The sequence below is a fragment of the Chryseobacterium sp. BGARF1 genome, assembly GCF_001677955.1.
Classification (GTDB): Bacteria; Bacteroidota; Bacteroidia; order Flavobacteriales; family Weeksellaceae; genus Chryseobacterium.
In genome coordinates this window covers 57672-173014 of record NZ_LELA01000043.1, presented here as the reverse complement: position 1 = coordinate 173014, position 115343 = coordinate 57672, and the positions used below count along the sequence as shown (strand labels likewise).

Annotated in this window: 102 protein-coding genes and 13 tRNA genes (2 of these 115 cut by a window edge); 83 read left to right on the top strand and 32 right to left on the bottom strand. The window is 33.6% G+C overall.

The genetic code is table 11. The features are described 5' to 3' along the window. Together trmD and AB671_RS09125 are read right to left on the bottom strand one after the other, a co-directional pair. Positions 1 to 588, bottom strand: partial view of a tRNA (guanosine(37)-N1)-methyltransferase TrmD gene (trmD, locus tag AB671_RS09130; protein ID WP_066679501.1) — the 5' portion only. The gene continues 87 nt to the left of window position 1, outside the view; only the first 588 of its 675 coding nucleotides appear in the window; the start codon lies at positions 586 to 588; its stop codon lies off the left edge, out of view. Then, entirely contained in the window at positions 585 to 1847 is a 1263-nt protein-coding gene (locus AB671_RS09125; RefSeq protein ID WP_066679502.1) for an NAD(P)/FAD-dependent oxidoreductase, read from the bottom strand. The genes trmD and AB671_RS09125 overlap by 4 nt, the downstream gene beginning before the upstream one ends. 66 nt (positions 1848 to 1913) lie before the next feature. Between AB671_RS09125 and AB671_RS09120 the strand changes: the two genes are divergently transcribed. Together AB671_RS09120 and AB671_RS09115 are read left to right on the top strand one after the other, a co-directional pair. Continuing rightward, positions 1914 to 2777, top strand: coding sequence for a glycoside hydrolase family 25 protein (locus AB671_RS09120; protein ID WP_185114100.1), 864 nt, complete (start codon positions 1914 to 1916; stop codon positions 2775 to 2777). 173 nt (positions 2778 to 2950) lie between these two features. Beyond that, positions 2951 to 3853 (top strand): hypothetical protein, encoded by a 903-nt coding sequence (locus AB671_RS09115; RefSeq protein ID WP_066679503.1) that lies wholly within the window; start codon positions 2951 to 2953, stop codon positions 3851 to 3853. Positions 3854 to 3927: 74 nt separating this feature from the next. Here the strand turns inward: AB671_RS09115 and gap are convergent, their stop codons facing one another. Both gap and pfkA read right to left on the bottom strand, forming a co-directional pair. Next, positions 3928 to 4932 carry a type I glyceraldehyde-3-phosphate dehydrogenase gene (gap, locus tag AB671_RS09110; protein WP_066679504.1) on the bottom strand — a complete coding sequence of 335 codons (1005 nt, stop codon included), beginning with the start codon at positions 4930 to 4932 and terminating at the stop codon, positions 3928 to 3930. Positions 4933 to 4967: 35 nt separating this feature from the next. Next, the gene (pfkA, locus tag AB671_RS09105) at positions 4968 to 5954 is read right to left on the bottom strand and encodes a 6-phosphofructokinase (RefSeq protein ID WP_066679505.1); all 987 of its coding nucleotides are present in this window, start codon (positions 5952 to 5954) and stop codon (positions 4968 to 4970) included. 286 nt (positions 5955 to 6240) lie between these two features. On the opposite strand from pfkA, the gene AB671_RS09100 reads away from it, so the two are divergent. Then, a complete protein-coding gene (locus AB671_RS09100) occupies positions 6241 to 7746 on the top strand; it encodes a S8 family peptidase (RefSeq protein ID WP_066679506.1) in 1506 nt (501 codons plus the stop codon). Positions 7747 to 8237: 491 nt separating this feature from the next. Then, positions 8238 to 8510: a hypothetical protein gene (locus AB671_RS09095; protein ID WP_066679507.1), complete on the top strand. Its 273-nt coding sequence runs from the start codon at positions 8238 to 8240 to the stop codon at positions 8508 to 8510. A 68-nt stretch (positions 8511 to 8578) separates the two neighbouring features. On the opposite strand, the gene AB671_RS09090 is transcribed toward AB671_RS09095, so the two are convergent. The 3 genes from AB671_RS09090 to AB671_RS09080 form a co-directional block, all read right to left on the bottom strand. Beyond that, entirely contained in the window at positions 8579 to 9742 is a 1164-nt protein-coding gene (locus AB671_RS09090) for a carboxypeptidase-like regulatory domain-containing protein (RefSeq protein ID WP_066679508.1), read from the bottom strand. A 59-nt stretch (positions 9743 to 9801) separates the two neighbouring features. Next, complete coding sequence (gene ygiD / locus AB671_RS09085; RefSeq protein WP_066679509.1) at positions 9802 to 10626, bottom strand: 4,5-DOPA dioxygenase extradiol; 825 nt, start codon at positions 10624 to 10626, stop codon at positions 9802 to 9804. A 117-nt stretch (positions 10627 to 10743) separates the two neighbouring features. Further along, positions 10744 to 11256: a YceI family protein gene (locus AB671_RS09080; RefSeq protein ID WP_066679510.1), complete on the bottom strand. Its 513-nt coding sequence runs from the start codon at positions 11254 to 11256 to the stop codon at positions 10744 to 10746. Positions 11257 to 11458: 202 nt separating this feature from the next. Between AB671_RS09080 and AB671_RS09075 the strand changes: the two genes are divergently transcribed. The 6 genes from AB671_RS09075 to AB671_RS09050 all read left to right on the top strand — a co-directional run bounded on the left by AB671_RS09075 (position 11459) and on the right by AB671_RS09050 (position 19109). Further along, positions 11459 to 12097, top strand: a complete 639-nt coding sequence (locus AB671_RS09075) for a hypothetical protein (RefSeq protein WP_066679511.1) — start codon at positions 11459 to 11461, stop codon at positions 12095 to 12097. A 121-nt stretch (positions 12098 to 12218) separates the two neighbouring features. Continuing rightward, the gene (locus tag AB671_RS09070; protein ID WP_066764769.1) at positions 12219 to 13352 is read left to right on the top strand and encodes an AAA family ATPase; all 1134 of its coding nucleotides are present in this window, start codon (positions 12219 to 12221) and stop codon (positions 13350 to 13352) included. Further along, a complete protein-coding gene (locus tag AB671_RS09065) occupies positions 13325 to 14068 on the top strand; it encodes a hypothetical protein (RefSeq protein WP_066675751.1) in 744 nt (247 codons plus the stop codon). The genes AB671_RS09070 and AB671_RS09065 overlap by 28 nt, the downstream gene beginning before the upstream one ends. Next, the gene (locus tag AB671_RS09060; RefSeq protein WP_066675750.1) at positions 14059 to 16461 is read left to right on the top strand and encodes a hypothetical protein; all 2403 of its coding nucleotides are present in this window, start codon (positions 14059 to 14061) and stop codon (positions 16459 to 16461) included. Before AB671_RS09065 ends, AB671_RS09060 begins: the two co-directional genes overlap by 10 nt. Continuing rightward, positions 16445 to 18100 (top strand): hypothetical protein, encoded by a 1656-nt coding sequence (locus AB671_RS09055; RefSeq protein WP_066675749.1) that lies wholly within the window; start codon positions 16445 to 16447, stop codon positions 18098 to 18100. Before AB671_RS09060 ends, AB671_RS09055 begins: the two co-directional genes overlap by 17 nt. Next, positions 18093 to 19109 (top strand): tetratricopeptide repeat protein, encoded by a 1017-nt coding sequence (locus AB671_RS09050; protein WP_066675744.1) that lies wholly within the window; start codon positions 18093 to 18095, stop codon positions 19107 to 19109. Before AB671_RS09055 ends, AB671_RS09050 begins: the two co-directional genes overlap by 8 nt. 84 nt (positions 19110 to 19193) lie before the next feature. Here AB671_RS09050 and AB671_RS09045 read toward each other — a convergent pair whose 3' ends face one another. After that, positions 19194 to 20552, bottom strand: a complete 1359-nt coding sequence (locus AB671_RS09045; RefSeq protein WP_066675743.1) for a T9SS type A sorting domain-containing protein — start codon at positions 20550 to 20552, stop codon at positions 19194 to 19196. A 756-nt stretch (positions 20553 to 21308) separates the two neighbouring features. Between AB671_RS09045 and AB671_RS09040 the strand changes: the two genes are divergently transcribed. From AB671_RS09040 to AB671_RS08950, 21 genes are all read left to right on the top strand, one after another. Then, a tRNA-His gene (locus AB671_RS09040) sits at positions 21309 to 21381 on the top strand. Positions 21382 to 21480: 99 nt separating this feature from the next. Further along, positions 21481 to 21554 (top strand) — tRNA-Ile (locus AB671_RS09035). A gap of 8 nt (positions 21555 to 21562) precedes the next feature. Then, positions 21563 to 21636, top strand: a tRNA-Arg gene (locus AB671_RS09030). A gap of 287 nt (positions 21637 to 21923) precedes the next feature. Further along, positions 21924 to 21995, top strand: a tRNA-Pro gene (locus tag AB671_RS22250). Positions 21996 to 22001: 6 nt separating this feature from the next. Then, a tRNA-Glu gene (locus tag AB671_RS09025) sits at positions 22002 to 22074 on the top strand. A 93-nt stretch (positions 22075 to 22167) separates the two neighbouring features. Continuing rightward, positions 22168 to 22241 (top strand) — tRNA-Met (locus AB671_RS09020). A 328-nt stretch (positions 22242 to 22569) separates the two neighbouring features. Next, positions 22570 to 22651, top strand: a tRNA-Cys gene (locus AB671_RS22245). A gap of 473 nt (positions 22652 to 23124) precedes the next feature. After that, positions 23125 to 23197, top strand: a tRNA-Glu gene (locus AB671_RS09015). Positions 23198 to 23312: 115 nt separating this feature from the next. Continuing rightward, positions 23313 to 23390, top strand: a tRNA-Leu gene (locus AB671_RS09010). 7 nt (positions 23391 to 23397) lie between these two features. After that, positions 23398 to 23471, top strand: a tRNA-Leu gene (locus tag AB671_RS22240). A 155-nt stretch (positions 23472 to 23626) separates the two neighbouring features. Then, positions 23627 to 24112, top strand: coding sequence for a ribonuclease H-like YkuK family protein (locus AB671_RS09005; protein WP_066675742.1), 486 nt, complete (start codon positions 23627 to 23629; stop codon positions 24110 to 24112). 101 nt (positions 24113 to 24213) lie between these two features. Then, on the top strand, positions 24214 to 25026 hold the full coding sequence (locus tag AB671_RS09000; RefSeq protein ID WP_066675741.1) for a RimK family alpha-L-glutamate ligase: 813 nt from the start codon (positions 24214 to 24216) through the stop codon (positions 25024 to 25026). Between the two features lie 24 nt (positions 25027 to 25050). Next, entirely contained in the window at positions 25051 to 25827 is a 777-nt protein-coding gene (locus AB671_RS08995; protein WP_066675739.1) for an ATP-grasp domain-containing protein, read from the top strand. A gap of 13 nt (positions 25828 to 25840) precedes the next feature. Next, on the top strand, positions 25841 to 26386 hold the full coding sequence (locus AB671_RS08990) for a 3'-5' exonuclease (protein ID WP_066675737.1): 546 nt from the start codon (positions 25841 to 25843) through the stop codon (positions 26384 to 26386). A 4-nt stretch (positions 26387 to 26390) separates the two neighbouring features. After that, a complete protein-coding gene (locus AB671_RS08985) occupies positions 26391 to 26762 on the top strand; it encodes a cyclic-phosphate processing receiver domain-containing protein (protein WP_066675735.1) in 372 nt (123 codons plus the stop codon). Next, positions 26762 to 27319, top strand: coding sequence for a DinB family protein (locus AB671_RS08980; RefSeq protein WP_066764767.1), 558 nt, complete (start codon positions 26762 to 26764; stop codon positions 27317 to 27319). The genes AB671_RS08985 and AB671_RS08980 overlap by 1 nt, the downstream gene beginning before the upstream one ends. Before the next feature lie 197 nt (positions 27320 to 27516). Further along, complete coding sequence (locus AB671_RS08975; protein WP_066679993.1) at positions 27517 to 28533, top strand: RNA ligase, Rnl2 family; 1017 nt, start codon at positions 27517 to 27519, stop codon at positions 28531 to 28533. A 51-nt stretch (positions 28534 to 28584) separates the two neighbouring features. Further along, entirely contained in the window at positions 28585 to 29175 is a 591-nt protein-coding gene (locus tag AB671_RS08970; protein WP_066679994.1) for a DUF5565 family protein, read from the top strand. 26 nt (positions 29176 to 29201) lie between these two features. Beyond that, positions 29202 to 29765, top strand: a complete 564-nt coding sequence (locus AB671_RS08965; protein ID WP_066679995.1) for a metallophosphoesterase family protein — start codon at positions 29202 to 29204, stop codon at positions 29763 to 29765. 189 nt (positions 29766 to 29954) lie between these two features. Then, on the top strand, positions 29955 to 30500 hold the full coding sequence (locus tag AB671_RS08955) for a 3'-5' exonuclease (RefSeq protein WP_066679996.1): 546 nt from the start codon (positions 29955 to 29957) through the stop codon (positions 30498 to 30500). 111 nt (positions 30501 to 30611) lie between these two features. Next, positions 30612 to 31157: a 3'-5' exonuclease gene (locus AB671_RS08950; protein WP_066679997.1), complete on the top strand. Its 546-nt coding sequence runs from the start codon at positions 30612 to 30614 to the stop codon at positions 31155 to 31157. Between the two features lie 34 nt (positions 31158 to 31191). Here the strand turns inward: AB671_RS08950 and AB671_RS08945 are convergent, their stop codons facing one another. Beyond that, positions 31192 to 31638 carry a VOC family protein gene (locus AB671_RS08945; protein ID WP_066679998.1) on the bottom strand — a complete coding sequence of 149 codons (447 nt, stop codon included), beginning with the start codon at positions 31636 to 31638 and terminating at the stop codon, positions 31192 to 31194. Between the two features lie 529 nt (positions 31639 to 32167). Between AB671_RS08945 and AB671_RS08940 the strand changes: the two genes are divergently transcribed. The 6 genes from AB671_RS08940 to AB671_RS08915 all read left to right on the top strand — a co-directional run bounded on the left by AB671_RS08940 (position 32168) and on the right by AB671_RS08915 (position 38450). Beyond that, positions 32168 to 33685: a TROVE domain-containing protein gene (locus tag AB671_RS08940; RefSeq protein ID WP_066680357.1), complete on the top strand. Its 1518-nt coding sequence runs from the start codon at positions 32168 to 32170 to the stop codon at positions 33683 to 33685. A 368-nt stretch (positions 33686 to 34053) separates the two neighbouring features. Further along, positions 34054 to 34581, top strand: coding sequence for a DUF6584 family protein (locus tag AB671_RS08935; RefSeq protein ID WP_066680355.1), 528 nt, complete (start codon positions 34054 to 34056; stop codon positions 34579 to 34581). Between the two features lie 123 nt (positions 34582 to 34704). Then, positions 34705 to 34935: a phosphate ABC transporter substrate-binding protein gene (locus AB671_RS08930; protein ID WP_066680353.1), complete on the top strand. Its 231-nt coding sequence runs from the start codon at positions 34705 to 34707 to the stop codon at positions 34933 to 34935. 611 nt (positions 34936 to 35546) lie between these two features. After that, positions 35547 to 36389, top strand: a complete 843-nt coding sequence (locus AB671_RS08925) for a hypothetical protein (protein WP_066680348.1) — start codon at positions 35547 to 35549, stop codon at positions 36387 to 36389. A gap of 529 nt (positions 36390 to 36918) precedes the next feature. Further along, positions 36919 to 38211: an alpha/beta fold hydrolase gene (locus tag AB671_RS08920; protein WP_066680346.1), complete on the top strand. Its 1293-nt coding sequence runs from the start codon at positions 36919 to 36921 to the stop codon at positions 38209 to 38211. A gap of 47 nt (positions 38212 to 38258) precedes the next feature. Then, the gene (locus tag AB671_RS08915) at positions 38259 to 38450 is read left to right on the top strand and encodes a hypothetical protein (protein WP_066680366.1); all 192 of its coding nucleotides are present in this window, start codon (positions 38259 to 38261) and stop codon (positions 38448 to 38450) included. Positions 38451 to 38469: 19 nt separating this feature from the next. Here AB671_RS08915 and AB671_RS08910 read toward each other — a convergent pair whose 3' ends face one another. Then, positions 38470 to 39144: a helix-turn-helix domain-containing protein gene (locus AB671_RS08910; protein ID WP_228390980.1), complete on the bottom strand. Its 675-nt coding sequence runs from the start codon at positions 39142 to 39144 to the stop codon at positions 38470 to 38472. A 137-nt stretch (positions 39145 to 39281) separates the two neighbouring features. On the opposite strand from AB671_RS08910, the gene AB671_RS08905 reads away from it, so the two are divergent. The 3 genes from AB671_RS08905 (at position 39282) to AB671_RS08895 (ending at position 47307) form a co-directional block, all read left to right on the top strand. Further along, the gene (locus tag AB671_RS08905; RefSeq protein ID WP_066680342.1) at positions 39282 to 39929 is read left to right on the top strand and encodes a hypothetical protein; all 648 of its coding nucleotides are present in this window, start codon (positions 39282 to 39284) and stop codon (positions 39927 to 39929) included. Between the two features lie 223 nt (positions 39930 to 40152). Continuing rightward, positions 40153 to 42162, top strand: coding sequence for a flotillin family protein (locus AB671_RS08900; RefSeq protein WP_066680340.1), 2010 nt, complete (start codon positions 40153 to 40155; stop codon positions 42160 to 42162). 333 nt (positions 42163 to 42495) lie between these two features. After that, the gene (locus tag AB671_RS08895) at positions 42496 to 47307 is read left to right on the top strand and encodes a DNA repair ATPase (protein WP_066680338.1); all 4812 of its coding nucleotides are present in this window, start codon (positions 42496 to 42498) and stop codon (positions 47305 to 47307) included. A gap of 55 nt (positions 47308 to 47362) precedes the next feature. Here AB671_RS08895 and AB671_RS08890 read toward each other — a convergent pair whose 3' ends face one another. After that, positions 47363 to 47695: a hypothetical protein gene (locus AB671_RS08890; protein WP_066680365.1), complete on the bottom strand. Its 333-nt coding sequence runs from the start codon at positions 47693 to 47695 to the stop codon at positions 47363 to 47365. 23 nt (positions 47696 to 47718) lie between these two features. Then, a complete protein-coding gene (locus tag AB671_RS08885) occupies positions 47719 to 48138 on the bottom strand; it encodes a transposase (RefSeq protein ID WP_066680336.1) in 420 nt (139 codons plus the stop codon). Between the two features lie 717 nt (positions 48139 to 48855). On the opposite strand from AB671_RS08885, the gene AB671_RS08880 reads away from it, so the two are divergent. Beyond that, the gene (locus AB671_RS08880; protein WP_066680334.1) at positions 48856 to 50394 is read left to right on the top strand and encodes a SulP family inorganic anion transporter; all 1539 of its coding nucleotides are present in this window, start codon (positions 48856 to 48858) and stop codon (positions 50392 to 50394) included. Positions 50395 to 50458: 64 nt separating this feature from the next. Here AB671_RS08880 and AB671_RS08875 read toward each other — a convergent pair whose 3' ends face one another. Together AB671_RS08875 and fusA are read right to left on the bottom strand one after the other, a co-directional pair. Further along, complete coding sequence (locus tag AB671_RS08875; protein WP_066680332.1) at positions 50459 to 51394, bottom strand: LamG-like jellyroll fold domain-containing protein; 936 nt, start codon at positions 51392 to 51394, stop codon at positions 50459 to 50461. Positions 51395 to 51704: 310 nt separating this feature from the next. Further along, positions 51705 to 53771 carry an elongation factor G gene (gene fusA, locus AB671_RS08870; RefSeq protein ID WP_066680364.1) on the bottom strand — a complete coding sequence of 689 codons (2067 nt, stop codon included), beginning with the start codon at positions 53769 to 53771 and terminating at the stop codon, positions 51705 to 51707. A 706-nt stretch (positions 53772 to 54477) separates the two neighbouring features. Between fusA and AB671_RS08860 the strand changes: the two genes are divergently transcribed. The 7 genes from AB671_RS08860 (at position 54478) to AB671_RS08830 (ending at position 60615) form a co-directional block, all read left to right on the top strand. After that, positions 54478 to 55146, top strand: a complete 669-nt coding sequence (locus AB671_RS08860) for an HAD family hydrolase (RefSeq protein WP_066680328.1) — start codon at positions 54478 to 54480, stop codon at positions 55144 to 55146. Positions 55147 to 55154: 8 nt separating this feature from the next. After that, positions 55155 to 55979 carry a phosphoribosyltransferase family protein gene (locus tag AB671_RS08855; RefSeq protein ID WP_066680326.1) on the top strand — a complete coding sequence of 275 codons (825 nt, stop codon included), beginning with the start codon at positions 55155 to 55157 and terminating at the stop codon, positions 55977 to 55979. Continuing rightward, entirely contained in the window at positions 55969 to 56523 is a 555-nt protein-coding gene (locus AB671_RS08850) for a TerD family protein (protein WP_066680321.1), read from the top strand. The genes AB671_RS08855 and AB671_RS08850 overlap by 11 nt, the downstream gene beginning before the upstream one ends. 6 nt (positions 56524 to 56529) lie before the next feature. Beyond that, positions 56530 to 57699: a toxic anion resistance protein gene (locus AB671_RS08845; RefSeq protein WP_185114115.1), complete on the top strand. Its 1170-nt coding sequence runs from the start codon at positions 56530 to 56532 to the stop codon at positions 57697 to 57699. Between the two features lie 39 nt (positions 57700 to 57738). Further along, positions 57739 to 58662: a hypothetical protein gene (locus tag AB671_RS08840; protein ID WP_066680319.1), complete on the top strand. Its 924-nt coding sequence runs from the start codon at positions 57739 to 57741 to the stop codon at positions 58660 to 58662. Between the two features lie 204 nt (positions 58663 to 58866). Then, positions 58867 to 59478 (top strand): TerD family protein, encoded by a 612-nt coding sequence (locus AB671_RS08835; RefSeq protein ID WP_066680361.1) that lies wholly within the window; start codon positions 58867 to 58869, stop codon positions 59476 to 59478. 105 nt (positions 59479 to 59583) lie between these two features. Continuing rightward, the gene (locus tag AB671_RS08830; RefSeq protein ID WP_066680317.1) at positions 59584 to 60615 is read left to right on the top strand and encodes a TerC/Alx family metal homeostasis membrane protein; all 1032 of its coding nucleotides are present in this window, start codon (positions 59584 to 59586) and stop codon (positions 60613 to 60615) included. 91 nt (positions 60616 to 60706) lie between these two features. On the opposite strand, the gene AB671_RS08825 is transcribed toward AB671_RS08830, so the two are convergent. Then, entirely contained in the window at positions 60707 to 61708 is a 1002-nt protein-coding gene (locus AB671_RS08825; RefSeq protein WP_066680315.1) for a catalase, read from the bottom strand. Positions 61709 to 61816: 108 nt separating this feature from the next. Between AB671_RS08825 and AB671_RS08820 the strand changes: the two genes are divergently transcribed. The 6 genes from AB671_RS08820 (at position 61817) to AB671_RS08795 (ending at position 66849) form a co-directional block, all read left to right on the top strand. Next, positions 61817 to 62374 carry an FKBP-type peptidyl-prolyl cis-trans isomerase gene (locus tag AB671_RS08820; RefSeq protein WP_066680314.1) on the top strand — a complete coding sequence of 186 codons (558 nt, stop codon included), beginning with the start codon at positions 61817 to 61819 and terminating at the stop codon, positions 62372 to 62374. A 103-nt stretch (positions 62375 to 62477) separates the two neighbouring features. After that, entirely contained in the window at positions 62478 to 63428 is a 951-nt protein-coding gene (locus tag AB671_RS08815; protein WP_066680307.1) for a hypothetical protein, read from the top strand. 53 nt (positions 63429 to 63481) lie between these two features. After that, positions 63482 to 64054 carry a helix-turn-helix domain-containing protein gene (locus AB671_RS08810; RefSeq protein ID WP_066680305.1) on the top strand — a complete coding sequence of 191 codons (573 nt, stop codon included), beginning with the start codon at positions 63482 to 63484 and terminating at the stop codon, positions 64052 to 64054. Positions 64055 to 64140: 86 nt separating this feature from the next. Continuing rightward, a complete protein-coding gene (locus AB671_RS08805; RefSeq protein WP_066680303.1) occupies positions 64141 to 65607 on the top strand; it encodes a serine hydrolase in 1467 nt (488 codons plus the stop codon). Between the two features lie 67 nt (positions 65608 to 65674). Further along, complete coding sequence (locus tag AB671_RS08800; protein ID WP_066680300.1) at positions 65675 to 66085, top strand: Rrf2 family transcriptional regulator; 411 nt, start codon at positions 65675 to 65677, stop codon at positions 66083 to 66085. 95 nt (positions 66086 to 66180) lie between these two features. Continuing rightward, complete coding sequence (locus AB671_RS08795) at positions 66181 to 66849, top strand: NAD(P)-dependent oxidoreductase (RefSeq protein WP_262484073.1); 669 nt, start codon at positions 66181 to 66183, stop codon at positions 66847 to 66849. Positions 66850 to 66982: 133 nt separating this feature from the next. Here AB671_RS08795 and AB671_RS08790 read toward each other — a convergent pair whose 3' ends face one another. Continuing rightward, complete coding sequence (locus tag AB671_RS08790) at positions 66983 to 67996, bottom strand: M23 family metallopeptidase (RefSeq protein WP_082987267.1); 1014 nt, start codon at positions 67994 to 67996, stop codon at positions 66983 to 66985. Between the two features lie 224 nt (positions 67997 to 68220). On the opposite strand from AB671_RS08790, the gene AB671_RS08785 reads away from it, so the two are divergent. The 6 genes from AB671_RS08785 to AB671_RS08760 all read left to right on the top strand — a co-directional run bounded on the left by AB671_RS08785 (position 68221) and on the right by AB671_RS08760 (position 73550). Beyond that, positions 68221 to 69261: an NAD(P)H-dependent glycerol-3-phosphate dehydrogenase gene (locus AB671_RS08785; RefSeq protein WP_066678652.1), complete on the top strand. Its 1041-nt coding sequence runs from the start codon at positions 68221 to 68223 to the stop codon at positions 69259 to 69261. A 206-nt stretch (positions 69262 to 69467) separates the two neighbouring features. Then, a complete protein-coding gene (gene mqo, locus AB671_RS08780) occupies positions 69468 to 70973 on the top strand; it encodes a malate dehydrogenase (quinone) (RefSeq protein WP_066678654.1) in 1506 nt (501 codons plus the stop codon). Between the two features lie 84 nt (positions 70974 to 71057). After that, positions 71058 to 71450, top strand: a complete 393-nt coding sequence (locus AB671_RS08775) for a hypothetical protein (protein ID WP_066678656.1) — start codon at positions 71058 to 71060, stop codon at positions 71448 to 71450. A 61-nt stretch (positions 71451 to 71511) separates the two neighbouring features. Continuing rightward, positions 71512 to 72183 carry a DUF1684 domain-containing protein gene (locus AB671_RS08770; protein WP_082987266.1) on the top strand — a complete coding sequence of 224 codons (672 nt, stop codon included), beginning with the start codon at positions 71512 to 71514 and terminating at the stop codon, positions 72181 to 72183. A gap of 3 nt (positions 72184 to 72186) precedes the next feature. Beyond that, positions 72187 to 72672, top strand: coding sequence for a GNAT family N-acetyltransferase (locus tag AB671_RS08765; RefSeq protein ID WP_066678658.1), 486 nt, complete (start codon positions 72187 to 72189; stop codon positions 72670 to 72672). A gap of 68 nt (positions 72673 to 72740) precedes the next feature. After that, the gene (locus tag AB671_RS08760) at positions 72741 to 73550 is read left to right on the top strand and encodes a glucose 1-dehydrogenase (RefSeq protein WP_066678662.1); all 810 of its coding nucleotides are present in this window, start codon (positions 72741 to 72743) and stop codon (positions 73548 to 73550) included. A 1-nt stretch (position 73551) separates the two neighbouring features. On the opposite strand, the gene recO is transcribed toward AB671_RS08760, so the two are convergent. Genes recO through AB671_RS08740 form a run of 4 tightly spaced genes read right to left on the bottom strand, consistent with a single transcriptional unit; the run spans position 73552 to position 78200 of the window. After that, positions 73552 to 74238, bottom strand: a complete 687-nt coding sequence (gene recO, locus AB671_RS08755; RefSeq protein ID WP_066678663.1) for a DNA repair protein RecO — start codon at positions 74236 to 74238, stop codon at positions 73552 to 73554. Then, complete coding sequence (locus tag AB671_RS08750; protein ID WP_066678664.1) at positions 74238 to 76487, bottom strand: T9SS type A sorting domain-containing protein; 2250 nt, start codon at positions 76485 to 76487, stop codon at positions 74238 to 74240. Before AB671_RS08750 ends, recO begins: the two co-directional genes overlap by 1 nt. A gap of 7 nt (positions 76488 to 76494) precedes the next feature. Next, entirely contained in the window at positions 76495 to 77445 is a 951-nt protein-coding gene (locus tag AB671_RS08745; protein ID WP_066678665.1) for a bifunctional metallophosphatase/5'-nucleotidase, read from the bottom strand. Next, positions 77445 to 78200 carry a 5'-nucleotidase C-terminal domain-containing protein gene (locus AB671_RS08740; protein ID WP_066678667.1) on the bottom strand — a complete coding sequence of 252 codons (756 nt, stop codon included), beginning with the start codon at positions 78198 to 78200 and terminating at the stop codon, positions 77445 to 77447. Before AB671_RS08740 ends, AB671_RS08745 begins: the two co-directional genes overlap by 1 nt. Positions 78201 to 78306: 106 nt before the next feature. On the opposite strand from AB671_RS08740, the gene dapA reads away from it, so the two are divergent. Next, positions 78307 to 79179: a 4-hydroxy-tetrahydrodipicolinate synthase gene (dapA, locus tag AB671_RS08735; protein ID WP_066678673.1), complete on the top strand. Its 873-nt coding sequence runs from the start codon at positions 78307 to 78309 to the stop codon at positions 79177 to 79179. Between the two features lie 315 nt (positions 79180 to 79494). Continuing rightward, positions 79495 to 79992 carry a GNAT family N-acetyltransferase gene (locus tag AB671_RS08730; RefSeq protein WP_066678675.1) on the top strand — a complete coding sequence of 166 codons (498 nt, stop codon included), beginning with the start codon at positions 79495 to 79497 and terminating at the stop codon, positions 79990 to 79992. Positions 79993 to 80096: 104 nt separating this feature from the next. On the opposite strand, the gene recG is transcribed toward AB671_RS08730, so the two are convergent. The 6 genes from recG to AB671_RS08700 all read right to left on the bottom strand — a co-directional run bounded on the left by recG (position 80097) and on the right by AB671_RS08700 (position 88658). Beyond that, the gene (recG, locus tag AB671_RS08725) at positions 80097 to 82181 is read right to left on the bottom strand and encodes an ATP-dependent DNA helicase RecG (RefSeq protein WP_066678685.1); all 2085 of its coding nucleotides are present in this window, start codon (positions 82179 to 82181) and stop codon (positions 80097 to 80099) included. Between the two features lie 132 nt (positions 82182 to 82313). Further along, positions 82314 to 82847 (bottom strand): thioredoxin family protein, encoded by a 534-nt coding sequence (locus tag AB671_RS08720; protein ID WP_066678692.1) that lies wholly within the window; start codon positions 82845 to 82847, stop codon positions 82314 to 82316. A 21-nt stretch (positions 82848 to 82868) separates the two neighbouring features. After that, positions 82869 to 84380 carry a peptide MFS transporter gene (locus AB671_RS08715; protein WP_066678694.1) on the bottom strand — a complete coding sequence of 504 codons (1512 nt, stop codon included), beginning with the start codon at positions 84378 to 84380 and terminating at the stop codon, positions 82869 to 82871. Between the two features lie 43 nt (positions 84381 to 84423). Then, positions 84424 to 85413: a YhcG family protein gene (locus tag AB671_RS08710; protein ID WP_066678696.1), complete on the bottom strand. Its 990-nt coding sequence runs from the start codon at positions 85411 to 85413 to the stop codon at positions 84424 to 84426. Between the two features lie 68 nt (positions 85414 to 85481). Further along, on the bottom strand, positions 85482 to 86873 hold the full coding sequence (locus AB671_RS08705; RefSeq protein ID WP_066678700.1) for a peptide MFS transporter: 1392 nt from the start codon (positions 86871 to 86873) through the stop codon (positions 85482 to 85484). Between the two features lie 132 nt (positions 86874 to 87005). Next, positions 87006 to 88658, bottom strand: a complete 1653-nt coding sequence (locus AB671_RS08700) for a peptide MFS transporter (protein ID WP_066678702.1) — start codon at positions 88656 to 88658, stop codon at positions 87006 to 87008. A gap of 83 nt (positions 88659 to 88741) precedes the next feature. Here AB671_RS08700 and AB671_RS08695 point away from each other — a divergent pair, with 83 nt between their 5' ends. Both AB671_RS08695 and AB671_RS08690 read left to right on the top strand, forming a co-directional pair. Next, positions 88742 to 88987, top strand: a complete 246-nt coding sequence (locus tag AB671_RS08695; RefSeq protein WP_066678704.1) for a hypothetical protein — start codon at positions 88742 to 88744, stop codon at positions 88985 to 88987. Continuing rightward, positions 88977 to 89279 carry a type II toxin-antitoxin system RelE/ParE family toxin gene (locus AB671_RS08690; protein ID WP_157444169.1) on the top strand — a complete coding sequence of 101 codons (303 nt, stop codon included), beginning with the start codon at positions 88977 to 88979 and terminating at the stop codon, positions 89277 to 89279. The genes AB671_RS08695 and AB671_RS08690 overlap by 11 nt, the downstream gene beginning before the upstream one ends. Before the next feature lie 57 nt (positions 89280 to 89336). On the opposite strand, the gene AB671_RS08685 is transcribed toward AB671_RS08690, so the two are convergent. Further along, the gene (locus AB671_RS08685; protein WP_066678708.1) at positions 89337 to 91466 is read right to left on the bottom strand and encodes a S9 family peptidase; all 2130 of its coding nucleotides are present in this window, start codon (positions 91464 to 91466) and stop codon (positions 89337 to 89339) included. A gap of 116 nt (positions 91467 to 91582) precedes the next feature. On the opposite strand from AB671_RS08685, the gene AB671_RS08680 reads away from it, so the two are divergent. Continuing rightward, complete coding sequence (locus tag AB671_RS08680) at positions 91583 to 92047, top strand: hypothetical protein (RefSeq protein ID WP_066678812.1); 465 nt, start codon at positions 91583 to 91585, stop codon at positions 92045 to 92047. 55 nt (positions 92048 to 92102) lie between these two features. Here the strand turns inward: AB671_RS08680 and glgP are convergent, their stop codons facing one another. Beyond that, positions 92103 to 93761 (bottom strand): alpha-glucan family phosphorylase, encoded by a 1659-nt coding sequence (gene glgP, locus AB671_RS08675; protein WP_066678710.1) that lies wholly within the window; start codon positions 93759 to 93761, stop codon positions 92103 to 92105. 198 nt (positions 93762 to 93959) lie between these two features. Here glgP and AB671_RS08670 point away from each other — a divergent pair, with 198 nt between their 5' ends. After that, positions 93960 to 94757 carry a hypothetical protein gene (locus AB671_RS08670; protein WP_066678712.1) on the top strand — a complete coding sequence of 266 codons (798 nt, stop codon included), beginning with the start codon at positions 93960 to 93962 and terminating at the stop codon, positions 94755 to 94757. Between the two features lie 132 nt (positions 94758 to 94889). Then, entirely contained in the window at positions 94890 to 96986 is a 2097-nt protein-coding gene (locus AB671_RS08665) for a T9SS type B sorting domain-containing protein (protein WP_066678714.1), read from the top strand. A gap of 56 nt (positions 96987 to 97042) precedes the next feature. Here AB671_RS08665 and AB671_RS08660 read toward each other — a convergent pair whose 3' ends face one another. Further along, positions 97043 to 97402 carry a nuclear transport factor 2 family protein gene (locus tag AB671_RS08660; RefSeq protein WP_082987265.1) on the bottom strand — a complete coding sequence of 120 codons (360 nt, stop codon included), beginning with the start codon at positions 97400 to 97402 and terminating at the stop codon, positions 97043 to 97045. A gap of 72 nt (positions 97403 to 97474) precedes the next feature. Here AB671_RS08660 and AB671_RS08655 point away from each other — a divergent pair, with 72 nt between their 5' ends. From AB671_RS08655 to AB671_RS08640, 4 genes are all read left to right on the top strand, one after another. After that, a complete protein-coding gene (locus AB671_RS08655) occupies positions 97475 to 97996 on the top strand; it encodes a DUF1572 domain-containing protein (RefSeq protein WP_066678814.1) in 522 nt (173 codons plus the stop codon). Further along, positions 97993 to 98634, top strand: coding sequence for a hypothetical protein (locus AB671_RS08650; protein ID WP_066678718.1), 642 nt, complete (start codon positions 97993 to 97995; stop codon positions 98632 to 98634). Before AB671_RS08655 ends, AB671_RS08650 begins: the two co-directional genes overlap by 4 nt. A 66-nt stretch (positions 98635 to 98700) precedes the next feature. Continuing rightward, positions 98701 to 100047: a tRNA (N(6)-L-threonylcarbamoyladenosine(37)-C(2))-methylthiotransferase MtaB gene (gene mtaB, locus AB671_RS08645; protein ID WP_066678720.1), complete on the top strand. Its 1347-nt coding sequence runs from the start codon at positions 98701 to 98703 to the stop codon at positions 100045 to 100047. Positions 100048 to 100103: 56 nt separating this feature from the next. Beyond that, positions 100104 to 101606, top strand: a complete 1503-nt coding sequence (locus tag AB671_RS08640; protein ID WP_066678723.1) for an FMN-binding glutamate synthase family protein — start codon at positions 100104 to 100106, stop codon at positions 101604 to 101606. Between the two features lie 56 nt (positions 101607 to 101662). On the opposite strand, the gene AB671_RS08635 is transcribed toward AB671_RS08640, so the two are convergent. Then, positions 101663 to 102406 carry a hypothetical protein gene (locus AB671_RS08635; RefSeq protein WP_066678725.1) on the bottom strand — a complete coding sequence of 248 codons (744 nt, stop codon included), beginning with the start codon at positions 102404 to 102406 and terminating at the stop codon, positions 101663 to 101665. 54 nt (positions 102407 to 102460) lie between these two features. On the opposite strand from AB671_RS08635, the gene AB671_RS08630 reads away from it, so the two are divergent. Beyond that, positions 102461 to 102898 carry an RNA-binding S4 domain-containing protein gene (locus AB671_RS08630; RefSeq protein WP_066678727.1) on the top strand — a complete coding sequence of 146 codons (438 nt, stop codon included), beginning with the start codon at positions 102461 to 102463 and terminating at the stop codon, positions 102896 to 102898. A gap of 15 nt (positions 102899 to 102913) precedes the next feature. Here AB671_RS08630 and AB671_RS08625 read toward each other — a convergent pair whose 3' ends face one another. Continuing rightward, positions 102914 to 103429 (bottom strand): shikimate kinase, encoded by a 516-nt coding sequence (locus tag AB671_RS08625; protein WP_066678729.1) that lies wholly within the window; start codon positions 103427 to 103429, stop codon positions 102914 to 102916. A 116-nt stretch (positions 103430 to 103545) separates the two neighbouring features. Between AB671_RS08625 and AB671_RS08620 the strand changes: the two genes are divergently transcribed. The 3 genes from AB671_RS08620 (at position 103546) to AB671_RS08610 (ending at position 103888) form a co-directional block, all read left to right on the top strand. Further along, a tRNA-Lys gene (locus AB671_RS08620) sits at positions 103546 to 103618 on the top strand. A gap of 35 nt (positions 103619 to 103653) precedes the next feature. Next, positions 103654 to 103736, top strand: a tRNA-Leu gene (locus tag AB671_RS08615). A gap of 79 nt (positions 103737 to 103815) precedes the next feature. Then, positions 103816 to 103888 (top strand) — tRNA-Lys (locus AB671_RS08610). 89 nt (positions 103889 to 103977) lie between these two features. Here the strand turns inward: AB671_RS08610 and panC are convergent. Beyond that, positions 103978 to 104826, bottom strand: a complete 849-nt coding sequence (gene panC, locus AB671_RS08605; protein ID WP_066678731.1) for a pantoate--beta-alanine ligase — start codon at positions 104824 to 104826, stop codon at positions 103978 to 103980. Positions 104827 to 104993: 167 nt separating this feature from the next. On the opposite strand from panC, the gene AB671_RS08600 reads away from it, so the two are divergent. From AB671_RS08600 to AB671_RS08565, 8 genes are all read left to right on the top strand, one after another. Then, the gene (locus AB671_RS08600) at positions 104994 to 105764 is read left to right on the top strand and encodes a glycogen/starch synthase (RefSeq protein WP_066678732.1); all 771 of its coding nucleotides are present in this window, start codon (positions 104994 to 104996) and stop codon (positions 105762 to 105764) included. Between the two features lie 11 nt (positions 105765 to 105775). Further along, on the top strand, positions 105776 to 107410 hold the full coding sequence (locus AB671_RS08595; RefSeq protein WP_066678733.1) for a DUF4270 family protein: 1635 nt from the start codon (positions 105776 to 105778) through the stop codon (positions 107408 to 107410). 36 nt (positions 107411 to 107446) lie between these two features. Next, on the top strand, positions 107447 to 109300 hold the full coding sequence (gene glmS, locus AB671_RS08590) for a glutamine--fructose-6-phosphate transaminase (isomerizing) (RefSeq protein ID WP_066678734.1): 1854 nt from the start codon (positions 107447 to 107449) through the stop codon (positions 109298 to 109300). A gap of 108 nt (positions 109301 to 109408) precedes the next feature. Next, on the top strand, positions 109409 to 110824 hold the full coding sequence (gene gldK / locus AB671_RS08585; protein ID WP_066678735.1) for a gliding motility lipoprotein GldK: 1416 nt from the start codon (positions 109409 to 109411) through the stop codon (positions 110822 to 110824). A 60-nt stretch (positions 110825 to 110884) separates the two neighbouring features. Continuing rightward, a complete protein-coding gene (gene gldL / locus AB671_RS08580; protein ID WP_066678736.1) occupies positions 110885 to 111577 on the top strand; it encodes a gliding motility protein GldL in 693 nt (230 codons plus the stop codon). A 40-nt stretch (positions 111578 to 111617) separates the two neighbouring features. Beyond that, on the top strand, positions 111618 to 113213 hold the full coding sequence (locus AB671_RS08575) for a GldM family protein (protein WP_066678738.1): 1596 nt from the start codon (positions 111618 to 111620) through the stop codon (positions 113211 to 113213). A gap of 22 nt (positions 113214 to 113235) precedes the next feature. After that, on the top strand, positions 113236 to 114174 hold the full coding sequence (gene gldN, locus AB671_RS08570; RefSeq protein WP_066678739.1) for a gliding motility protein GldN: 939 nt from the start codon (positions 113236 to 113238) through the stop codon (positions 114172 to 114174). Between the two features lie 185 nt (positions 114175 to 114359). Continuing rightward, positions 114360 to 115343: the 5' portion of an NAD(P)/FAD-dependent oxidoreductase gene (locus AB671_RS08565; protein WP_066678740.1), read on the top strand. Its footprint extends 48 nt past the window's final position; 984 of the gene's 1032 nt are visible here — the first part of the coding sequence; its start codon is at positions 114360 to 114362; its stop codon lies off the right edge, out of view.

Genomic DNA, 115343 nt, shown 5'->3' with positions numbered 1-115343 from the left:
TAAAAGAATTTTTGGAACATCCAAACCTTTATAAGATTCTGGTCTAGTATAAATAGGAGGAGAAAGTAAATCATCCTGAAAACTGTCAGTTAAAGCACTTTGCTCGTCATTTAAAACCCCAGGAACAAGACGGATAATAGAATCTGCCAAAACACAGGCTGCCAATTCACCACCAGTTAAAACAAAATCTCCGATTGATATTTCTTTGGTAATATGTAGATCTCTTACACGCTGATCAATTCCTTTGTAATGACCACACAAAAAGATTAAATTATTTTTAATAGAAAGGGTGTTGGCAATTTTTTGGTTCAAAGTTTCTCCATCGGGTGTTAAATAAATGATCTCATCGTATTCTCTCTGAGATTTAAGTTCAGAAATACATTTATCTATAGGCTCAATCATCATCACCATTCCTGCGCCACCACCGTAAGGTTCGTCGTCAATCTGGCGGTGTTTGTTGATTGACCAGTCTCTCAACTGATGAAAATGTACTTCTACAATACCTTTATCAACTGCTCTTTTCAAAATAGAAGTTTGAAACGGACTTTCCATTAATTCTGGAAGCACGCTTATAATGTCAATTCTCATTGCTGCGTATTATTTTTTTGAGATGGCGAAATAATCAGACGTAAGGAAGAATCTTTATTAAAATAGCTCCACATCCAATTAAAAAATATCGCCAGTTTATTTCGAACGCTCAAAATAAGCATTAAATGTAAGAACATCCAAAAATACCAGGCTAAAAATCCCTGAAATTTTATAAATGGCAAGTCAACAACGGCTCTATGCTTTCCGATGGTTGCTAATGAACCTTGGTCTTTATACTCATATTCAACCCATTCGTTTTTATTTTTCCTCAGAAAGTTTTTGCCTAAATTTTTTGCCTGATTGATGGCAACATTCGCAACTTGAGGATGACCTTGAGGATATTTCGGAGTTTCCATGTAGGCAATATCTCCAACTGCATAAATATTGTCGTAGCCTTTTACTTTATTGAAACGATCAACGATATATCGATTTCTGACTAAATTTTCTGAAGGAAATCCGTCAATGACATTTCCTGTAACTCCTGCAGCCCAGATTACATTATTCGACGGAATTTCTTTGCCACTTTTCATGTAGACTTTATTTCCGTCATAGTCGGTTACAATTTCACCGCTCAGAAAATTTACGCCTAGTTCTTTTAAATATTTTTCTGACTTTTCCTGAGCTTCTGGGCTCATTACGGCAAGTGGTTTTTCGGTAGAACTTACGAGAATAATTTGAAGCTGATCAAAATTCATATAAGGATAATCTCGCGGAAGGATTTCTTTTTTCATTTCTGAAAAAGCTCCGGCTAATTCTACTCCGGTTGGCCCACTTCCTACGATAACGATATTCCAGTTTCCGTCGTCGCTTCGGCTTTTTTCAAGAATCAGTTTTTCGAAGGTCAATAAAACATGATTTCTGATGCTAATGGCTTCCTGAGTATTTTTCATTCCGAAAGCTTTACTTTCTAAATCTTTATTACCAAAGAAATTGGTTTTACAACCAGTCGCGATAATTAATTTGTCGTAAGTGAATTCTGCTTCGTCAGTAATGACCTTATTATTGGCCGGATCAATAGATTTTACATCTGTTAAACGAAACTGTGTATTTCTGGATTGCTGAAAGATTTTTCTGAAAGGAAAAGAAATATTGGAAGGCTCGATTCGTCCGCATGCAACCTGATAAAAAAGGGGTTGAAACATGTGGTGATTTACTCTGTCGAGAACAATTACCTTTTTATTTTTATTGTTCAGCGTTTTTGCAAGCTGCAATCCCGCAAAACCTCCTCCAATGATGATAACCTTTTCGCGTGTTTCCATAATACACAAATTTACTTATTTTATTTAGTATTTTTAAGGCTTAAAAAGTTAGTTTTACAAAACTTTATGAGCACTAAAAAGTACACCAAAAAAACTGCCAAAAACATCCATCAAACAAGACGAAAGAATTATTTTTTGCGTCGTAAAATTGTATTGCTCATCTTGGTGATTGCGCTTATCGGAACAGGTTTATATCTAAAGCAATCAATCAGTTACTATTATGCTTTATATTTTAATAAATTCTCTCATAAGAAGCTAAAAAACAGCGAATCTGAAACTCTAAGAATTCAGAAAATTATTTCAAATAATTTGGATAAAACGTATGGATTTGACATTTCTCATTACCAAAATAAAGAAGATATAAAATGGGATAGTCTGAGTATCGGAAATAAAACAATTCCTCTGGAATTTGTGGTGATGAGAGCAACAATGGGAAATCGAAATGCAGATAAAAATTTTGATGAATTCTGGGCTTCTGCAAAAGAGCATCATCTAATCCGTGGAGCATATCATTTTTACCGAGCTGATGAAGATCCGGTAATCCAGGCAAATAATTTTTTGGATAATGTAAAGCTTGAAAGTGGAGATTTGCCTCCGGTTTTAGATATTGAAAAGATTCCCAAAAGTAAGTCGAAAGAAAAACTAATTGAAGATTTAAAAGTCTGGTGCAAAATTGTAGAAGAAACCTACGGTGAAAAACCTATTATTTACACGTATTATCATTATTACAAAGATTTTTTGAGAGGTGAGTTTGAAGGTTACCCGATCTGGCTTGCCAATTACAACGATGTTCCCGAACCTTCACCTGAAGATCATTGGGATTTCTGGCAATTTACAGAAAACGGAATTGTGTACGGAATCAATTCTAAAATAGATCTGAATATCTATAACGGCGGAGTTTGGTCGCTGAAAAGCTTAACTTTAGATTAATTAATCTTTTCTTAATTATTGTTAATAATTCTTAAAAAATTATTCTATAAAATCATTTTTGCGTTAAAAAATTACAGATATTTGTGTAAACTAATACCTGAAAACTCGGCTGCCAATATTTTGGTAGTTGCTTTTTCGCTTTTTAAAAACTAACCATAAAAACTAATGTAATCATGAGAACAAAAATTTTATTGCTGTTTCTACTCGGATGGGTGGGGATGGCTTTTGGACAAGAAGAAATTAAAGTTGATGGAAATTATTATTTTAATTATCCTTCAAAAGAAAACTTAAATGCTTTTAGCAATAAAACAGACCTGAATCAAAAAACTACACTTCCACAAATTCAATCAGAAATTGAAGGATCAAGATTTAGAGTAAAAGTAATATCGATTACGGATGGAACTGTTAATTTTATTTTTGGAGATTTTGACGGATCAGATTTACAAGAAAAAATTAATAATCAATCTAAGCTCGGCAATAGAGAAAGTACTTATTTAAAACGATTAGAAGAAATATTCTCAAATCATCAAAATGATGAAGGTTTAAAAAAATTAATGGGGGAATTATCAAATAATTCTTCCAAAGTTGTAAAAGAAAAAAAAGGAGTCTACTCTTTACCTTTAGATAAATTTTTACTGAGTACAAAACCATTATATAACAGAGTTGATTGGCGAGTAGGAGTTTTTACTGTTCCTTTTAAATTACGCTTTGGTGATTTTAATTTCGATGCTAACGTTAATTTAGGAGCTAACATTGGTGCAAAAATCAGATGGAATAGAGAAATAGAAAATAGTCTTGCCTTAGAACCAATTTTTGGATTTGGCTTGGCAAGCATACAATTAGATGAGTCTAATAGCAGTACAGAGTCAGCTACAAATGTAAGTGCATTTACGATTAATACAGGTGTTTTGATTCATATTACAAACGCTATTAATGTTGGACTTACATATGGTTTTGATAATATAAGTAAAAACGATCAGAATAATTACAACTGGAAATATAATGGAAAAGGTTGGTTAGGAATAGGAATTAATATTTCTTTTAGCGGTCAAGAAGACAATACCGGCGATTTGTAATTACCCCTATGTATATATTCAACAAAAAAACCTTCCATCCGGAAGGTTTTTTTATATCATAAAAGATTAATCAATTACAAAGAAGAAGAATGAACCAACATATCAACCAATTTGTTTGAGTAACCCATTTCGTTGTCATACCAAGAAACAAGTTTCACAAAGTTTGGAGAAAGCATGATACCAGCATCTTTATCGAAGATAGAAGTTCTCTTATCTCCTACGAAATCCTGAGAAACTACAGCATCTTCAGTGTATCCTAAAATACCTTTCAATTCACCTTCAGAAGCTGCTTTGATTACTGCACAAATCTCTTCGTAAGAAGCACCTTTTTCAATTCTTACTGTTAAATCTACTACAGAAACGTCAACAGTTGGTACTCTGAAAGACATCCCTGTCAATTTTCCGTTCAATGAAGGGATCACTTTTCCTACTGCTTTTGCAGCACCTGTAGAAGAAGGGATAATGTTGTTTAGAGCAGCTCTACCACCTCTCCAGTCTTTCATTGAAGGACCGTCAACAGTTTTTTGAGTAGCCGTTGTAGCGTGTACAGTTGTCATTAAACCTTCTACAATCCCGAAGTTATCATGAATTACTTTAGCCAAAGGAGCTAAACAGTTTGTAGTACAAGAAGCGTTTGAGAAGATCTTTACATCGTCTGTAAGCTCAGTGTGGTTTACACCCATTACGAACATTGGAGTATCATCTTTAGAAGGAGCAGAAAGAATTACTTTTTTTGCACCTGCAGCAATATGTTTTGCAGCACTTTCTTTATCTAAAAATAAACCAGTAGATTCTACTACATAGTCAGCACCAATTGCATCCCACTTAAGGTTGCTTGGGTCTTTTTCTGCAGTTACTCTGATCTTTTTACCGTTTACCACAAGATCGTTCCCTTCTACAGAAACCTCACCTGGGAAAACTCCGTGTACAGAGTCATATTTTAACATGTAAGCCATGTATTCCGCATTGATAAGGTCGTTGATCCCTACAACTTCGATGTTGCTTCTTTCTGTCATTGCTCTGAAAACAAGACGACCGATTCTACCAAAACCGTTAATACCTACTTTAATTGTTGACATAGTGTTTTACTTTTTTAAAAATTATATTAAATAGATTAGATTGCTAAAATTTCTGAAATTAATAAAAGATCTTTATTGATTTCGTTGTGTTTTTTGATTGCCTCCTCGATCTCTGTATAAACAATATCGTTAGAACGCATTCCTGCCATTACGTTGGTTTGACCTTCCATTAATCCTACCACAGCTCCATAACCCAGCCTGCTTGCCAAAACTCTATCGGCACAGCTTGGTGAACCTCCTCTTTGGATGTGACCTAAAATAGCTACACGAATATCATAATCCGGGAATTCTTTTTGAGTTTGCTCAGCCAGTTCGTAGATATTTGCAAGTTTTTCACCTTCAGCTACAACAACAATACTTGAAGCTTTTCCTGTTTTTTCAGCATTTCTGAAGTTAGCAAAAAGCTCATCCATACTGTCTTTTTTCTCAGGAATAAGGATGTCTAAAGCTCCGGTTGCCAAACCACTGTTTAAGGCGATGAAACCTGCATCACGCCCCATCACCTCAACAAAGAAAACTCTGTTGTGAGAAGTCGCCGTATCACGGATTTTGTCAATCGCATCCATTGCTGTATTCAAAGCGGTATCATACCCAATAGTATTATCGGTTCCGAAAATATCATTGTCAATAGTTCCGGGAACACCAATTACTCTGATGCCAAATTCTTCATTAAAGATTTTAGCTCCGGTAAAAGTACCGTCACCACCAATGCACACCAAAGCATCAATTCCATATTTCATGCAATTGTCATACGCTTTTTGGCGACCTTCTTTGGTTCTGAATTCTACGGAACGGGCAGATTTAAGAATCGTACCACCCTGATTGATTATATTTTTTACGGAACGAGGCCCCATTTTCAGGAAATCATCGTGAATCAGACCATTGTAGCCCTCTCTTACACCGTAACATTCGATATTATAATAATTTGCGGTTCTTACAACCGCTCTTAATGCTGCGTTCATACCAGGAGAATCTCCTCCTGAAGTAAGAACTGCAATTTTTTTTACAGCACTTTCTTTCATCTAGTAAAAAATTTCAAACACAAATTTACGAAAACAAGTTCAGATAACTGTAGGATTTTAAGAATAACTTTAAGTATTAAGTTTTTACTATTGATTGGGATTATTATGTTAAATCTGGGGATTATTAATTCCTTTTGTGATGAAGTTTAATTATGAAAAATAAATTTGAAATTGTGATTATTGTAAAGTATTTATAACATAGTTTTTTCTGTTCAAAATAAAATTTTAATATTTCTATATCATTAGAAATTAATATCTTGGAGTACCAAATTTTAAATATTTTAGTATGAAAAAATGTGTATTTTACGTATTGGCAGTTTTTGCGCTGAGCTCTTGTTCCACAGAAGACATGCAGACCAATGCTATCGAAGCAGAAATTGTACAGACAGAGCCTTTGAGTGCAAGACAAATCAACGAACAAATTAATCAAACGACCAAAACGAAAGGAAGATTTTCCTGGAACGAAGCTTCATCACACTTTTTGTGGAGCGGAATTGTTCAGGGAAATAAAATAGCTTCTATCGGTTTCGGAGATTCGAAAGATGATTTTGATAGAAGTAAATCTTCAAATTCTGAGGCTTTACAACAGGAAATTTTAGATATCATTCAGCAATATGAAGGGAAAAACGAGCGAGTTTTGTTAGCTTCTGATGAATATTTAAATCAAATCGATGTTTATATCGAAAAGCAGGAAACAGTAATTGCTTTGCGAAAATTAAAATCAATCCGCTATTTCGAGCCTGCAGATTACCGCTATTTTGAAAATGAAAATAAAATCAATGGAACCGTAGCTAAATCAAGTGGAAGTTCTTCAGGTTGTGGATTAGAGTCAACTGCTCTGAGTGCTTCAGATTACACTACCGTAACTCCAAACGCAAAAGCACCTTGGTCATTCGCAAAACATAATATTACAAGCGCATGGAATTACAGCACCGGAGCGGGAGTTACCATCGGATTGATCGATTCAGGAGTTTCTTTTAATCAAAGTTTGTTGAGTGGCAGTTTTAATAACGGTTCGTCTTCGGGAAGAACAATCAGTAAAAACGGAGTGTATGTAGATTCTGTTTGGCCTTGGAGTTCTGGTTACGACGGAGCGGATGATAAATGCGGTCACGGAACGAGTATGGCTTCTGCAATGGCGGCTCCGAGAAACAATCAGGGACAACCGGTTGGTGTTGCCTATAATGCAAACTTGATCTCTTATCGTGCAGCTTCAAACGTTGTTTTGGATGGTTATCACGAGCAAGAAGGAGTGAAAATTGCCTTTACCAATCTTGGAAATACGGCAAGTGTGAAAATAATTTCAATGTCAATGGGACATATTTTCTCAGTCGGAAAAATTGAAGATGGTGTAAAATATGCTTATTCTAAAGGAAAACTAATATTCTGCGCAGGTGGAACTTCTACAAGCTTTACAACATTTGTCGGGGTAATTTTCCCAGCTTGGATGCCAGAAACACAAGCAATAACAGGTGTAAAAGAAAATACATCTAATCAGAAGTGTGACGTTTGCCACTCTGGAAGTGAGATCGATTTTACCTATCAAATGGAAAGAGCTTCCGGAAATAATATTCCTGTTTTAAGTTATTATAATGCACAAACCGATTATGTAGGTGGTTCTTCTGTGGCAACTGCTTCTACTGCGGGAATTGCAGCTTTGGTTTGGTCTAAAAATCCGTCATGGACGAGAGATCAGGTTTTAAATAAAATGAGACAGTCTGCAACCTATTATCCAACCAAGAATGCAGATTATGGATATGGAAATATTAATGTTTTACAAGCAGTACAATAGATCTTATCATTTTTGAAAGATCAAGATCTAGAAATTAAAATTGAAAAAGTAGCGTCATTATAAATGACGCTACTTTTTATTTTAAAAATTGTACTTCAATAGGTAATTATAGCTTTGAGCAGTTTGAAAACTTAACTGTTTTGTTGATTTGTATGTGATATTGAATCTTGTTTATTTTTATTAAAATGACTCTAAATTAGTGATATGTATGTGAAAAATTTCATATAATTATATATTTAGTAGTTATACTTAAAAATTAAAATACGTATTTATACGCTATTGATTTTGTTTGATCTGATGTAGCTTTGTCATGTGATCACAAACAAATACAAGATCTATCTTAAATAAAATTGGTGATTTAATTCTTAAATTATTCAATACATTCAAAAAACGATCTGTATAAAAAACTTTAACCTTGGAGACCAGAAACCATTCAAAACGGGGCGTAATCCGAAAAGCCACAAGAGTAGGAAAAAAACAAAATATTAATCATGACAACAGCACAAAAATCATTAGTAGGAGGATGGACAGCGTATCACGCTCTTACAGCAGAAGATCAAAAAGTATTTGACGAAGCAATGAGAGGATTCGTAGGAGTAAAATATTCTCCTAAATTAGTATCTACACAATTGGTTAACGGAACTAACTACCGTTTCAAATGTGATGCTTCTATGCCTCCTTCAGATGTAATTTGGGAAGCTATTGTGGAAGTTTATTGCCCGATCGAAGGCGTACCACATGTAGTTTCTATTACAAGGATCTAATTAGAGCATATCCATATTGTTATCGGAAGATCTTATCTTCCGATTTTTTTATGCAATAATTTTAATGATCAATCCCCCAACTGATAATCTAAAGGCAAAAGAAATTCAATTTTATTTTTAGCAAATTCTCCCTGATTGGTAAGCATGCCTGGGTTTGAAGTATTTCCGTTGGCATAGATCTCATAACTGTCATTTTCGGGATGAAGAAAAGAGGTCTGTACAATTGGGATCGTGGCTTTTACAAATTGTCCTTTTTTCAACTCATAAAAATACTTCTTGAAATTAATTTGCATCATATGATCATAATCCAGGTATAATTTATTGTCTGTTTTTTTAGTATAATCAATTTCAGGAATTTTGATTTTTGTAACTCCAATTTTATAAGGTGGCTCATTTCTTTTACGGGTACCAATATCTAAAATATCTTCTGGAACATTCATTGTCCCTTTAGATTTAAACATTTGTGCAAAATCCTTGAGACGTTGTAATTCTTCTTCAGTCGGATATTTTGAGTTCGGAAACTTGGTGATCTGATTCACAATGAATCCTTCATCAGCAACTTTATTTGCAAAAACACTTCTGAAAAAATGTACTTGGCTGCCGTCATAGGCATTCATTCTATTCAACTTTACTTTATCGTTGCTTTTTGTTTCTTTGAAGAAGCTGGTGCCCACAAATCGGGTTGTGTTTTCATCAAAATTTGCAGAAAATTCTACAAGATTATATTCTATAGTGTATCCTAAGTTTTTATTTTCAATGATTAAAGTTTGTGGCGCTTTTACCCTTAAAACTTTATTCGTTTTATCGTAAGAAAATTTTAGCGAACGTTGATTTTTAATCCTTACATTTTCTTTATCATATCCAATGAAAGAATCCAGAAAGAAATTGATGTAATTTTTATACGTGGCTTCTGTAAACGGAATGATGACAACTTCTTCAATTTTCTTCGCTTTTATCAAAACCACTTTCAGTTTTTTATTTAAAAGCTCCGAAGTGTTTACAGTAAAAGTTTCGTAATCATCTTTCTGAAAAACCAGGTTGTTATTATTTGTTGAATTGAGGCTAAAACTTCCGTCTGCTGCAGAAATAGTTCCGGTCTTTGTTCCGTCTAAATAAATATTGACATCGGCAATCGGTTTGCCGATATCATTAACGACTGTGCCATTTATGGTTTGTGACAGAAGCACATAAAAAGGACAAATCATTAAGAAAAGCAATACTGTTTTTTTCATGGTAAACAATATTACTAAATTTATAGTGATAAAAAAAAGAAGGCTAAAAGAAATTTAATTTAACCGATTTTCACACTTGTCATACTTAGCGAACCGCCAATTAAATCATCATTAAATAAAACCAGGTCTTCCGATTTATTTTTTAAACCTAAAGAATAGATCAATGGCAAATAATGATCGGGTGTAGGAATGGCGTATTGCAGAGAAGTTCCCTGTTTTTGATAATCAATAAGGTTCTGAAAATTTCCGTCAAGAAGCCAGTTGTTGGTTTTTTCACGAGCTTCAATTGCCCAGTCCCAACCCGCGCCAACAGTATCAATGTTTCGCCAGTCAATTAATCTTAGATTATGCACAATATTGCCGCTTCCGATAATTAAAATACCTTTTTCTCTTAATTTCTCTAATTTTTTAGCCAAATCAAAATGATATTGCGGTGGTTTTGTATAATCAATACTTAACTGAATCACGGGAATATCAGCATTGGGATACATGTGTTTAATTACAGACCAAGCTCCATGATCAAGCCCCCAATTGTGGTCTTCTTCAACGATTAGATTTAAAATATCTGCAACTTCATGTGCTAATTCAGGATTTCCGGGAGCAGGATATTGCACATCAAACAAAGCTTGCGGAAAACCACCAAAATCATGAATCGTTTTGGGCATATCCATCGCAGTAACTTTTGTTCCGCGGGTGAACCAGTGTGCAGAAATACACAAAATCGCATTAGGTTTCGGAATTTCTTTTGCCACATTTCTAAAACCCTGTACAAACTGATTTTCTTCAATGGCATTCATCGGAGAACCGTGACCAAGAAAAAGAACCGGCATTTTCTGTGAATTTTTAAACTGGCTGCTTATATTCTGTAAATCGTTGAGATTCATTTATATTTAGATTAAAAAAGGTTCAAGGTTAAATAATAATCCCTGAACCTTCTGATTTAAAAAACTAATTATTTCATTATTCCACGTTTTTGTGGCTTGCAGAAATTTATTTTAAAATTAAGCTTGTTTTACAAACTGCAATTCACCTGCAATTTTCACTTCATCGCTTACCATTACACCTCCTGCTTCAAGAGCTGCATTCCAGTTAAGACCGAAATCTTTTCTGTTGATTTTTCCTTCAAAAGAAAAACCTGCTTTTGTATTTCCCCAAGGATCTACGTTGATTCCTCCGAAATCTACATCCAAAGTAATTGGTTTTGTAATACCATTTACAGTAAGATTTCCAGTTACAGAATTGTTAAGAGCATTAGACTCAAAAGTAATGGTTGGGTTAGCTTCTGCATTAAAGAATTCGGCAGATTTTAAGTGATTATCTCTGTCTGTATTGTGAGTAGAGATAGAATCTACATTGATGGTTGCGGTAGTTTTTGCATTGGCAAAAGTATCGTCCTCAGCTTCGATTTCTGCATTGAAGTTTGTGAAATTACCTTTGATGTTAGAAATCATCATGTGTTTTACTTTAAAAGTAATCTCACTGTGCGCTGGGTCTAAATTCCATTTTGTAGCCATTGTATGTATTTTTTTGTTGTTATTTATAATGCAAATCTAAGACAAGAATGATTTCCAATTCATTGACTTAGGATAAGAAATTAATTTTTATATAAATTTAATGAGAATTCTGCAGTTATTTGTTCGTTGAAGAAGCAAATTCTTATTTTAGGTTTAAAAATTCATTAATAATTAAAGAAAATAATTCTATTTTTGTTAGATAATGGAAAATAAATCCCCGTTTTTAGATACTTTGTTTCTTCTTAGAAAAGAAGGCGCACTGACTATTTTTTCAGATCTTAAAATATTGACTAAAAAAGAAGAAAATGAGGCGGAAGATTTTTTTGAATCTGAATTTGAAAAAGAAAGATTAGATTTTTTATCCGATAAGATTCCATTCAATAAAGAAGCTGCCATTTGGGCTGCTAAAATTTTGTATCACAGTGCACAGTTGTATTTAATAAGAAAAGATACGGCGAAAGATTTAGAAAAACTGATTCCTCAATATCAAGGTGAAAAAGATGTTTCCGCAATTTTATCTGCAGATTTGTCGTTGAGGTTTTTACCACAATTATTCGATGCACTTCAGGTTGCAGACTCTACAGATCCTTTGGTGAAATTGCTGGAAAATATTTTACATCAGTTTCATTATTCAGGAATTGGATTAGATTTAAATCTTGAAAAAATCAATTGGGAAGAAGAATTAAAAGACAAAACCTACCGAAAATTATATCTTGAAAGAATCGTTGAAAAGAAAGCCTATAAACTGGCAGAAATTCCCTACATCAACCAATTGCTGATCGCAGAATTTGGAATGTATAAAGATACTTTTTGGAAAGAATTAAAAATAGTAGAAAACTAATCTGTTTGTATTTCTTGGCTGAGTAGAACGCCTTTGCGAACTTAAAAACGGTTAGCTGTTAAAAAAAACTTTGCGCTCTTTGCGTTTAAAAAGCAGAAGCAAGAAAAAATATAAAGAAAAAATGACTCAAAATATAGAAAAACTAAACAAAGTTCTCGCCTTTGTTAAAGACACTTTTGTCGGGAAAAATGACGTTGTAGATTTGCTCGGAATCTGCTTGTTGGCAAGAGAAAATGCATTTTTGTATGGTCCTCCCGGAACCGCAAAATCTGCCATTGTAAGAACATTGGCAAATACGGTAACAGACGGTAAAAACTTTGAATATCTTTTAACACGTTTCACCGAACCAAACGAAATTTTTGGTCCTTTTGATATCAGAAAATTAAAAGAAGGAGAATTGTTAACCAACACAGAAGGCATGATGCCTGAAGCATCGATGGTTTTTCTGGATGAAATCTTCAATGCCAATTCGGCAATCTTGAATTCTCTTTTGATGGCTTTAAATGAAAAGATTTTCAAAAGAGGAAAAGAAACAAGGAAGCTTCCTGCGTTGATGTTTGTCGGTGCAAGTAACGTTCTTCCTGAAGATGAAGCTTTGAATGCACTTTTTGACCGTTTTTTAATTAGAATTAATGTTGATAATGTAAATCCGGATCTTCTTCAACAAGTACTTTTAGCTGGTAGAAAACTCGAAAATATTCTGGAAACCGAAACTCCCGAAATCTTTTCAGATGAAATCCGAGAGCTTCAGAATTTGTGTAAAAACATAGACCTGAAACCGATTTATGAAGTTTATTTAAATACGATTATCAATCTTAGAAATACAGGAATTGCGATTTCCGATCGTAGAGCTGTGAAACTGCAAAATTTAATCGCGGCAAGTGCTTTAATTTGTGGTAGAAACGAAGCGATTCTTTCAGATTTATGGGTGTTGAAACATATTTGGGATACCGAAGAGCAGATTGAAATTTTAGAAGGAATTATCAACAGAACGATTGAAAAAGACGACCATCCGAAATCTCATCCACAAGCTTTACAGAATAAAATTCCCAATCCTGAAGAGGTGATGAAAGATGTAAAAATCCTGATCGAAAAATGGAATAGCGGAACATTAAGTTTTGAGGAACAAAACGTGATAAAAGATAAATTAAGATATCTCCAAACCCGATGCGACTGGATCAGAAATCCTGAACAAAAACAATACATTCAACAAGAAATCGAAAGTTTATGGCAGAAGATTCTTCAAACAGTATAAAAACTTTTTGGGCAGAACTTCCAAAAGGGGATGAAGATTTTCTTGGTGCAATTCGAGACTGGAAAAATGTTCATATTGCAATTGATGAAGAGATAATTTGGCTAAAGGGTTTTACTGATGAACAGGCTGTTTCATCGGAAATTCAGCAGTTGCCGAATTTTATTTTGTATGAATTAGGGGATGGACTTTTATTCAGAAAAGGTGCATTGGTTCCGAGTAAAAAAATGAGAACCGCTTTGTTGTGGGCTCCGATTGATAAAGCTTTAAAGCTCACTTTTCCTATTTCAAATAATAATTTTTTTGGAATTAATGAAAAGGTTGATGTAAAATTAAAATCTAGTGAAGAAGAGCAGCCTGCAATGGCTTTGCTTTGTTCAATTTCAGAAATTAAAGAAGTAATTATTACGACACCAAAATTCAAATTAGAAAAACTGGATTGGATTGTTATTAATGATAAAGCATTGTTTATGGGAACTCCATTATTAGGCTTTCCCGGAAAAACTTTTTGGTTAAAAGATGATCATCTTCTACCAACAGGTTTTGATTTTGAATTTAAAGATCTGAGTTCATTATTGCAAAGAAAATATAATGAATGCAACGAAGACTGGCTTTTATGGAGCGAAACCGGAAGTGTATTATCCATTAATAAAGAGAATTTTAGAAAACTATCTGTAAGTTCATTTCGTCTGACTGAAAAATCACAGGAATGGAATTAAAAGAATATTTCCAATCATACGAAGATTATTTCTGGGAATGGACAACGGATGAAGATGTTCTGGACGATAGCGACTATAATGAAAATAATCTTATTTCGTTTCAGAATATTGGGGCTGTTGTTTATAGACCTTATCTGATTGAGATTTTGAAGGAGCTTCAACTTAACGGTTTGCCAATTTTGAGCCCTCTTTTATTAGCTTTATATGCAACAAATGAAGGATATTTAGATTTAAAAGGTATTAAAACGAATCTCAGAAAACATCCTTTGGCAGCGCATGAATATGTTAAACATTTGATTCGTCCTGCATTTCAATTTTTAGAAACATTAAAATCTCTCCATCACAATTATAAAAAAGGGAAAAATAGAGTTCTTCTTTTACAGACAATATTCAAGTATGCGTCCAATAATATTTCGGAAAAACAATCGGAATATATTTTAAATGGATATTTACGAAATTCACGAAAAATTGCCGATTCAGCACAAAAAATAGAAATTACAGTTTCGAATTTTTCCAAAGATTTAGGGATCTTGGTTGCTTTGAATGAGAAATTTCCTTCAAGTCAAATGATTATTCAAGTAATGAAAGGTAATTTGAAAATTGCTGATATTGAAGAAGAAGTTATTGAAGAAGAAACAACAATAGAAACCGGTAAAGATTTTATTCAGGAACTCATCGAAGAACCCAAAACTTTTCAGGTTGGAAGTTTAATTAAAAGAATCTGGAGCGGGCTAAAAATTCCGATGCGTCATCTTTCTCCCGGTGAACAACCGATTGGCGGAGTTTCAGATATGACCAACAAGGGCGATTTCAGCAGAATGCTTTTGTCTGAATTTGCCAATGAAGATGAGGTTTTTATGAATCGTGTGGCGAATAATGAAGCTTTATACATTCAGCGTGAAATTCCGCCTGAAGAAAATGTTTTTGAAAGAATTATTTTAATAGATACTTCCCTGAAAAACTGGGGAACTCCGAAAGTTTTGGCTTTTGCATCGGCAATTGCTGTTATCAAGCATCCAAAAGCGCATTCAGAGTGTAAAGTTTTTGCTTTAGGACAAAATTCAATTCCGATAAAGCTTGATAAAGTGGAGGAGGTGATCGATCATCTTAATATCGTAAGTCCGGTTTTGGAAGTTTCTCAGTCATTGGAAAAGTTTTTTAGTGAAGAACATACCGAGAAGGATCTTGAAGTTTTTTTTATTACCAATCAGGAAAATTTAGAAAATCAAAAGCTGCAGAAAGTCATTCACGAAAATCGGGACCGACTGAAATTTTTGGTGACAACTTCTGCTGAAGGCGAACTGAATTTTTACAAACATCATAAAGGAACAAGAAAACACGTTCAGAAGATCATGCTTCCGTTGCAGGAATTATGGGCAAATCCAACGAAGAAAAAACAGCAACAAGATCAAAGATCAGATTCGGGCGGAAGAAAGATAGATGTTCCGATGAATTATCCATTGTTGTTTCCAATGCCACAAAACAAGATTGAAAGCTTTTTGTTGGATGGTGAATTCTTTATTTTGAGTTCAAAAAAACAATTGTTGAAAACTTATCTTTCAGATAATTATTACAATAAGAATTATTATAGTCAATACAAAACGCATAGAGGTTGCGAGGTTTTATTTGAAGATATTTCGGTCAAACCGAGAGGAGAGTTTGCGTTGGCAAAAAATAAACAACAACACTATATTTTGTGTCAGTATCAACCAGATAAAAAGCTGATCTCAAAGTTGAACTTAAATACTGGAGAGTATTCCGAATTAAATTTAAGCGGTCGAAAAATACATCATTCACTTCATTTAATCTATTTTAATAAAAAATTCTATCTATGGGAAAAAGATGCAACTTGGATTGAAGAAATTAATATTGATGGAAATGTAATATTGGAAAATGTGAAAACTGAAAGACAAATTCAGAAAAATAATGAAAAAGCACAGAGTGAATTACAAAGACTGGATACTTATTATGATGACAAAATTCTAAGCAACTATGACAAAATTGGGATCAACGATGATCATCAAATTGTAATTTCAAAATACGAATTGTATACAACGGAGTATGATTCAATACTACTTCAGAGGAATAAAATTAAAATGTCAGTTTACGCTCAAAAAATAAAAAACAAATTTGTTTTTTCTGAAGGGAGTGAGATCATTGCAGATCCTCGTGGAATTTTAACTTTTAAAAGTATAAACAAAGCTATTCCTGTGTTTTATCTTGCTACGACAACCGATGGTTTTTTAGCAATAGCAAGTGATACAGAATTTGGAGGATCAGAATTTTATCTTCCTGAAAGTACATTGTTAAAAATTAAAACTGTCTCACATATGTATTCTGAATATTTAGAACCGTTTATTCATCAAATTGTAGAATATGGAACTGAGAATTAAACCTTTTCCGAAAAACAATTATCCTAAAAAAGGACTTTTAATAAAAAGTTCTTCACCATTGACGTGGCTGCACGAAATGGAAACTTTAGGAATTGATTTAAATGAAGTTCGGTCATTTCCAATTCCCTCCAATGAACCGAATACTTTGTACGGAAGCTTTTTGATCTTTAAAGATCTTGCACCTTCTGAAATTGGCAAGAATTCTTATTTTCAATGTGTTGAAGACAGGCTTTTCATCCCTGAAAACACTACTTTTTATCCTAAGCTTAATCCTGAAGACTGGCAAAATATCAATGCTGATCTTATGGTGATGCATCCCGATTTCGGTTTGGTGAAATTGAATGAAGAAATTGATTGGATCTCATTAATTGATCATCCTAAACAGTCAGAAGATAAGATTCGAAAACCATCAAACGGAGTAACAATTCCCCAAGAAATTAAAAGTTTTATGGTGGAAATGGATGATGACCAAGTGATGGAGGCGCTTCAAAAACCACAAACTGAAGAAGAGTGGATGAAAAACCTGCCTTTTGATATGAAAAAAGTAATGGCAGGAAATAAAAAGGAAATAGAAAAATATTTAAAATATATTGAAAAATATCCTGAAAGAGCTGTAGAATTGGGAGTTCCGTTAGATATTATGGGAACTTCCAGAGGAGATGGGTTTGGCAAATTCAATTTTGGAAACTGGTTTCAAAACTTTTTTGGTGGTGGTGATAATTCTTCAGGTGAAAGTTCAGGTTCTGGAAATTACCGCTGGGTATTTTTTGTGATTATCATTTTAATTATAGTTGCTAGAGTAGGGTTTCAGTTCACTAAGGATGAAGCAGAGGAACATGTGAATTCAGGGAAAGTTCAACAGCAAAATAAGATCGGAAAAATTTTGGCTTTCAAATCTGGGATTACTGATATTGATATAAAAATTGATTCTATTTACAGGAAGCGAAGAGGTAAATTGATGAATGATTTTGCCCTCGCAAACACGAAATATTCAAGAGGGAAATCGATGGATGATGTGGTGAAAGATGTTGAGAAATACAGAATTGATGAAGGAAAAACAAAAGATTCTCTCAAAACGATCTATAATAAAAAAATAGTAAAAGTAATTACGGAAAATACAGAAAAACTGCAAAATAAAATCACAGATTCTCTCAAAAAAGAAGGCAACGGAATACCTGCCGATAAAGGTGTTGTGAAAATGGTTCTCAATAAAAAACAGATCTTGATGGCTGACTCTTTAGGGAAACGCTACGGAACTATTGAGCCGCCAGTTTCTAAGATGGATGAAAATTCACAGGCTTATCTTGAAGGAAACAAAGACGACTCAGCTGATGGATCTGAAAAAGTTTCGGCATCAGAGATCTTTTGGTTAATTGTTTTAATGGCGGGTGCTGTAGGATTGTATTCTTTCCTTTTTAAAAAGAAAAAAATACATTTCGGTGGTGAAAATGTTCCGGTAGGGATCAAGATCTTCCTCATGGTTGTTCTGATTGCTTTGTTGAGTTATATTTTTTATCCGATCATCGAAATGTTTGGCTATAACTGGTTTGTCTGGATATTGATCATTTGTGTAGCTCTTCTCTTGTACAGACTTTTTCGCGAAGATAAAACCATTTTAAAATCTGAAGAGAATGAATAAGCAGAAGTTTATCGATAAGTTTCTGAGAGCACTTGTGGTTTTAGCAATTATTAAGATCATTGCGATCTTTGCTGAGTTTTTTCAGAAAACATTTTGGAGCGTTATTGGGAATTTGGTGATTTTTACAGTTGTTTTAGTAATTATATTTTTTGTAGTAATTGCACTTCAGAATAAAGAAAGATCTGGGAATTCTTCAGAAAAAAAAGGCGGTGGCGGAAATTTTTATCTTGAAAATTCTTTGTTCGACAGGATCAGAAACAAATACGAAGAATTAGCCGAAAAATACATTGCCGAAAAAGATTATACAAGAGCCGCAAAAGTTTATATGAATTTGCTGAATGACAATTATCGTGGCGCAAAAACACTTGAGGATGGCGGTTTGTATAATGAAGCTGCCGTGATCTACCTTAAAAAATTAAAAAATAGATCGGAGGCTGCGTCTTGTTTTGAAAAAGCAAAGCAATATCAAAGATCGATTGAACTGTATAAAGAGCTCGAGCAAAAAGAAAAAGTGGGTGATCTTTATATACAAATTAACGATGCCAAAAATGCGAATTCTTATTATCAAATGGTTGTTGATGATTATGTAAACAACGATCAGATGGTGAAAGCTTCTCTTATTTACCGCAAAAAAATGGATTTTCCGGAAGAAGCTCAGAAAATTCTTTTACAAGGTTGGGAAGAAAATAAAGATGCTTTTAATTGCTTGAATAACTATTTTGTAAATATCAATACTATTGAAGACCTGAATCATACAATTCAAAATTTATACCTCAAAACTCCTTCTGATAAGAAATTAATTTATCTGGAAGCGATGAAACATGAGTTTAATAAAGATTCAAAACTACAGGAAACAACAAGGAATATCGCATACGAGATCATTGCCGAAAATATAGAAAATCATTCTTCCATCATCAATGAACTGAAGCATTTCAATCCAAAAGATGAGGTGATCTTAAAAGATATTTCGAGATACAGAACAGGGAGAAATAAAATGTTTAGAAATTAATATGAGCTTTATAGCATCATTGATCAGATGCTTTCAATGATACAAAAAAGGTGGCCAAATTTATAAGGCCACCTTCTTCTTGATTTATTCTTTGATAAGTTTCTTTGTGTAAAAATTATGATCTTTATCTTGAACTTTAAGAATATAAATTCCCTTTTCCAAAAAACTGATATTTATTTTTTTATTGTTTGTAGATAAATCCTTAATTAATCTACCATCAATACTATAAATGGAAATGTTTACAATATCAATATTTCCTTTTACGAAAACAGTGCTTTTTGCAGGGTTAGGATATATATCAAAACTATAATCAATAGTAGTTTCATTAGTTGATAAAAGAGATAAAGGGCAACCAATAGGAATAGGATATAGTTTTGTGATCGTAGTTCCGTCACCTAAAACGCCATTGGAATTACTTCCCCAAACCCAAAGTGACCCGTCATATTTTAATCCCATAGAATAATACATGCCTGATGATATTGATTTCCAGTTATTTTGCGAGTTTACTGGGATGGGATTAGCTGTAAAATTATGAAAAACACTATCACCTAATTCTCCATATCCCCAAGACCATAATGTTCCATCTGTTTTTATTGCAGTTGCATATAGGTATCCTAATTCTAGATCTTTCCAATTGTTTTGATTGCCGACTTGTATCGGAGTTGTTTGATACGGTGCTGCAATAGGGAAATCGAATTTTTCACCCCATTGCCAAAGTGTACCATCAGTTTTAATAGCTGCAGCACGTACATGTCCTGCACTTACAGTTTTCCAGTTAGTATCTATTCCTATTTGTGTAGGGATGGGATTATTTGATATTCCGAATGTTCCGTTACCCAGTTGAGCTCGATTATTATCTCCCCAAGACCATAAAGTACCATTGGTTTTTATAGCATAAGAGCTTTCAAGTCCTGTAGCAATGACCGCCCAGTCATTATCGTTACCAACTTGTGTAGGATAATATCTGTGTCCTCCTGTCATTCCAAGTTGACCGTTGTAGTTATTTCCCCATGACCAAAGTGTACCGTCTGTTTTTAATGCGAGATTATGAGTGTCATAGCATGCAATACTTTTCCAGTTTTGATCAGTGCCAATTTGTACGGGTGTGTAAACATTTGTAGTATTTCCATTTCCGACTTGTCCCCAAGCATTCCATCCCCAAGCCCAAAGCGTTCCATTTTTTTTTATCGCTAATACGTGGCTTGAACCATCCATTGCAAATACTTCTGTCCAGTTGTTTTCATTTCCAATTTGAATTGGAATAGTTGAATCAACAGTAGTTCCATTTCCGAGTTGTCCAAATTCATTTACACCCCATCCCCATAACGTTCCATCATTTTTGACTCCATAAGAAGTTTTATATCCGCTTGTAACAGTTTTCCAGCATTGTGAGTAGACTAAAGAATTAATCAAAATAATAAATAAAAGATAAAATTTTCTCATTAGGTTATTAGAATTTTTCTTAAAAATACAAAAAACATTTATCTTTGCATCAATAAAATTATGACAATACAAAGAGCACATATCAGTTTAAATCTATGCGATCGCCCTGTAGTAAAGGGATCGTTTGGATATGAATGGATGATATCGGATGAGGCGAAATGTGCTTGCTTTGAAAATTATTTACCGTAAACCCGTAAAGATTTAATCAAAATATAGTGAAAACGCCTCGGTCATCGAGGCGTTTTTTGTGTTTTTAGGGCAGAAATTATTTAGAATGAAAAAAAATAACCATAAAAGTAAAAATTATTTAATCAACAATGAACAACTAATAAGAAAATAAAACGTGATAGGAAAACCAATGAGAGACAGTCATTTAGGTAATTAAGGTATCTGTAAAATATTACGGACAGAAATCCTCTACTCTAAAAGAAAGTTGTAATTAATTGATTTGCAGCATGTTGGTTGAAAAATAAATTTGTGAATTAAATATTTTCGTACTTACTTTGCAACCGAAAATTAAAAGCAACACGTTTTTAATCTTTTCAAAAAAACAATTTTATACAACAAGAATATAATGAAACAATTACATAACATATCTAATCAGTATTCAGGACGAGACAGACAAGAGCCGATGGGATTTGCGTGTATTCTTGATAGTGAATTTGTGGATAAAAGGTGCTTATATAAATGGGTCAGCTAATGTAGCGACACGTCAAAATATATAAAGCGCCTCCCGAAAAGAGGCGCTTTTTTTATGGTTTCTTTAGCTTATTTGGTAAAGCGCCGGTTTGTGGCACCGGAGAACAGGGTTCGATCCCCGAAGATACCCAAAAATGTGAATGGTCAACAGTGAATCTTTTTTCGCAAAAGGATTTTAAAAATTGACAAGCTAAGTGAATTAATAATTGACCATTCACTAAATTAAAATAATCTCATAGCTCAATGGGTTGGAGCATCGGTCTGATACGCCGAAGGTTGAAGGTTCGAGCCCTTCTGGGATTACAAAATATAATCTTATAGCTCAATTGGATAGAGCGTCGGTTTACGACACCGAAGGTTGAGGGTTCGAATCCTTCTGAGATTACAAAATGTGAATTGCGAATCGTGAATTTTGTTTCACAAGTGAATCTAAAATTGATGAGCAAAGCGGATTGACAATTCACGATTCACATAAAAAAGGTCTATTGAGGTAATGGCTAACCTGCCTGACTGTCGCTCAGGTACTGCGAGTTCGAAATGCAAAGCATTCGTGAATTCAAAAGAAAATATATATATGTGATGATGAACAATCTCGCATAGACCGCAAAGATTCACGGAAAATTTCCGATCCGACTGTCTCTCGGAAAAGATTTTTGAAGTGAATCTGCAAAACTGGAAAGATAACGGTGGTTGTTTACCCGTCTTGGATGCGGGAGGTCGCAAGTTCGAATCTTGCTTTCCAGACAATTTGCTCCATTCGTCTAATGGTTTAGGACGGCTGCCTTTCGAGCAGTAGATAAGAGTTCGATTCTCTTATGGAGTACAATAATGTGAATGGTCAATAGTGAATTTCACTTCGTAAGTGAATTTGAAAATTGATAGCAAAGGGAATTGATAATTGGCAGTTCACATAAAAGATTTCGTAGCTCAATAGGTTAGAGTATCGGTTTCATAAGCCGAAGGTTGAAGGTTCGAGTCCTTCCGAAATTACAAATAACTAAATGTTAATTGTTTCAAAAAGAGAAAAGAAAAAGTTTGTCGAGAGCAGAAGATCTTTACGCCAAAAAAACACAAAAATATAGACAGGCTTTTTCTTAACTCAAAAAATGAAAATTAATAAGTAAAAGTTGAAAGATGGATGAAGAAAGTTGGAAGTTTTAAACATAATATAAATTTTTAGATAAAATAAAGTTTGTCAAAGCGCAGAAGTTCTTATATCAAACAAAAAATTAAGACAGGCTTTATTTTTTTCAATTAGAAATTAGAAACGTGATATTTCTAAAAACGATCAACTAGAAACCAACAACTAATTAAAAATGATGGTTCGCCGAAGTGGAAGAGTCGGGGCGGTCTGCAAAACCGTTGTGAAAACTGAGTGGGTTTGAATCCCATAACCATCTCAAATAACTAAAATGAGATTAGTTCCGAAGAAAATAAAAGTTTGTCGAGCGAAGAAGTTCTTACATCAAACTAAAAATAAAAGACAGGCTTTGTTTTTCTTCAAATGAGAAATTAGATGTTAGAATGAAAATCATTCATCTTCTATCAATTATCATCTATAAAAAAGGAAGTACGCCGAAGTTGGAGAGTCGGGGCAGACTGACATGAGGAACGAATTGAACGATTCCTTAAAAAAGAAAAAGTAACAGAGTTAAAATCTGTTGCTTGATTGCTGAGTAGGTTCGAATCCTACTACTTCCACCAACCGCTTATAATGTAAAGGAAGCATGCAGGAAATATACTCTTGTTGTTCAGGTTCGACTCCTGGTTAGTGGTCAAAAAAAGTGAATAATGAATAGTGAATTTTGCTACGCAAGTTAATTTAAAACTTGACTGCAAAGCAAATTGAAGATTCAACATTCACAAGAGAAATGCTCTATTCGTCTAACGGTTCAGGACGCCTGCCTTTCGAGCAGAAAATAAGGGTTCGATTCCCTTATAGAGTGCAAAATATGAGTAATGGGTAATGGGTAATGTGCAATGAGTAATTATTATCAGCATAAATTATTAAGGAAGAATTTATATAATTAATTACACATTACTTATTCCTCATAGAAACTTGCGGGAATGGCGGAACGAACTGGCAGACGCACTTGATTTAGGCTCAAGATATTGAGGGTTCGACTCCCTTTTCCCGTACAAAATTGCCTCTCTATTCCAATTGGCAGAGAAAACGGTCTTAAACTCCGTAAAGTCCCAGTTCGAATCTGGGGAGAGGTACAAAAAATATAAGTCATGGGTAATGAGCGATGAGTAATTATTGCAAACACTAATTGAAATATGATTTTAATATTACTAATTACCTATTACTCATTACTAATATCAATAATCATTTATGAATTATAAAAAATATAAAACTTAAACATGTAGAAAAAATGGAAACGCAACAACAAATATGGCAAAATATGACAGGAAAAATTTTCCAACATTCTATCACACAATTGGTAGAAGAAGCCATCATTCGCGAACAGGCAAATGGATATCGACTGAAAGTGTGTGTAGGTTCAGACTCCCACGTTTACGGTGATGCCATTAATTATGCTACGGCAGTTGTCTTTATTCGTGAGGGAAAAGGAGCGTTTACCTTTATCAGAAAAGAAAGAGAAATACAGAATATCAGTATTAAAGAGCGAATGTTGAACGAAGTCAACAAATCTGTAGAAATCGCCTATGCCATTTGCTCAATTCTGGAAACTTATGATGTGGAAATGGAGGTACACGCAGACATTAACACCGACCCTGATTTTAAATCCAACGTCGCTTTGAAAGACGCGATGGGATATATTCTGGGAATGGGTTATATTTTTAAAGCAAAACCTTACGCTTTCGCAAGTTCAAATTGTGCTGATATGATGGTATAATAAAAGCGGTAAGCGAGATGTAATAAGCTGGAAGTTTTTTAACTGTATGAATATTAACTTCCCACATCCCGCTTCTAACTTCCATCAAAAAAAATAAAACAATGAAAACAATTTTAATCATTAACGGAGAAAAATACTGGAAAGATTATTTTGCAGGATTTAATGTGGTTCAGAAAAAAGTTCAGACCTCAGAATTTATTGTAAAAGATGCTGAATTGTATGTAATCGATGCAGATGGAGTTTGTAAACCTGACGTGATTTTTTGGAGATTGGGAGCTATAAATCCAGAAGCAAAACACAGAAATATTTTGGAATTAATTGAATATTCAGGAGTTCCTTGTGTGAATTCAGCTTCAACATTATTAATGGGTTACGATAGATTATCAATGTTAAATAGATTGAGAAATCTTGGGTTACCTGTTATTGATTTCAATGTAGCAACCAATACAACTCAACTGAAAAATCTCGAAATGCAATTTCCTTTTGTGGTTAAAGTTGGAAATCATCACGGTGGATACGGGAAAAGTTTGGTTTCAACCGAAGAACAATGGGAAGAACTGAAAGATTTGCTGTTTATTCATCAGGATTATGTGACGACAGAGAAATTTATCAACTATAAATATGACATTCGTTATCTGGCTATAAATGATAAAGTTTGGGCAATGAAAAGAAAAGGCAAATATTGGAAAGCTAATTCATTAACTCAGGAATATCAAATCATCGAGCCAGAAAAAGAATGGATAGAAAAAGTAAAGCTGTTACGGGATAACATCAAAGCAAATATCGTTGCCATTGATGTTCTGGAAATAGAAAACGGAGAAAAAGTGATTTTAGAATACAATGATATTCCGGGTCTTTCAGGATTTCCTGAAGATGCAAAATTGGAATTATCAAATATTGTAAAAAGCAAATAAAAGAACCTTTAAAAACTAATAACCATGTATTTTTTAGTTCAGGCTAATGTATATTTAGATCCCGATCATTATAAAATTTTTGATGCTTTGGAAGAATTGAATATTGATTACAGCGTAATTAATATTCCTCCAAACTCAGAAAAAATAGACTTCGAAACAGACAGAAAAGATGTTTTTGTGTATGGGTCGGTAACAATTGCAAGATTGGCAAAACAAAATACCGATTGGCTTCCTGGGTCTTTTTACGGAGGCAATCACCTGTATGAAGTGTATTCCAAATATTATGGTGAAAACCTTTTGAATCATAAAGTTTCCGTTCATAAAATTTCAGAAGAATTGATTTGGAAAAAAGGTGAAATTAAATTCATCAAACCTTACAATGAAGCTAAAATTTTCACAGGAAAAGTTTTCAGTGAAACAGAATGGAAAGATTTTGTTTTTGAAGGATTGAAAAATAGATCCAACAGAATTACAGAAGATTCTTTGGTTCAGATTTCTGAAGCAAAACTAACAATAAAAGAAGTTAGACTTTGGATCGTGGGCGGACAGATTATCGATGCAGGATATTATAAATTTAATGATAATGCGCCTTTCGAAGAAAATGTTTCAGGAGAAGGATTGAGTTTCGCCAATGAAATGATTCAAATTTTTAATCTTGAAGAAGCTTTTGTAATGGATATTTGTTTAACAGATGAAGGCTGGAAAATCGTAGAAATAAATTGTATCAACAGTTCCGGATTTTATCCAAACACCAATGTGAAAAGTATTATCAAAGCATTGAATATTTACTTTTCCAATTAAAAAATAAATTAAAATGTTTTTATACGACAAAGTAATTGTCATAGATATCGAAGCCACATGTTGGGAAAAAGGGCAAACTCCTGAAAATCAAAAAAGAGAAATTATTGAAATCGGAATTTGCAAACTCAATATATCAGACGGAAATATCGAAGATAAAAGAAGCTATTTGATAAAACCGACACAATCGGAAGTAAGCGAATATTGTACAAAATTGACAGGAATTACTTCTGGAAAACTAGAAAAAGAAGGGGTTTCTTTTAAAGAAGCCTGTTCAAATATCAAAAACAGATATAATTCATTACGAAGAACATACGCCGGTTATGGTGGATTTGACAAATCAATTATGGAAAGTCAATGCCAAGAATTTGATGTTAAATTTCCCTTTAGTGAAACGTATCTTGATTTGAAAGTGTTGATAAGTTTAATGACTGGTGAAAAGCCAATTGGACTATTGAAAGAACTTCAGACAAGAAATATAGAATTTGAAGGGAGTAATCATAATGGTGCAGATGAAGCTTTTAACACAGCAAAATTATTGCATCAAGTTTTAAAAAATTAAAGCAATGGAACTCACAAAAAGATTATTGTTTCTGGATGATATAAGATACCCGATTGAGGCATATCATTATACCAAACAGGATGTTTTTCTCAGAAAAGACTGGCATATCGTTCGAAATTATGAGCAGTTTGTCAACAGAATTTTGGAAAAAGGACTTCCGGAAATGATTTCTTTTGACCATGATCTTGCTGATGAACATTATTTGAAACCAGATTCTCAGGAATTTGTTGAAAAGACTGGCTACGATTGTGCAAAATGGCTGGTGGAATATTGTATGGATAATTATTTAGACTTACCGAAATTCTATTGCCACTCAATGAATCCTGTTGGAAAGGAAAATATTAAGAACCTTTTAAAAAACTTTAAAAATTTATAATGGATATTTTTAGATTAATTCAGGATATAAAAGCGCATTTGAAATTTAGCTTTGATGAGGTTGATAAATGGTTTGAAAAAGATAAAGCAACATTGAATTATCAACCTTCAAATGGAGGTTGGACGATTGAACATATTTTAGAACATATTTATCTCACAAACTTTTATTTGTTGATTCTTATTGAAAAAGGTTCAAAAAAAGCAATGCGAAATTATCAAAGTCTTGATTTAAATCTGGAAATAAAAAACTACAGTTTCAATGCAGAAAAATTTGAAAAAGTAGGTGAGTATGGTGCGTTTGAATGGATAAGACCGGAACACATGGAACCTAAAGGAGAATTAAATTTAAATGAAATCAGAAGTTTAATTTTTCAGCAATATCATCAATGTTTAAATTATTTAGACTTGATGAAAAACGGCGAAGGTCTTCTTTGCAAAATGACAATGACCGTAAATGGATTGGGAAAAATCAATGTGTATGAATACATTTATTTTCTTTCACTTCACGCTCAACGACATATTACTCAGATGAAAAATAATGAATTAGAACTATTTTAAGCTGCAAATTTTCAACATTTAAGTTCTTTTGTAGTTCATAATTGATTTTGGAAAAGACCACTTAAGTTTTTGAAAATCTTTGATTTTCTCTTATGTGAACTAAATATTTTCAAAGTTGTAAACTAAAAAAACTAAAGTGTTCTTAAGTGTTAAAAAACTTTTGTCCCTTTTGTGGTTAAAAATAAAAAATTAAAAAAATGATTTTCAAAACATATAACTCTATAGAAAATGCTTACCAAGCTCGTGTGATTGACCAAATCAAATTGCAGGGTTTTGGAAAGGAGATTTTCATCGTGCAAGAAAAAGTTCACGGTGCTAATTTCTCTTTCTTCACCGATGGAAAGGAAATTAAAATAGCAAAAAGAACTGCTTTCATCGAAAAGGACGAAAAATTTTACAATGCACATCAAATATTAGAACGTTACAGAAATAATGTAATTGAAGTATTCGAAAAAGTAAAAACCAGTTATCCGGATATTGAAACTATGGTTATCTACGGTGAATTGTTCGGAGGCGGTTACAAACACAAAGAAGTTGATTCTGTAAAAGATGCAATAAAAGTTCAAAAAGGCGTTGAATATGCACCTTACAACGAATTTTATGCATTCGATATTAAATTAAATGGAACTACTTATTTGGATACAGATTTGGTCAATCAAATTTTCGATGAAACCGGATTTTTCTATGCGAAAATTTTGTTTCAAGGTACTTTGGAAGAAGCTTTGAAATTCCCGAATGATTTCGATTCTAAAATTCCGACTTGGTTGGGATTACCTGAAATTGAGAACAATATTTGTGAGGGAACGATTATCAAAACATTGAAAACTAAATATTTTGGAAACGGTTCAAGAGTCATTTTGAAAAATAAAAATGAAAAATGGACTGAGAAATCTAAAGTGGTGAGAAAACAGAATAAATCGGTTCAAAAACAAATCAACTTTAGCGAAAAAGCTCAAAATATTTGGGACGAAATTCAAAAATATGCAACTATAAACAGATTGAATAATGTTGTCAGTAAAATTGGCGAATTCGAGCCCAAAATGGTTGGAAAAGTAATCGGTCTTTTTGCGCAGGATATTTTAGAAGATTTTGAAAAAGATTTTCCAGATGTCTCTAAAACTATAGAAAAAGAAGAACAAAAAAGGATTGACAAAAAGTTGAATTCTTTAGTGATTGATATTGTAAAAGAAGAATTAATTTCAGCAAAAGTGTAGTTTTGATAGTTACCGATGAATAAAAACTTTTGCGTTAAAACTGATTAAAAAATGAAAAAGATAAGTACATTATTCAAAAAAGATATAAATAATTTAGCAAGAGTTATTAACGAAATTGATGCTGAAAACAAATGGGTTTTTGATGGAAAAGCTATTGCTACACGAAAGTTTGATGGTTCTGCATGCGCAGTGATCAACGGTAAATTATACAAAAGATACGATGCGAAAAGAGGAAAAATAGCTCCGGAAGATGCAATTCCTTGTCAGGATGCAGATTTTGTTACCGGTCATCATCCGCATTGGGTTGCGTGTGAAATTACCAAGAAAGAAGATAAATACTTTTGGGAAGGTTTCTATGCTTTGGCTGAATTGGGCAAAGTAGAAGATGGAACTTACGAACTTGTTGGGGAAAAAATACAAGGAAATCCTGAAAATATTAACGGTCATTTATTGGTTAAGCACGGAACTCATATTCTTAGTTTAGAAAGTTTAGATTTTGAATTTATCAAAAACTTCTTGAGCAATCCTGAGAATAATATGGAAGGTATTGTTTTCCATCACACAGCTGATAATCGTATGTGCAAGATCAGAAAATCTGATTTTGGTGTACGTAGAAAATTAGTAAAAGAACTTATATTTTAAAAACAAACAATTAAAAATCAAAACAAATGCAAACAAATATATTTTTTACGGCAGATCATCATTTCGATCATGCCAATATTATAAAATTCTCCGAGCGGCCTTTTGAGTCGATGGAGGAAATGCACGAAGAACTCATCAAACGCTGGAACGAAAAAATAGGAAAAGATGATACTGTCTATCACTTGGGCGATGTAAGTTTAGGAAAACCAGATTTTACCAAAGAAATTTTAGATAGATTAAATGGAAAAATACATCTGATAAAAGGCAATCATGAATATTCTTCGCTTCGGGTTCCGGAAAGGTTCGAATGGATCAAAGATTACCACGAGCTTTATGTGGAAGACGAAAGTCATAAAATGGGCAAACAGAAAATCATGCTTTTTCATTACGCAATGCGCACCTGGAACGGTTCTCATCACGGAACATGGCAATTATACGGTCATTCACACGGAACTTTATCCGATGACGAAATGAGTTTGAGCATTGATGTAGGAGTTGATTGTCATAATTTTTATCCTGTTTCTTACGAAGAAATCAAAGAATTGATGAAGAAAAAGAAATGGACACCCCCTTTTGCTCCACGAAATTAGAATTGCTCCCTTCGGGGAGTTTTTTTTTGTAAATTATTTTTTACTGCGTAAATAGAATGCGTACTGATGGTTTTATCTTTGCAGAGCTTTAGCAGCAACACCAATTCTTCTTTAGGGTATTTCTTCCCGCTTCTCCTCCAATGAAAACCAAATGCAGATGAATGAAAAAATATGTAATAAAATAGTAAAATGAAAACAACCAATGAAATATTAATCATCGATTTGGAAGCCACATGTTGGGAAAACGACAGAATTCCCGCCGGACAAAAAGTTGATATTATAGAAATCGGAATTTGCGAATTAAACAGAACAACAAGAGCAATTTCCAAGAAACAAAGCATCTATGTAATTCCTGAAAGGTCTAAGATCAATAAATTTTGTACAGAACTCACCGGAATAACTCCGCAATTGATCGAAGAAAAAGGAATTTATTTCGAAGAAGCCTGTGAAAAAATCAAAAGAGAATATCAGTCAACTCCGCTTACTTGGGCAGGTTTTGGAAATTTTGATAAAGAGCAAATGATGGAACAGTGTGATTATCTCGGAATCGAAAATCCTTTCTCAGAAAATTATATTAATGTAATGTATCAATTTAAAAATCATATCGGACTTCATAAAATGATGGGCCTAAAAAGAGCTCTGAAATATATGAATATGGATTTTGAAGGAAATCATCACAACGGAGCAGACGATGCTTACAACGCTGCCAAAATTTTAAGAGAAATTTTGCAGTAATAATTTGGTCAGGAAGATGGATAATGGAAGCGGGAAGTTTTTGCGGTGCGAAATTGGCTTCCAGCCTCCAGCTTCAGACTTCCAGCCACAAATATTAATTTTTTTAAACAAATGAAAACAACAGATAACATATTAATTATAGACCTCGAAGCCACGTGTTGGAATGACCGCCCGCCGAGAGGACAGGAAAGCGAGATCATAGAAATAGGAGTTTGTATCATGGATGCAAAAACTGGTAAGATCTCGCAAAATGAGGGAATTTTAGTAAAACCTCAATACTCAAAAGTGAGTCCGTTTTGTACGGAACTGACTTCTATTACTCAACAAATGCTTGATGATGAAGGGATTTTGCTGGAAGATGCATTAGATATTCTTAGAGAAGAATATGATCCTGAAGACCTGACTTGGGCAAGCTATGGAAACTACGATTTGAATATGCTTCAAAATCAGGCAAGAAAATTCAGGGTCGATTATCCTTTGAGTGATGACCACATTAATGTTAAAACGTTATTCGCTCAATTGCATCCGATTCGAAAAAGCGTAGGAATGGATAGGGCTTTGAAAGAATTGAAATTTCCTTTGGAAGGTACGCTCCACAGAGGAGTTGACGATGTGAAGAACATTGCGAAAATTTTGCATTGGTGTTTGCAACGATAATGTAATAATAGCTCTCTTTCAAAAAGGGAGTTTTTTATTTTCTCTCCAACCATTCCTCATAAGAAAGCACACCCAATTCTGGCTTTGCATCACCTTCCAAGATCGAAATAAATTCCAGTTGATTTCCATCAGGATCATTAAAATAAATCGCTAAAGCGGGCATCCAAGCAAAAACCATCGGCTTATCAATTCCGTCTTTTAAAAAGTTGTAAGGTTTTAAATTTTTATTTTTCAAAAACTCAACTGAATAATTCAGAATGTCTTCTTTATCAGCTGAAAAAGCAAAATGTCTGGTCTGCAAATTTTCTTTCTGCTCCCACAATCCAAGCATAGATTCTTTATTTTTTCCAATCCATAAAAAAGCAATGGGACGGTTTTCATCTTTATGAGCGAATTCCAATCCTAAAACTTCAGTGTAAAATTGAATAGCATTTTCCAAATTCCTTACCTGAACGTGAGTTTCATATAATCCTATAATCATGGTTTTAATTTTAATGTACACAAAGCTAAAAAAGAGATTTTCAAAAATTTAAAATTGTTGATTCCTTTATTTGAAATGAATAATAGACAAATTGTATTTGGTTGCCTGTTAATAGTTGCTTGTTGTTAGTTTTTTTTAATTCAACGGTATGTTTGTCATTCAGAGCGAAACGCAGTGTAGCGTGGAATCTAATTTATCCCTATCACACTTAGATTCCTCCGGAATGACAAACTTTGTGAATATTTATTTTTAAAATCATTGTATTATTCCTCACAACAACAACAACAACAACAACAACAACAACAACACAATCAATCAATTTTATCGCAGATAAAATCCTTGCGCCTTAAAAACAGTTTGTAACAAAATAAAGCTTTGCGTCTTCGCGATTTTCCAACAAAAAATGAAAACTTTTTCAGAAATCTTTTCACTACGCAAAAACACTGCGCAACACCACTCTTACTTTGCATAAGAAATCAGAGAGGAAGTGATAATCCTCCAAAAATGTTTAACAATAAAAACAGTAACCATGAAATTTAATTTTTTAAGAAAATCAAATAACGTAGTAATGAATTACGAAGGTGCAAAAGCTTACAAAATGACACCTGCAGAAGAACTATACAGTGCTGTTGTTACAACAGGATTATCAAACGCAACTTATGAAAAAGGAAATGAAAGATTGGCGAGAATCCAGTCTCTGATTCAGAAAAATGACCCTGAATTCGTTGCAAAACTGGCGGTTTATGCGAGAAAAGAGATGTATTTGCGTTCAATTCCATTGGTTTTGACGACTGAATTAGCAAAACAAACTTCGGGTACTGACTTGATAAGTAAAACCGTTGACGGAGTTATCCAAAGAGCTGATGAAATCACAGAATTACTGGCGTATTACCAATTGGCAAATGAAAGAACAGAAACTAAAAAGTTGAATAAACTTTCAAAGCAAATTCAAAAAGGTTTGGTGAAATCTTTCAACAAATTTGATGAATATCAATTTGCAAAATACAACAGAAAAGCAGAAGTGACTTTGAAGGATGCTTTGTTCTTGGTTCACCCAAAAGCAAAAGATGAAAACCAACAGACAATTTTCAACAAGATCGTCAACGACTCGTTGGAAACTCCCTATACTTGGGAAGTTGAACTTTCAATGTTGGGTCAGACAAAATTTGCCGATGACGCTGAAAGAACATTAGCCTTCAAAAATAAATGGGAAGAATTGATCTTCAGCAACAAATTAGGTTATATGGCAACATTACGAAACCTTAGAAATATTTTGGAAGCCAAAGTTTCTTCTGATGCAATGTACAAAGTGTGCAACTATTTGTCAGATGAAAAAGCGGTAAGAAACTCAAAACAATTGCCATTCAGATTTTTGGCGGCGTATAGAGAATTGAAAACAATCGATTCACCATATTTGTCATCAATCTTGGAAGCATTGGAAGATGCGGTGATGGTAAGTGCAAAAAACATCAAAGGTTTTGGCTTCGAAACTTCGGTAGTGATCGCAGCAGACGTTTCGGGTTCAATGCAACAGCCAATTTCTCCGAAATCTAAAATTTTGTTGTACGATATTGGTCTGTTAATGTCGATGATGTTGCAGTCGCAGTGCAAAAACGTGATTACAGGTATGTTTGGTGACCGTTGGAAAAGAGTTCCGATGCCGAAAAACGGTATCTTGAGAAACGTAGATGCATTCTATAAAAGAGAAGGTGAAGTGGGTTATTCCACAAACGGTCACCTTGTGCTTGAGGATTTAATCAACAAGCGAGAAATTGTTGACAAAATTATGTTGTTTACCGATACTCAAATGTGGGATACCGGTGGATTTACAAACGCTTTCGAAAACTCGTGGAACCGATACAAAAAGATCAATCCGAATGCAAAATTGTATCTGTTTGATTTGGCAGGTTACGGAAAACCACCGTTGGATGTCAGAAAAAATGATGTCTATCTTATCGCAGGTTGGTCCGACAAAATTTTCGATGTATTGAATGCTTTGGAAGACCGAAGATCTGCGGTAGAAATGATTAAAAAAGTAGTGCTGTAAAAGGCACTGCTTTAATTAGGGTAAATTATAAGTGATAAATGATGAGTGATTTTTATACTGAATATTACTGTAATTTAGGAGCTTGATCCCGCTTTCCACTATATCTTTTTCGCCAGCGCTTTTTTCAAGCCATTTCAGAAAAAGGATGCCGTTGTAATCGGGGCTAGGATTTAGTCATTTATTGACACATTCTGAAATAATAGTAAAGTTTGTCATTCAGAGCGAAACGCAGTGAAGTGAAGAATCTCAATTAATATTTTTAGTGATTGCTTCGTCGCTTCGCTCCTCGCAATGACAAAAAAAAGAATAGTGTAAAACCAACCAAGGAAGTATAAATTGTTATTCGGTTTTAATTTAAAATATCAATCATGGAAAATATTTTCTGTAAAATTGAAAAAGATTTAAAAGAAGGAAGGAAGAAAAAAGCCTGTGACAGATTAAGAAATCTGATCAATGAATTTCCTGATGATATTTCGCTGAGGGAAAAATTGGGACAGATTTATTATGATTCAGGATTTAAAGATGAAGCCGGAAAGTTTTGGATTTTGTCCGAAACTCAGAACTTTGAAATGAGAGAAGCTGTTGAAATATACAGAAATACATTCAGTAATTCCGGAAATGCTATTTTAAAGGATATAGTTTTTCGTGGGGATAAAAATCAACTTTCAGATTATTCAAAGACAATTTTAAAAGATTTGGAATCGGATAGTTTAAAGAAAATAAAACGGATTCCGGATTTTAAACCAAAGAATAGAGAAAAAGGAAATTATACAGAATCTAAAAGTAGTTTTTTAAGTACAGTTGGGTTTTACCTTTTTATTGGCGGACTTATTTTACTTCCAATTTTAGGAATTTTTAAACTTTTTGAATTAATAATTTTATTATTTCAAAAATAAATCTCAACTGCGTAAAAAGAATGCGCATTAACGCAATAATTTTGCTATAACAAAACAACAACTATGAATAACTATAAACAATTTCTTAAAGGTGCATTGTATTGAGGTTAATACTCAATACTAATGAAAAAAAATAAGTCATTAAAGCAAGCTTTCGGAATCAATGAATATGAATTGATTGATTTCCCGAAGAAAATTTCAAATGTACAAGTCTCTAGAATTTTACATGGAGACGAAAGGGGATGTTCTAGATGTTTTCCGCATGGCTTTGAAACAGTAAATTCAAAATGGAGTAAGTTTCAAAGAAATTGGAAAAAATATCGAAAAACTCAATATAAAACTTTAAAAAAGTAAGTGTCGTAAAACAGAATTTCTTCGTTTAAGGGACAGCAATACAGGTTCGAATCCTGTTTCCGAAATTCGGAATGGCGTAATTGGTATCGCTCTGTTAGTAAGTCTCTGTTTGATTTTTTACCTTACTTTAAAACAACCGATGCCGTAAAAAAGAGTTCCTTCTACTTTACATTGAACTCAAAACTCTTTTTCAAAATTGCTCGGTTTTAAAAAATATAAAAAAATCAAGTCGTTTTAGAATCATACTTCGATATTTAATCTTTGGGTCGCGGGTTCGAATCCTGCCTTTTTCTTAAAAACGGAAGAGTAGCTCAGTAGGTAGAGCAAAAGCACTGAAAGATTCTTAATTTTTACCTTGATTTAAAAATAAAGAGTGTCGTAGAAAAGACTTACTTCTTGGTATAATTTTGGTTCGAGTCCAAACGATCTTGAAAAAGATTGGGAAGTCTTTCAATGAGTTACCTCTTTTAAATTCAGTTTAAATAAAGAGTGCCGTAAAGAAAACTTACTTCGGTAAATCTTATGATATTGGTTCAAATCCAGAAAATAAGTGTTAAAACTTATTCGTGGTTTTCTTGCCATTTGCCTCTTTTTAATTAAAAATAAATTACGTGGAAATACCAGTAAATTTTATAGATTTTTTATATTGGATAAGGGAACGAACAGAAAATGTATGGTCAGTTGATGACGAGAGTTTTTACCCCAAAGGATTTTACGGTGCGAAATGGCAACCGCTAAGTGAGGAACAGATTGATTCTATTGAATTAGAATATGCCATCAAATTTACATCAGCACATCGTGAATTCCTGAAAATTCTACATGCAATTGATAAAAAAGAAATTGTCGAATACGAAGAAGATGGCAAAATAATTTCTGAGGAAAGTACTTTCTTTTACAATTGGTTGGAAGATGAAGAAGAAATTTTAAAAACAATGAAAGAACCTTATCAATGGATGTTTGATGATATTGATTCTGTGAATAAAGTTTGGCTAAAATCATGGGGGATAAAACCAAAATCTGCTGAAAAAAGAAAAGAAATTTTTGATAAATGGTTTTCTAATGTACCAAGTTTATTACCGTTGACGGGTAGTGTATTTGTTGTAAGTGATGAAAATCTTGAGTGGCAACCAATTCTTTCTGTTAGAGGTTCTGATATTTTGATAATGGGATGGGATTTTAGAACGGGTTTATTAAATGAAATTAGAAATCATCTTGATATTTATATTGATATTTTTGATGAAGAAGACCAAATGTTTTATCCTGAATTATTGCCAGAAGTGCAAGAGATTTTTGATGAAAATATAATGTATAATAAAACAAAAGACGTTCCTTACCTCAAAGAAATGATGCTTTATTGGTCTTCCGGATGGAGTGGTTTTGGACTAAATTATTTTCCAGAAGGAACAAGAGGGCATCCTATCACAAAAACGTTTATTGCTGAAGAAGAAATTTAAAAATAAAAAACAAGTGCCGTAGAATAGTGTTACTTCGATTATCACGACGGGGACGCGGGTTCGAGTCCCGTCTCTTCCACCAATAAAACACAATTTCTATTGGGAGAGTAGCTCAGTTGGTTAGAGCACGACACACTTTTTGACTGTCGCCTTGTTTAAAAAAAATAAAAGTGTCGTAGAGAAAAGATACTTCGTCTCACTCATGGGGAGGAATAGCGAAGTCGGTAACTCCGGCAAGGCTATCCGGTTCGACTCCGGCTTGACATGCCCCGCATTCTTTTCTTGATTTTTACCTTTTATTATTTTTATTAATTATTCAAATCCTTTCCAAATTCGGGAAGGATTTTTTTATTTGGAAAATAATATTTTGTATTTTTATCTTTATTTTGTGAAATAAAATTAGAAGGTTTATATCTTTGCTATAAGCAGTTTAAAGAAATGTAATATAAGTTTTTTATAAAAAGGCTGTAACCAAATTGAAACATTTATTGTCTTCTGTATATCATTTAATAACTAAAATTACATCACCATGATAAGATTAACTTTAAAACTTTTTCTATTTCTCTTTTTTATTATTTTTTCTAAAATATCAGGTCAGCTTTATCAGGTTTTTCAGGTGGTCAATGTTGAAAAATATCAGGGTAAGAATTTTATTCTTGAAGGAAAAATATTTTACAACAGTGATATAAGTAATAATTCATGGATGGTATTAAGTGCTTTGTTTCTGGACGGAAAAGGAACAGGAATGAAAGGCATGATTCATAGCGATGATGCACAGATTTATTATAAAAAAGGAGAATGGAGTCCATATGAACTTAAGGGAAAAATTATTAAAAACGCAAAAGGAATCGCTGTAGGAATTTCTGTTGCGGGTAAAGGAAGTTATTACCTTGATGATTTTAAATTGTTCATTTTGGAAGGCAAAAATAAGATAGAAGTTCCTTTAAAAAACGGTGGTTTTGAAGATGCATCTTTGATGCCTTGGCAATCTTACTCTAAAGATGAAGGTTCTAAAATGTCAATTTCAACTGCTAAATCTTTATCAGGGAAACAGTCTTTGCTTATTGATAATTCATCTGCTGTCGTTACACCTGGTTTCGGTAATAATAAAGAAATCGGAAAGTTGATGGATGTAAATGGTGTGAAATTATACTATGAAGTGTATGGACAAGGCGAACCGCTTTTGTTGATCCACGGAAATAACAGTTCGATGGCAAGTTTTAATAATCAGCTCGAAGTTTTAAGCAAAAAATATCAGGTAATTGGTTTAGACAGTCGCGGTCAGGGAAATTCAACTTCAAACGATACAAAGCTAACTTATGAATTAATGGCGGATGATGTGAATGTTTTTTTAGATCAAATGAATCTTAAAAATGTAAACGTCTTAGGCTGGAGCGACGGTGGAAACATTGCGGTCATTTTAGGGATGGAACATCCTGATAAAGTCAAGAAAATGGCAATTATGGGAACGGTTTTGTACAATAACAAAACTTCTGTAGATCCTAAAATCAATAAAATTCTCAATCAACAGGTGAAAGAAATGAAAGCAAATGGCATTTTAGAAAATGATATGAACTATCGCCTTAAGATGCTCCTTCTTACAGAGCCGAACATCGATCCAGCCGAATTGAAAAAAATACAGGCGCCGACTTTGGTGATGGCGGGAGAACATGATGTGATGCCTGAAAAACACACCAAACTTATTGCAGATAAAATTCCGAACGGTAAAATGCTTATTTTTAAAGGCGGAGATCATGAAGCTCCCCAGAATATGCCTGAGAAATTTAATAAAGCTGTTTTAGATTTTTTTGAAAAAATATAAAAGTTGTTCTCGCAAGATTGCTAATTAAAACTAAAAAAATAATAACTATGGAAAATAAAAAAGGAGGAACATTTTTCTTCGCTATCATCGCCATTATTGTAGGAGGTGCATTATGGAAACAAATTGATTTTAGAACCATGACAGTCGACAAGACGGCATTGAGTATTGTCTATCTTTGCACTTTTCTATTTTCTGTTTTCTTTTTAATCAGAAGTCTCAGGCATCGAGGTCAGAAATAAAAGAAAAGAATATTAGATTTTATTTCCCTCTTTTTTCCAAAATCTCAATCCTTTCCAAAATACTGGAGAGGATATTTTTTTGCTCAAAAGAAAGATAGCCGGAAATTTTATACACTTCTTTTTTATGATAATCTTCTTTTGCAATCGAAGAAAGGTATTTCAAATTTCCTTTTTCCAAAAATAATAGCGTTTCAGGGTTTTGCTTTAAGATATTAGATTTTATTAAAAACAAGAAGTCTCCTAGGTTGTAATTTGATAAAAGCAATGTACTTTCTGTAAATTCATAGATTAAATCAATATTTGCTAACGCTTTTTGCAGTGAGTTATATTTAATATTATTATCAATGTTATTTTCTTGATAAGGTAAATCAGAATTGAAAGATAATTGGAATTTTTCTAAATTTTCCGGTTTATTTAAATCATCAATAGTTAAAGGAACCGTTAAGAATTTATCTAAATCCAAATTAAAGTAATGTACAACAGTGAGTAGGGTGGATATTTTAGGTTCGGATCTTCCTTCTTCATAAGCGCCTATAACACCTCTGGTTAAATCAAATAAATCTGCGAATGCTTGTTGACTTAAACCTTTTGCCTGTCTTATTGTTTTAATATTAGCTCCGAAAAAACTCATATGTTCTAATCTTTTTTGCAAATGTAATATTAATTTTAAGTATTTTGCTAATAATATTTGCAATTTGATTAAATTTTATTATATTTGTGTACAATCAGTCAAAATTAAGTAAATAAGTTAAGTTTTTAGATTGTAATGCTTTAAATGTTTTATTTAAATTGGTATTTGTTGTGAATTGATTAATTTTAAAAAAAACGCATATGACCTATCATGAATTTTTAACTACAGCTTTTTCGCCGGTCAATACAGTTTTGAGCGTGCTGCTGATTTTGTCTGTGATTTATTGGCTTTTTACGATCATCACAGGTTTGGATATTGATGTTGGGATTGATGCCGATCTTGATGCAGATATAGACAGTCCGGATGGGCATATTCATGTTCCGGATGATGCTTCTGGCTGGCTTCAGTTTTTGAAGTTTCTGAATCTCGATATTGTGCCGATTACCTATTTTCTCACATTGTCGCTTTTGTTAACATGGTTGGGTTCATTTTATATCGAAGCATTTTTATCTTTAGGATTGTGGGTTTCTGCTTTGCTTGTGATTCCTATATTTTTAGTAAGCATGTTGTTGACTAAATTAATTTTAAAACCTTTGAATCCTTTCTTCAGAGAAATTAATCATAAAGGTGAAGTTTCTCACGATTTTCTTGGCAGACAAGGAAGAATGAAATCAACAATTCACGGAGCTAAAACCGGAATGCTTGAAGTTTTTATAGGAAATGACCCCATGATTTTGATGGTGAGAAGTAAAGATGGAGAGGTGATTAATCATGGAACGGTTGTGTATATTGTAGATGAAGATCGGGAGAAAAGAATTTATTATGTGGCAGAAGAAATAAAATTTTAAACTATGAAATAATGATTGCTTTTTTTATGATACTTTTTATTAAAATTTTAGACTGTTTTCTTTAAAAATTAAAAGTATTAACTCATGATGAAATTTTGTTTATCCGTCCCTAAAGGATGCGAAGTTTCTTAAGAATCTGAAATTACTCCCTTTAGGGTTGGGGAAATGATTTTGATGATTTAAATAAATTAAAAACACATTAAAATAAATAAACTATAAAAATATGAATACACCTTTGATTGTTGGGATTGTTGTCGTTGTGGTAGCATCGCTCGGATTGATTTTCTGGATTTTATCAATGTATAAAAAAACCGTTCAGGGAATCGTTATTTTAAGAACCGGTTATGGAGGAACGAAAGTTTTCTTCAATGCAGGGATTGTAATTCCAGTTATTCACCGCATGGAATCGATGGATATTTCCGTGAAAAAACTGGAAATTGCCCGAGAAGGAAGAGCAGGATTAATTTGTAAAGATAATATGAGAGCCGATATTCAGGTGGCTTTCTTTATCAGAGTTAATAAATCGGCGGATGATATTGTGAATGTGGGTCAGACGATTGGTTGTCAGAGAGCTTCTGATATCAATACGTTGAGGGAATTATTTGAAGCTAAATTTTCTGAAGCCTTGAAAACCGTAGGTAAAAAGTTTGAATTCATTGAATTGTATGAAGCAAGAAGTGAATTCCGTCAGGAAATTTTAGATATTATCGGAACAGATTTGAATGGTTATGTTTTAGATGACTGTGCGATTGATTATTTAGAACAGACAAAAATCGAGAATTTAGATAAAGATAATATTTTAGATTCAGAAGGGATTAAAAAAATTACTGAATTAACGGCTAATCAAAATATTAAAGCCAATCAGGTTCGTAGAGATGAAGAAAAAATTATTACGAAACAAAATGTTGAGGCTCGTGAAGCTATTTTAGAACTGGAAAAACAATTGGCTGAAAAAGAAGAATCTCAAAAAAGAGAAGTTGCTAATATTAAATCCCGAGAAAATGCTGAGATTTTAAAAGTAACTGAAGAAGAACGTTTAAAATATGAAACTGTTCGAATTGCAACCGAAGAAAAACTTCAAATCGCCGAGGAAAATAAACAAAGACAAGTTGTTATAGCTGCGAAAAATAAAGAACGTGCCGATTTGGTAGAAACCGAAAGAGTGCAGAAAGACCAAATGTTGGAAGCAACGGAAAGAGAAAGAATTGTTTCTTTGGCTCAGATTGAAAAGGAGAAAGCAATCGAATTGGAGAAGAAAAATATTCAGGATGCGATCCGCGAGCGTTTGACGATGGAGAAAACTGTAGTTGAAGAGCAGCAGGGAATTAAAGATCTGGAAGCTTTCAAAACAGCAGACAGAATGAAACAGGTGGAAATTACTTTGGCAACTCAGGAAGCTGAAAAGAAATTAATCCAGGAAACCAGAGCAGCAGAATCGAGAAGATTATCTGCAGAAAAAGATGCTCAAAAATACGTCATCGAAGCTCAGGCAAAACGTGACGGAGCAGAAAAAGAAGCTGAAGCTCGTAAAATTATTGCTGATGCAAAAGCGAAGGAAGAAGCAACCGTTGGTTTATCTGAAGCTCAGGTTCTTCATGCAAAAGCTGATGCAGCCGAAAGACAGGGAATCGTAGAATCGATTGTTATCGAGAAAAAAGCGGAAGCAGAGAGAAAAGAAGGTATTGCACAGGCTGAAGTTATTAAAGAAAAAGCATTTGCAGAAGCAGCCGGAATTACCGAAAAAGCCGAAGCAATGAAAAAACTAAACGATGCAGGAAAAGAGCACGAAGAATTCCGATTGACTTTGGCGAAAGAAAAAGAAGTGGAATTGGCGCAAATCTCAATTCAGAAAGATATTGCTCAAGCTCAGGCTGGCGTTCTTGCGGAAGCATTCAAATCTGCAAAAATTGACATCGTTGGTGGTGATAATACGTTCTTTGATAATGTGATTCGTCAGGTTTCTGCAGGAAAAGGTTTAGATAAATTCATCGGTCACAGTGAAAATGCAACTTTGGTAAAAGAAAACTTACTGGGTGATGGTGAAAACATCATCGGCAAAGTAGTGGGAATGGTTGAAAAATACAATGTATCCTCAGAAGATATCAAAAATATGAGTATTGCAAGCCTTATCTTCAAACTGAACGGTGTTGCCAATCAGCAGGAAAGAGGTCTCCTAGAAAGAGCAATGGATATGGCTAAAAATCTTGGCATCGACCAAAAACCAATCAGATAACTAAATGAATTTTCTGATAGAGTCCCAAAGGGACGATTTAACAAAGGATAGGATAAAATCCTATCTATAAAATTAATTAAAAACTCTCATTGTGTGATTTTCAATGATGCTTTGAGAGTTTTTTTCAATATGAATTTTAAAAATTTAATCATTAAGAATTATTAAGGTGTTAAGTTCAGAAAATCACTAGATTTTTATAAGCGTCAACCTTAAAGCGAAGCTAAACTTAAAGACTCTTAATTACTTAATAAGCCTTAATGATTAAAAAAATAAATGTTTTTAACAGTATGATGGTAGTCTAAAGTCTAGCATCTAACATCTAATATCTAAAATATGTCAGAACAATTAAATTCAGGGACATACGAAATAATTCAGAACCGTTTGAATGAGCAAAAAAATGATCTCATTCAAAGGCTTCAGAAGCTTAATGAAAACCGTAAAGAAATTTTCGGTGGTGTAGATTTTTCACTTATTGCCAACGAAAGAATTTCTACGGAGCACAACTGCGTGGCCAAAGATATTTTCTCACTGAAAGATATTTTGATCTTTGGTTCTAATGCGCATTTGGGTTTACAGACGGAGATCAATATCACTGATGTTTTTTCAATATATAAAATTAATAACGATCGTTTTGAACCGCAGGACTCTTCTTTAATTGGAGATGAAGTTTTTATCGACGAGTTCAAAAACCTCTATAAATATTACAGAAATACTTTTTTTGCACGCTTTCATTTTACCGAAAACTATCTGTATATGGTTTTTCAGTTATCTGAAAGTACTTCCGATATCAAAGCTTTTAAATGGCTGATTAAAGAAGATAAGTTGGTTTATATTGATTCTCGAAGTGCTTCGGAGGTGACTTATCCGCCACAACATGGTTTCGCATGGACGAAAGCAACGAGAGATATGCAGCGAAGTGGAAAATTTCCGCACGTTTCTTTGGCTGATAAAGTTTTTGTAGAGTCGATTGGCGGTGACATCACGATAAAAATTGAAGACAATACCGATAGCGGAAAAGGAATTTATTCTGAAGATGTTATTCATAAAGATCAGAACCTCGACGATGCCGAAATTCATTTTTGTGATCTTGATAATCTGGTTTTATTTAAAATTAAACCTTATCAGGAATCTGAGCGTTATTTTATTTATAATCATAAAGAAAAAATAGTTTCAAGAGTTGATACTTTGAAGTATTCGGCAGTTTTGCTTCCGGAAAATCAGGGGGTGCTTTTCTCAAACGGTTATGCTTTGCAGACGGGAGGTTTAAAGGTGATTTCTCAGGATCAGAATCGACTTCATTATCTGAAAACGATTCCGGAGCCGAATGGTGAAAATTTCATGTATGTTTTTTATGATGATAAAACCAACAATTATCAGCTGATTTCGTACAATATCATTACACAAACTATCGAGACACCGATTCGTTGCAGCGGTTTTTCTATTTTAAATGATGGAAGATTAATTTATCTCAGAGAAACTCTTGAGACTACCAAACATCATTTAGCTCAGATTTGGCAGACTCCATATTCGAAAGAATTATTACCGAATACCGAAAAATCGGATACGCTTCTTTATAAAATCGGGAATAAAGATATTGTAAGGGTGATGGCGGAAAGCCAGGAGCTGATCACGCTTTTAAATAAAAAAGATTCTTACAGCGGACTGTACGACGATATTGTCAAGCTTTCCACTACTATTTTGGATGCCTATTATTTCCTTGGTGATGATGAGGTTGAAAATCTCGATCAGCCTTTAAAGGAAATCAGGAATATCGCTCATTCTGCTATTAATGAATATGAAAAGGTTGTCGAGCAGAAAAAAAATACTTCTGAAGCAGTTGAAAAAATCAAAGCAGCAGTTGATAAGATTTTAGACGATACCAAAAGAATCAACTATTCTCAACTGACGGAGTATATTGATATGCTTTCGCAAATCAGAGCTTTGCGCGGGGAAATTATCGGAGCAAGAGATCTGAAATATGTTGATGTTGCTATTCTTGATTCTTTAGAAAAATCACTTTCAGAGCGTTCAGAAGAACTTTCAAATGCCTGTGTGAATTTCCTGCTTCAGGAAGATTCTTTGTTGCCTTATCAAAACAGAGCGCAGCAGATTTCTGAAAATATCATCAATTTACAGAAAGCAATCGATGCTAAAACCATTGAGGAAGAAATCAATAATTTATCTGGACAGCTTGAGCTTTTGGTGGATATTGTCAATAATTTAAAAATTGAAGACACTTCACAATCTACGCAGATTATTGAAAATATTTCGGTGATTTTTGCAAGATTAAATCAGGAAAGATTAGAGCTTTCAAAACGTAAAAGAGAAATTTCAGGTAAAGAATTATCTGCAGATTTTCAGGCGCAAATGACGTTGTTTGATCAATCAGTGATTAACTTTCTTGAATTGTCTCAAACTCCGGAAAAATGTGATGAATATTTAACCAAACTTTCCATCCAGTTGGAGGAAATGGAAACAAAATTTGTTGATTTTGATGAATTTATCGAGAAAATTGGCGAAAAAAGAGAAGAGGTTTACGGTCATTTTCAGAATAAAAGAGTTCAGTTAACAGAATTCCGAAACAAACGTACGCAGAGTTTATACGATTCTGCACAACGAATTTTAAAATCTGTTCAGACAAAATCTGAGTCTTTTGATTCTGAAAACGAAATCCACGGCTATTTTGCAACTGATTTAATGGTTGAAAAAATCAGAGATATTTCCCGACAGTTGATGGATTTTGAGGATTCTGCAAAAGCGGAAGAAATTCAGACTTTATTGAAAACTTCTCAGCAGGAAGCGGTCAGAAAGCTTAAGGATAAAAAAGAAATCTATGCCGACGGTGACAATGTGATTGCTTTAGGTGATTACAAATTTGCTGTAAACCGTCAGAAATTAGATCTTACTTTGGTGTTGAGAAATGCGCAGTATTATTATCATTTGACAGGAACCGGATTTTATGAGCCATTGAATTTTGAAACCATTTCAGATTATAAAGAAGTCTGGAATCAGGAATATATTTCTGAAAATTCTAATGTAAAACGTTTCGAATATTTAGCGTGGAATGTTTTTTCACTGAATAAAAATATCAATACAGAAGACCTGAACCGAAATGCTATTCAGCAGTTTATGACGGAGCATTTTGGGGAAGGTTTGGTGAAAGGAATTCACGATGAAGATGCATTGACGATAGTTTCAAAACTTCAGCAAATGCATAATGAATTGGGGTTGATGCAGTTTACTCCGAAAGAACGGGCTTTAGCGCAATTATTATGGTATTTTCTGAATGAAGAAAAAAAAGAGTATTATCAGAAACAGTTTGACGCTGCAGCATTGGTTTCAAAATCATTTACGACGGATAGGGGTTTTCAGTATCTTAATGATGAATTATCGAGTGAAATAAAATCATTTGCTTTGGCTAATCATCTTTTTGCTGAGGTAAATTGTCTGAATGCTGCACTTTATTTAAGAAAAGAAAACAAATCTGCCTTTTTAGTTTCAGAAAAAGCAGGTTTATTATATGAATCATTTTTAAAAGATCTCAAAGAAAAAGGGAAAGACCTCGAATTTATCGATCAGCTCGATGTGTTGAAAAAGTATCCAGCTGCTTGTTTTTCTATTGCTGAAAGTGCTTTGAATGCCTTTTTATTTAATTCAGAACTCAATTTTGAAGATGATATTAAAAAAGAAACGGCTGTGTTTTTTGTAACGCAGCATTTCGATGCTAAAAATATCCTTCATATCGCTTATGAAACGATTCTTAAAGGTTTGAAATCTTTAGAAAAAGATCTTGACTATAGTTTAAATTATTATGAATTTACAGCTCGCCTAACTCATTTCAATGGAGTGGTTGTTCCAAAATACAAACAGCTTCAGGAATTGAAAGCAAAATGGGTGAATGATAAAAAGAAAAGTCTGAAAATTGATACTTTCAAATCTCAGGTTTTAAGTTCATTTGTACGAAACAGATTGATTAATGATGTTTACTTTCCGTTGATTGGAGCCAATTTGGCTAAACAATTAGGAACAGTAGGAAATGATAAACGTACCGACAGAATGGGAATGTTGCTCCTCGTTTCGCCTCCTGGTTACGGAAAAACTACGTTGATGGAATATATGGCAGATCGAATGGGATTGGTTTTCATGAAGATCAATGGCCCGTCAATTGGTCATGATATTGTTTCCACAGATCCGAGCGAAGCAAAAAATGCAGGAGCAAAACAGGAACTTGAAAAGTTGAATTTAGCTTTAGAAATGGGTGATAATGTGATGTTGTATCTTGATGATATTCAGCATTGTAATCCTGAGTTTTTGCAGAAATTTATTTCTTTGGCAGACGGACAGCGAAAGATTGAAGGGATTTACAATGGTGAAAGTAAAACCTATGATTTAAGGTCAAAGCGATTCTGTTTGGTGATGGCCGGAAATCCTTACACTGAAAGCGGTGAGAAATTCAAAATTCCTGATATGTTGGCAAACCGTTCCGATACTTATAATTTAGGCGAAATTTCAGGCAATAAAACTGAGTTGTTTGATTTAAGTTTGATTGAAAATTCACTAATGTCAAATGATTATCTTACCCGATTGACTCAGTTTGGAATGGAAGATCTGTATCATTTGTATGACAGTGTTCAGTCCAATTCTCCGAATGTAGATTTGGCAGGAAATTTTAGTTCAAACGAAATTTCAGATTTTAGAAAGGTACTCGAAAACATCTTGAAAGTAAGAAATATTGTTTTGAAAGTCAATAAACAATACATTACTTCTGCAGCGATGTCTGATGATTATCGTAACGAACCATCTTTCAAACTACAGGGTTCTTACCGAAATATGAATAAACTCATTACACAGATTCAGCCGATTTTAAAAGAGGAAGAAGTACTGCAGATTGTTTTAAATCATTACCAAAATGAATCTCAAACATTAACAACCGGAGCAGAAGCGAATATGCTTAAATTGAAGGAATTGATGAATATACTTTCGGAAGATGAAAATTCGCGTTGGCAAGAAATTAAAAAAACTTTTGTAAAGAATAAAGCAATAAAAGGTTTAGGTGAAAATGACCGAATGATGCAGGTGATTGCATTATTAGCTCAATTCAGCGAAGGTCTCGATGGAATAAAAGATGTTTTAAATAAAAATTGAAAAGGATGATAAAAAAACACTACTGAAAATGTAGTGTTTTTTTTGTTATACTTTTTTAAATTGGCTGAAGCTCTTTTTCAAGTATTTTTTTCCATTTAGAAAAAGTAGTTCGGCTGATGTTGTATTTTCTCGACATAAAACTGGTAGAGAAATCGTGCTTTTTCTGATAAGTCAGAAGCTTCATCATGGTTTTTTTGTCGTAGGTTTTAAGCTGCTGGTTGGTTTTAGAAGTCTCTTTGTTTTGTTTAAAAAGTCTTTGATTCAGCTTTAAAATCTCTTCCGTTGAGTCTAATCTGCTTAAATGTTCTTTAATTTTAGGGCATTCCAGCTTTTCCGGATACTGTTGTTGTAAAAGATCTTGGTAGATCCTGTTGTAATTTGGTCTCATAAAAATAGTGTGATTTTGGTTGATTATATTTTTTTCTGAATCCAACGGTGTAATGTGCTCTTTGGAATAGAATATTCTCTAATTACCTCAGCTTGGGTCATTTCGCCAGACTCGATTTTGCTTAAAATGAAATTTTTTATTTCCTGAGTGTAAATATTTTTTCTGAATTGTGGTGTTTTGTTAGACTTTGAGGTATCGGTTTTGTTTAGTGCTGCTGGAGGAGCATATAGTATCAAATGTGAGCTGTATAACCTGAAAAAATCATATTCTAGCAGTTTGCTCCATCTTAATAAGATATCTGTGTCTATTGATTTGCTTTCGTATATGTTCTCAACAAATTCTTCATCTTTTGCAAGAAAATTACAGATTCTTTCTATAGAAATGTTTTTGTGGTCTACCATTTCCTTAATGTACTTACCTATATGTATGTTTTTGTATAACATTTATTGATAATCGCTTTTTTTTAAATTAATCGTATTTGTGGAGTAAATGAATGATTTTGAGAGCCCTGTAATTAAATTGTGAAACAATTTCTACATGGTTGTGAGTTGCTCTTAAAAATAGCTGTCTAATTACTTTACAATATTTAATGTTTGGTTGATTGTAAAAAATTGATTTTCAGCAATTTGTGTTTTGTGATTGGTTTACAAACAAAATATAAAATTATATATATAATCTATATATCTTACAACAATTACTTAAAGAGTGATTTAATAAAAATTTGACCTTACTTAAATTTATTAAAAATTCTCTATCGCTGTTATACTAGACGATTTAATATAGTATTGTTCAAGTATAATTAATACTTGTCTTATTTGTTCTTCAAATTTAAAAAAAAAAGACGAATAAATCACTATTATTTTTTTATTCGTACGTTAATAAAATTTAATTTATGTTGATAATAGGGTGTTAAAATAGGGTATAATGCAATGTTATCAAAATTCATATTACTTCTTTCTTATACATTTTCAATACAATACAATTCAACAGTTGATGAATAGTAATCTTTGTTGACCTAATAGTAATTGAGAAGTCTTATTTTTGCAAAAGGAATAATAAAATTCTTTTTTGATTAAATGAAAATATAAAATAGTTTATTTATGAACTATTTTATATTTAATAATTAATTTATGTAATTTTCAATAATATTATAATATATAATGATGCCGTCTTTAGCTTTATTTGACTTTTCCAAAAAAATAAATCTTAAAAATGAGGTTTTAGCTGGTTTTACCGTTGCGATGACCATGATTCCTGAATCGCTTTCATTTGCAATTTTGGCAGGGCTTTCTCCATTAGTCGGATTGTATGCAGCTTTCATGATGGGGTTGGTAACTGCGGTTTTGGGTGGCCGTCCAGGAATGGTTTCCGGCGGAGCAGGAGCAACAATCGTTGTTTTAATTGCGTTAATACAATCTCACGGAATAGAATATCTCTTTGCCACCGTAATTTTAGCCGGAGTTTTACAGCTTTTTGTAGGGATTTTTAAATTAGGAAAATTTGTTAGACTCATTCCGCAGCCTGTAATGTATGGTTTTCTAAATGGTTTAGCCGTCATTATTTTTATGGCTCAAGTGGAGCAGTTTAAATTTGTCGATGCAAACGGAGTTGTCAATTGGCTTCAAGGAACATCTTTATATATCATGTTGGGTTTAACGGCTGTGACGATTGTTATTGTTTATTTTTTTCCAAAAATAACAAAAGTAGTTCCTGCTTCTTTAGTTGCGATATTAGTTGTTTTTGGAATCGTTTTAGGCTTTGGAATTAATACGAAGACAGTGGCCGATATTGCCAATATAAGTGGTAGTTTACCAAGTTTCCATATCCCAAAGCTTCCTTTTTCATTAGAAACTTTGCAGATTATTTTTCCTTATGCTTTGATTATGGCGGGTGTTGGTTTGATAGAATCTCTTTTGACGCTGTCAATGGTCGATGAAATTACCAATTCAAAAGGAAGTGCCAATAAAGAATCTGTCGCTCAGGGTTTAGCTAATATTGCAAACGGATTCTTCGGTGGAATGGGAGGTTGTGCAATGGTTGCCCAAACTTTGGTAAATCTAAATGCCGGTTCAAGGGCTAGACTTTCTGGAATAATTGCATCCATTACTATTTTAATTATCATCCTTGTCGGAGCTCCGTTTATAGAAAAAATTCCGATGGCTGCTTTGGTGGGTGTAATGATGATGGTTGCAATAAGTACATTTCAATGGGTTTCGATTAGGATTGTCAATAAAATGCCAAAATCAGATATTTTTGTGGGAATTACAGTAGCTTTAATCACGATAGTGTTGCACAATCTGGCTTTAGCTGTTTTAATTGGAGTGGTTATTTCAGCCCTAGTTTTTGCCTGGGATAATGCCAAAAGAATTCGTGCAAGAAAATATATTGATGAAAATGGTGTAAAATATTACGAGATTTTTGGACCTCTTTTTTTCGGTTCTGTTACCACCTTTACCGATAAATTTGATCCTGAAAATGATCCAGAGGAAGTGGTTATTGATTTCAAAGAAAGCAGAATTGTTGATATGAGTGCAATCGACGCTTTAGACAAGCTTTCTAAAAAATATGCTCAGCAAAACAAAAAATTACATTTAAAATATCTTAGCGAAGATTGTTGGAAAATGTTGAAAAATGCTGAAGCAGTAATTGACGTAAATATTCAGGAAGATCCTACCTATAAGGTGATGCCGCAGAAATGATTGAGGATTATGATTGATAAAAATAAAACCGCTTCAAAATTCAAATTGAAGCGGTTTTTATTTGTTATTTTTTTATAAACTTTAAACTAGATATGCCTTCAACTTCAAGGAAATAGGCTCCTTTTGTAAGAAGAGAAACATTAATGTTTTTTGAATCATTTAATTCTCCTTTTAATACTGCTCTGCCGTTAACATCAATAATCTTGTATGTATTTTTACCTTTTAAGGGAATATTTACATACAGGATATCATTTACTGGGTTTGGAGCAATACTGATATTGGCTTTTGTAGATTTTATATCACTTGTTGAAAGATTACTGCTGTATAATTGTGCAATTTCAGTTGTAGAAAGTGCTCTGCTCCAAATTCCTACATCATCAATACTTGCAGCAATATTTCCACCGCCAATCGCTCTTCCAATATAAAAAGGCATTGCGGCTGATGTTGAGTTGGTGTAGGTGTTCGTAGTGGTTGCTACTAAGGTTCCGTTTTTGTAAAGCTGCATGGTTTGAGCGTTGTAAACGGCTACGAAATGTTCCCATGCGGTGGTAGAATAATTGGGTCCGTTTGCCCAAGTCCAGGATTCTCCTTGTTTATTGGTTCCAAAAATAGTTTTTGTAGCATCGCATTGTAGAAGCCAAATGAAGTTGCCTCCTGTGTTTGAGCCACTCATCATTGCTACGCCTTCAGAATTTCCGGTTTTTTTCATCCAGAATGATATTGAATAAGTTCCGCTTTGTGCAAAATTGTAAGAAAGAGTGGATCTTGTTAAATGTCCGCTACTTCCGTTGAAAGCGTAGGCTGAATTTGCGGTTCCGTTACGGTCTGCCGTCAACGTTGCTCCATTGACAGTTAAATCATTTGAATTCCCACTGTAATCGATTGCACTGCCGCTAAAACCCCACCAGGCAACTAATCCTGAAAACGGAACATAACTTGGTGTTTGTGCTTTTGCGAATAAAGAAAATAGAACTGAAGATAGTAGAAAGATTCTTTTCATGAGTATTAATTTTAATGGTTTTTCAAATGTACTTATAGTTTTTGAGTAATTGTTGTGTTTTTGCTATTATTTTTAATTTTTAATCCAATAATAGTTGTTTTAATTGTGATTTATTTGTTAAAATATGTGATTGTCTATTGTTTTGTTTAAAATAATATTTACGCTTGGAGGATTTTTAAAGAAATTTATTATTCTTAATCTAAAATCTCTTGAATAATATGCATAATAGGTGAAGTAGAATCTGAATGATAATTTAAAGCTTCTAATAACCAAACAAGGACTGCAAAATAAAATTTACAGCCCTCGTTTTTTAGGTTATTAATGTATTTGCTATGAAATCTGGCACCAAAGCATAGTGCGATAATTTCATACTGATTGATGCTCTACCGCTCGTAAGCGTTCTCAGGTCCGAAATATATCCGAAAGTTGAAGCTAAAGGAACTTCCGCTGCGAAGATTTTTCTTCCTGATTTTTCATCAATCGAAGTAATTATTCCTCTTCGTTTGTTGATATCTGCGGTCACAACTCCGGTATATTCTTCACTGCTTTGAATTTCAATCTGCATGATTGGTTCCAATAATTTCGGTTTACATTGTTTTGCAACTTCTCTGAAGCCGTCTCTAGCTGCAATTTCAAAATCTAAAGCATGAGAATCATTACTGTGAGTAGATCCATCCAAAAGTGTAATTTTCATACTTTCCAGAGGATTTCCGCTCAAAGTTCCATTTTCCATCGCTTCTCTGAAACCTTTCTCAATAGACGGAATAAACTCATTCGGAATTACACCGCCTTTGATTTGGTTGATAAACTTCAAACCAATCTCGTTGTCTTCACGAGGTCCAATTTCAAAAGTAATGTCGGCAAATTGTCCGCTTCCACCGTTTTGTTTGGAAAGTTTTTCTCTGTGCCTTCTGGTTTCGGTTAAAATTTCCCGGTAAGAAACTTTAGGTTTTCCCTGATTGATTTCAATTCCATGAGTCAATCTTATTTTTTCTAAAGTTACTTCAAGATGCAATTCTCCCAAACCACTCAATAAAGTTTCTCCCGTTTGTTTGTCTCTTTCAACAACCAACGAAGGGTCTTCTTCCTGAATTTTGGCTAAAACCAAACCGAAAGATTTTTCATCCGCATTCGTTTTCGGTTCAACTGAAACTCGAATAACCGGAGCCGGAATCGTAATAGATTCAAGCAAGACAGGTCTTTCAATGGATGATAAAGAATCTCCTGTTTTCGCATCTTTTATTCCTGTTAAGGCAACAATATCTCCGGCTTTTCCTTCTTCAATTGTTAGCGTTTTATCTGACTGCATCTGCAATATCCTAGAAATTCTGAAATTTTCGCCAGTTCTCACATTTTGAATCGTATCACCGGATTTTATCTTTCCTGAATAAATTCTGAGCATCGCCAATTTTCCCATGTGTTTATCAATCACAACCTTGAAAACCAGTCCTGAGAAAGTTTCTTCCTCATTTCTTTGAAGCTCAATTGTTTCTTCTGTTTTCGCATCTTTTGCTTTAACAAAAGGCAATTGATTTGGAGCAGGAAGATAATTGACAATCGCATCAAGTAAAGGTTGAACTCCCTTATTTTTAAAAGCAGAACCACATAAAACAGGAACTATACTTCTTGACTGACAAGTTCTTTGTATGGCTTCCATTATCATTTCTTCAGAAACTTCAGTTTCAGAATCCATGAATATTTCAAAAAAAGTTTCGTCAATTTCGGCTAAAGTTTCCATTAATTTGATTCTCCATTCGTTGGCTTCTGATTGATGATTTTTAGGAATTTCCTTTTCAATAATTGTTTCACCGTTTTCATCCATCCAATACAAAGCTTTTTGTTTAATTAAATCAATAATGCCTTCAAAATTGTCTTCTGAACCGATTGGAATTTGCAAAGCCAAAGGAATTGCATTGAGTTTAGTTTTGATTTCATTTAAAACGGCAAAGAAATCAGCTCCGATTCTGTCCATTTTATTGATGAAACATATTTTTGAAATTCCATGTTTTTCGGCTTGGAACCAAACGTTTTCTGTTTGTGGCTGAACTCCCGAAGAAGCACAGAAAACGGCAACAACGCTGTCTAAAACTCGTAAAGAACGTTCAACTTCCACTGCGAAATCAATGTGTCCTGGAGTGTCAATAATATTGATATTAAAAACATTCTGATCTTTTTTCCATTGTGTGGAAATCGCTGCAGATGAAATCGTTATTCCTCTGTTTTTCTCTTGAATATCTTTATCCATCGTGGTATTTCCATCGTCTACGTTTCCGATTTTATGGATCATTCCTGTGTAATAAAGCAACCTTTCCGTGAGTGTGGTTTTTCCGGCATCGACGTGTGCTATTATCCCTATATTTCGTGTGTTGTATTTCATTTTGTTTAATTTAAATTGTTGATTTTTAAACTTCTGAAATATTGTTGAGTGATATTTTTTTTGAATTTTTTGACACAAAGATTTATTAAAACTTAAGCTAAATTTAAGAGGACAAAGACTAAATCAATAAAATTGATTTTAAGAAGCGTACTTCATCAGCGACTTTGTCGCTATTTTTTGCTCACTGAAAATATACAGTCTAAATTATAAGAAACTTCGCGTTTAAAGAAAAAATCCAACTTTCATCATCGAACAACAGAAGTTTTTCGAATAATTGAAAAGCTGAAAGTAGGGTAGCAAAAAAGACCTATCTGAACAGATAGGCCTTCGTTATATTTTTTGTTTTATAAAGGACGATCGTTATTCAGATAAATATTTAGTGCTACCAAAGAACACAGCTCTGATAGGATTGCTTAAAGAAATTATATTTATCATTTTTGTTGACATTGTTGATTGTTAATCGGTTGCGAAATTATAAAAAATATTTGAATGACAAAAATTTTCATACTATTTTTAGGAAAAGTAAAATCATTATTAATTTCGGCTATTAAATAAAACTCATAAAGAATCTTAAAAAAAATCAAGATTGAATGAAAAATTTTATCTTTGAAAGAAATGAAATTAAAACACATTGAGATGATAAAAAAATGTAAAATATTAATAAGATCTTTTTCAATAAAAGCTAACACAATTAACGTATAATATTTTGAAAACAGATATTGACATTCATAAGCATGATCATTTTTCGTTTGATCTGTGGCTCACTTTAATAAAATCTCATCCTGAATTTAAGGCAAAAAGAGTTGAGCTTTTTTCGTCTTTTTTTAATGTGAATAAGCCCATTGATGAAGTTGCAAAATCGGTAAAATATTATGATGATTTGTGCAATACGATCAATGAAGTAATCGGTGGAAATGTAGATACTTTTGAGATTTATTTACTGATTTTAAATTCATTAAACGTTGATATCAAACAATTGAGTAAAGAGACTCTGAATACATTTTACCAAAAAAGTGAAGATTTGTTTTTAGAATACAAACCTGTGGTTATTTTTGATAAACTGCATGATTTTTTTGATGAAATTAAAAACCAGGGAAAGACAATCAATATTCTGAGCAATACAGGCTTCATCAAAGGTAAAACCATGCGTAAGTTTTTGGTAAACGAAAATCTTGATCAATACATCGATTTTCATATTTATTCTGATGAGATCAAATGCTCTAAACCGAATCCTTTGGTTTTTCAGGAAGTGAAAAATCAGATCAGAAATCAGGAACTTCAAATGGATCAGATTTTGCATATTGGCGATAACCCGATCGCAGATTATAAAGGTGCTATAGATTTTGGTTTTAGTGCGCACCTACTCAAATATTAAATTTAATTATGAACAAGCGTTATAGTTTACATAAAATAGATTCTGCGGAGAAGTTTACTTTTTCGCCGGCAGAGTACAGCTATTTCAAGTATGGTGATAAAGCCTATGCAGAAAAATTTGCAAAAGAGCTTTTTGATGGATTTATCAGTCAACATCAAGAGATTTTAGCTACCGAAAAAGAAATTGTGGTTTTACCAAGTCCGTATATGGCGATTCCTACGGCATCTAATTTCCTGTGTTTTTATTTTAAAAAATATCTTGATTTTTATCTTTTCCAGAAAGGAAAAAAGTCGAGTGTATTGTCTAAGATCAATAGAAATCATACCTACACTACAGATTACGGAAATCTTAGTTTTGAAGACCGTAAAAACCTGATTGCTAATGATACTTACTATTTAGATAAAGATTTTTTAAGAGGAAAACTCTGCATTTTTATCGATGATATTAAGATCACGGGAAGTCATGAATATACAGTGAATAAAATTCTTGATGAATATGACGTAAATGCAGATTTTCTGTTCATGTATTATGCAGAACTTACCAATTTTGACATCGATCCTAAAATTGAAAATTTCTTTAATTATTATACTGTAAAAGATGTGCAAGACGTTGTAAAGGTGATGTCTAAAGAAAGTTTTCAGTTTAATACGAGAATTGTAAAATATATTTTGGGCTTAGGTTCAAGTAATTTTGATTATCTTACGTCTAAAATAAAAAAACATCATATTGATGATTTATTAGAACTTGCAATCAGTAATAACTATCATTTAATAAAAGAATACGAAAATAATATAAACACGTTAACACAAACAGAAATCTATTATGGCAATTAACTTACAAAAAGGGCAAAGAGAAAATATAAATGCACCAAAATTTACCATCGGATTAGGATGGGATATCAATAATACATCTACAGGTGGAGCTTTCGATCTAGATGCTTCTTTATTCCTGTTGAACGACAGCAAAAAATTGGTTTCAGATAATCATTTTATTTTTTACAATAACCTGGAGTCTCCGGATAAAGCGGTAATCCACTCTGGTGATAATTTGACAGGTGATGGTGATGGTGATGACGAGCAAATCAAAATCGATTTAACGAAAATTGATGCTGCAGTACAAGAAATTACAGTGGTGGTAACTATTCACGATGCAGATGCAAGAAGACAAAACTTTGGACAGGTAAGAAACTCTTTCATCAGAATTTTTAATACTGAGACCAATGAAGAGATTTTGAAATATGAATTAGACGAAGATTTCTCTATCGAAACAGCTGTAGAGTTCGGAAGAATCTACAACAGAAACGGAGAATGGAAATTTGAAGCTGTAGGAAGCGGTCAGAGAGACGGTCTGGATAAATTTGTATCAATGTATCAATAATCAATTATGGATAATCAAAATCAGCCAATTGACCCATCATTGCAGTCAATTGAGCCTTTAAAAACATTTGAACCTACTCCTATGCCGTCTCAGCCGAGCCAGGCAAATCCTTCAACGCCACCGGTTCTGATGGACAGGGATGGTAATGTAAATTTGAATCAGATTCAGGATGCTGATCGTGCAAAATACGAAATGGTGGCTAACGCGATTGACGAGACCAATCCAGGATCTATCGTTAATTTCGGTTCTGAATTACAGAAAACTTTAGCTAATCAGAGTGACAGTTTCTTAGGGAATGTAAGAAGATCAAATTCTGGTGAAGTAGGAGAGTTGATCAATAATTTATTGGTTGAGCTAAACTATGTTGACGTTGACGAGATCAATAACGGTGGAGTAAAAGGGTTTTTAAGCAAAATTCCTTTTATGAAAAAAATGTTGACGCAGGTTGATAATCTTTTCGCTAAATATGATAAGATCACGAATAATATCGATCAGATCTCACATAAAGTAAATGCAGGAATTATTACTTCAACGAAAGATAATGCCGTTTTACAGACTATTTTCGATAGCAACGTCAATTCAATTAAAGCGATTGAAGATCTGGTAATCGCCGGAAATTTAAGAATGGAAAAAGCGTCAGCTGAATTGGCACACATGGAAGCAAATGTTCAGAATTTTGCTGACTATCAAATCGCTGATAAGAGAGATTTTATCAACAGGTTAGACAGAAGATTGGCTGATTTGAAAGTGGTTCGTTTGATCATGATGCAGTCTCTTCCGCAGATCAGATTGGTGCAGAATAACAACGTTTCAATTGCTGAAAAAGCACAGACCATTCTTACGACAACTTTACCGGTTTGGAAAAATCAGCTTTCTTTAGCAGTTGCCATGCACAGACAACAGCAGAATATTGAGATTCAGCAGAAAGTTTCGCAAACCACTGAAGATATTCTAAAGAAAAATGCAGAGCGTTTGGGTCAGAATTCAAGAAATGTAGCTAGAGCAAACGAGCAGACTATTGTTTCGGCTGAAACGTTAAAAGAAACAACCGCAATGTTGATCAATACCTTGAATGAAGTGAAACAAATCCAGAAACAAGGTACCGAAAGCAGAAGAAAACTAGATCAGGATCTTCAGACTTTAGAATCAGAATTAAAAGCAAACATCAGAGGGTAATAAGACGGTAAAAAGGTGAATGAGGAGGTTGCAATCATAATGTCTCAAAGTAAAAGAAGATTAACAAGGCTTAAACTTCTGGCTAATTTCTTTGAAAATGTTGATATCATTGCAATTTATATTAAAACTGATGTCATTCATAATTTATTTAATGAAAATCAGACGTTAGATTTCAATAAGTTAGAACTTTTTCATTTGCAATATACCGACAGTCTGATTGAATTGTTGACCAAAATAAAAAAGAAAAAGGAAAACGATTTGCTGGCTGTTATTAACGAAATTAATATCAACAACCGATACATTGCTTCTTTTGAAGAAAAAAAGACCGACAGTTTTGAAACCGACAGGAAGATCTACAGCGGAATTTTTTCTGAACATCTGAGAAATCTGTATAAAGATCTTACTGAAAACAGAGCAACCCTAAACTGGAATGACGTGCTGTATTTTCATAAAAAATATGCGGCAGAATTTTACAGAACAGAAGTAGATGAAGATAAGCTGAAACCTCAGTCTGCTCCGTTTTACCAGTATCAGGATTACTGTATTGAAAGAAAATTGTTGGGGAAACTCAATATTCAGAATTTTAAAGTACGTTTTGTCTGCGGATATCGTGTTGAAAGAGATGAATATGAGTTGTTTAAAATTTTTCAGTCTGATGAGCATTTTATCTTTAATGTAGAAGAAAAAAAAATGTATCTGATAGATGATGAAGATTTAGCTGTATTAAATACTGATGAAAACGAATCGAATCAGATTTCAATCATCAATCAGCTGAAAAGAAAGAACGAAGACCTCAACGAAACAATGGAATTGAGGAAGAAAGAGCTTTCGGAAGATGTAATAGCAGTTCTGAAAGATTATCTTAGAAACCTGGAAAGTATCGATATTATGAGTAAAATATTTGATGTGAACGAAGAAACCAATATTCTTCGGGCAATGCTTAATTTAAATTTAAATAATTAAAAAAGTAAAAAGTAAAAAGTAAAAAGTAAAAAGTTTATTTTCTACTCTATATTTTTAAGTATGTAAATTTTCTTAGCTGAGTGAAACGCCTTTGCGAACGAAAATATGCAGAACGGATTTAACAAAAATCTTTGCGGGCTTTGCGTTTAAATTAAATTGAGCAATGGAGCAGAGATTCAAAAAATAACTAAACAAAAAGAAATAATGGCTATTAACTTACAAAAAGGTCAGAGAATAAACCTTACCAAAGAAAATGGGACTACACTTTCCCAGGCTTGCGTAGGAATCAACTGGGGCGCTATCGAGAAGAAAAGTTTCTTCGGTGGAACTTCAAAAGAAGCAGTAGACTTAGATGGAAGCTGTATTTTGTATGATTCAAACAAAAATGCAACTGAGGTGATTTATTTTGGAAATCTAAAATCTAAAAACGGTTCTGTAAAACACAGCGGTGACGATTTAACCGGTGATGTGAATGGTGATGACGGATTAGATAATGAAGTGATCACCGTAGATTTTTCTAATTTGGATCCTGCTGTTGAGCATGTAGCAATGGTTTTGCACAGCTACAGAGGTCAGGATTTCGGAACGATTCCTTTTGCATCAATTAGAATTTACGAAGGAACCCCAACGAATGTAAGAGAGGTTTTTGCCAAATATGATATTGCGAATGATAAATCTTTCAGCGGGCATGTATCAATGGTAATGGGAGTTTTCTATAAGAGAAATGGCGAATGGAAATTCAATGCAATCGGAGATGCTACTTCAGATAAAAAACTGGAGCAGACCGTAAAGACTGTTCAGGAAAAATATTTGTAAAAATTATAAAATAATGTCTGAAATAGTATTATTTTAGACAACAATCATTAGCAATAGCTGTATATTTACGGTTATTGCTTTTATCATATAATAAACAGAATTAAAGTGGAAAAATACAATATTTTAGAACTGCACCCTGGTTTGGTGTGGGGTTTTGCGATAACGGTTGTTATCATGTTGCTTCTCGATTTGGGAGTATTCAATAAAAAAAGTCATGAGGTTTCTTCAAAAGAGGCTACAATCTGGTCAATTGTCTGGATTTCGCTGTCAATGGTCTTTTCAGGAGTTGTGTACTGGGTTTTCAATACAGATGGTACCTCAGAGAGCCACGCAATAGCAGTAGAAAAGTTTACACAGTATCAAGCAGCATATTGGATTGAGAAAGCACTTTCCGTAGATAACCTCTTCGTATTTATATTGGTTTTTGGTTTCTTTAAAGTGCCAAAATTCTTACATCATAAAGTTTTATTCTGGGGGATTATTGGAGCACTGATTTTCAGAGCCATCTTTATCTTTGCAGGTGTTGAATTGATTGATTTAACGTATTTACCTGAGATGGATATTTTGGGATATGTAGTGAGAATCAATGTTGTGATGACTCTTTTTGGTTTATTCCTTATTTATGCAGGAATCAAATCTTGGGGTGACGGCGGAGATGATGAAGATGAAGATTACAGCGATACAGCAGGTGCAAAATTGATCAAAAGCTTCTGGAAAGTTTCAGACAACTATGATGGCGACAAGTTTTTTACCGTTCAGAACGGAATCAAAATGGCAACACCACTTTTAGTCGTTGTAGCGGTAATTGAGTTCACAGACGTTCTTTTTGCGGTAGATTCTATTCCGGCTATTTTTGCGATCTCAAAAGATCCATTTATCCTTTATACATCAAATATTTTTGCAATTTTAGGATTAAGATCTTTGTATTTCCTATTGGCAAACTTCATTCACATGTTCAGCAAGCTACCTTATGGGTTGGCAATTATTTTAGCATTTATCGGTGTTAAGATGTTAATTGCACCTTGGTATCATATCTCATCTCCGGTTTCATTAGGAATTGTAGGTGGAGTTTTGGTGCTTTCGGTACTTATTTCTGTTATGTTTCCCGATAAGAAAGATGATGAAGTAAAAGAATAACTAAATCAAATTAAAACATAGGCTTTACAAATCGTAAAGCCTTTTTTATTTCTTATTTTCGCTATCAACTATCAACTATCAACTATCAACATTATTTATACTTCAACAGCTTATTAATCTTCTTTCTCGTTTGAAGCGAAACTTTATACGCTTCATCTCTGAGTTTCTGAATTTTTCCGACAGGCTGAAAGATCTCAGCACTATCAAAAGGATTGAAAGATAGAAGTTCATTCTCGCAGCCTTTAGGATTAAGTAATGAATCTTTTTTAATTTTAATTTCTCCTATTTTGATGAAAGGGGAATTTTTCCATTCAACATTAAGTTTGTTGATAGGCTGATCTTTCAGATCATAACAAAACTGAATATAAACATCTGCTGCAAAGTCTTGAGTTCTGAAAAAAAATTCTACAGCATCTTTTACAGATTGCTTCTTACCAAAATTTTTATCCACGTTTTTAGGGCTTACTTTTATCTTGATCATTTTATCATCAAAACGATAAGCTCCTACAGAATGATAATCAAAAGAAAGCATAAAATTATTTTTGTTTAAAAGAAGCATCCACACATTTTTCAAAAATGAGGGGTTTAAAGTAAAAGGAATTACTTTGTAAATCTGCTTTAAAACCGAAAAAGAATTACTCAGTTTTTTCACGAAAAACCGATTGAGAGAAGTAAAAAGCTTCAAAAATACAGAAACAGAATTCACCGGAAACAAAGGGAAATTAACTAAAGGATAATTAGAGATTGTTCTTCCCGAATCATCTTTGATTTTAATAGCAAAACCGTAGGCAGGAAAGTCTTTTTTGCTTTTGTTGATCTTCAAATGCGCATTTGACAATCTTGCGGTAATCTCATATTGCTCACTATCAAAAACTGATTTTAGATGTTGTGGAATATCTGTATTGATGATAAATACTCCTTTTAGAACAGCATAGGTTTTTGCGTGGGCATTTCTTGTAGCATAATTTACGTCACTTATCGTAGATGAGTATTCCACAAAATCGGCTATGCTCTTTTTGGTTTCTTCCAAGAGTTGTTTTTCTTCATAGCTGAGTTTTTCAAAGTTCTTATTATATCGTAACGGTTTTGGCATATAGTTTTTAAAATTCAATGATAACGCCAAGTTTTTACTTTTACGTTACGAGAATGTTAAACATTTTTTAATGTTTTTATTGATGTAATTTGAAGCGATAATAAAAGATTGATATTTGGCTGGAAGTTAGATGCTTTGATTCGTTTCCCCATTTTATTTAACTCAAAAATCGCCCTTCTAACTTCCAGCTTCCAGCTTCCAAACTTAAATCCTATCTTTGTAAAAAAAATTATGGGAGTAGCAGATTTGTTATTTAAGAAGAAAAAAGAATTGGCGGAAAAAAACCTGAAAGATGGCCAGGAATATATGGCTGAGTACGGTAAAAGAGAAAGCGTAGTGCAGTTACCAAGCGGATTGCAGTATGAGATTATGACCGAAGGAGATGGCCCAAAACCAGGTCCAAAATCAATGGTAAAATGCCATTACCACGGAACTACAATTGCCGGGAAAGTTTTCGACAGCTCGGTAAAGAGAGGAACTCCTGCTTCATTTCCGTTGAATAAAGTAATCAAAGGATGGACAGAAGCGCTTCAGTTAATGCCTGTAGGAAGTAAGTGGAGATTGATCATTCCTCCGCATTTAGCGTATGGCGATCAGCAGATTAGTAAAGAGATTGGACCAAACTCTACATTGGTATTTCAAGTAGAATTGTTAGGGATTAAATAATCTCACCATTAAAAATAAATTAAAATTCATCTGTTTACAGGTGGATTTTTTTATTTGTGCTATCTTAGTATTAAGATTCATATTTTTTTTTAATTGAATTTTAATGAAAAAGCTATACCCGATTTTTGCCGCTTTTATTTTGTTGACTTCCTGCGTTTCAAAGAAAAATCAGGTCATTAAACAGAATATTCTTACTTTGAGAGACAGCTATTGCAAAGCGCCTTTCAAGTATAATTATGAAAATAAAGTACCTTCTTATAATTCTGATTCTATAATTACAGCTAATCAACAGCTGAAAGGTATTTTTTCTGACCAGAGTATTTTGGTTTTAAATGCTTTGGATAATTTGGATGAAGTGAACGAAATTATGAAATTAAAAAAAGATTCATCATTGAGTTCTCAGGTGAAAGTTTTGCAGCTAAAGATGAAGATCAACAGCAAAATCACAATTGCATTGACCGAATTGGACGCTGTTGCCGCAGAATTTGACTGTGAAGGAGAGCGTGTAGCACAAATTGGAAATTATGTAGATAATTTAAACGATTCCAGGAATAACAAACTCATTTTATACTCTATTGCAGCCGGAGCGGTAGCCTCAATTGCGGGTGGGATCGTACAAGACAATGGTTGGAGCAATGCGATCGATATCTCTGGAGGTACTTTGGGAGCAGCTTTTGGGTTGGCAACATTAAATCCTAAAGGTAAAAAAGTAGAATTTATACATCAAAGAAATCTATTGAGAGATATTTGGAACGAGAAGTTAGAATCTCCCAATTTTCCGCCTTTTATTTGGTATATGTATACTGAGAAAAGGTTTTCAAATAAAGAAAAGCACTCTATTATTTCGAATATGAAAGAAAGATGGCTGCACTATCAATTTGATGATGATAAAAATGAAGCAGATCAATCAGTTATTTTCAAAGATGGAGGTTTTTACCGTGCTGGTGACCTTCACAATCGTGCGGCAATGCTTAATCAAATGCAGTCGGCAACTCGTACGATCAATCAAACCATTAATTATTTGCTTTTAGATTTAGATAAATTGATCTTGTAATTTTGAATACTAAATGTTTGAATGCCTAAATTTGCTTTGATCTACTTTAAAAAATGTCGGAATTAAAAAAAATAAGAGAGAGACAAAATCTTACTCAGGAAGAATTAGCTGAAAGATCAGGAATTTCAGTAAGAACTATTCAAAGAATTGAGGCTGGCACAATTCCGAAAGGTTATACATTGAAAACGTTGGCCACAAGTCTCAATGTTTCTGAAAAAGATTTATTGATTGCTGAAAAGATAAAAGAAGAAATTAAAGTTGATGAATTTATTATTGTAACAGAAAATGACGATTCTTTTAACTCCGGTTTAGTTAAAATGATTAATCTTTCAACACTTCCAGTAGCATGGCTTCCAATTGCTAATTTTTTGCCACCGTTATTGATTATGCTTTTCACAAAAAATAAATCTCAAATTGTAAAACAGATTATTTCACTTCAAATATTTTTAGCGATTATTTTGCCGATCATTTTTATGTTAATTGTGCTCTTAAAATTAGGTCGGGAATCTGTTATGATAACGATGACCTTTTTAATTCTGGCTAATGTTTACATTATTTTGAGAAACACTTACGAAATTGATAAGAGACAACGTCTTCGTTATAGATTGAATTTCAATATGATATAAGTTTTACAGATGATTGTCGGGTTTTTGTCGGGTTCTTTTTTTGATTTAAAAACAGTTTATTCTCAATCTTTGTCAAAAATTAATCAATGCCTAAAAAACTTAAGATCAGCATTTTTATTCTCTACTTTTTCTTCGGAAATGTAAACGCTCAAATTGATAAAAATTTACCATTATTTTTAGAATTAAAGAAACAGGATAGTCTTTTTTTTGAACGGGGTTTTAATAATTGTGATCTCGCATATCTTGAAAAATCGGTAGATGAGAATCTAAAATTCTATCATGATAATGGCGGGTTCCAGGATAAAAAATTATTTCTCGAAAGAACAAAACAAAATATCTGTTCAAATCCCAATCAAAAGCCAATTCGTAAGGTCATTGAAAATAGTTTGGAAGTTTTTCCATTATACAATAACGGCGAATTGTATGGTGCGATACAGTCTGGAGAACACCAGTTTTTTATCCGTGAAAAAAATAAAGAAGATGTATTAGGCGGGCAGGCAAAATTTACAACAGTCTGGACAAAAAAAGACAGTAATTGGACCATGAGTGATATTTTAAGTTATAATCACGGAGATCCAGGCCAATCAAAACTTACCGATAATTTGGAGCAATTGCTGAAAAATAATAACATCCCAACTTTAGGTTTAGGAATCATCGAGAATGGAAAATTAACAGAGATAAAAGTTTATGGAAAATTAAATGATAAGACATCAGCTTCTTACAATAGTCTTTTTAATGTCGCTTCTTTAACCAAACCAGTTACTGCAATAACGGTTTTACGCTTGGTTGGTCTTCGCAAATGGAATCTTGATGAGCCACTTGATAAATACTTTATTGATCCTGATATTGCTAAAGACCCAAGACATAAAAAATTGACGACAAGATTAATTTTAAGCCATCAAACAGGCTTTCCGAATTGGAGATGGGTGAATAATGATAAAAAACTTCGTTTCGAATTTGATCCGGGAACAAAATATCAATATTCGGGTGAAGGTTTTGAATATCTAAGGAAAGCCCTTGAAAATAAATTTCATAAAAGTCTTGAAGAACTGGCAAAAGAGCTTGTCTTTCAGCCTTTAGATATGAAAGATACTAGTTATATCTGGAATGAAAAGAAGTATTCTGAGAGAATGATACTTGGTTATGATAACTCCGGAAAACCGTATGAAATTGTAAAAAATAAAACTCCAAATGCAGCCGATGACTTAGTAACTTCTATAGAAGATTACGGGAAATTTTTAGTTGCTGTTTTGAATAATGATTTGTTGACACCAAAAACTGCTGAAGAAATGAAAACCAAACAGACTGAAACTAAAAAAGACAAGTTTTTCGGTTTAGGATTTGAAATTTACGATCTTGGAAATAACGAAATTGCCTTATCTCATGGTGGTTCTGATAAAGGAGTAAATACTATTGTTTTTCTTTTACCAAAAACAAAAAAAGGATTAATCGTTTTTACGAATGTTGAAAGTGGATATAAAATTTATGAACCTCTAGTTAACCATTATTTGGGAGATGTAGGAAAAAAGATTATTGAAATAGAAACAAAATGAGTTTAATGAAATTTAATTGTAGTTAATTTTGTTACAATTAAAATATTTGTATCTTTGCAGAGTAATTATGAACAATACAAGATTTGCTACGGCAATACATATCATGACGCTGTTGTCAAAGTCTCCTCAGGAATGGTTGACTTCTGATTGGCTTGCCGGAAGTATCAATGTAAATCCTGTAATTGTTCGTAAAGAAATTGGTGTTTTAAAAGAAGCCGGTTTGATTATTAGCCGAAAGGGGAAAGAAGGAGGAAGTCAGTTAGCAAAAAATGCTTCAGATATTAGTATTTCTGAAATCTATTCAGCGGTAAAAAATTCAGAAGTTTTAGGCAAAAAAAATAACAATCCTAATCCGGCTTGTCCTGTTGGGAAAAATATCAATACTCATTTAGGAAAGCTTTTTACAGAAACAGATGTATTGGTCTGTCAATTTTTAGGAGATAAATCGCTAAAGGAATTTACCGAGCATTTCGAGTAAAATTTTTTGACTTAAAATGTAACAAAATTTATTACAATTAATTTAAATAAAATAGTATCAAATGAAACCGAAAGGTTCGTGAAATTCCTTTAAAAATAAATAAAAAAAGTATGAACAAAAAAGTAGCAGTAATTGGCGCAACAGGTTTTGTGGGAACACAAGTAGTGAAAGAACTTGAAAACAGAGGTTTTGAAGTGACAGCAATCGTAAGAGATGCATCGAAAGTAAATGAAACTGAAACTGTAAAAGCAAAAAGCGTTGATGTAAACAATGTAGATGATTTAGCAGAAGCTTTGAAAGGAAATGATGCAGTAATCAGCAGTTTCAATGCAGGTTGGACGAATCCTAATCTTTATAATGATTTCTTAAACGGTTCAATCAATATCGAAAAAGCGGTTGAAAGATCAGGGGTGAAAAGATTTATTACTGTTGGTGGAGCAGGAAGTTTGTTCATCGACGGAAATCAATTGGTTGACGGACCAGATTTTCCGGCAGATATCAAACCCGGAGCAACTGCAGCAAGAGATTATTTAAATAAAATCAAAGAAAATACAACTTTAGACTGGACTTTTTTCAGCCCCGCAATCGAAATGCATCCAGGAACAGCAGGAATCAGAACCGGAAAATACAGAACCGCTCTTGAAAACCCTGTATTTAATGAAGAGGGGAGAAGTGTACTTTCTGTAGAAGATGTTGCTGTTGTTTTGGTTGATGAGCTTGAACAAAACAATCACATCCGTGAAAGATTCACCGCAGCTTATTAATTCTTTTGAGAGTCCCAAAGGGACGGTTTAACAAAGCATCGGATAAAATCCGATGAAAACCAATCCAACAAATCAAAAAAAGATTCGGCAGCACCCAAGGTACTGCCGAATCTTTTTATACAAATTAATTATTTTATAAACTCATAAACAACTTCGGATTAACCGGAGCATTATTTTTATGCACTTCATAATGTAAATGAGGTCCTGTAGAACGCCCGGAGTTTCCTGATTTTGCGATTACTTGTCCAACCTTTACTTTTTCGTTGTTTTTTGCAACCAATTGTGAAAGATGACCGTAAAGTGTTGCCAATCCATTTCCGTGAGAGACTATGACGCAGTTTCCGTAACCACCTTTCTGTCCTGAGAAAATCACAGTTCCGGCTGCTGTTGCCACAACATCAGACCCAAAAGGAACGGCAATATCCAAACCTTTATGAAACTGCATTTGGTCTGCTTCAGCAGGAGCATTATTCTTTTCTGTTGGAGTTTTAGAAGCAGCTATATTTTTAGCATTTGAAGTTGTTGGAGCAGGAGAAGGTGTACTTGCTGTTTTGGGAGTCACCATCACCTTTATTTCTCTCTTGTTCCCGTAGCTGTCTGTTACTTCAATGATTTTTTCTACGGGTTCAGCCTTTACTTCAGGTTTTGAAGTTGCTACAACGGTGGTAGGAGTTGCTGCAATTGGTTTTACAGATGCATAAACTGTTTTAAAAGGAATTGGGTTTTTTCGAATTCCAAAGTTGGATGAAATGTAGCCTTCAGTAGGCATTCCTAGAGGTACCTGCATCAGTTTTTTCTGCAAGTCCATCAGATATTGGCTGTATCTGTTTGATTGTTTTGCCAGATAAATTGAGTTTGAAATACTGTCGCTATCAAGAACCATCAACTTTTCGTTCTTAATATCTTTTGATTTTAGAAAAGAATTCAGTTGAGAAACTGTTTGGTCTACCAAACTAAGGTCTGTTTTCATTTTCAGATAATCAATGCTGTCTTTTTCTGTATTTATTTTTACCAAATTTACTTCATAGTTTTTGTCATCTTTCTCCGAAAACAATTTGGCAATGAAAATACTTTGTGCAAAAACTACAAGTGAAAGTCCTCCAATGAGAACTGTTACTTTCTTTTTGCTGCCTAAAAATTTCTTCATTTTTCTTTCTCTTAGAATTTAAAAAAGGTTTTAAGGGTGCAAATTTAGGTAAAAATAAACTTTCAGCATTATTCTTAACAAAAATTTATAAATTCTTGTAATAAACGTATTTTTAGATATTTAATTGTGTGAGAAAGTTAAAGTTTTCAAAAATGATTTATATTATGTGAGATAAAGTTTTGATATCTTTCGGTTTTAATATATTTACAGTTCATATTTCAATTATGGCAAAAAAGAAAACCAACTCAGATTCTTCTACTTCTAAAAAGACCAAAAACGACGTTACAGTTGGCGTTGTAGGTAGCGGAAGTTTTGCAACGGCAATTGTAAAAATGCTTGTTGAAAACTGCAAAACAGTGCATTGGTGTGTAAGAAATGAGTTTGTAAAAGGAGCAATTGAACTGCGCGGGCACAACCCGACCTATCTTACTGCAGTTAATTTCAATCTTAAAAATTTAAAGCTGACCACTGATGTCAACGAGCTGGTGACAGCTTGTGATGTCGTTGTTTTGGCAACTCCGTCTATTTATCTTTCAGATACTTTAGATAAAATGACTTGTGAGTATAAAGACAAAATCTTTGTCTCGGCAATTAAAGGGATTATTCCTAAAGTAAACGATGTTGTGGCGCATTATCTGAAAGAAGAATTTCAGATAGGGTTCAGAAATCAGGCGGTTATTGCAGGACCATGTCACGCTGAAGAAGTTGCAATGGAAAGACTTTCTTATCTTACCGTAGCAACGGTGGAAGATGAAGTTTCTGAAAAACTGGTGAGCATTTTCAATTCAGATTTTATCAAAGTAAATTCTAGCAAAGATATTTTAGGAAACGAATACAGTGCTATTCTGAAAAACATTTTCGCCATCGGAGCCGGTATTGCAAGCGGTTTAGGTTATGGTGATAACTTTACGGCTGTTTTTGTGTCGAATGCGATCAGAGAGATGGAAACTTTCCTTGAAGCGATTTATGAAGCTCCGAGAGATGTTAACGAAAGTGCATATTTGGGAGATTTATTGGTGACAGCATATTCATTGTTTTCAAGAAACAGAAATTTAGGAAATCTTATCGGAAAAGGATATACTGTAAAATCTGCTATCCAGTCGATGAACATGGTTGCGGAAGGGTATTACGCTGCAGATTCTATTTATAAAACGGCAAAACAGAAAAAACTGGAGTTACCGATTATTGATACTGTTTACGGAATTTTGTATGAAGGTAAAAATGCTGAGAAACAATTTAAAAAACTAACGGCAAAGCTGAATTAGAACTAATTTCATTTTAAAAATATATAAAAACATCAGTGACCTTCATTGGTGTTTTTTTGTTACATATATTGCTTCTATTATTTAAAATTGATAATTTCCATCGTCTTCACTGGGCTGGTAACAATTTTGTTTTCGGCACAGAATTAAATACTTAAATCGTATTTTAATCTAAAACTTTTCCCGAAATTCGTATTAAAATTCACACAATGCCACACGCAATTACCAATAGAACGCCTAAGCCAAAATATGATGTTGTGCTTATAGGAGGCGGAATTATGAGTGTAACACTAGCCACTTTACTTCACGAATTTGACCCTAATTTAAACATCGCAATTTTTGAAAGATTGGGAAGATTTGCCAAAGAAAGTACCGCTGCCTGGAACAATGCAGGCACAGGCCACTCTGCATTTTGTGAACTCAACTATACACCCGAAAAAGAAGACGGAAGTATAGATATTTCAAAAGCTGAAAAAATTGCAGAACAGTTTGAAATTTCAAAACAGTTTTGGTCTTATTTAGTCGACAAAAAATACATTCAGAAACCTCAGGAATTTATTAATTCTTGTGCTCACATGAGTTTAGTTTTTGGTGAGAAAGATGCAGAATATCTTGGCAAAAGACATGAAGCATTGAAAAATTCGCCTTTATTTTCAGAAATGGAATTTTCTACCGATCATGATACGTTACGAGAATGGATTCCTTTGGTAATGAGCAAAAGAAATCAATCTGAAGTTTTAGCAGCCACAAAAATGGAACTCGGAACGGATGTGAATTTTGGTGCTCTTACCCGAAAAATGGGACGCCATCTTGTGGAAGATTCTCATGTAGAAGTTTTCTTGTATCATGAAGTGAAAGACATCGATCCCAGAGAAGATGGCACTTGGGAAATGAAAGTAAAAGACCGCATCAACAATCATAAACAGGAGGTTGTTGCAGATTTTGTTTTTATAGGAGCAGGAGGTTATGCTTTACCGCTGCTTGACAGTTCAGATATCAAAGAAAGTGCAGGTTACGGCGGTTTTCCGGTTTCTGGGGAATGGTTGGTTACCCACAATCAGGAATTGGTAGCGCAACATCAGGCAAAAGTTTATACTCAGGCGACAGTAGATGCACCGCCAATGTCTGTTCCGCATTTAGATCTAAGAATTATCGATGGTGAAAAAGCCTTACTTTTTGGTCCTTTTGCTGGTTTTTCAACGAAGTTTTTAAAAGAAGGAAGCTATCTCGATTTACCGGAAAGTGTGAATACCAAAAATCTCCGTTCGTTATTTGGAGCTTGGTGGCATAATATTCCTCTTACTAAATATCTGGTTCAGCAGGTGGCAATGACAAAAGCTCAGAGAATACAGCATTTAAGGGAGTTTGTAAAAGATGCTAAAGAAGAAGACTGGGAACTGAAAGTTGCCGGACAGCGAGTACAAATCATTAAAAAAGATGATAAATTAGGCGGTAAATTAGAATTTGGAACCGAGGTTGTGGTGAATGATAAAGGAACGATTGCTTCACTTTTAGGAGCGTCTCCAGGAGCATCAACTGCAGTTTTTGCAATGTTGAATGTTTTAGAAAAATGTTTTCCTGAGAAATTAAAAGGTGAATGGAAAGATAAATTGTTGGAAATGATCCCTTCATACGGGCAAAAATTATCCGCAAATCCTGAATTGGCAAAAAAAACCAGAGCCTACAGCAAAGAAAAATTAGAGCTTAAGCATTAAATATAGGTGATAAGTAATGGGTAATAAGTAATTTTGTTATTTCTAAAATTACCCATTACTAATTATTCATTACTCATAAAAAAGATGGAAGTTATTTCAAAACCGATTATTGCAAAGGAAATCCTTGAGTCACTTCAAACGAAAATTGAAGAAGAAAAGCAGGTGATTGTACATTGCTGTTTTCCTGCGTCACCGTTTTTGGGAAATTTAATCAGAATTTGGAATACAACCCACCTTATCGATACTACTTCTAGTCACAAAAGTAAATTGATTCATGCCGAAAATATTACGATTTATCCCAATTGGACGGCAGTCCCGTTTATGAAAGATTTTTGGTTTACTTTGGTTTTTTCAGGTCTGCCGAAAGATTGTAAAAGCTTTGATTTTAAAGAAGAAATTCCTGAAGAAGGCGGTTTTTTTGTGAAATCTATTAAAAGGAATCCATCAGATATTTACCGCATAAAAATTTCGGACTAATTATTTCTGTTATTTCGTATGATACGAAGTGTAAATCTCTTATCAATTTAATTAAACCAAAATGAAGAAAACTATATTGTTCTTGTTGGCTGTTCTCCCATTTTTTGTGTTTTCGCAGAAAAAGAAACTTTCAGATTTAAAAAAAACTGAAATAAATACTACTGTTGGTGTAAACTCAGACCCTGTAAAACGTGAAATCGAAAAATTTCAAAAAGATTTAAATAAAGAATACCTCCACAAGAAAGAAACACCTTTGCGAGGAGATAACTATACAAATTTTAAAGCGCATCCTTTCTTTCCAATTGATTTGAAATATCGTGTAACGGCTGATTTTGTTAAAAATAAAAACCCTGAACCTTTTGATTTACCCACTTCTTCTGGGAAATCAAAATCGTACCAGGAATTTGGAAAAGCTCACTTTACGATTGACGGAAAATCTTATACTTTAACGATTTATCAGAGTTTAGATTTAATGAAAATGGAAAAATACAAAGACTATCTTTTCTTACCTTTCCGTGATGAAACCAATCAAAAAGAAACTTACGGCGGCGGAAAATACATGGATTTAAAAATCCCGAAAGGCAATACGATTGTGTTAGATTTTAATCAGTCTTACCAACCTTTTTGTGCTTATAATGCGTATGATTACAATTGTCCGATTGTTCCCGAAGAAAATAAACTTCCGATAGAAATAAAAGCGGGGGTGATGTATAACGATATTTATCATCACTAAATTATGGTTGATTTACATTTTTTTAAACCGAAAGATTTATCTGAATTAAATTATGAACTTGATGAAATTCAGGCTCAGTTTTCAGCTTTGCCGAATCAGGCGTTAGAAAGAATTGAAGCAAGAAATCAAAATGATGATTTTTTTGCTTATCCAATTACCATTTTTTATAACGAAAAAGCGGCTGGTTTTTGTGTGTTAGATTTTGGAAATGATAAATTAGAATTGACAGATAATCAAGATTGTGTTTTGCTTCGTTCGTTGTCTATAAATCCTGAATTTCAGGGAAAAGGAATCGGTAAATCTGTGATGATTGTGCTGGATGATTTTATCAAAGAACATTTTAAAGACTGCAATGAAATCGTCTTATCAGTTAATGAAAGAAATGATTTGGCTTTTCAAATTTATGCGAAAAAAGGATATGTTTATGCCGGTAAAAAAATGGACGGAAGAAGCGGACCTCAATTTGTGATGTCTAAAAGTTTAGATTAAATTAAAAATAAAACATTCAGTTTGGCGTGATACTTTCAATTGGTTTTAAACATCATTAAAATCAAAATATGGAAGTTTCATTAAGAAATCAAATCGCTATTATTACAGGCGCATCTAGCGGAATCGGAACCGGAATTGCAAAATCTATTGCTTCAGCCGGAGCAACAGTCATCATCAATCATTCATCTGAAAAATCTAAAGATGAAGCTCAAAAAGTTTTAGACGAAATTCGAAAAAATGGCGGCGACGGAATGGTTTATCAATGCGACGTTTCTAAAGAAACTGAAGTTGTTAAGATGTTTGCAGATGTAATTTCAGAATATGGAACGGTTGATATTTTAATTAACAACGCCGGAATTCAGAAAGATGCCAAATTTATAGATATGACTTTGGAAGAATGGGATACGGTAATGGGTGTGAATCTTCGGGGTCATTTTTTGTGTTCGAGAGAAGCTATTAAAGAATTTCTCCGCCGAGGAATCAATACAACACGTTCTGTTGCCTGTGGAAAAATCATTCATATCAGTTCGGTACACGAAATTATTCCTTGGGCGGGGCATGCAAATTATGCAGCAAGCAAAGGTGCTATAAAAATGCTGATGCAGACTTTGGCTCAGGAACATGGCGCAGATAAAATTAGGGTCAATTCTATTTGTCCGGGTGCGATTCAAACGCCAATTAATAAAGATGCGTGGGAAACTCCTGAAGCATTAAATGATTTAATGAAACTAATTCCATATAACAGAATTGGCCTACCTGAAGATGTTGGAAATTTAGCAACTTTTTTAGCGAGTGATTTGGCTGATTATATTTCCGGAACCAGTATTTTCATCGATGGAGGCATGACCAGTCTGGAAAGTTTTTCAAACGGCGGATAATTTATTCGAAAATCTGCTGAATAACTTCGAGTGAATTGGGTGTTTTAAAATCGGTAATGTGGTAATGGTAATAAACCAGCAAACTATCTAGAAAGGATTTTCTCATCACCTGCGGAATCTTTATTTCGTAAGGATTTTGGGAAGACAAAATTAATTTCCACAGAAGAGAATTTTCATTATCGAATAGGTGATGGGCTCCTATATTGGAAAATGTTCCTGTTTCGGGGTCAAGATAATTTCCTTCTGCTAAAAGTGGTGCAACTCCCTGAATTTTTAAAATTTTAACCAAAAGAATAAGATGACAACGGTAGTTTTGCCGACCAAGCTCAAAGATAAATTCATCAATGATGTGAAAGAGATTCGGGTTTTTATTTTCGTTTCTTAATATCTGATTCAAAAAATCGGCAATAAAAAAGATGACCGTATTGGCTTTGATGTCTGTATAAACATCATTGGCTTCTACAATCTCTAATTTTGAAACCATTTGAATTCCATTGCTTTTTCCTGAATTAACAGAAAAAGTAAGCTTATTTAAAGGGAGTAAAAATGCCTTTTTCTTATTTGTTTTGCTGTAAATTCCTTTCAGAAAATAGGTTTGAAAACCATCTTCTTCGGTGAAACAATGGAGAACTGCATCGTTTTCTCCATATTTGATGTATGAAAGTAAAAATCCGTCTTGTGAAGTCATTAATTAACTACCGCTATTTTTGCTGTAGCTTTATCTGAACCGTCTTCGTTGGTCATCAAAACAAAATAAATTCCGGAAGCAACTCTTTTACCTTTCTGGTTATTAAGATTCCATTCGTAATATCCTGTTCTTGCAATGGCAGAATGTACAAGATTTCCTGCAGCATCTACAATTCGGATATTTGTTTTTTCGGCTAATCCTTTAATGGTTACATTTCCTTTAAACTGTGAATAAACAACAGGATTCGGATAAACCAAAACATTTCCAAAGTCTTTAGTCACATCTGCAACATCCCCTTGGTAAGTAACAATACCGTCAAAGGTTACAAAATAAACTTTTCCTGTTTTTTTATCAATTTTAATATCTGTAATAGTATCAGTCGGAAGTGGAGAGTTGTCTTTTGTAAAATGTTTGATTGTTTGTTCACCCGATGCAGATAAGTAGTAAACACCTCCGTCTTCTACCGATACCCATTTTTGATTTCCACCATCGACTTCGATTTGTAAAATAGTAGCATCTCTGAAAAGTTCTTCAGCAAGTCCGCCTTGTTCAATAACAATAGACTCTAATTGTGGGTCATTTTTAATTTCAGCTGCTGCATTGGGTAAAATTCTTATTCCTCCTTCAGTACCAATCCATGCATCTCCAGATTTATCCATTGCAAAAGAAACAGTATTTCCCGGAAGATTGTTTGTTTGGTCTAAATAATATTGGGTATCATCAGTAAGACTTGCTGTCTTTTTTGTATCATAGACTAAGAAATTAGCTGTTCTAGGGATAGGGATCCATAATAAATCATTACTAAAAACCGGATATTGAATTCCTGTACTAGTATTTAAATCTTTTAACAAAAAATTGTCTGTAGCTCTGTCATAAAAAGCTAATGCAGCGGTGGGACCTGAATACGCAATGGATGCGATAATGTTATTCTGATCATCAGAAGTAAAGCCAACAGGACGACGACCGAATGGATTATCTATGCCTAAATCATATCGTTTTACAAATTCAAAATCCTTAGAAGTTGTATTGTATTTCATTTTATGAATTCCGTAGCCCGCGCTGAAATTGTAATTTGAAAAATAAACTTCACCCGAGTTGGCAGGATCAGGAAAAGCATCTACAACATTAAAGATAGTCGGGCTTCCTATGAAGTAAGAAGAATAAACCCATTCTGTTCCGGTAAAATAATAAAATCCAGGATTTTTTGGATTAATTTGCGGTTCATTATATCCATTTGCTCTAATTCCTGTAGAAACTAAAAGCTGATTGTCATTAAATAATCTTATTTTATAAGAATCATTAAAATATGGGCCATCTGGTTTGTAGGCTATATTGTCATCTGTTTTAACTCCAGAAAGTTTAGTTCCACCATATACTTTAGAGCCAATCGTTGTTGCGGTATTGCAGCTTTCTCCTACACTTGTAGTCCCTCCGAAATTTCCATTGGTGTTATAGGTATAAATTCTGCTGCCGTCTGTAATGATGATATTGTTTGAATTAACAACAACATCAGTGATTCCTCCAAAAGTTTGAGCAATAGGAGTTGATGTTCCGCTATTGTATATATAGGTCTGAGTTGGAGATGAAAATGCTAAAACAGATTCAGAATCAATATTGGTGAAGTTTCCTGGCATTTCTGTTACCCAAGTTGTAAACACAGGAAAAGTAGTATTCATTTCGTGGGTCTTTAATCCTGTATCGGTTACTGAAAAAACTTTATTTCCTAAAATAGTTGCTTCATTACTGGCTTGAAAAACACCTCCGTTAATAAAGAATACAGAATCGGCAAATTCTTTCTTTTTTAAATCAAAAATAGAAACCCCATATCCTACAGAAACGGTTGCTTTATCTCCTGTAATAGAAATATGATTGATTTTTTTGCTTCCATTATAGCCTGTTGCAATAGGAATATCTACTACATATGTTACGCCTTGTGGAGTGATGATATCTAAAGCTCCGTTTTGATACCCTACCAAGCCGATTTTGGTTTGTGGATTGTAATCAAAAGCAGAAATTTTCACATCATGAAGACCATTGGCTTTTGACAGCTTGGTGATCTCTCCTGTTGAAATTGTATAATAAAAAATCCCGTTTTCTGTGGCGGCAACGATTTTTCCGTTATCTTCTTTCATCGCCAAAACATTGTTGTAAGAAAACAAGTCTGCCCATTTTTTTGAAGAAATACTCTGCGCATTTACAAACTGCAACGCTGCGAAAATACCAAAAGAAAGTAATGAGATTTTTTTCATATTATACTTATACTGTTATACTGCTGTCGATTGCCTGGTTGTTCCAAGAAATCTGTTTTACATTTTTATTTGAATCAAAAAAGAAATCTATTCTGCCTAAAAGAAGACCGGCCCAACCTACCTGATTTACCAAAACGGTTTTCCCCTGTCTATTTTTAAAAGTTTGAGGTTCTGGTAAAAAAGTATGCGTGTGACCTCCCAAAATTAAGTCAATATTTTCTGTTTTGGAAGCTAAAATTTTATCACTTATTTTTTCGGATTCATCTTTGTAGTCGTATCCGATGTGAGAAAGGCAAATTACGAGGTCGCATTTTTTTTCATTTTTCAGAAAATTAGAATAATGTTGCGCCACGTCAATCGGATCAGACCAAATGGTTTCTCCGTACTGTTTTTTTCCAACTAATCCATCTAACTGAATTCCGACTCCGAAAATTCCGACTTTGATGCCGTTTTTGTTGAATATTTTATACTGCGAAGTTTTTCCGTCGAGAATTGTGTTTTTAAAATCATAATTCGAACAGATAAAAGGAAACTCTGCATTAGGCAAAACCTTTAGAAAACCATCTAAACCATTATCGAAATCATGATTTCCCATTGTGGATGCATCATATTTCATCATCGACATGAGTTTAAACTCGAGTTCACCTCCGAAAAAGTTGAAATAGGGTGTTCCCTGAAAAATATCTCCAGAATCCAGCAACAAAAGATTGCTTTCTTCGCTTCTTATTTTTTGTATTAAACTTGCTCTTCTCGCAAAACCACCCTGATTAGGATTTTTGGTATAGCTTTCGTCAAAAGGTTCAATTCTGCTATGTTGGTCGTTGGTATGAAGAATCGTTAATTTATGGGCAGATTTGAAAGAATTTAAACTCAATTCTTCTGCCATCATCAAATTGGGAGCTAAAGACATTGCTAAAGTTCCACCACCTATTGTTTTTAAAAAACTCTTTCTATTCATTATTTCTTCCCAATAAAATTTAAACGGATATCTTCCTTCGGATTAATCTCAGCATTTTTCTTAAAATAATCGATAAATAAATCTCTCAATTTAATTCCTGTAGGGATTGATTCTCCTTTGCTGAAAAATTTCATATTATCACCTCCCAAAGCCAGATAATCAGACGTTGCAATATAATAATCCTGATTCGGATCTACTACTTTTCCGTTAATTAAAGTTTTGGTTAATTGTCCGTTATTGGTTTCTATGTATAAATGAGAAACCGGATTATTTACCTGAGTTTTTGCGTAGTAATCAAACAATCCCTGTACATCTGAACCTTTCATTTTTACAATGATAACTTCATTTTCAAAAGGCATTACTTCAAAAACATTTTTAAGAAGAATATCTCCTTTTCCAATCGTAGTACGAATCCCACCAATATTGATTAAGGCAGCATCTACGTTTTTATTAAGATTGGCTTTTGTCCAGACATCTGCTCCGTCAAAAGTGTAGTCAGCTAAAAGGTTCCCCAGGTTACTGTTGTCTCCTTCTTTTGTGAGATCTACTTGCGTATAAGAGATCTTCTGGTTCATCTCTTTGTTGAGTTTCAGAGTGTAAGGCTCGATAAATTTCGCAAAACCTTCATCGTCCTTCAGCTCTTTATTAATAGAAATGTTCTTCTGTGTCTGCACATTCGCAACCTGCAACGATGTCGTTTTACAGGCTGTAAGTGATAACAAGGCAATTCCTAGCAATAAGAATTTATTTTGCATAATATCTTTAATATATGCAAATATAATTATATGTATAATAAAATAGGATTAAATATTGTAAATTCTTGTATGAATTGATTAAATTTGGGGAAAATAATTCGAACAGATGAGCATTTTAAAAGGAGTAGGTGTTGCTTTGGTAACACCCTTTAATGAAGATTTATCCGTAGATTTCGAAAGTTTAACAAAACTTGTTGAGTACAACATCGAAAACGGAACCAACTATTTGGTAGTATTGGGAACTACAGCGGAAGCTGCTACACTTTCTTCAGATGAGAAGAAACAGGTAGTTGAGCACATCATTAAGGTGAATAATAAACGTCTTCCTTTGGTTTTAGGAATTGGCGGAAACAATACTCTTGAAGTCAAACAGCAAATCGAAGAAACTGATTTATCTGATTTTACGGCTGTTTTATCGGTGTCTCCTTATTATAACAAACCTAATCAGGAAGGTCTTTATCAACATTATAAAGCTTTAGCTTCTACAGGAAAAAATATTATCATTTATAACGTTCCTTCAAGAACCGGACAAAATGTAGAAGCTGAAACTACTTTGCGTTTGGCAAATGAATTCCCGAATTTATTCTTGATTAAAGAAGCGGCACCCAATATTCTTCAGTATTTTGATATTTTGAGAAAAAAACCTGAAGGTTTTAATTTGGTTTCTGGTGATGATGAATACACACTTCCTGTAACTTTAGCAGGTGGAGCAGGGGTAATTTCTGTAATCGGACAAGGTTATCCGAAAGAATTTTCTACAATGGTGCAAGTAGCTTTTGATAAAAAAGTAGATGAAGCTTATGAAATTCACAACAAATTAGTAGAGATCACAAGATTGATTTTTGCTGAGGGAAACCCTTGCGGAATTAAAGTTGTTTTAGCAGAAAAAGGATTAATCAAAAACTATTTGAGGCTTCCATTGGTTCCTGCTTCAGAAGGACTTTATGCGAAAATAAAAGCTGAAATGGCGAAAATTTAATATTTATTAAATATCAAAGTTTACGCTCTGTTTGTCATGCTGAAAGCATCTTTACAATCTAGCTTAGATTCCTATGGAATGACAAACTTTGCGTTTTAATCTATAATAAGAGTGAAAAGTATAATGCTTTTCACTTTTTTAATCTAAAATTTTTAACACATGAGTCACATTAGTTTTTAGTTACTATGTTTGAAAACAGTTTAGAACACGTTAGTTTTGAAAATCTTTGATTTTCTCTCTCTCATGTGTTCTGAAATATTTTCAAGACTAATTTAAATCTTTGTGACTTATGTGTCAAACACAATCTTATTACTAATGAAATTAATCAAAGCAACAGAAGAAAATATCCCTTTAATTCAGGATTTAGCCAAAAGGTCTTGGGAAAATGCCTACGCAGAAATTTTATCTATTGAACAGATGGAATACATGTTAAATACAATGTATTCTCAATCTGAAATTTCAAGTCATCTGAAAAATCCTGATTATCATTATTATCTTGTTTTTGATGAAAACTCAAATGAATATGACGGATTTATTGGTTTTGAAAACCATTACGAAGAAAACACCACCAAGCTTCACCGAATTTATTTGGTTCCTGAAAGCAAAGGAAAAGGTTTAGGCAAAAAAACACTTGAGTTTTTAAATGAAAAAACGTTAGAAAGTGGAGATCGCAGAATTATTCTGAATGTCAATAAGCATAATTCAGCGAAGAAATTCTACGAATCTCAAGGCTATAAAGTATACGATGAAGGCGTTTTTGATATTGGAAATGGATATGTGATGGATGATTATTTGATGGAGAGAAAACTTTAAAGTTTTATTTGACTGTGTGTTTGTCATGCTGTAAACATCTCTGCGAAATTAATTTAGATTCTTACAGAATGACAAAAGTGGTGTTAAATTTACTGTTGAGACAATTAGGAAATTTTACTCCACTTATTCTTCCCTTTATAATTTTGAATATAATAATTTTTAATAATCTGATGATCGGGTCCTGATAAATGCGGATCTACTTCCAATATTTTATCAACCATTCTTTTTGTGGTTTTAATGATAGGTGCATCGTTCACCAAATCCAGTCGTTTAAAATCAACAACACCGCTTTGCTGAGTTCCCAAAATATCACCGGGACCGCGTAATTGCATATCGACTTCAGAAATTTTAAAACCATCATTGGTTTCGGTCATCGTTTTGATTCTTGTTCGGCTTTCGGCAGACATTTTATCGGAGGTCATCAAAATGCAATAGCTTTGTTCGGCGCCTCTTCCCACTCTTCCACGAAGCTGATGAAGCTGGGAAAGACCAAATCTTTCAGCACTTTCAATCACCATAACCGAAGCATTTGGAACATTTACGCCGACTTCAATCACTGTTGTTGCGACCATAATTTGCGATTTTCCCGAAGCAAAATAATTCATCGCGGCATCTTTTTCATCGGGTTTCATTTTCCCGTGAAGCATGGTTACCTCATAGTTTGAAAAATTATCCATAATGTGTTCCAAACCTTCCATCAGATTTTTATAATCTAAAGTTTCAGATTCTTCAATCAACGGATAAACAAAGTAAATTTGTCTGCCTTTTCGGATTTCTTCATGACAGAAATGATAAACATAAGTTCTGTCTTTTTCTCTTCGATGAGCGGTAATAATCGCTTTTCTTCCCACCGGCATTTCATCAATCACAGAAACATCCAAATCCGAATAAAAGCTCATTGCTAAAGTTCGTGGAATAGGAGTTGCGGTCATCACCAAAATATGAGGTGGGATTTTATTTTTAGCCCAAAGTTTAGCTCTTTGAGCGACCCCAAATCGGTGCTGCTCGTCAATAATTGCCAATCCAAGATTTTTAAATTTCACTTTGTCTTCCAAAACAGCATGAGTTCCTATCAAGATTGAAAGCTCACCATTTTCTAATTCATGATGAATAACCTTTCTTGCAGAAGCTTTTACCGAACCTGTTAACAGGCTGACTTTAATTTCTGTATCTTTTAATAAATCTTTAATTCCGTTGTAATGTTGCTGGGCAAGAATCTCTGTCGGAGCCATCAAACAGCTTTGAAAGCCATTATCTAAGGCAATCAGCATTGTCAATAAAGCAACCATTGTTTTTCCTGAACCTACATCGCCCTGCAAAAGCCTGTTCATCTGAATTGGCTTTTTCATGTCCATTCTGATTTCCTTTAAAACTCTTTTTTGAGCTCCGGTGAGTTCAAAAGGAAGGTGATTCTCATAAAATCCGGTAAAATAATCACCGACGATTGGGAATGGGTTTCCCGTAGACTGTGTTTTATGATGAAGTTTTTTTAAAGCATATCCTAGTTGAAAAAAGAATGATTCTTCAAATTTTAAACGCTGATTTGCCTTTTCAAAATACTCTAAATTTTTTGGAAAATGAATGTTTAAAAAAGTCTGTTGTCGCGATAAAAATTTCATCGAGCTCATGATACTTTCCGGAAGGTTTTCCTGAATAAGATTAGGAATCTCTTTGCAGATATTTCTTAGGATTACCTGAAAGAATTTTTGATTTAAACCTCTCTTGGTCAGTTTTTCAGAACTTGGATAAATGGGTCTTAATCTGTTGTCTTTTTCTTTGTTTTCGTCCAGTTCAATTTCCGGATGCGGCATCGAAAACTGATTGTTAAACGCATTGATTTTTCCGAAAATAAAAACTTCTCGATTTACAGGAAGCTGTTCTTTTAGCCATTTTGAATATTGAAACCAAACCAGATCCATACTTCCGGTGTCGTCGTTGAATTTTGCTGTCAGTCTTTTTACTTTTCCGGTGAGGATCTCCTGCACATTGGAAATTTTTCCTTTCAGCTGAATTTCAAGATTGCTTTCCTGAAGTTGCGCAATTTTGTATACTTTATTCTTATCTAAATACCGAATCGGGTAGAAATTGAGAAGGTCTTCCACAATAGATATTCCCAACACATTTTTAATGAGTTTGGCTCGTTCAGGACCTATTCCTTTTACAAATTCTATGGGAGTTTCTAGCGTCATTTTTCTGGCGTTCGAGATGTTAGGTTCTAGATTTTATCGATGTTTTTAATGAAAAAAATAAAAGTTCGAATTTCGGTAAAATAAAAAAGACTTCCAAAAAAATGGAAGCCTTAATTATATGTTTTAAAACGATTAATCTTTTATCTTCGATTTAAATTTCTTTTGATAATCTTCCCAATCTTGCTTGGTCTTTACTTTTTTGTATAAATCTTTCGATATAAAATCAAGATAAGGTTCTAATTCTTTTGCAGATAACTCGCCTTGTAACATGGTAATGGGATTTCCTTTGTCATCAAGAAAAACCGTACTTGGTACTGCATTTACATTCATAAATTGCGTAAACTCATGCATAGAATTTCTTCCTTTTTTGTGTGTAGAATTTTCATTGGAAAACTTTCTTCCGAAAATTTCTATCGTTCTTTTGTCTTCTGCATTAAATTTTACAGGATAGTAATTTTCATTTAAATATTGATAAATTACTTCATGTCCGTAAGTTTTTTTATCCATTATTTTACAGGGACCACACCAATCTGCATAAAAATCGATGAGTATCTTTTTAGGCTGTGTTTTTTGTGCATCTAATGCTTCTTCAATCGTCATCCATTTTACCTGGGAAAAGGCAAAAACAGAGTGGATAACGAAAATTAATGCAAATATTTTTTTCATCTTATTTGTGATTTTAAATTGTTAACGGACTTCCTGCATGAGTTTTTTTACCCACGGAGATATCAAAATCAATACCACACCGGCAATTACTGCATATAATCCCAGTTGTTTGTAACCTTCTGTATAAGTAATTAATGCATCATAATTCGTTGAGCCTTCTTTTGCATCTGCTAAACTTGCACCAATTATTCCAGCAACATATTGACCGTAGGCTGAAGCCAGAAACCACATTCCCATCATCATTCCCTGGAGGTTTTTGGTAGAAAGTTTCGTCATAATTGATAACCCGATAGGAGAAAGGCATAGTTCCCCTAAAGTAATCACTAAAAGAGCGATGGTAAAGAAATTTAAAGAAGTAATTCCTTGTAAATCTGCAAACAATCTGGTTGCAAATAAAACGTAATATCCTAATCCTAAAAATATAAATCCGAGACCAAATTTAATAATCGTATTGGGTTCAAGTTTTCTTTTACTCAACCAAATCCACAATAATCCCAATAAAGGTGCAAGGAAAATAATGAAAAATGCTCCTCCGGAATTATTTACACCATTGGGATCTAGGCCAAATAAATCTTTATTTAAATTTTTAGCAGCAAAAATACTTAATGAACCTCCACTTTGCTCGTAAATTCCCCAAAATAAAATAGAAAATATGATGAAAATTAACGCTGCCCAAAGTTTTTTACGCTCAGCTGATGTTACTTTTGACATTTCAAAGAAAAGATAAACCAATGTTAAAGGTCCTACGGTCCACATAAAATAATCGGTATATTCCGGCACTGAGACCATGGTCATAATGATGGGAATAAATATCAATGATAAAATATACACTCCATATTCTTTCCATTTGGGCATTGGAGCTGATTTTACTTCGTGATCAGGATGTCCTGGCTGAAGACCTATGGTACCTAAACTTCTTTGAGTAAATATGAAATTGATCAAGCTAATCACCATTACAATAGCAGCTAATCCGAAAGCGACATTCCAATGCAAGCCTTCTGGGATCAAATGAGAAAGCAATTCTCCTTTTCCTATGGCAATACATAAATAACCTCCAAGTAAAGCTCCTAAGTTAATTCCTGCATAAAAGAGCGAAAATCCTGCGTCAGCTCTGGAGTCATTAGGTTTGTAAAGCTGACCCACCATTGAAGAAATATTAGGTTTAAAAAAACCTGTTCCCACAACGGTAAATGCAATTCCTAAAAAGAAAAATTTATGTGGGTCTGTAGCTAATATTAAGCTTCCGACAATCATTAAAAGCCCGCCCCAAAAAAGAGATTTTCTGAAACCTAAAATCTTATCGGCGAAAAGTCCACCTACAAAAGTGAAAGCATAAACGAAAGCCTGGGTGGCTCCGTATTGAAGGTTGGCCTCTTTTTCGTGGAAATTAAGTTGTGAGATCATAAAGAAAACCAGCATCCCGCGCATTCCGTAGAAGCAGAATCGTTCCCACATTTCTGAAAAAAAGAGTGACCAGATCTGTTTTGGGTATTTTCCTTTAAAATTTTGTATCTCGTCGAGCGTTAAGTTCATAATAGAAAGTAATTAGAGTATATAATTTTGAAATCAGTTATGATTATTGTTTTTTGTCTTGCTGATCAAGCTCAAAACGGATTCTGTCTTGATCAATGATTTGTTTTAATTCTTCCTCTTTCGGAAGGTACAATAAATATTTGCTTGCGAATAGATTGTTTTTGTCATTTAAAACAGAATATTTTACAATAGTTTCGTCTTTTTCAGAACATAAAAGAATTCCAATAGTTGGATTATCATCTTCGCTTCGTTTCAGATCATCATACATTCTTACGTACATATCGATTTGACCGATGTCTTGATGCGAAAGTTCTCCCGTTTTTAAATCAATAATAACGAAACATTTCAGAATGTAATTATAGAAAACTAAATCTATGTAAAAATCTGAAGTGTCTGTGGAAATATGTTGCTGTCTTGAAACAAACGCGAAACCTTTTCCGAATTCTAAAAGAAACTTTTGAATATGATCGATAATTCCAGTTTCAATTTCTTTTTCTGAAATTTTTTCGTTTGCTTTTAATCCTAAGAATTCAAATATATAGGGATCTTTTAAAACGCTGTGAATGGTCTCATGTGAGGATTTTTTATGCTGTAAAACTCTTTCATAAGCAAGAGAATTGATTTGTCTTTTCAGATCTCTTGAGCTCCAGTTATTTTGAATAGATTCATTGAGATAATATAATCTCTTTTGATCATTTTCTTGTCTTAAAAGCAATCTGTAATGAGTCCAGCTCAATTCGTGACGCACTGCGTCACGAATTGGAAATATATTGTAAAAAGAGCGCATATTCCTCAAATTGCTTTCATCAAAACCTTTCCCAAATTCTAAAGTGAGGTTTTTTGAAAGGTTTTTTAAAGTATATTTTCCGTATTCGGCTCTTTCTTTTCCTTTTTGTTCGTCTTCAATGATTAATTGTCCGATTTGCCAATACGTTAATAATAGGGTAGAGTTCGCAATACGAAATACCCTTTCGCGCGATTGATTAATAATTTCCTTTATGGATTGAAACAAAGAATCTTCAGAAACTTCCATTATACGAATGTAAAAAAAAACCTCTGAAAAAATCAGAGGTTTAATTATTATTTTGATGAAAATAGTTTTTATTTTACGCCGTGCATCATTTTGCTGATGTACTTGCTTAATAAAAGAAGTAATATTCCACAAACAATTACAAATCCTGAAATGTAAGTGAATACTTGCCCAGCTCCTAAAGTTTCTACAATTGAAGCCAAGAATCCTCCAATGAAGTTGGCAATTGAAGAAGATAACATCCAAACCGCCATCAAGATTGAAGCTAATTTAGGTGGAGATAATTTAGTTACTACAGATAAACCTACCGGTGAAAGGCAAAGTTCACCAATTGTGTGTAGTAAGTAAGTCATGATTAACCACATGATTCCCGCTTTGTTCGCGATATCAGCAATGTCTCCGTTTGCATTTCTTTCTGCAACGGCTCCTAGCATAAACCAGAAACCAATTCCTAAGATGATCATACCAACACCCATTTTTACAGGGGTAGAAAGTTTTTTACCTAATTTAGAACTCCAGAATATTGCAAATAATGGTGCTAATGTTACAATGAAAATAGGGTTAACCGACTGAAACCAAGATGTTGGGATTTCAAATCCGAAAACATTTCTGTTGATAAATTTATCTGTATATAAAGATAAAGACGATCCAGCCTGTTCGAAACCAGCCCAAAAGAATACTGCAAATAAGAATAAAATAAAGATTACTGTAATTCTTTGTCCTTCTTCAGGTTTAGTTAGTGGTTTTCCTGTAACAGGGTTAATTGAAGTTGCTTCTGTAGATTTTTCATCTGTAGAAGAGTTTTTAACAGGTTTAGAACCCAGATCTCCCAAGTATTTTTGCGCAAAAGTATTAAATACGATTTGTCCTAAGAACATTCCGACTCCGGCAGCCAAGAAACCATATCTGTAACCGTACGCGATAGATCCGTCTGCATTGGTCGTTGCAAAAAGGTTATCGGTAAAATAACCGATAATAAAAGGTGCAATTAATGCCCCTAAGTTAATTCCCATGTAAAAGATAGAAAATGCAGAATCTCTTCTGTCGTCACCATCAGGATATAAACCACCCACTAATGTGGAAATATTAGGTTTAAAGAAACCATTTCCTATAATTAGTAAAGCTAAACCGATGTAAAGCCCTGTTGTAGTATTCATTCCAAATAAAACAAACTGACCAATCATCATGGTGATACCACCGATTGTAATTGCTAGACGTTTTCCTAAAAATTTATCAGCAAGCCAACCTCCGATAAGTGGTGTAAAATAAACAAGCCCTGTAAAATAGCCATATAAAAGTGTGGCATTCTGCTCATCCATTCCTAATCCTCCTTCAATTAATTTCTTAGTTAAATAAAGGATCAAAATTGCACGCATTCCATAATAAGAAAAACGCTCCCACATCTCGGTGAAGAACAATAGGTACAAACCCTTAGGATGTCCTTTCTTCTGTACTGTATCCATATTTGATTGTTAAATTTCTGTTAAGACCCACAAATATAGTTTTTTTTGAGTTTTTGGCAAGGTTTTAATTTTATTTTTAAAATAAAAAAGCCGCAGAATGATCTACGGCTATTTATTTCGAATTTCAGGAGATTAATTCACTCCCTTTTCTTTCATGATTTTATTAAGTCTTTTTAATATTGAAAGCCCCAGTAAAGTAGCTAGAAGCAACAATCCAAAATTTACAATGAAGAAATTAGCTTTATTGTCATAGTCATACCAGAAGCTCGCTAAAACTCCGGAAAGTTTGTTTCCGATTGATGTTGAAAGGAAAAATCCACCCATCATCAAAGCGGTTAATCTTGGCGGCGAAAGTTTAGAGACCAAAGATAATCCCATCGGCGAAAGACAAAGTTCTCCCACTGTGATTACTCCGTATGCTGCAACCAACCATAAAGCAGATACTTTTATTAAACCGTTTTGCCCGGCATAAACTGCACCTACCATTACCAAACAAGATAATGCTGAAATAAATAATCCTAAAACAATTTTTGAAGGAGTACTCGGTTCTTTCCCTTTTTTGCGAAGCATCATAAAAAATGCAACGACAACGGGAGTCAATAAAATTACCCAACCCGGATTAATAGACTGGAATAATTCTGTGTTGTAAAGGTTTACCGTTTGTGAAGGATTAGCTTCCAGTTTTGCTTTGTCGGCGGCAGAAACATTTCTGAAATAAATATCTTTTCCTTGCTCTTTTAAAGCTTTGCCATTTTCGTCTTTTTTTACCTGATATTGGTCGTCATAGACAGAAACTTCTTTATCTAAATAATCTTTTTTGTCAACTAGATAAATTGATTCTAAAGGTTTTTCTAAAGGAGCCGGTACCGTTCTGTCTGTATAGTAATTTGCCCAACGCGTTAAAGCGGTTCCGTTTTGTTTGAAAACAGCCCAGAACATTAAGCTTACGGCAAAAATTGCCAATAATGCTCCGATTGGTTTTTTGTCTTCTGCATTTGCCTTTACGTAAAGCATGACGTAGAAATAAATTACCGGAACACAAGCAAAAATAAATGCATCTGTACTGTCGCTTCCGAAAATATTATTTGGAATAAACCATCCTCCTAATCCAAAAATGACTGCAGGTAAAAATACTTTCACCAAAACATCAGAAATTTTGGTGTCTCCTTCTTGTGCAGGTTTCAAAACATTTGCCTGAAGAATATGCTGTCTTCCGATGGTGAAAACCAAAAGTCCTACAAACATTCCGACTCCCGCTGTCATAAATGCCGGTCCCCATCCGTATTTGTTACGCATGAAAGCAGCAATAATATTACACACAAAAGCTCCAATGTTGATTCCCATATAGAAAATATTGTATCCTGCATCTTTATTCGCTTTATAAGGTTCTTCGTTGTATAAATTTCCTAACAATGTAGAAATACTTGGTTTAAAAAATCCGTTTCCAATGATAATTAAAGCTAATGAAGCATAAAATAAAGGTAATTCTTTAAAGAAACCAATTCCGAGATACCCTAATCCCATCAAGAATCCACCAATGTAGATTGCTTTGATGTATCCTAAAACTCTGTCGGCTAAAAATCCACCTAAAAATGGCGTTAAATAAGTCAATGCGATAAAAGTTCCGAAAATATCATCAGCATTTTTATCGTCAAAAGCTAATCCGCCTTTTTCGCTGTCGATCATGTACAGTACAAAAATTCCGAGGATTAAATAATAGCCGAAACGCTCCCACATTTCTGTGAAAAATAGATAGGGAAGCCCTTTAGGATGTTTGGTTTTCATGTATAAGATTTTTACAATTTCACAAATATAAAATTTTTAAGATAATAATTGAATTTTATTAACTTTGAGTAAAATTTAATGAGATGGAAATCACTATAAAAGATATTGAAAGTAATTTGGAAACCTTACCTAAAGAGTTTCTGTATGAAGTAAATGATTTTATTGATTTTCTGAAATATAAATATTTTAAAGAAAAGCAATATGAAGTTCCTGAATGGCAAAAAAATGAAGTAAGGAAAAGAATAAAATATTCACAGACTTACCCTGAAAGTTTTGTTTCTGAGTCTGAAATGGATGATTATTTAAATGACTTAGAAAGTGGCGACTAAATTAATGTACAGCCATTTTGTAAAAAATGATTTAAAAGAAATCAACAATTGGTACAGAAAAATTGATAAAAAACTCTCGGATAATTTTCTTAAAGAGTTTCGTTCTAAAATCAAATTTATAAAAGAAAACCCTTTAGCTTGTGAACTTAGATATGACAATAATAGAATTGTCTTTCTTAAGAAATATCCTTTTGGAATTCATTACTTCTACAACGAAAAGAAAAATTTAATTGAAATATATTCTGTTTTCCACACTTCAAGAAATCCTGAACAATGGAAAGACAGAAAATAAAAAATCCGAATCTTATGGGAGACTCGGATTTTTTTATTATTTAATTCAGATAAAATCTTAAAGATTCTCCAAAATAAAATCTGTCATTTTTTGATATAATTGTGGTCTTGTCTGTCCACCGTAAATTCCGTGGTTTTTATCAGGATAAGCCATAAAATCAAACTGTTTTTTGTTTTGAATCAAAGCTTCAGAAAATTCCATAGAGTTTTGGAAATGTACATTGTCATCGGCTGTTCCATGAATTAATAAAAATTTACCTTTCAACAAATTAGCATAAGTTGTAGGCGAATTATCATCATAACCTGCCGGATTTTCCTGTGGCGTCAATAAAAATCTCTCGGTGTAAACAGAATCATAATATCTCCAGTTGGTAACCGGTGCAACAGCGATTCCTGCTTTGAAAACATCTGCCCCTTTGGTCATTGCCAAACTTGCCATATATCCTCCGAAGCTCCATCCGAAAATTCCGATTCTTGTTTTGTCAATATATTTTTGATTTCCTAACCATTTTGCAGCTACAATTTGATCTTCAATTTCGTATTTTCCTAAGTTTTTATAGGTTACTTTTTTGAATTTTGCCCCTTTATAACCAGTTCCACGTCCGTCTACACAAGCAATGATGTATCCTTTTTGAGCCAACATTTCAAACCAAAGTGCATTTCCGTTGTCCCAAGAATTAGAAACCTGTTGAGATCCGGGACCAGAATATTGGTACATAAATAATGGATATTTTTTATTCGGATCGAAGTTTTTAGGTTTAATGATCCAAGCGTTCATCTGATCTCCTGCAGCATTAGGAATCGTAATAAATTCTTTTACTGCAAATTGATCTGCCTGTAATTTTTTAAGCTGATCGTCATTATTCTGAAGTTCTTTCAACTGCTTTCCGTTACCGTCTTTCAATACAAAAGTGTAAGGTTTTGCTGCTGTAGAAGAGGTTTCGATGAAATAATTATAATTCTTGCTGAAGTTTGCGGCATTATTTCCTTCTGCATTCGAGATCAACTGCGATTTTCCATTCTGAATATTGATTTTAGAAACCACTTTATTGATGCTTCCTTTTTCAGTCGTCTGAACGAAAATTTCCTGAGATTTAGGATTGTAACCGTAGTATTCTGTCACTTCCCAATTTCCTTTTGTTACCTGTTTTTTCAGCTTTCCATCTTTGTCAAACCAATACAAATGACGGAAACCATCTCTTTCTGAAGCCCAAAGAAAACTGTTGTCTTCAAGGAATTCTAAAGTTACATTGTCTGTATCGATCCACTTGTCATCAGTTTCTGTGAATAGTTTTTTTGCTTCACCGGTTTTGGTATTTACTTTCAAAACGTCAGAAGCATTTTGCGTTCTTTGTGAAGTAATCAAAACAATTTCGTCTGCATTCGCCGTCTGAATAACATTTGGAATGTAATAGTTTTTAAAACTGTCAAGATTTACTTTTATCTTTTTTCCGTCCGCTAAATGATAAATATGAGCGGTTGCAACAGAGTTTTTTTCTCCAGCTTTAGGATATTTATAACGCATTTCGGTCGGGTAAAGCGACTTACCATACATTGGAATATAAATTTCGGGAACATCGGTTTCAACCAATTTTACAAATAAAATGTCTGCTGAGTTTTTAGTCCATTCATACAATCTTGCATGACCGAATTCTTCTTCATATACCCAGTCTGCCAAACCATTCAAAACTTTATTTTTTACACCGTGCTGTGTAATCTGAGTAATCTTTCCTGAATTTAGATCCTGATAAAACAAATTATTATCAACAATAAAAGCAATTTTGGTAGCATCCGGAGAAAATCTTGGTTCCTGTACTGGTTTTCCATCATTTAAACTTAATACTTTACCAGATTTTAAATCTTTAACATCATAAACACCTAAAAAAGAATGCCTGTAAATAGGCTGACTTTCTTTTAATAAAAGTATTTTAGACTCATCATCAGAAAATTCGTAGCTCTCAAAATTTCCATCGACCAGATTTCCTTCTTTCTGAGAAGTTTTGTAAGAATATTTTGCAATTCCACCTTGCTCGATGACCAAATAATTTTCACCGTTTTTCATAGATGCAATTCCGGCAATGCCTTTGCCACGGTAGTATCCTGAATATATTTTATCTAAAGTGATTTCCTGTGACATAGCATTTTGAAACGCTGCTATGATAGTAAGGGTAAGTAAGAGTTTTTTCATTGCTTAATTTAAAGAATTTCAAAGATAATAATTTTATTAATTTGATAAGAAAAAGCTTTTGTTGTAGTGTTTTGGCAAAAGAATTGAATAGATTTTATCATCAAATAAAAATAATTATGGAAACTAATAAAAAACTTAACCGTTATGATTTAAAAGATCAAGTGGTCATTACAGGATTTTCAAATTTTAATGAGGCTGAAAATTTTGTACAAAAAGAAGGCGGAGAATTGATAGAAGTTGCCTTTAAAGATGGAAACGACAATCCGCAGATCACTAATGAAGCAGGAATTATTGAAAAAAAATTACATTATTTTGTAGAAGCAGGTCCTGAATATAAATTTATACATTCTTCTGATCCCGGTTTTAAACAGTATGCAGGTGAACTTCAAAAGATAAAAGCAGATATGGACAAAACAGGTCCCGAAGAAAGATATTTTGCCAATTTTGAAATTGAAAATACAGAAGATCCTATTATTGTTATTAAAAACGGTCATTTAGAATCGGTAACTTCAAGAGAGCGATCAAAGTATCTGAAACACGCTTGTGTTTATGAAATTGGCGTTTCGAAATTAAAAGCGTAGAAATTTAATCTAAAAATAAAACCCGTGAAATTAGTTTTTCACGGGGTTGTTTTATTTATGCATTATAGATGATGCTGTAATATTCGTCTGCCATTCTATCGCTGTTGAAATTTTGCTTCACATCTTTCATAGAATTCTGCTGTATTTTTCGCCATTCATCGGGTTGATTGTAGTAGGTTGGTAGAATTTCGTTTTCAAGAATTTCATATAATTTGTTGAAATCATATCGGTCTTGTTCATAAATGCTCATATTCATGTAATCTGCCTTTGGAACAACGAATGAATTTTCACCGTGTTTAGCAAACTCCGGAATCCAGCCATCATCCGTAGAAAGGTTTACAGAACCGTTCATTGCGGCGGTCATTCCTGATGTGCCTGAGGCTTCTCTCGGAACTCGTGGATTATTTAACCATAAATCTGAACCCTGTTTTAAAGATTTACTTAAAGCCAATTCATATCCCGTTAAAACCGCCATGTTTTTGTGGTTTTTACTTTCTTCCACCAAAACGTTGAAGGTGGAGATTGAAGAATAATCCATCGGATAAGGTTTTCCTGCCCAAATGATCTGTACTGGATATTTAGGATTATTAAGTAGCTTTCTGAATCTTTCTTTATCCTGCAAAAGCAAATCTGCTCTTTTATAACCTGCAAATCTTCTTGCCCAAACGATTGTAAATATATTGGGGTCAAATAAGTTTCCGGTTTGATCGGCTACAATTCTGAATAACCTTTTCTTTAAAATTTTCTTTCGGTAATCGAAAACGATATCGTTGTTTTCATCTTTAGAAATGTATAGTTCTTTGTCGCCCCAATATTTGAATTCCTGAGCGTTGGTAATTGATTTGATTTCACAGATCCCGGGATATTTACTCCACATCGCTCTGGAAACTTCACCGTGTAGTTTTGAGACACCATTCGCAATTCTTGCCATTTTCAAAGCACAAAGAGAATGGTTGAAAAGTTCACCATCAGAACCTTCTATCGCTTTTGCCTCTTCTATGCTTAAACCTGAAAAATAAGACATGTCGTAGCATAATTTCAGATTATGCTTTTCATTTCCTGCTTCTTCCGGAGTGTGCGTTGTAAAAACCAGTTTTTCTTTTACTTTCTGAATATCTCCGTCGTATTTTTTCAATAAATGAAACGCAGCCGGAAGACCGTGAGCTTCGTTAAGGTGATAAACATCTCTTTCGATATTCATTTCATCTAAAAGTTTTGCACCGCCTTTTCCAAGAAGAATATATTGCGCCAGTTTTGTAGATTCGTTGGCATCGTACAACCTATGGCAAATCGTTTTGGAAATATGGTCGTTTTCCGGTACGTCTGTGGAAAGAAAAAACATCGGTGCGGTGTTGAAAATTTCAGGATCAAGATACCAAACTTTCACCCAAACCGGAGCGCTGTGGATTTCAATTTGAAACTTTATACCTGTATCTTCCAGAAAACTGTACATTTTTCTTGTCCACGTTGGTTGCAAAGTTTGATCATGATTTCTTGCCTGATCATAATATCCGAATTTCCATAAAATTCCGATTCCTATTAAATCCTGATTAAGATTATAAGCACTTCTCATATGTGAACCTGCTAAAAACCCTAAACCACCTGAATATATTTTTAAAACCTGCTCCAAAGCAAATTCCATCGAAAAATAGGCAACTTTTTTAGAATATTTTGAGTCAATGCTAAAAGGCATTTTGAAATTTCTGAAATCCATAAAGTCATTGTTTGTGTTAGAAAAAGTAAATATATAATTAAGGAAATAAACTTTACATTAATATTATGATAAATTATTTAAAAAGAGACTATTGAATCTTATTTTTAATTACCTTTAAGTGTAAATTTTTGATTATCAAAAACTTTCAGTCTAAACAGTGAAAACCATGGGTCATTATTAACTTTTAAAAGACCACACATGAAAAGACCATTTTCTGATGAAGATTTAATAAAAAATCTAAGCCTGTATTACCTCAATCGACATTTGAAAAAAAAGCCGATGGAAAAGTATCACCGAAAGATTGATGAGTCTAAACTTCATGACCGAGAAAAATATAAGAAAAAAGCAGAGATTTTATTGCTTAACTCTTTTATGCACCATTTTCCGGAAGTTACCTTTGATGATCTCACCTGCGAAAGTCCTGATTTTATCGCCACTCTTAACGAAAAAAAGATAGGAATAGAATTGACAGAAGTGATCAATCATCTTGAAATGAAAAAAGTGGAAAGCAATTTAAATAAAATTTTCCGTCAGGCAGAAATATTACTTGAGCAAGAAGACACTACGAAATATCGTGGTGTTTATTTTTTAGAATTTCATTCAAATATTAAATTTGATTCTCTCGAATATCAGGAGGAAATTATTTTAAACATCTATAAAAGCATTAAAAAAGGAAAACCAATCGGTTGTGTGAAAAATATCAGAAAATCTTCTCATCGCAGAAATGTTTTTATCACTTATGAATATAATATGAGTCTTTTTGATGAGCTCTGCTCTGAGAAAATCATAGAACTGATTGAAAAAAAGAATGAAAAATTTCCTTATTATGATACTTCTGTAGATGAATGTTGGCTGGTAATTGTCTCAGATATGAATTCTATTGCATCTAGATATACTTTCATTCAAGATAGCGAACATTTAAATCAAGTAAAAAGCCCTTTCCATAAAATCTTTCATCTCGATAACCTTTGTGGTAATATGACTAATATCAAATAGTTTCTAAAATCGATGTAGATAAATTAATTATATGTGTATTTTGTTGGTTAAAATTTACTTTTTATCATTATTTGGTGATGTTAATTAAATTTAAGTACATTTGATATACTTTAACTAATAATCAAATAAGACATGAAAAAAACTCTACTATTTATTCTTTTTTGTATTTCACAAACGTTTTACTCGCAGGCAGATTGCTCTACTGCTTTAGCGGTTTGTGGAAATTCTAATATCACGTACAATCCAACAGGAATTGGTTTGGTGAATGAAACATTGGGAGGTTGTCTCACAGAAGGAGAACACAATTCAATATGGTATAAATTAACAATTGCTACCAGTGGAACACTTACTTTTGATTTGGTTCCTACCAATCCCAATGCAGATTATGATTGGGCAATGTATGGACCAAATGTTACGTGTGCAAGTTTAGGTACGCCTATTCGATGTAATGCAGCAACGGTAATTGGTGTGGGTGCTGCCACAGGATTGAATATGACGAGTACAATATTAAGTGCTGCGGGAGGTTCTCCAACTCCTTATTGTCGGTATTTAGATGTCATTGCAGGAGAAACGTATTATTTATATTTAGATAACTGGGTTGGAGCAGGTGGAAGTACAACAGCTCCTTTTTCTCTAACTTGGGGCGGAACGGCTACTTTGGCATCTCCTTTTACCGATCCGGTATTGCAACCCAATCCGTTTGTACCACCAGGAGTTCCTGCTGCTAACCCAGCTAATCCTCGTGAAGTTCTTATTTGTACAAGCCCTGCGTTGTTTGATTTCACTACACTTACTCCAGGAATTTTAAACGGAAACCCAAATTTTGTTGTTACTTATCATATGTCACAGAATGATGCACTTGCAGGAATAAGTCCTATTACAGCACCTTTGATTGTGAATACAACGACAACTTATTACTACAGTATTCATTATCAGGACCCCGCGAACCCTGCTAATGCGCTTAATTCTTGCCGACAAATCGGTGCTTTTAAATTTAAATTAGGAAATATTACGGCGAATGATGCGACAATTTTTGCGTGTAACAATAATAAAAAAGGTCAAGGAATATTTAATTTAACTACGGCGAATGTTTTTGGAGGAACAAATGTTACGATAACTTATTATCCGACGTTGGCAAATCTAAATGCAGGAACAGGGCAAATTGCTAATCCAAGTCAATATTTTTCTGCAGAAGGAGTTGTTTATGCGGATGTGAAAACAACAGACGGTTGCTCAGATTATGCAGTGATTACTTTGCGTTTTTACCCAGAAGTTGTCGTAAACGATGCTACCTTGAGAGCTTGTATATTTGATGTTAATCTTAAAACTGCTTCTTTTGATCTTAATACTGCCTCTGTGACCACTCAGACTGGGACTACAAAAAAGTATTACCCATCTCTTACTGATGCAATAAACGGAACTAACATTATTTCAAACTTTACAACTTATATTTCTCCAAATGGAGTAGTGTATGTAAAGGTTATTGATGGAAATGGATGCTATGGAATTGCAAAAATTAAATTAGAAGTTATTCCTCCAGTATATTCTTCTATTTTAAAAGATAAAATAATTTGTATAGAAGATAAAACCACTTTGGATGCAGGCGCAGGTTTTGATGGCTATGAATGGAGTACGGGAGAAACAACGCAAACAATTTCTAATGTTGGTGTAGGAACGTATTGGGTGAAATTAAAAACCGGAGCCTGTATTATTCAGCAGAATGTAAAAGTATATGCTTCAGAACTTCCCGTTATTACAAGTATTGATATTTCGAATACAACAGTAACAATTAATGTAAATGGAGGAAAAGCTCCTTACAGATATTCAATAGATGGCGGTGCTTGGCAAGATTCTAACGTATTTGTGAATGTGAAAAGAGGTGATCATAAAATCTATGTAAAAGATGCTTATGATTGTGAGCCAATAGAAATAGAAATTGTTGTTCCAAATCTAGTGAATGTAATTACTCCAAACGGAGATGGTATCAACGATGTGATAGATTATTCTGCTTTGGCACACAAACAGAATTTAATTTTTAACGTTTTCGACAGATATGGAAACAAAATTTTTCAGGCAGATAAACTAAATCATTATAAATGGGATGGTACTGCGGGTAATAAAAAAGTTCCTACCGGAAATTATTGGTATTCTGTATCATGGAATGAAAATGATAAAAAAAATACACCAATTAAATACTCAGGCTGGGTGTTGCTTAAAAATAGAGAATAATTGTTATTACTAAATGATTAAATAGAACAAAAGCCATCTTTTTAAGGTGGCTTTTGTTAATTAAAAACTTTTGTATCTTTAAAGTAATCAGAGAGATAAAGTATTTTTCCGCATTCTGAAAATTGTATGATGGTACAGATTTCATTGGTATAACTCCCTTTTCCGGATATGTTGCCTAAAGAATTGGTCTGGTAAAAATATTTGTTATTTCCCAGATTGAAAATTTCAGAAACGCTCCATTCAATCTTTTCGTATCTTCTGAAAATGGCTCTGAATAATGCTAAGATCCTGCTTTTTCCTGAAATTTCTTTTGTAGGAGGAATCCAAATCACAGTTTCATCAGTAAACCATTTTTCAAGCTTTTCAATGTTTAAGGAATTTAAATCCTGCATAAAATGGCTGATCTTACAATTCATAGGTTGCAATTTACATTTATATACGTGAAAAATCTTAAATTGGTTTTAAATAAAATTATTAAAAAATTCCTCATGAAAGATTTATTTATCAAAAGATTTGAATACTACAAAATGCTCGGCGACAAATCATTTGCACAGCTTTCAGACGAGCAGATTTTCTGGCAGTTCAATGAAGAAAGTAATTCAATTGCAGTGATTGTGAAGCATGTTGCAGGAAATATGCTTTCGAGATGGACTAACTTTTTAACAGAAGATGGCGAAAAATCCTGGCGGAATCGTGATGAAGAATTTGTAAATACTTTTAAAACAAAAGATGAGGTTTTGCAATATTGGGAGAAAGGTTGGAAATGTCTTTTTGATGCTTTGAATCAAATTGATGATGAAAATTTATATTCAACAATTTATATCAGAAACGAGGCGCATTCAGTGATTGATGCGGTTTTCAGACAATTGGCGCATTACCCTTATCATATCGGTCAGATTGTTTTTATTGCTAAAATGATAAAAAATGAAGATTGGAAAACGCTTTCGATTGCAAGAAATAAGTCTCAGGATTTTAATAATGAAATGAAAGATAAGTTTTCTGAAAAATGAAAAATTTCACCATAGATAAAGGCAAAGGAATAATTTCTGAAGAATTTTTAAATAGAAATGTTTTAGATTTTCATTCTGCCTGCAAATATGTTTCAAAATTGCCTTACAAAAGAAATGTAGACAAAAATAATATCAAATGTATCTTTAATGATTTGGGTGGTACTTGCAGTACAAAACATGCAACGTTGAGAAAATTGGCTATTGAAAATCATCAAACTGATATAAAACTCATTCTTGGAATTTTTAAAATGGATGCAAAATATACTTTTAAAATTAAAAATACTTTAGACAAGTTTAATTTAAATTATATTCCTGAAGCTCACAATTATCTCAAAATTAATGATGAATATTTCGATTTTACAAAACCCAATTCGAAATATTCAGAAATTAAAAATAAATTACTGGTTGAAAAAGAGATGGAATACAATGAAATTATGACCGAAAAAGTTTTGTTTCATAAACGTTTTCTTGAAAATTGGCTTTCGAATGAAAATATTCCTTACAGTCTTGATGAAATTTGGGAGATAAGAGAGCAGTGTATCAGAGATTTACAAAAAAGTGATAACACAGAGATTCAAAATTCTTCTCCTGTTTGTTTTGCAAATAGTCCCGATGTACGAGACGATTATAAATTATAGACCAAATCAATTTAAAATTTATATTAAATTTGATTACCTTTGCACCCAGAAAATTCAGGAAAATAAATGTCTCACTTTCATAGAACTGCCGCATTTCATACCCTTGGCTGCAAATTAAATTTTGCGGAAACATCTACTATTGCCCGTCAATTAACAGATGCAGGTTATGATAAGGTAAGTTTTGATGATAAGGCAGATATTTATGTAATCAATACTTGTTCGGTTACTGAAAACGCTGACCGTGAATGTAAACTTCACGTAAAAAGAGCGATGAAAGCCAATCCTGAAGGTTTGGTGGTAATTGTTGGATGTTATGCACAGCTGAAACCTGAAGAAATTTCACAGATTAACGGAGTAGATTTGGTTCTTGGAGCCAAAGAAAAATTCAACATTTTGAGTTATCTCGACGATTTAGAAAAATCTGAAAGCGAAGGTGTTGTTCATTCATGTGAAATCGAGGAAACTGATTTCTTTATCGGAAGTTATTCCATCGGAGACAGAACCAGAGCTTTTCTGAAAGTTCAGGATGGTTGTGATTATAAATGTACATACTGTACCATTCCTTTAGCAAGAGGGATCTCCCGTTCAGATACTATCGAGAATGTTCTGAAAAACGCCAAAGAAATTGCTGAAAGAGATATCAAAGAAATTGTTTTAACAGGTGTAAATATTGGTGATTACGGTAAAGGTGAGTTCGGAAATAAAAGACACGAACATACTTTTTTAGATTTAATTTCTAAACTTAATGAAGTTGAAGGTATTGAAAGAATCCGTATTTCTTCTATTGAACCTAATCTTTTGAAAGATGAAAGCATCGAATTGGTTTCTAAAAGCAAGAGTTTTGTTCCGCATTTTCATATTCCTTTGCAATCAGGAAGCGATGAATTGTTGAAAAAAATGAAACGTCGTTATCTTACCAAATTGTATAACGACAGAGTAAATAAGATTCGCGAAGTAATGCCTGATGCGGCTATTGGTGTAGATGTTATTGTTGGTTTCCCTGGTGAAACCGAAGAGTTATTCATGGAGACGTATAACTTCCTGAATGAACTTCCTATTTCATATCTTCATGTATTTACTTATTCTGAAAGAGAAAATACTGAAGCGGTAGGAATGCAGGGTGTTGTTCCGATTCCCGAAAGAAAAAAACGCAATAAAATGCTTAGAATTCTTTCTGAAAAGAAAAAAATGGCATTTTATCAAACTCAATTAGGAAAGACGCTTCCCGTTCTTTGGGAGCACGAAAATAAAGACGGCAAAATGTACGGCTTCACAGAAAACTATGTGCGAGTGCAGAAAGATTTTGACCAAGGATCAGTTAATCAAATTGAATTTCTAAATTTAGAAAAAATCCTGTCAGATGGCACGGTTACTGTGCTATCGTCTTACGAAAGTTTTTTAGCAAAAGCATAGTCTGTTTGCTTTATTTCCACTAAATTTATTCTTTAACGTTTTAAATCTATATTCTTATGAGAGATAAGTTCTTATCTTGGGGAATTGTATTGGTAGCTGCAACATGGGTTGTGGCGTTACTAATCAAAGCACATTATTGGATTCCTACGCTATTAACAGCAATTTATGCATTGGGAGTTTATAATTCTTACCAAACAAAACATGCAATTCTGAGGAATTTTCCTGTTTTGGGGTATTTTAGGTACTTTTTTGAAGATATTTCGCCTGAAATGCAACAGTATTTTATTGAAAGAGAGACCGATGGAAAGCCATTTCCCAGAAACCAGCGTTCTGCGGTGTATAGGCGTTCAAAAAATATAAGCGACACGGTTCCTTTTGGAACTCAGTTAGAAGTAAATCACAGAAAGTATGAAGGAATTAAGCATTCTATTTATGCTAAATCTCCAAAAGAAGAGCTTCCGAGAGTTTGGGTAGGTGGTGAGCAATGTACTCAGCCTTATCATTCTTCGTTATTTAATATTTCTGCGATGAGTTTTGGTGCATTGAGTGATAGAGCTCAGATTTCTTTAAACAAAGGAGCAAAGAAAGGAAACTTTTATCATAATACTGGAGAGGGGGGAATTTCGCCTTATCATATGGAAGGAGGTGATCTTTGCTGGCAAATAGGAACCGGATATTTCGGCTGTAGAGATGATGAAGGAAAATTTAATCCTGAATTGTTTACAAAATATTCTACGCTTCCGAATGTGAAAATGATTGAGATTAAACTATCTCAAGGAGCAAAACCTGGTCACGGTGGTGTATTGCCTGGTATAAAAAACACACCCGAGATTGCTGGAATTCGTCATGTAAAACCTGGAATGACCATTATTTCGCCCCCTTCGCATTCATCTTTTTCAGATGCTCCCGGATTGTTGAGGTTTGTACAGCATCTGAGAGAGCTTTCTGGAGGGAAGCCTGTTGGTTTTAAGCTGTGTATTGGTGATACCAAAGAGTTTGAAGATATTTGTGTTCAGATGAATGTGTTGAAAATTTACCCAGATTTTATTACGATTGACGGAGCAGAAGGAGGTACCGGAGCTGCACCGCCTGAATTTTCTGATGGAGTAGGGATGCCATTGGAGCCAGCTTTAATATTTGTGAATCGTACATTAAGAAACTATAATCTTAGAGATAAATTACGAATCATTGCCAGTGGAAAAGTTTTGACGAGTTTAGATATTCTGAGAGCTGTCGCAATGGGGGCAGATATCTGTAATAATGCGAGAGGGTTTATGTTTTCTCTTGGTTGTATTCAGGCATTGAGATGTAATAATAATAATTGTCCGACGGGTGTTGCTACACAGGATAAAATGTTGATTAAAGGGCTTGATGTAACCGATAAATCGGAGAGAGTATATCACTTCCACAAAAATACATTGCACACTTGTAACGAATTAATTGCTGCTGCAGGAAGAAGTTCTTATGAAGAAGTGGATGCAAGTATGTTTATGCGAGGTGATGAGTTTGAGCATCTTTCAGATAAATATTTCCCAGATATTTTGGGAAATGTGAGATAAATAAAAAACGCTTCAAAATATTTTGAAGCGTTTTTTTTATCATTTTACCTGTCGGTTTATTGACCTGTTGGTCTTAAGTTTGCCTTGTAAATCTGGAAATTAAATACAAAACAATTATTTTGTAAAGAATATCCTGTATAATTATAATGTGTATTTCTTGCAAAAGCTGCTTTAGACGGAACAATAATTACTCCCTGTAGATTGTAAGGATTTTCATTTGGTACATTTTCAAAACCTTTAAATTGCTTTAAACCTTCTTTCAGTCCACTAATTTCATAATAACTGCTGTTTTGCCCTGCAGCTTTTCTTACACTTTTCTTTACAAAATAAAACATGGGGTCGGTTACAGGAGAAGTGGCTCCATTAATAGTATTTAAAAGAACTCCTGCACTTCCAAACGAAATATTTCCGTCTGTTTCTGTGGCAAGATAATAATTAGCTCTCATCATCGTAGTTATTTGCGTAGAGTCTTGGATGGTAACACCTGTTACAGGGGGATTGCTGTCTTCTGGTTGAGCTCCGGCTCTTTTGATATATATAACTCCGGAAGGAAGTGTTTTAGGGTCTAGCTGAGAGAGTTTTTTCTCATTATCGTCAGCTGCATCTGTACTGCTGAAAGCTTTTATGTTTCCTTGCGAATCTAGGTAGTTGTTATCCATAAATTTCTGAATAGCCTGTTCGTCATAAGAGTTTCTTACATTGATGTCTTCCGGTTCTACGAAAGTTTCCACTTCATCATCCTTTTTACAAGCTGCGAAACACAACGATCCTGCAAGGATATACAAAAATATTTTTTTCATTTCAAAAACTTTAATTACTTTACAAATAATATAACGACAAAAGTATAAAAAAATATGAGAATAGATAAATTTTTGTGGAGCATTCGTTTTTATAAAACAAGATCAGTATCAGCAGATGAAATAAAAAAGAATAGAGTTTCTATTGGAACCTCGACTGTGAAGTCCTCTAAAGAAGTAAAAGAAGGAGATGTTATTAAAATACGTAAGAACCAGATTGAATATAAAATTAAAGTACTACAAATCCCTAAAAGTAGGATAGGAGCTAAATTGGTACCCTTGCACATTAAAGATGTGACCGATAAAGACCAGTATGAGCAGTTAATGATGCGAAAGATGTCTCAGGAGTATTACCGAAACCGAGGCGAAGGAAGGCCTACCAAAAAAGACAGAAGAGATATGGATGATTATGTAGAAAATGATGTTACTGCTGATTTTACAGATTGGGACGATTTTTTTGGTGAAGACGGCAACGATTCTGAAGCCAACGATTAATTAAAAGAAAAAGCTCTAGAGATAGAGCTTTTCTATGATCTCCTGAAGAATGTCTTCAGGATTTTTATTATCTGTATTTATGCTAAATTGTGCTTTACTATAATATACATTTCGCTCAAATAGATGTTTGGCGATAAATTCCGGGAGATCTTCATCAGATATTTTTGCTATTAAAGGTCTTTTTTCTTTCTGTTTTGAAATTCTTTCTGCCAAAGTAGCAATAGAAGCTCTCAAAAAAAAGCTTTTCGAACTATTATTAATAATTTCCATATTATTATAATAAACCGGAGTTCCGCCTCCCAGGCTCAAAACGATATTTTCTTGTGAGGCTAAAATCTCCTCCAAAGTTTCTCTTTCTAATTTTCTAAAGTAGATTTCTCCCTTTATTTCGAAGATTTCAGGGATTGTCAATTTATTTCGACGAGAAATTTCCTTGTCGAGGTCAATTAATTTAAAATTTATTTTATCGCTTAAAATTTTGGAAATGTGAGACTTGCCACTCCCCATGTATCCGACTAGTGAAATTATCATGAAATTATTTTAAACAAATTTGCGAAAAAGTTTTGAGATAACGAAAAAACGCCTATCTTTGCACCACTGAAAACAAGGAACATTACTTAACAATGAAACTTGATAATAAAGTGACCGACTCGGTAGCTCAGCTGGTAGAGCAATACACTTTTAATGTATGGGTCCTGGGTTCGAATCCCAGCCGGGTCACTTAATAAAAATTACTAGATTTTTGTAATTTTATAGCTTGTGTGGTGAAATTGGTAGACACGCCATCTTGAGGGGGTGGTTTCCTAAGGATGTGCTGGTTCGAATCCAGTCACAGGCACAGCAAAAAAAATATTTAATTAATAGTTGAATTTTTATAAAATAAATTTTATATTTGTCCTCGTTAATTTTATGTGACCGACTCGGTAGCTCAGCTGGTAGAGCAATACACTTTTAATGTATGGGTCCTGGGTTCGAATCCCAGCCGGGTCACAAGTTTACTGAAAAGTAAATTTTTTTCATATTAATATTTTGTGATTTGGTGTTCAAAGGCTTCCTTCCGGAAGCCTTTGATTTTTTTATCAATTCAGGTGCATATTGTCAATCAATCTTACTCCATCTACATTTACTACAATAAATGCTCTGTATGGATTTTTCTCTTCTCTTTGGTTGGTTTCTTTTAAAGTGTTTTCATCCGCAATCAGGAAATATTCCAATTCCATATTGGTTTGATTATCGAATATCTCATCTACATTCTTTTTAATATTAACAACAGATGTGTTTTTGAACCATTCATTAACTTTTGTTAATGTTTCAAAAATAATTTTAGCCTCCTCTTTTCTTGTTTCGGAAAGGCGTTGGTTTCTTGAGCTTAATGCTAAACCATTTTCTGCTCTGTAGATAGAAACTCCTTTTACTTTAATAGGAAGTTGTTTCTTTTCAACCATTTTTTTGATAATGGCTAATTGTTGAAAGTCTTTTTCTCCAAAGTAAGCGTTGTCTGCTTTTACTTGTCTGAAAAGTTCTTCAACTACGGTTCCTACACCATCAAAATGACCGGGTCTTGATTTTCCTTCCATTTCGTTTTCTAAACCATCGTAATCATAGCGTTGACTCTCTGTTTTTTCGGGATAAATATCTTCAACTTGAGGAAGGTAAACAGCATCTACAAGTCCTGAAGTTTTAAGAATAGTAATATCTCGATCAGTGTCTCTTGGATATTTTTCTAAATCTTCCGCATTGTTAAACTGTGTAGGGTTTACAAAAATTGACGAGATGACCAGGTCATTTTCTTTCCTTGCAGCTTCATACAATGATAAATGACCATTGTGTAAAGCTCCCATAGTAGGTGCGAAACCTATTTTTTTGCCCATTTCCTTCTGTCTTTCTATAAAATCCTGAAGTGTTTTTTTGTTTTTTAGAACTTCCATAGTTTATTTTAATAACAATTCAAAAATACTAATATTAAGATATTTATTTTTAGTTTTTATGCAATATCTCAATAACTATCGTAAAAAAATGTTAATTAGAATAATGTTGAATGTTTTTTCGTAATTTTGCATATTAGAGCGTTATTTAAAATTATATAAAAAATTATATGCCCAATCAGAAAATACTGTACATTACCACAGAGATGTACCCTTATCAGGAAGATACAAATTTAGCAGCGGTGGTAAACAAAATGGCACTTAAAATGCACCAAGAAGGCAATGATGTAAGAGTTTTTATGCCAAGATTCGGACAGATAAGTGAGAGGAAATTTCAGCTTCATGAAGTGATTCGCCTTTCGGGGATGAATATTATTATCAATGATTTAGATCAACCTTTAATTATTAAGGTGGCTTCTCTTCCAGGGGAGAGACTACAGGTCTATTTTATCGATAATGAAGAATATTTCAAAAGAAAACAATATTATTTTGATGATGCAGGAGTTGCGTTTGACGATAATGATGAGCGCGCAATATTCTTTGCACGTGGTGTAATAGAAACCATTAAAAAATTAAACTGGGTTCCAGATGTTATCCACTTAAATGGATGGATGTCTTCTTTCGTGCCTATTTATTTAAAAACATACTACAAATCTGATACTTATTTCAAAGATGCTAAAATTGTACTTTCATTATATAATGAGAAGGATGCAGCTTTGGCAGAAAATGTAGGAGAGAAACTAAAGTTTGATAATATTTCAGATTTAAATGCGTTAAATAAACCGAGCTTCGAGAGTTTTGTCGTGGAAAGCATGAATTACGTAGATGAAGTAGTAAAAGGTGATGAGTTTTTGAACGGAGATTTAGATAAAGGCTTTAATGAAACTGCTACTTCAAAATCTGAATACCTTGATGTAGACTCTATCAGTAAATTATATTAATATACATTTTGATGATTTATAATATTAGAAAAGTTTTCACCATTCTTTCTGTAATGGTTTTAGGGGGTGTGTTGGTTTATAACTGCGAGCCGGAACCAGATTCTCTAGGTGAACAGTTATTTTTAAATGGTGCAGCAGAAGGAGTTGAGTCTTCTTATGACCTTATTGCTTATAATTTAAAAAATAATGATACCATAAGAACTGATGCGTTTAAATTATTAAATCTTATTAGCTCTTCATCAACTTCTGCTACAGCAGTTTTGGGAGCTTTTGATGAAAATCAGTTTGGTAAGCAAAAGGCATCTTATTTTACCCAAGTTAGATTAGCAAATTATAGTCCTGATTTTGGGACTAATGCTGTCGTAGATTCTGTAGTTTTGGTTCTTAAACCGAGCTATCGTATAGATTCGCTTATCGCTACTACAACAGATGAAAATTATGTTTATCAGGACGGAGGTATAGATGCTAATGGAAATATAGGTACTAATATAGATGCTAAAAAAGTTGTTAATACTTATCCTATTACAAAATTTGGGAAAACCAAAAAGAAACTTACTTTAGAGGTACATGAAGTAAAAGAATTTATGAATGGATATAATGATTATGTTTATTCTGATAAAAATTTTGAAACCTACGATGCTCTTTTAGGTTCTAAAGAAATTAAAGGGGGGAATGTAAGCGCTGTAACCATTACCAAAGATTCTGATAATTCTCAAATAACATCTTCATCATCACCAGGTATAAGAATCCAGTTGTCACCAGCTTTATTTCAATCTAAAATTCTTGATAAGAAAGGGCAGCCTGAGCTAAGTGATGCTTCGAATTTTACCAGACATTTCAGAGGACTAAAAGTTTCTGTAGCTGAAGATGATGGTTACTTATTCCAATTTGCTCCTAACGATATGGAGTTGATTATGTATTATAAGAATGATTTAGCTGTAACTGGAGCTCCTCCAAAAAGACCTCAAACAAAATACGAGTTTGCTGTGAAAAGTACAAATATGCATTCTGCTTATTATGAGTATAAGAGACTTGGAGCTAGAATCAACGATTACGCTTTTGAAAACAAAGAAACTGGAGATAAAAAATTATATGCACAAGGAATGGGGGGTAATTCTATTGGTATAAAATTCAAAGAAGAAGAGATTAATGAACTGAAAAAGCTTTACCAAGACGAAAAAGCTGCCATCATCAGTGCAAAAATCAGAATTTATACAGATGAAATAGAATGGGCAAACCCATATCCTAAGCCAGGCGCTCAAGATTTTACAATTGTACAAGGAAATAAAAAAATTGTAAATGGCCAAGTAAAAGAAACGACAGAATTTACAACAGACTTCACCTCTTTAGGAGCTACTTTTATTTCTGTAAGAGCTTATAATACAGATACAAAGCGTGCTTATTACGATTTTATAGTAACTCGATCTTTAAAAGATATTGTTGAATCAGCAGATACTTATAAAGAATATAAAGATAAATATTTCAAGATAGATCTTGCTCAATTTTTACCGAGCGCTTCTACTTCTATTGCAGGATATAGTTATACTTCAAGAGCTTTTTCTATGGGAAGAACTGTTTTTGTAGGTTCTGATTCTTCAAATAAAGACAAAATTCAGTTACTCGTAACTCACGGGACCAAAAAATAAAACTAAGAATACTTAAAAAAAACATTTGATTAAATTATGTGCGGAATAGTTGGTTATACAGGTTTTCAAGATGCCTATGATATTGTTATCAACGGTCTTAGAAGATTAGAATATAGAGGGTACGACAGTGCCGGAATTGTTTTAGAAAACACTGCCAATAGCTTTAGCGTTGAAAAAACGAAAGGTAAGGTTGATGATTTGGTCAATATTTCAAATAATTTAAAAGGAACTTCCAAAATAGGAATGGGTCACACACGTTGGGCGACTCACGGTGTACCAAGTGATAGAAATTCGCATCCCCATGTTTCAAATAACGGAAAAATAGCACTTGTTCATAATGGTATCATTGAGAATTATGATACTATTAAAACGATGCTTACGGAGAAAGGTTTTTCTTTCAAATCTGAAACAGATACAGAAGTTTTAGTTAATCTTATTCAGTATTTTACAGACCTTAATTCCGAAACAGATTTTCCTGAAGCGGTAAGATATGCATTAAACGAAGTATATGGAGCATATGCTATTACGGTAATGCACGAAGACCATCCAGGGGTTTTAGTTGTTGCGAGATTAGGTTCTCCGTTAGCAATTGGAATTGGTAATCAAGAATATTTTATTGCTTCTGATGCATCACCTTTTGTTGAGTTTACTAAAGAAGCTATTTATCTTGAAGAAGGTCATATGGCAACAATTTCTTTGGAAGGAGGTGTAGACATCAGAACAATCAATGATAATTCTAAAATAATTCCTGAAATTCAAGAATTAAAATTAAGTTTAGAGCAGATTGAAAAAGGTGGATATGAGCATTTTATGCTTAAAGAAATCTTTGAACAGCCAAAATCTATCCACGATACAATGAGAGGAAGACTTATTGTAAATGAGGGAGTTATTAAAATGGCAGGAATTTGGGATCATGTAGAAAAATTCAAAAATGCTAACAGAATCATCATTATCGCTTGTGGTACTTCTTGGCATGCTGGTCTTATCGGTGAATATCTAATTGAAGAGTTTGCAAGAATTCCTGTAGAAGTAGAATATGCATCAGAATTCAGATACAGAAACCCTATTGTAACAGACAAAGATGTCGTGATAGCGATTTCTCAATCAGGAGAAACGGCAGATACGATGGCTGCTTTAAAATTAGCAAAAGAAAGAGGTGCATTTATATATGGTATATGTAATGTAGTAGATTCTTCTATTGCAAGAATCACAGATGCGGGGTCTTATACTCACGCAGGACCGGAAATTGGTGTTGCTTCTACAAAAGCATTTACAGCTCAGTTGACTATTCTTTCTTTGATTGCATTAAAATTAGGAAACCATAACGGTAATTTAGGAACTGCCGAATTTATGAGTCTTATCTCAGAACTCGATGCGATCCCTAAAAAGATTGAAGAAGTATTAGAAGCTACGCATGAGCTTACTCAGCATATCGCAAAAGACTTCATCGATGCTACCAACTTTTTATACTTAGGAAGAGGTTACAATTATCCTGCAGCTTTGGAAGGTGCTCTTAAATTAAAAGAAATCTCTTACATTCATGCAGAAGGGTATCCTGCTGCAGAGATGAAGCATGGCCCAATCGCCCTAATTGACGAAAACATGCCAATTGTTATCATTGCACCTAAAAAAGGTCATTATGATAAGATTGTAAGCAATGTACAGGAAATTAAGGCTAGAAAAGGTAAAGTAATCGCAGTAGTAAATAAAGGAGATACACAGGTAAGTGCAATGGCTGATTATGTGATTGAAATCCCTGAAACCTCAGAATGTTTTTCTCCAATAGTAGCTTCAGTGCCTTTACAACTATTAGCTTATTATATAGCGGTATATAGAGGAGCCAATGTAGATCAGCCAAGAAATCTTGCAAAATCTGTAACTGTAGAGTAAAAAGTACTCGAAAATAGAATAAGTTTAGGTTTTTTTCGTTATTCTGAAAAAAATCTTAAAAGTTTCTTAAAAAAATTATATATTTACGGCTTAATTATAAAAATTAACATGAAAAGGATATTTCTTTTATTATTGTCTGCGTCGGTAGCATCGGTATCTTGTTCAGGTGGTGGATCTTCTTCTGTAGGGAAGCCTGGAACAAAAGGAGAATTGATACCTAGAGAAAAAACAAAATCATTTGTTGCACAGAGACCTTATGGTATGGTGGCAATTCCTGGCGGTTCTTTTATTGCTGGTATGGCCGATGAATCATTTACCAATAATGGTGAAACTGCACCTTTGAAAACGGTAACCGTAGCTCCTTTCTTTATGGATGAAGCTGAAACTACCAATGCAGAATACAGAGTTTTCATCAATTACGTAAGAGATTCTATCGCTAGAACAATGCTTGCTGAAGCAGCAGGTGAAGGTGGCGATGGTGGCGGTAAAGGCGCAAGCATCGGAGACTATGCTTATCTTGCTAAAAAAGAAGAAAACTTAACACCATATCAGGAATATCTTGAAGGAGCTGGAGGAAGAGACGACGGTTTTGATGCAAGCAAAAAATTAGATTGGAAAATTCCATTACATTGGAATACATCAAAATATCCGGATGTAGAATATGCAGAAGTTCTTGAGTCTATGTATTTGCCTGCTTCTTCTAGAGTAGGAAGTGAAAGACTTATTGACGTAAGTAAATTAAAATATGGTTATAGATGGGGAGACATGGATGCTGCGATCGCCGATAACCAAAGAGGAGTAAACTTCTTAAGAAGCGAAAGCATTGCAATCTATCCAGATACAACAGTTTGGGTAAATGATTTCCACTATACTTATAACGAGCCTTTATTTGAACAATATTTCTGGCACAAAGCTTACAAAGATTATCCTGTTGTTGGGGTAACTTGGGATCAAGCTAGAGCATATTGTGACTTCAGAACTAAATTGAAGTCTGATTATAACGAAAGCTTAAAAAGAAAACAACAAAGAACTTTACGTTTCCGTCTTCCTAACGAAATGGAATGGGAATATGCTGCAAGAGGTGGAAAACAAAATGCAACGTATCCTTGGGGAGGTCCTTACTTAATGGATGATAGAGGTTGTTATCTAGCAAACTTCAAGCCAAAAAGAGGTAGCTATATGGAAGATGAGAAAAAAGGAACTTATACTTATACTGCTCCAGTGAAAAAATTCAAGAAAAACTCTTTTGGATTGTTTGATATGGCAGGTAACGTATCTGAGTGGACTGATTCAGGATATAACAATTCTTCATACGGATTCTCTTCTACTTTAAATCCTTCTATTAAATCTAAAGTAGATAATAAAAAATCTGTAAGAGGAGGTTCTTGGAAAGATGTTGGTTATATGTTGATGAACGGTGCAAGAGACTGGGAAAATAAAGATTCTGCAAGAAGTTATATCGGTTTCAGAACTGTACAAGATATTCCTGAAGCTGCTGTTAAAGTAAAAAGAGTTAACAGATAGGAATTACTGAAATTATTTTCAATATTAATTTATTTTTAAAACTTAAAAAAACTACCATATATGTTTAAGACTAAAGATGCTTGGATGAATTTCTTCTATTCATTCGGTGCTGCAATTGTAATTCTTGGAGCTTGGCTTAAAATTACTCACATTACATTTGGACCTATTAACGGAAACATCGCTCTTACAGTAGGGCTTGTAACTGAGGCAATTATCTTTATCATTTTTGCATTCGATCCTCCGGCTGCGGAAGAATCATACCACTGGGAAAACGTTTATCCTGAATTGTTGGATAAGCATGCAAACCCAAATCCTTTACACTCAAATATTTCTGCTAAAAATACAGGAGCACAGTTCGCTGAATTGGAGAACTCGCTTTCAACGAAATTAGATAAAATGCTTCAGGATGCGAAACTTGATGTACAACTATTTGATAGATTGAGAACTGGAATTGATAAATTTTCAAGCTCAGTAGATCAAATCAACCAAACTGTTGATGTATCTGCTTCTACTCACAAATACAATGATCAGCTAAACAAAGCTGCTTCACACATGGAAAGCATGAATGCTCTTTATGCAATGCAGTTAGAAAACGGTCAAAAACAATCAGATTTTGCTAAAAAATATGTTGCTGATATGCAAAAATCAGCAGAGCAGTCTGAGAAATTTAATCAAGAATTACAAGGTTTAACAACCAACTTAAACAGCTTAAACAGAGTTTACGGTGGTATGTTAACTGCTATGAAGTCATAATCCTTAACCATTAATTTAAACAAAAACTAAAGAAAAAAGAATGGCAAAAGGAAAACAGACTCCACGTCAGAAGATGATCAACCTGATGTATTTGGTGTTCATCGCGATGATGGCCCTCAACATTGACGTTGAAATTATTAGATCTTATTATGATTCTACTGTTGCTCTAAACGATACAAGAATGTTGACGCAACAAAAAAATGAAGATATTTTTGAAAAAACTTTAGAAGCTAAAGCTCAGCAAGTACCAGATACTTATGCAACTCCTTGGGAACAGTATAAAACACTGAAAAGCAAGATTGATGTATTGGTAAAATCAGCGGATGATATTAAAGTTATTCTGAAGAAGCAATCAGATTTCCATGACAAAGATCCTAAAACAGGAAAAGACATGGATGTAAGTGAAAACTTCTCAGCATTGAATAATAACGAAGCTACAACTAACTATTTCTTTAAAGAAGGTGACGAAAATGCTCCTTCTGCGAAAGCTTTAGATCTAAAAAAACAATTAGATGATGTAAGGTCATATATTGTAGCTACTTTTGGAAGTAATCCTCAATTAACAAAATTAGTTGAAAGAGCAAACAAATCGATTATTGCAGAATATCCAGCTGGAAAATCTCCAAACGGTAAGACTTGGTTTCAGAATAAATTCTATCACCAACCGCTTATCGCTGCGATTTCAAATCTAGAGATTATTCAGAATGATGCAAGAAACGTACAGTCTGATGCATTGGCGTTAATGCTTCAGGAAAAAGTTGATGCTAGTATTAAATTTACAAGCTACGAAGCAATTGTTTCTGCTCCTACAGATGTTCAAGCTGGTAAGAAAGCTGAAGCAGTTGTAATGTTAGGAAACTACTCAAACAGTAGTAAGATTAGCATTAGCGGTGTAAGCAGACAAGAAAACGGTAAAGGATATCTTCCTTTAAACACTGGAGGTATTGGCGAGAAAAAGATTGGTGGTGTAATTACTTTAACAGATGCTACAGGAAAAGCTCAGCAATTCCCGTTCACGCATACGTATAATGTAATCGCTGGTCCTCAGGAAGTTAAACTTGAGAAAGGTTTATTACTTTCTGCTGATAAAATGAACGTAATGTACAGAGGATTAGAAAATCCTGTTTCAGGATCAATCTTAGGTGCGGATAATGCTAAATTATCCTTGTCAGCTTCTGGAGGTGCTATTGTTAAAGGTACAGGAAATGGGAAATGGAATGTTACTCCTCAAAGTGGAAATGTAATACAGTTAACTCTTTCTGGAAGAGAACCTAATGGTAAAACTGTTTCACAAGTATTTGAATACAGAATTAAAGGAATTCCTAGGCCACAAGGTCAGATTAGAGGAAAAGCTGTGAATTTTATGCCGGCAACTTCAATTCCAAATCAAATTGTGAGTGCTACATTACCTGATTTTGACTTCCCAGTTTCATTCACTGTAAATAGCTTTATCTTAAAATTACCTGGAAGAGCTGGTACAATGATTCAAGGTAACGGATTATCTTCTGCAGAAGGATTATTAAGAAATCTTAGATCGGGAGATGTCGTACAAATCTATGATATCAAGGCAACTGCAACTGGTTTAGGAAACCAAATATTGAAAGATATTTCACCGGTAACTATCAATGTTCAATAAGATTAATTTGTAAATTCATATTATGAAAAAATATATTAGCAGTCTTTTAGTATTAGCTTCTGGGTTTGCATTCTCTCAGACTATTCTAAATGCTTCTTCTCCGGAAGAATTCAGACAAATGAGAGCTGAGAATATGAAAAAAGTAGGAGACACTATTATTAGTAATAAAGTTACTCCTTTAGAGTATGGCTTTGTAGATGATAAAGACATCCTAAAAAGTATGACGGTATGGGAAATTATTGATCTTAATGACAAGATCAATCAACCTTTTTACTATGATAATCCAAATGGATTACTTGCTAAAACTACAAGATCTTTATATCAGATTCTTCTTGACGCAGCTATGGACGGAAAAATAGAAGAGGTTTATGATGATGAAAATTTCACAACAAAACTAAGTAAGGAGGCTCTCCAGAAAAAGTTGGAAAGTGAGAGAATAGATGAAGAAGCTATTGATATTTTGAACTCAGGAAGGCAACTTACTGAAGATGAAAAGAAAAGACTTGTTGACCATATTAGAACGACTACTGATAAAGTAAAAGTTCTTAAAATTATGGGAATGTGGTTCATCGACAAGAGAGACGGTATGATGAAATACAGACCTCTTGGAATCGCGGCAATGGGACCAGATCCAACCTCTATCGGAAGACTTGATGCTGAAGGTAAATTAATGGAAGGAGCTAATGACCTTGTAGACTTATTCTGGGTTTATTATCCAAAAGCGAGAGATATTTTAGCTAACAATTACGTGTACAACAGGGCAAATTCGTCAGCGGATTTATCTTTTGATGACATAATTAATGCAAGAAGATTTTCTTCAATTATCTACAAGTCAAGCAACGGTCTTGGAGACGGTACTATTAAAGATTATGTTCCTAGAAATGCTGAAGAGCAATTGGCTGAAAGCCAAAGAATCAAAGATCAGATTCTTCAAATGGAAAACGATATGTGGAATTACTAAATTTCACTTGATATTTATAAAAAACCTGAGTACATTTACTCAGGTTTTTTTATTGTTATATCGCTTTTTACAGAGTTGTTAGGAAAATGGATTGTCCAGATTTTAAGTGTTAAATTTAAATCTGTCAACTGACAACTAAAAACCATCAACGACTTAAAAACCTTTTAAATAAATGAAATTTTTATATGAAAAATGTAGATTACATCATTGTTGGTGATGGTTATGCCGCTTTATTTTTTGCTCATCGATTGCTTTTAAATAACAAATCATTTATAATTTTCTCGGAAGGAAAAAAAAGTGCTTCACAGATTTCTGCAGGAATCATCAACCCTGTAGTATTGAAAAAATTTACTACATTTTGGCTAGCGCAGGAGCAGATTGATTTTTTAAAATTATCATTAAAAGAAATAGAATCTTATACAGGAGAAAATTATCTGATAGATTCTCCTATCCACAGAATTTTTCATGATGAGCACGAACAGAAACTTTGGCTTAAAAAATCAGGCAATGAAGAGCTCAAAAACTTTTTAGATGAAAATTTTGATCATTTAAATGGTGTAAAAAACGACTTTCACACCGGAAAGGTCAATCAGTCAGCCAGGCTAAATGTTAAAGGCTTTTTTGCTGGTTTATTGACTTATTTAGAAAATAAAGGGAATTTAATCAAAGAAAAATTCGATTATTCTGAAATAGATACTTCAAACTCTATTTACAAAGATTTTAGCTTTAAAAATATTTTATTCTGTGAAGGAATGGGGGTAAAAGAAAATCCATATTTTTCAGAAATTGCTGTTATTCCAAACAAAGGACATCACATTCGTGTTAAACTTTCAGAATCTATTCCGCAAGATATCACCATTAAGAAAAAACATTTTTTATTTCCTTTAGAAAATGATCTTCATTTTTATGGCGGAACGTACGACCGTGAACAAATGCATCATGAAATAGATAATTCTGCAGTTGAGCAGCTCCAAAAAGGACTTTCAGAATTTTATACAGCAGATTTCGAGATTAAAGAAGTGTATTTTGGTTTCAGACCTACCGTAAAAGATAGAAGACCTATTTTGGGAAGACATTCTCAGCATTCGAATTTTTATGTATTCAATGGCTTAGGAGCCCGCGGAATTTTGAACGGATGTTATTTTTCTAAAACGTTATTTGATTATATA

Bases quoted from the DNA above. Each gene is read 5' to 3' on its own strand.
- AB671_RS09125 (WP_066679502.1), bottom strand. From the start codon at position 1,847: ATGGAAACACGCGAAAAGGTTATCATCATTGGAGGAGGTTTTGCGGGA.
- AB671_RS09120 (WP_185114100.1), top strand. From the start codon at position 1,914: ATGAGCACTAAAAAGTACACCAAAAAAACTGCCAAAAACATCCATCAA.
- AB671_RS09115 (WP_066679503.1), top strand. From the start codon at position 2,951: ATGAGAACAAAAATTTTATTGCTGTTTCTACTCGGATGGGTGGGGATG.
- gap (WP_066679504.1), bottom strand. From the start codon at position 4,932: ATGTCAACAATTAAAGTAGGTATTAACGGTTTTGGTAGAATCGGTCGT.
- pfkA (WP_066679505.1), bottom strand. From the start codon at position 5,954: ATGAAAGAAAGTGCTGTAAAAAAAATTGCAGTTCTTACTTCAGGAGGA.
- AB671_RS09100 (WP_066679506.1), top strand. From the start codon at position 6,241: ATGAAAAAATGTGTATTTTACGTATTGGCAGTTTTTGCGCTGAGCTCT.
- AB671_RS09095 (WP_066679507.1), top strand. From the start codon at position 8,238: ATGACAACAGCACAAAAATCATTAGTAGGAGGATGGACAGCGTATCAC.
- AB671_RS09090 (WP_066679508.1), bottom strand. From the start codon at position 9,742: ATGAAAAAAACAGTATTGCTTTTCTTAATGATTTGTCCTTTTTATGTG.
- ygiD (WP_066679509.1), bottom strand. From the start codon at position 10,626: ATGAATCTCAACGATTTACAGAATATAAGCAGCCAGTTTAAAAATTCA.
- AB671_RS09080 (WP_066679510.1), bottom strand. From the start codon at position 11,256: ATGGCTACAAAATGGAATTTAGACCCAGCGCACAGTGAGATTACTTTT.
- AB671_RS09075 (WP_066679511.1), top strand. From the start codon at position 11,459: ATGGAAAATAAATCCCCGTTTTTAGATACTTTGTTTCTTCTTAGAAAA.
- AB671_RS09070 (WP_066764769.1), top strand. From the start codon at position 12,219: ATGACTCAAAATATAGAAAAACTAAACAAAGTTCTCGCCTTTGTTAAA.
- AB671_RS09065 (WP_066675751.1), top strand. From the start codon at position 13,325: ATGGCAGAAGATTCTTCAAACAGTATAAAAACTTTTTGGGCAGAACTT.
- AB671_RS09060 (WP_066675750.1), top strand. From the start codon at position 14,059: ATGGAATTAAAAGAATATTTCCAATCATACGAAGATTATTTCTGGGAA.
- AB671_RS09055 (WP_066675749.1), top strand. From the start codon at position 16,445: ATGGAACTGAGAATTAAACCTTTTCCGAAAAACAATTATCCTAAAAAA.
- AB671_RS09050 (WP_066675744.1), top strand. From the start codon at position 18,093: ATGAATAAGCAGAAGTTTATCGATAAGTTTCTGAGAGCACTTGTGGTT.
- AB671_RS09045 (WP_066675743.1), bottom strand. From the start codon at position 20,552: ATGAGAAAATTTTATCTTTTATTTATTATTTTGATTAATTCTTTAGTC.
- AB671_RS09005 (WP_066675742.1), top strand. From the start codon at position 23,627: ATGGAAACGCAACAACAAATATGGCAAAATATGACAGGAAAAATTTTC.
- AB671_RS09000 (WP_066675741.1), top strand. From the start codon at position 24,214: ATGAAAACAATTTTAATCATTAACGGAGAAAAATACTGGAAAGATTAT.
- AB671_RS08995 (WP_066675739.1), top strand. From the start codon at position 25,051: ATGTATTTTTTAGTTCAGGCTAATGTATATTTAGATCCCGATCATTAT.
- AB671_RS08990 (WP_066675737.1), top strand. From the start codon at position 25,841: ATGTTTTTATACGACAAAGTAATTGTCATAGATATCGAAGCCACATGT.
- AB671_RS08985 (WP_066675735.1), top strand. From the start codon at position 26,391: ATGGAACTCACAAAAAGATTATTGTTTCTGGATGATATAAGATACCCG.
- AB671_RS08980 (WP_066764767.1), top strand. From the start codon at position 26,762: ATGGATATTTTTAGATTAATTCAGGATATAAAAGCGCATTTGAAATTT.
- AB671_RS08975 (WP_066679993.1), top strand. From the start codon at position 27,517: ATGATTTTCAAAACATATAACTCTATAGAAAATGCTTACCAAGCTCGT.
- AB671_RS08970 (WP_066679994.1), top strand. From the start codon at position 28,585: ATGAAAAAGATAAGTACATTATTCAAAAAAGATATAAATAATTTAGCA.
- AB671_RS08965 (WP_066679995.1), top strand. From the start codon at position 29,202: ATGCAAACAAATATATTTTTTACGGCAGATCATCATTTCGATCATGCC.
- AB671_RS08955 (WP_066679996.1), top strand. From the start codon at position 29,955: ATGAAAACAACCAATGAAATATTAATCATCGATTTGGAAGCCACATGT.
- AB671_RS08950 (WP_066679997.1), top strand. From the start codon at position 30,612: ATGAAAACAACAGATAACATATTAATTATAGACCTCGAAGCCACGTGT.
- AB671_RS08945 (WP_066679998.1), bottom strand. From the start codon at position 31,638: ATGATTATAGGATTATATGAAACTCACGTTCAGGTAAGGAATTTGGAA.
- AB671_RS08940 (WP_066680357.1), top strand. From the start codon at position 32,168: ATGAAATTTAATTTTTTAAGAAAATCAAATAACGTAGTAATGAATTAC.
- AB671_RS08935 (WP_066680355.1), top strand. From the start codon at position 34,054: ATGGAAAATATTTTCTGTAAAATTGAAAAAGATTTAAAAGAAGGAAGG.
- AB671_RS08930 (WP_066680353.1), top strand. From the start codon at position 34,705: ATGAAAAAAAATAAGTCATTAAAGCAAGCTTTCGGAATCAATGAATAT.
- AB671_RS08920 (WP_066680346.1), top strand. From the start codon at position 36,919: ATGATAAGATTAACTTTAAAACTTTTTCTATTTCTCTTTTTTATTATT.
- AB671_RS08915 (WP_066680366.1), top strand. From the start codon at position 38,259: ATGGAAAATAAAAAAGGAGGAACATTTTTCTTCGCTATCATCGCCATT.
- AB671_RS08905 (WP_066680342.1), top strand. From the start codon at position 39,282: ATGACCTATCATGAATTTTTAACTACAGCTTTTTCGCCGGTCAATACA.
- AB671_RS08900 (WP_066680340.1), top strand. From the start codon at position 40,153: ATGAATACACCTTTGATTGTTGGGATTGTTGTCGTTGTGGTAGCATCG.
- AB671_RS08895 (WP_066680338.1), top strand. From the start codon at position 42,496: ATGTCAGAACAATTAAATTCAGGGACATACGAAATAATTCAGAACCGT.
- AB671_RS08890 (WP_066680365.1), bottom strand. From the start codon at position 47,695: ATGAGACCAAATTACAACAGGATCTACCAAGATCTTTTACAACAACAG.
- AB671_RS08885 (WP_066680336.1), bottom strand. From the start codon at position 48,138: ATGTTATACAAAAACATACATATAGGTAAGTACATTAAGGAAATGGTA.
- AB671_RS08880 (WP_066680334.1), top strand. From the start codon at position 48,856: ATGATGCCGTCTTTAGCTTTATTTGACTTTTCCAAAAAAATAAATCTT.
- AB671_RS08875 (WP_066680332.1), bottom strand. From the start codon at position 51,394: ATGAAAAGAATCTTTCTACTATCTTCAGTTCTATTTTCTTTATTCGCA.
- fusA (WP_066680364.1), bottom strand. From the start codon at position 53,771: ATGAAATACAACACACGAAATATAGGGATAATAGCACACGTCGATGCC.
- AB671_RS08855 (WP_066680326.1), top strand. From the start codon at position 55,155: ATGAACAAGCGTTATAGTTTACATAAAATAGATTCTGCGGAGAAGTTT.
- AB671_RS08850 (WP_066680321.1), top strand. From the start codon at position 55,969: ATGGCAATTAACTTACAAAAAGGGCAAAGAGAAAATATAAATGCACCA.
- AB671_RS08845 (WP_185114115.1), top strand. From the start codon at position 56,530: ATGGATAATCAAAATCAGCCAATTGACCCATCATTGCAGTCAATTGAG.
- AB671_RS08840 (WP_066680319.1), top strand. From the start codon at position 57,739: ATGTCTCAAAGTAAAAGAAGATTAACAAGGCTTAAACTTCTGGCTAAT.
- AB671_RS08835 (WP_066680361.1), top strand. From the start codon at position 58,867: ATGGCTATTAACTTACAAAAAGGTCAGAGAATAAACCTTACCAAAGAA.
- AB671_RS08825 (WP_066680315.1), bottom strand. From the start codon at position 61,708: ATGCCAAAACCGTTACGATATAATAAGAACTTTGAAAAACTCAGCTAT.
- AB671_RS08815 (WP_066680307.1), top strand. From the start codon at position 62,478: ATGAAAAAGCTATACCCGATTTTTGCCGCTTTTATTTTGTTGACTTCC.
- AB671_RS08810 (WP_066680305.1), top strand. From the start codon at position 63,482: ATGTCGGAATTAAAAAAAATAAGAGAGAGACAAAATCTTACTCAGGAA.
- AB671_RS08805 (WP_066680303.1), top strand. From the start codon at position 64,141: ATGCCTAAAAAACTTAAGATCAGCATTTTTATTCTCTACTTTTTCTTC.
- AB671_RS08800 (WP_066680300.1), top strand. From the start codon at position 65,675: ATGAACAATACAAGATTTGCTACGGCAATACATATCATGACGCTGTTG.
- AB671_RS08790 (WP_082987267.1), bottom strand. From the start codon at position 67,996: ATGAAGAAATTTTTAGGCAGCAAAAAGAAAGTAACAGTTCTCATTGGA.
- AB671_RS08785 (WP_066678652.1), top strand. From the start codon at position 68,221: ATGGCAAAAAAGAAAACCAACTCAGATTCTTCTACTTCTAAAAAGACC.
- mqo (WP_066678654.1), top strand. From the start codon at position 69,468: ATGCCACACGCAATTACCAATAGAACGCCTAAGCCAAAATATGATGTT.
- AB671_RS08775 (WP_066678656.1), top strand. From the start codon at position 71,058: ATGGAAGTTATTTCAAAACCGATTATTGCAAAGGAAATCCTTGAGTCA.
- AB671_RS08770 (WP_082987266.1), top strand. From the start codon at position 71,512: ATGAAGAAAACTATATTGTTCTTGTTGGCTGTTCTCCCATTTTTTGTG.
- AB671_RS08765 (WP_066678658.1), top strand. From the start codon at position 72,187: ATGGTTGATTTACATTTTTTTAAACCGAAAGATTTATCTGAATTAAAT.
- AB671_RS08760 (WP_066678662.1), top strand. From the start codon at position 72,741: ATGGAAGTTTCATTAAGAAATCAAATCGCTATTATTACAGGCGCATCT.
- recO (WP_066678663.1), bottom strand. From the start codon at position 74,238: ATGACTTCACAAGACGGATTTTTACTTTCATACATCAAATATGGAGAA.
- AB671_RS08750 (WP_066678664.1), bottom strand. From the start codon at position 76,487: ATGAAAAAAATCTCATTACTTTCTTTTGGTATTTTCGCAGCGTTGCAG.
- AB671_RS08745 (WP_066678665.1), bottom strand. From the start codon at position 77,445: ATGAATAGAAAGAGTTTTTTAAAAACAATAGGTGGTGGAACTTTAGCA.
- AB671_RS08740 (WP_066678667.1), bottom strand. From the start codon at position 78,200: ATGCAAAATAAATTCTTATTGCTAGGAATTGCCTTGTTATCACTTACA.
- dapA (WP_066678673.1), top strand. From the start codon at position 78,307: ATGAGCATTTTAAAAGGAGTAGGTGTTGCTTTGGTAACACCCTTTAAT.
- AB671_RS08730 (WP_066678675.1), top strand. From the start codon at position 79,495: ATGAAATTAATCAAAGCAACAGAAGAAAATATCCCTTTAATTCAGGAT.
- recG (WP_066678685.1), bottom strand. From the start codon at position 82,181: ATGACGCTAGAAACTCCCATAGAATTTGTAAAAGGAATAGGTCCTGAA.
- AB671_RS08720 (WP_066678692.1), bottom strand. From the start codon at position 82,847: ATGAAAAAAATATTTGCATTAATTTTCGTTATCCACTCTGTTTTTGCC.
- AB671_RS08715 (WP_066678694.1), bottom strand. From the start codon at position 84,380: ATGAACTTAACGCTCGACGAGATACAAAATTTTAAAGGAAAATACCCA.
- AB671_RS08710 (WP_066678696.1), bottom strand. From the start codon at position 85,413: ATGGAAGTTTCTGAAGATTCTTTGTTTCAATCCATAAAGGAAATTATT.
- AB671_RS08705 (WP_066678700.1), bottom strand. From the start codon at position 86,873: ATGGATACAGTACAGAAGAAAGGACATCCTAAGGGTTTGTACCTATTG.
- AB671_RS08700 (WP_066678702.1), bottom strand. From the start codon at position 88,658: ATGAAAACCAAACATCCTAAAGGGCTTCCCTATCTATTTTTCACAGAA.
- AB671_RS08695 (WP_066678704.1), top strand. From the start codon at position 88,742: ATGGAAATCACTATAAAAGATATTGAAAGTAATTTGGAAACCTTACCT.
- AB671_RS08685 (WP_066678708.1), bottom strand. From the start codon at position 91,466: ATGAAAAAACTCTTACTTACCCTTACTATCATAGCAGCGTTTCAAAAT.
- AB671_RS08680 (WP_066678812.1), top strand. From the start codon at position 91,583: ATGGAAACTAATAAAAAACTTAACCGTTATGATTTAAAAGATCAAGTG.
- glgP (WP_066678710.1), bottom strand. From the start codon at position 93,761: ATGGATTTCAGAAATTTCAAAATGCCTTTTAGCATTGACTCAAAATAT.
- AB671_RS08670 (WP_066678712.1), top strand. From the start codon at position 93,960: ATGAAAAGACCATTTTCTGATGAAGATTTAATAAAAAATCTAAGCCTG.
- AB671_RS08665 (WP_066678714.1), top strand. From the start codon at position 94,890: ATGAAAAAAACTCTACTATTTATTCTTTTTTGTATTTCACAAACGTTT.
- AB671_RS08660 (WP_082987265.1), bottom strand. From the start codon at position 97,402: ATGAATTGTAAGATCAGCCATTTTATGCAGGATTTAAATTCCTTAAAC.
- AB671_RS08655 (WP_066678814.1), top strand. From the start codon at position 97,475: ATGAAAGATTTATTTATCAAAAGATTTGAATACTACAAAATGCTCGGC.
- AB671_RS08650 (WP_066678718.1), top strand. From the start codon at position 97,993: ATGAAAAATTTCACCATAGATAAAGGCAAAGGAATAATTTCTGAAGAA.
- mtaB (WP_066678720.1), top strand. From the start codon at position 98,701: ATGTCTCACTTTCATAGAACTGCCGCATTTCATACCCTTGGCTGCAAA.
- AB671_RS08640 (WP_066678723.1), top strand. From the start codon at position 100,104: ATGAGAGATAAGTTCTTATCTTGGGGAATTGTATTGGTAGCTGCAACA.
- AB671_RS08635 (WP_066678725.1), bottom strand. From the start codon at position 102,406: ATGAAAAAAATATTTTTGTATATCCTTGCAGGATCGTTGTGTTTCGCA.
- AB671_RS08630 (WP_066678727.1), top strand. From the start codon at position 102,461: ATGAGAATAGATAAATTTTTGTGGAGCATTCGTTTTTATAAAACAAGA.
- AB671_RS08625 (WP_066678729.1), bottom strand. From the start codon at position 103,429: ATGATAATTTCACTAGTCGGATACATGGGGAGTGGCAAGTCTCACATT.
- panC (WP_066678731.1), bottom strand. From the start codon at position 104,826: ATGGAAGTTCTAAAAAACAAAAAAACACTTCAGGATTTTATAGAAAGA.
- AB671_RS08600 (WP_066678732.1), top strand. From the start codon at position 104,994: ATGCCCAATCAGAAAATACTGTACATTACCACAGAGATGTACCCTTAT.
- AB671_RS08595 (WP_066678733.1), top strand. From the start codon at position 105,776: ATGATTTATAATATTAGAAAAGTTTTCACCATTCTTTCTGTAATGGTT.
- glmS (WP_066678734.1), top strand. From the start codon at position 107,447: ATGTGCGGAATAGTTGGTTATACAGGTTTTCAAGATGCCTATGATATT.
- gldK (WP_066678735.1), top strand. From the start codon at position 109,409: ATGAAAAGGATATTTCTTTTATTATTGTCTGCGTCGGTAGCATCGGTA.
- gldL (WP_066678736.1), top strand. From the start codon at position 110,885: ATGTTTAAGACTAAAGATGCTTGGATGAATTTCTTCTATTCATTCGGT.
- AB671_RS08575 (WP_066678738.1), top strand. From the start codon at position 111,618: ATGGCAAAAGGAAAACAGACTCCACGTCAGAAGATGATCAACCTGATG.
- gldN (WP_066678739.1), top strand. From the start codon at position 113,236: ATGAAAAAATATATTAGCAGTCTTTTAGTATTAGCTTCTGGGTTTGCA.